Raw genomic sequence first — 111,473 nt, forward strand, 5'->3', positions numbered from 1 at the left:
CTTCTCTTCATCGTCTGTCTCCTCAGTTGGAGAACAGGCTAACTCTAAATGCCGGACTTTTCAGGGGAGCAGGTCAATCTGAAAGAGGCTGCGCCACGCGATATTAAGGGGGCTTTGCCCCCGACGCTGTTCGCGTCTCCCCCAAGGTATTTTGGGCGAAAGGAAGGGTTAGGGTGTGCCTGCCTTGCGCAGCCTGAGTGCATTCGTGACCACGAAGACAGACGAGAGCGCCATCGCCAGCGCCGCCAGTGCCGGCGAAAGCTGTGGTCCGCCGAAAGGCACAAGCACCCCTGCCGCCACCGGGATCAGCAGCACATTGTAGCCAAACGCCCAGACGAGGTTTTGCTTGATGTTGCGCAGTGTTGCCGTGCTGATCCGCACGGCGCGCAGGACTGCACCGGGTTCCGGTGACATCAGCACCACGTCCGCCGCCTCGATCGCCACGTCGCTTGCCCCGTTGACCGCCAGCCCGACCTCGGATGCAGCCAGTGCGGGGGCGTCATTGATCCCATCGCCGACGAAGGCGACTGCGCCATGTGCCGCGCGCAGCTCTGCGATGGCGGCGACCTTTCCGTACGGCCTCACCCCTGCCACGATATCCCTGATCCCCAAGCCGCTGCCGACGTACTGTGCGGTCTGTTCACTATCGCCCGAGATCATCGCGACGGTCCGTCCTGTGGCCTGCAGATCCGCGACCACCTTGGCACTGCCTTCGCGGATTTGGTCGCTGATGGCGATCACCCCGAGATGTGCCCCGTCAATGGCGATGTGCACGCATGTCCTGCCTTGGCGCGCCCATCTTGTCCCCTCAGCGGTCCATTCAGGTTCGACTGGGACATTATGGGCGCTGAGCATATCCTGATTGCCCACGATCACGTGTTTACCGCCCACTCGCGCCTGTGCGCCGTGCCCCGGCGTGGCGTTGAAATCGCTGACGTCCTGCGCCACCTCGGGTGCTGCGGCCACGATGGCCCGGCCAAGCGGGTGTTCGGAGTGCCTTTCGACCGCGGCGGCGCGGGCCAGCAAGATGTCGCGATCAACGTGGCCTGCCACATCTGTCACCACGGGCGCGCCCACAGTCAGCGTCCCGGTCTTGTCGAAGGCGATTACACGGGTGTTCTGCAATTGCTGAAGTGCAGCACCTTTGTGGAACAGCACGCCCAGTTCGGCGGCGCGGCCTGTGCCAACCATGATAGACATCGGCGTGGCGAGCCCCATGGCGCAGGGACAGGCGATGATCAGCACCGATACGCCCGCAACAACCGCAGGGCCAAGGCCCGACACGGCCCACCAGGTCACAAAGGTCACCGCCGCGATCAACAGGACGACCGGCACAAACCATGCGGTGATCCGGTTGACCAGCGCCTCGACCGGCAGCCGCGCGGCCTGGGCGGCCTGCGTCAGGGCCGTGATCCGCGCCAGCACAGTGTCGCGCCCCACGCGGGTTGCGCGAAATGTCAGGGTGCCGGTTGTGGTCAACGTGCCCGCGCTGACCTCATCGCCTTGCTGTTTCAGAACGGGGATGGGCTCGCCCGTCAGCATTGCCTCATCCACATGAGTGGTGCCTGACACCACGACGCCATCGACCGCGAAGCGCCCGCCCGGGCGCACCCGCACTACGTCCCCGACCTGTACCTCGTCAAAGGGCACATGGGCAAAGGAGCCATTGCGCTCGACCTCGGCCGTGTCGGGGCGCAACTCAAGCAGTCGTCGCACTGCATCGCCCGTGCGCCCCTTGGCCCGTGCCTCGAGCCAACGGCCCAGCAGTATCAGGGTGACGATGACCGCTGCCGCTTCGAAATAGACGCCCGAGGGGGGTAGCAGCGTGGGCATCAATACCGCAAATGCGGAGAATCCAAAGGCCGCCCCTGCCCCCAAAGCGACAAGCGCGTCCATATCCGGGCGGGCGCGCAGCAGACCGGGGATGCCGCGCCGAAAAAACCCGGCCCCCGGTCCCATCAGCACAAGGGCGGTCAGGGCCAGCTGGATCAGATGGCTCGTCTGGGTTCCGATGCTGCGCATGATCCAGTGGTGCATGGCCGGGATGGCGTGACTGCCCATCTCGAGCACAAACACGGGCAGGGTCAAAACTGCCGCCAACAAAAAGCGCTGCAAGAGCGGGCGGGCCGGGTCGGGTGGCGTGTCAGTCTGGGGCGCGGAGGCGGGGTATCCCGCTGCGGCGAGGGCCTCCTTGACCGGCCCAGGATCGCCCAAAATTTCGACCAGCAGGTTTTGGGTCGGCAATTGTGCGCTGACATTCAGCACCCCCGGCACGGACTTGGCCGCCGCCTCGATGCGGGCCACGCATGACGCGCAAGACATGGCGGGAATGGCAAGCAGTGTGGTGGTCACCCGTGCCTCATACCCTGCGCGGGACAGCGCGCTGATCGCCGCACCGGGGTCGCCGCCGCTCATGCGTGCGCTGCGATCGGCCAGATTGACCCGTACATCTCGCGCACCCGGAACCTTGGCCAACGCCTCTTCTGCGCGGCCTACGCACGAGGCGCAGTGCAATCCTGTGATATCGAAACGGAGTGTTGTGTCGCCCATACCCCTTCACATAAGGCGGCGCGGACCGCAGAGGTCAAGGGGGCGCTGAAACAATGCTCAACGCAGGTGTGAGTTGTACGCGAGGTCGACCCATGACAGGAAGGCGCGACGCGCCAACCTGACGAGAAAGACCACCAAATGAGAGACTTGCCCCCTTCCCCGCCGCGCGCTGCCGATGTTGTGGCCGCACGTTTGTATGATGCGGGCTGTCGTCTGGCCTTTGGGATGCCGGGGGGCGAGGTGCTGACACTTGTGGACGCGCTGGAACGGGCAGGCATCCGGTTCATCCTGTGCAAACACGAAAATGCAGCCGCCTTCATGGCCGAGGGGGCGTGGCATCGCACGGGTGCGCCCGGTATTCTTGTGGCCACTGTCGGGCCTGGTGCGCTCAATGGCGTGAATGCGGTGGCCAACGCCCATCAGGATCGGGTGCCGCTGATCGTGTTGTCCGGCTGCGTGGATGCGGATGAGGCCCAGACCTATACCCATCAGGTGCTCGACCAAACCCAGGTATTCCGCCCCATCACCAAGGCGACCTTTACGCTCAACACCGGGGCGGCGCGGGTGATCGCGGACAAGGCAGTTGGCATCGCGCTTGAGGGGCGTCCGGGCCCTGTCCATATCGACGTGCCCATCACGGTGGCTGTTACGCCTGTCACCCCCGACATTCCGGCGCGACGGGCGGTTGCCGCGCCTTTGATCCCAGACCCGACAACGCTTGAGGCGATGCGCGCGAGCCTCGCCCGCGCCGAGCGGCCCATCCTGATCGTGGGCGTGGACGCGCTGAACCAGGGCTTTGACGGGCACCGCGCGGATATGTCGGACACGCTGCGCACCTTTGTCGAAACATTCAACGTGCCCGTACTCACCACCTACAAGGCCAAGGGGTTGCTGCCGGAGGATCACCCGCTGGCCCTTGGGGGGGCGGGTCTGTCACCCAAGGCGGACAAGGTGTTGCTGCCAATGGTCCAACGCGCCGATCTGATCATCGGGCTTGGCTATGATCCCATCGAGATGCGCACCGGCTGGCGCGATTTCTACTTCCCCGGCATTCAGGAGATGATCGACATCACCGCCGAGCCGAACCACCACTACATGCATCAGGCCACAACCAATATCGTGGGCGATTGCGCGGCCACGCTGATCGCCATGTCCAACGAGGTCGCACCGCGTGATACTTGGACCAGCGGAGAGATCGCCGCCGTCAAATGCGATCTGGCTGACGCGTTCCCGCGTGATGACGCGTGGGGGCCTGCCGCAGTTATCGACACCTGCCGCAACGTTCTGCCGCGCGACACATTGGCGACCGCTGACAGTGGCGCGCATCGCATTTTGCTGAGCCATATGTGGGAATGCTATGAGCCACGCGGCCTCATGCAATCCTCGGCCCTGTGTACGATGGGCTGTGCCATTCCATTGGCCATGGGTGCGCAGGTGGTTGAACCTGACCGCCCCGTCGTCAGCTTTTCCGGCGATGCCGGCTTCCTGATGGTCGCGGGTGAGTTGTCCACGGCGGCGGAGCTGGGTCTGAAAACGATCTTTGTCGTCTTTGTCGATGCGTCCCTGTCGCTGATCGAATTGAAACAGCGCCAGCGGCAACTGACCAACGCAGGCGTGGACTTTGCCAAGCATGACTTTGCGGCCATGGGCAAGGCCTTTGGCGGGGCAGGCCACACCGTCAGCTCGCGGGCCGAATTGAAAACCGCACTGGATGCCGCCCAAAACAGCGATACCTTTACGGTTATCGCAGCCGTGATCGAACGAGGGGCCTATGACGGACGCATCTGACACGCCGGGCGCATTGGACGGGCTCTATGTCCTCGACCTCAGCCGCATTCTGGCCGGACCGACGGCAACGCAAATGCTGGGGGATCTGGGTGCGACCGTGATCAAGGTCGAAAACCCCAAGACGGGTGGGGATGACACGCGTGGGTGGGGGCCGAACTATGCCCGCGATGCGAACGGGAAAGCCACCGACCTGTCGGCCTACTTCATGTCGGCCAATCGCAACAAGCAATCCATCGCGGTCGATATCTCAACGCCTGAAGGCCAAGACATTGTGCGCCAACTGGCCGCGCGGGCCGATGTGGTGATCGAGAATTACAAACCCGACGGTTTGGTCAAATACGGTTTGGATCACGAAACGCTGCTCAAGGCGCATCCCGAACTCGTCTATTGCTCGATTTCCGGCTTTGGACAGACCGGACCGAACCGCGCGCAGCCCGGATATGATCTGATGGCCCAAGGCTATGGCGGGATCATGTCCCTGACCGGAGAGCCGGACGGCGCGCCCATGAAGGTGGGCGTGGGCATCGCAGATGTGATGTGCGGGATGTATGCGACCATCGGCATTCTGGCAGCCCTGCGTCACCGCGATGCAACCGGGCAAGGCCAGCATATCGACCTGTCGCTGGTAGACGCGCAAATGGCGTGGCTGATCAACGAAGGGTGCAATTTCCTGACCAGCGGGCAAGTGCCCGAGCGGCGCGGCAATGCGCACTCCAACATCGTGCCCTATGACGCGTTTGCCTGCAGCGACGGGCATATCCTGATCGCAGTGGGCAATGATGCGCAATTCGTGCGGTTCTGTGACGCGATTGATGCGGCTGAGCTGGGCAAGGACGAACGGTTTACCACAAACCTGCTGCGCATAGAAAACCGGGTCGCATTGACCGAGGCGCTGGCAAACGTGCTGCGCGGGCTGATAAAAGACGACGTTCTGAACCGGCTGCGCGCGGCCAAAGTGCCCGGCGGGCCGATCCATGATATTGCCGAGGCGCTTGGCTCGGATCAGGCGCAGGCGCGGGGCACCGTGGTGCAGGTCGCCCGCGATGATGTGGCGGACGGGCATCTCCGCTTGCTGGCGAATCCGCTGAAATTTTCGGCGACACCAGTGCAATATCGCCGCCCGCCGCCCCGGTTCGGACAGGACACAGACGCGGTTCTCGCCAGCCTCAAAACTGACGTCGATTAATAAATTACATAGCAATCCAAGCGCTTTGGCTGGAATCCGCCGTTTTCGGGGCCTCATGCTGACATTTTACTCACGGCGCAGCATATACGCTTCACGGTTGCGTGTTTTCCCCCGGCATTCTCTGCCATTTCCGCTTAGATGCTATAAACCCAACATGACACGCATACGGTAAGAGGTACCGCACTCATGATGCACGATATTTGCCAATCCCCGGTCAGTCTGGATGACCCCGCCCTGCTGGCAGAGTGGAATGGATTGATCCGCGCGTTTTTGGCGCATGGGACCGCAACGCCAAACCATTTGGGTGCCGTGCTGTCAGGCGCGCCGCAGTTCGCGATGGGGCATGCGGCCAAGGGTCTGTTTTCCCTGATGATGGGGCGCAAGGAATTGAATGCTGTCGCGCACGAGGCTGGGCAGGCGGCTGTAGCTGCGCTGGCCGTGGCGGGTGGCAGTACCCGTGAGCGCCTTTGGGTGCGCGCATTGGGCGAATGGCTTGCAGGCCGTCCCTCTGGCGCGATTGCCGCGATGGAGCGTGTGTTGGCCGACCATCCCACGGATACGCTCTCGGCGAAGGTCAGCCACGCGATCCGCTTCATTCTTGGTGATGGTGTGGGCATGCGCGCCTCGATCGAGAATGTGCTGGAGGCCCACAAGGGCCACGCGCTCGAAGGTTATGTGCTGGGATGTCACGCCTTCACTCTGGAAGAGACCGGCGAGTATGCCGCCGCCGAAGCAACGGGCCTGCGCGGCCTGCAACTGGCAGGCGATGATGCGTGGGGTTTGCACGCCGTGGCCCACGTCTATGACATGACGGCGCGCCCTGATCGCGGGATCTCATTGATTGAAAACAACGTCTCCGCCTGGGATCATTGCAACAACTTCCGCTACCATGTGTGGTGGCACAAGGCGCTGCTGCACCTTGACCGGGGCGAGAATGACATCGTTCTGGCGCTTTATGATGACAAAATCCGGTCCGAAAAAACCGACGACTATCGCGACATCGCCAATGCCACGTCGCTGCTGATGCGGCTCGAGCTTGAGGGCATAGATGTCGGCAACCGCTGGACTGAACTGGCCGATTTCGCGCAACACCGCACCGATGATGGATGCGTCGTCTTTGCCGATCTGCACTATCAACTCGCCCTTGGCGCGGCGGGACGCGACGATGCGCAATCCGCGCTGGCCGCCCGCTTTGCGCTGGATGCAACACGCCAAGGCGAAATGCCGACGCGGGTCGCTGATCCAGGCAAGGCCGCGCTTGCGGGCCTCAACGCCTTTGCCGAGGGGCGCTATGACGCCGCCTTCCAGAACCTCGTCGCGGCACGCCCCACGATGCAGACCATTGGCGGCAGCCACGCTCAACGCGATGTGTTCGAGCGCATGACAATCGACGCGGGCCTGCGTGCCGGTATGGTGGACGCCACCGAGGCGCTGATCGAAGATCGCATTGCGCGGCGTAACGGTGCGGTTGATCGCTTTGCCGCAACCCGCCTTGCCACCATCAGCGAAGAGCGGCGCATCCCGGCGCAATAAGCGCGCGCCCCTCGACCGACCGGTTAAAGAAGACGAGAAAGCGGCCATGACATTTGCCGACCCCACCCAAGCGAGCGCGGCCCCAGCGGCTGCGACACCCGCCAATCCGGCGCGGGTGCGTGATATTCGTCTGGATTTTTTCCGTGGCATCGCGATGTTCATCATCCTGATCGCCCACACCCCGGGCAACTTTCTGACGTCATGGATCCCGGCGCGGTGGGGGTTTTCCGACGCGACCGAAATCTTTGTGTTCTGTTCGGGTATGGCTAGCGCCATCGCCTTTGGCACCACCTTTGACCGCGCAGGCTGGCGCATGGGCACGGCGCGCGTCGGCTTTCGGGTCTGGCAAGTCTATTGGGCGCATGTGGGCCTGTTCATGGCGACCGTTGCGCTGGTCGTTTTTCTCACCGATTCCGAGTTGGGCACCCGCAACTATTGGGGCCAGCTGAACCTGTGGCCGTTATTTGTGGAAAGCGAACGTTGGGCCAATGCCGACATCTGGTTCAGCTTTGTGACCCTGCAATATGTGCCCAACTATTTTGACATTCTACCGATGTACATGGTGATCCTGCTGATGATGCCAATCATCATGTGGCTGTCTCGCATCCATCTTGGCCTCGTGGCGGGCTTTATCGGTGTCGTATGGCTGATGGGTCAGGAGGCGCTGACGAACATGCTCGGCCTGCCCCATTTCAATTTCATCGCCGAGCCCTGGGTGAAAGACGACGGAACCCAACGCGAGTGGTTCTTCAATCCCTTCGGCTGGCAGTTGATCTTTTTCACCGGCTTCGCGTTCATGCGCGGCTGGATTCCCAAACCGCCTGTCACCCCCTTGCTCATCGGGATTGCGCTGGTGATAGTGCTGGCGAATGTGCCGCTCTCCAATATCGGCGTGCGCGAGTTCGGGTTCGAGTGGGCGCGCGAGTGGCGGATCGAGAACCGCGCCTGGATCACCAAATCCGACTTTGGCATTCTGCGCTTTGTGCAATTCCTCGCGCTTGCCTACCTCATGTGGGTGCTGGCGGGCGACAAGGGCAACCGCATTCGGGCAGGCACCTCCGCCCTTGGCCGCGCATGGGGTCGGCTGTTGCAGATCATCCTCAAGGTCGGTCAGCAATCCCTCGCCGTCTTCGTGGTGTCGATGTTTACTGCGCGCCTGATGGGCTTTGCCATGGACGTCCTGGGCCGCGAGACCGGCACGGTTTTGCTGGTGAACCTTGGGGGCGCTTGCGTGTTGATCCTGACAGCCTACCTAGCAGGATGGTTCAAAAGCAATCCGTGGAAAAAGGTGCCCGCCTGATGTTGCGACGGGAATTTCTTGCCAGCCTTGCGGCGCTTGCCGCTGCCCCGCGCGCGTCGTGGGCACAAGACGGTGAGCCCGGTCTGCAACTGGGCGCGCGCACGCCGTTCAGCGCCAGCGACGTGGCCGACATGGCGCGCGAGATGGCAACGCGCGACTACGAACCCCGCCCCCTCATCCCCGAGGAATGGCGCAACCTGACCTACGACCAATATCGCAAGATCTGGTTCGATTCCCGCAATGCGCTGTGGGAAGGGTCCGACGCCCCGCAGCGGGTCGATGTGTTCCCGCCGGGTCTGTATTTTCCGCAGGCGATCAAAACCTATGTGGTCGAGGACGGTCAGGCCCGGCCCATGTTGTTCGATCTGAACGTCTTTGACACCACCGACAAGTTCCCGAACGTGCCAATCGACGACACGCTTGGCTACAGCGGTCTGCGCCTGCGCGCCGAGTTGCGCCAGCCCGGCATCTACGAGGAATACGCGGTCTTTCAGGGTGCCAGCTATTTCCGGGGCATTGGCACGGGCGACATCTACGGGTTGTCCGCACGCGGCCTTGCGCTGAAAACCGGCGATCCGATGGGAGAGGAATTTCCGGACTTCACCCGGTTCTGGCTGGAACGCCCCGAGGATGGGACCACCACAATCGTGCTGCACGCCCTCCTTGATGGCCCCTCGTGCACCGGTGCCTACCGGTTCGAGATCACACCGGGCCAGCCCCTCACCATGCAGGTCGAGGTCGAGATCTTTGCGCGCAAAACCCTCACCCATGTGGGCATCGCGCCGCTGACATCGATGTTCCTGTTTGATGACACGGATCGGCAGCGTTTCGATGACTTCCGCCCCGCCGTCTATGACAGCGACGGGCTGATGATCCACAATGGCGCGGGCGAGGTGATCTGGCGGCCGCTTGCCAACCCGCTGACCTTGCAGATCAGTGCCTTTGGCGACACCGACCCGCGCGGCTTTGGCCTGATGCAGCGAGCCCGCAATTTCGAGCATTTCAACGACCTCGAGGCGCTTTATCATCGCCGCCCCGGTCTGTGGGTCACGCCCGGCGAAGGCTGGGGGCGGGGCAATGTGCAACTGGTCGAAATCCCTGCCGACCTCGAGATTTACGACAATATTGTCGCCTATTGGCGCCCCTCGGCGGATATCGAGGCGGGTCAGTCACATCGCATGACCTACCGCCTTGACTGGGGCGAGGACCCCGCGCCGCGCACCGCCATGCCCTTGCGCGTTACCAATACCGCTGCGGGCGGCCGCCCCGAAGGCGGGCGCATCTTTGCCATAGATTTCGAAAATGCCGATCACGTGCCCGAGGATCTGTCGCGGCTTGACCGCCTGGTGCGCAGCTCAGCAGGTGAAGTGACCGAAGGCATCATTCAGCGCAACCCGGCAACGGGCGGTCCGCGCCTGGCCTTTACCTTCATGCCGGGTGACGCCACATGGGCAGAATTCCGGGCGCAACTGCGTCTTGACGGCGAAGCGCTGAGCGAAGTGTGGCTTTATCGGTGGACCAAATCTTGAACCGTCCCCATGCCATGCCCCCGCGTGCGCCTTTGGCCATGCCTGCACAGGATTTCGGCGTGGCCCCCGCGTTGGACATGCCCGGCACGGACGTCCCAGACCCGATCTGGCGGATCGCCGTTTTCCTGCCTGCGTTGATCCTGACCGGCCTGATGATCTGGGCGTTGCATGGATTGTTTGCGACCGCCGGTATGACCACGCTCGAATATGTGCTGCTGACGCTGATCGGCATGACCTTTGTGTGGGTTACGTTGGCCGTCTCCACTGTGGGTGTCGGCTTGGCCGGTCGTTTTGATACCGCGAAAAAGCCGCCAGAGGCCGCGCCGCTCGACGTGGCGCTGTTGGTGCCGATCTACAATGAAACCCCTTGGGATGTGTTCGGCAATGCCGCCGCCATGTTGCAGGACCTGACGCGCCAGCGCGGCGGGCACCGCTATACCCTGTTCGTGCTCAGCGACACGCAGGATGACGAGATCGCGATGCAGGAATGGCAGGCTTTCACCAGCCTGCAGGCCAGTGCGCCTATCGCCGTTCACTACCGCCGTCGCGCGGACAATACCGACAAAAAAGTGGGCAATCTGCTCGACTGGATTACCGGGTGGGGTGCCGATTACGAGGCGATGGTGGTGCTGGACGCCGACAGCCTGATGACGGGCCGCGCCATTGATCGCCTCGCTTGTGAGCTGGCCGCTGACCCCAAGGCGGGCCTGATCCAGAGCTTTCCGCAACTTATCGGTGCCGACACATTGTTTGCCCGCATGCAGCAGTTTTCCAACGTCGCCTATGGCTGGCTGCTGGCCGAAGGGCTGGCGCATTGGGCGCGCACCGAGGGCAACTATTGGGGTCACAATGCGATCATCCGCACGCGCGCATTTGCCTCCTCGGCCGGATTGCCGCATCTGCGCAGCCTCACCGGGCGCACCGATCTGATCCTGAGCCATGATTTTGTCGAAGCATCCCTGCTGCGTCGCTCTGGCTGGCGCGTCCGCTTCCTGCCGCGCATGGCGGGCAGTTTCGAGGAAACGCCCGGCACGCTGATCGACTATGTGGTGCGCGACCAACGCTGGTGCCGGGGCAACCTACAACACCTGCGCCTGCTGACAACGCGTGGGCTGCACCCGGTCAGCCGGTTCCACCTGTTTCAAGGCGCTGCGGCCTACCTGATGTCGCCCGCCTGGTTCGTGCTGCTGGTGTTCTGGGCGCTTCTGGGGCGCGATGAAAACACCAATGTCATCTCCTATTTTAATGAAGCGAACCCGCTTTTCCCGAATTGGCCCCCGGCCATGACCCATATCGACAGCGCGATCTTTCTGGTGGTGATGTATGTGATGCTGCTGACCCCCAAGCTGACCAGCGGGATCGTCATTGCCACCCATGCCAAGGCGGTGAAGCTCTTTGGCGGGCGGCGCGCCTTTGCGGGGGCGGTCCTGCTCGAACTGGCACTCTCCATCGCCTACGCGCCGATCATGATGATACAGCAGACGCGTGCCGTTCTGCGCGCCATCTTCGGGCGCGGCGCGGGTTGGCAGCCGCAGCAACGCGGTGGGCGCGCCTATCCGCTGCGCACATTGCTGGCGTTCCACTGGGTCGAAACGGTCGTGGGCCTGTTGCTGCTGGCCGGGCTGATCGCGGGCCTTGTGTCATGGTGGCTGGTGCCGATCATGGCGAGCCTCGTACTGGCCGTGCCCCTGTCCGCGCTGAGTGCGCGCAGTGTTGCGGGCCTGCCTTGGCGCCTCGACAATCCGCTGACCTTGCGCGAACCCACAATCGTGGGCAATGCGCGCGCGGCCCGCGCAGATATGCGCGCCCGGATCGAAGCGGCAAACCTGCCTGCGGAATGATCCGCGCCTAGTTCGGAAGTGGCTGCAAGCCGTCCAGCCAGTCGAGCATCAGCTTGGCCCAACCATCGGGCACCGTATGACCGCCGGGGTAAAGCGCCAGTTCCAGCGCCGTGCCGGGTGCGCAGCGATCCCATGACCGGACCCAGAACGCATCGGACACATCGAAACGGTCCCCGCGCAGTTGCACGCAGCCGTTCGTCTCGCGCCAAAGCGACATGGCATAAAACACGTCACCCTGCACCCAGGCTGCCGGGTCATTCACATCTTCTCCGCGCACAACCCGCCCCTCGATAGGCACGGTAGTGTCTTCCCAGCCATGGGTGTGCAATAGGCGAACAGGGCCTGCGCAACTTTGTGGGTCAGGCCGCCAGAAGGCCCCACTGACCGGCACATAGGCCGCGAATGTGTCAGGCGCGGCGCAGGCCACATAATGCGCCATGGTCGCGCCGATGGAAAAGCCGCCCAGCACCATCTGGGTGCCATTGATATCAAACCGCTCTGCCACATCATCGCGCACAGCCGTCAGAAAGGCGACTTCGTCCCGTTCGGCGGGCCAGTCGGGGTGGAACCACCAGCGCCGTCCATTGCCGCTGTCGCGCAAGGTACCGTCTGGGGCGACGACGGCATATCCGGCGGCCAGGGCATCCGTGACCCAGCCGTGACGGACCGACCCCGATCCGCTGCCGCCAAAGCCGTGCAGGAACATGATCGCGCCGCGCGGGGCGGCGTCGGGCAAGACAATATGGTAAGTGCCGCTTTCGATTTCGCAGGGGCCAGCGGTGGGGCCACAATCTGCCACTGCCAAGGTCGCGCTTGCGGCACAGAGCGCGCCTGCCGCGACCGCTCGGATCATTCAGCGGCCCACGTCACAGTGGGCAGGCCGCGCTTCAACCAGCCAGGACCAGCGCCCGAGCCGAGCATCCCTTCGGGCACGTCGATGATGGTGGTGAACCCGGCCTCGCTGAGCTGGCGCGACATGCGGCGGGACCGCACCCCACGGGCACAGATCAGTGCGACGGGTGTATCGGTACGCCCTGCCGTCTCCACCAGCAAAGCGTCGGTGAAGTCATCGCGGCGCATATCGATGGGGATCGCCCCTTCGCCCACGCCGGTTGTTTCCCACTCATCCGGACGGCGAATGTCGATCAGCACGATATCGCCCGACACCGCAGCACTGTGCGCATCCGGCGTGCTCAACGTCCCCTCGACCCCGGCTTGCGCCGAGATGTTGTACCAGCGCGAGGCAAACACGGCCCCGCCCACAATCAAGGCACCTGCGCCAAGCCCAAAGGCCCGGCGCGTCATGTGCCTGGCCCCCGAGGGTTTTTCGGTGTTGTTCTCAGCTGTCATATCAGGACTTTGGTGCCTCGCTTGTGAACTGAGGCACGGTGCGGTTCGAGGCTGGGCCCGGTTCCAGTGACACCCAGTTGTTTTCGGACTTGTCGAGGTTGCCGGGAATGTCCGCTTCCCAGAAGCCGACGACGTTCTGCGTAATGTTCAGGTACAGCTTGCCATCCACGATGCGCCACAATTCGGGATTGGCCGGGACCTTGCCGCCCTGGGCAACGCCATAGGCGCAGTGCCCATCATATTGGGGCGCGTATTTGGCCGGATCAGCCACAAACAGATCGCGGTTTTCCTCGGTCGAGAAGGCGAAAGTCGAGCCGTTGTAATCGGCTGTGATGTCCGCCTTGCCCGGCACGGCGGCGGGTTGGGACTGACCCACAGGCGCCTGATCCAGACTGAAATAGGCCACCACGTCATAGCCCGATACCGCAAATCCGGTCTCGTCGATGTACTGATCCCCGGCAAAGGCGGATGTGGCGAGGGTCAGCGCGCTGGCAGCGGCGGCGATGGTCAGGGTGAAGCGGTTCAACATCAGGATCGTCCTTTTAACAGCTCGGTGGGGCGCAAGGCGTCTCCTACCTTGGCGATGATGAGACAATAAGGGGTGCGAGTCTATCATTGCAGGCTGCCTCGCGCCGTTGTGACCGCGCGCAATTCAGGCGTGATCGGGGCCTGCTGGCTTAGCGCAGCCGCGGGGGGCGGTCGGGGTCCGATCCGGGGGCCACCGTTTCGGGCGCGCGTGCAGGGGCCGGTTGGGGCAGATCAAAGCGCAAACCCACCCGCGCAAACCGTTCCGTCACCGGATCGCGCGCATCGAAAAACCCGACATCCATCGCACCTGCTTCGATCCCCGAAAAGGTCAGCGCCTCGGATGCGGCCCGTGCCAATGCAGTTTCCGCGCCCGGTGCGGCCCCGACGACCGCCAGCAAATGTCCCCGTTTGCCCTCCCTATCCGTGGTGCCCACAAGATAGGCCATCTGGGCCAGCCCCGTCGCGGTGGCCAGTTTCGTATCGAGCGCCGCAATCAACGCATCAGGCAATCCGGCCGGGGCAGAGACTTCGGCCAGCCGCGCCTCAACCTCGTCCGGACCATGGCCCAATGTGATCGCCAGCCAGCGCACCCCGTCCGCATCCAGCAGGAAAGAGGACGGAGCCACATCAAGGTTCAGACCCAGCCCGATGTCTTGCGCGCTCAGCAGTTCCGCAATCACCCGCCCCGACAGCGCGGCATAGGGTGCAGGCCCGCCCACGAACGCCGCTAATCGCTCTTCACGGTCAAAGGCCAGGACGATTGCACCGGAACCCGGGTCAAACACCTGCGGGGTGATCTGATCCCCCTCCGCCTCGGCCTCAAGCAGCAGGAAGAGCTCCGCATCCCCGAGCCGTTCAAAGAACCGCAGGCGCGCGGTGTCATCTTCTGGCGTGGCCTGCATGGTGGCATGCGCAAGATCAAGCGGAGTGTCTGTCATGCAAGGACCTCTTGAACGCGGGCGCGCAGGGCGGGCAGGACCTCGGCCTCGAACCACGGATTTTTCCTGATCCAACCGGTATTGCGCCATGAGGGATGAGGCAAGGGAAAGGCCCGGGGCGCATGGTCGCGCCAGGCGGCCACAGTGTCGGTCACATTTGTTTTTGTGCCCAAATGCCAGCTTTGCGCGTAGCCTCCGATCAGCAGGACGAGAGGGACATCGCCAACCTCATCCATCACCGCATGACGCCATGTCTTGGCGCAGATGCGCGGCGGCGGACGGTCGGAGCCTTTGGCGTCATAGCCCGGAAAGCAGAACGCCATGGGCACGATGGCCAGCTTGTCACGATCATAAAACGTTGCCGCGTCCACGCCCATCCAGTCCCGTAGACGATCCCCCGAAGGATCGGTGAAAGGCCGCCCGCTTTCATGAACCCGCGCGCCGGGGGCTTGCCCCGCCACAAGGATACGCGCGCCTTGGTTGAACCAGACAACGGGCCGGGGCGCATGCCCGGTTTCCGTCGCCGCAAAGCGATCAGCGCAAATGGTGCAGGCACGGATGTCAGAGGCGACAGGCATGACGCCCAGCTAAAGCGTTGCCCCATCAAGCGCAATCATTTCGATGATTTTCGAAATACACCTTGTCGCATCGTCATTATTTCTATAATTTTAGAAATATGAAAATGACAACACCCACCCCGCTCGACCTTACCCGCGCTGCCGGTGCCTTTGCCGCGCTTGGATCAGAGCAACGCCTGTCGGTGCTGCGCACGCTTGTGCGGGCCGGGCCCGAAGGGCTGAGCATCGGCGCGCTTGGCGATCGCACAGGCATCACTGGCTCGACTCTGACCCATCACGTCAAAATCCTTTCGACGGCGGGCCTTGTCACGCAAGCGCGGCAGGGTCGATCGATCATCTGCGCCGCCGTCGCTTTCGACGAAATCGAGAGCCTATCGCGGTTCTTGCTAACGGAATGCTGCGCCGACAGCGCCGCCCCTGCCGAGGACCATGGCCATGGCTGACACGGCCACTCAGACGCTTCCCACGTGGCGCAACCGGATTGATGGCGCGTGGCTCTTTTCCGCCAGCCTGATCGCGTTGGTTGCGCTATTGGACCGCGGCCAGTTGATTCCCACATTATCTTTTGTGACCAAAGCCTTGGCAGGCACGGCCCCTTTCATCCTATTTGCTGTGTTTGCGATTGCCTACCTCAAGGCGACGGCGGCGGAAAACCTGCTGGCCCGCGCATTCGAGGGCAATCCGGCGCGCATGATCGTGATGGCGGCCCTGCTTGGCGGGCTGTCGCCGTTCTGTTCCTGCGAGGTCATTCCCTTCATCTCGGCCTTGCTTGCAGTCGGGGCACCGTTGGGGGCCGTGATGGCGTTCTGGCTCGCCTCTCCGCTGATGGATCCAGCAATGTTTGCGATCACAACAGGTGCGATCAGCCCGGAATTTGCGCTGGCCAAGACCGTTGCCGCCGTGGGTTTGGGCATCTTTGGGGGTTTTGGCACTCTATTGCTGGCCAACACGCCGGTCTTCACCAACCCGTTGCGGGAAAAGCCGCAGGTGGGCGGGTGTTGCGGCGTCAAAGAGCCCTTTTCGGCCACACCCGTCTGGACCTTCTGGCACGAGCCGACACGCATCGAGACCTTCAAATCAACCGCGCTGGAAAATGGGGCGTTCCTGCTTAAATGGCTTACCCTGGCCTATGTGGTCGAGGCGCTGATGGTGATCTACATCCCGGCCAACCTGATCGCGAATGTGCTGGGCGGGGACGGGTTGGGAACCGTCATGCTGGGAGCGGTCGTGGGCATGCCAGCCTACCTGAACGGCTACGCGGCAGCGCCCTTGGTGGCCGAACTGCTGGATCAGGGGATGTCGAACGGGGCCGCCATGTCGTTCATGATCGCAGGCGGTGTAAGCTCCATCCCCGCCGCCATCGCGGTCTGGGCGTTGGTCAAGCCAAGGGTGTTCGCAGCCTATCTGGGCTTTGCGCTGACAGGGTCGGTTCTGGCCGGACTGATATGGCAGATTACAGGCTGACGCACGAAACCTTGAAGCCTGCGTGACGGCCCTCGCAGGCCGACGCCCACCAAAGTCCACAAATACAGGCAAAAGCACCACTCACAGCCGCCCGCTGCGCCGGTGGGCGTTGTCGCGGGTGACGCAACAGTGCCGGTGCAATCCACTAGATTTGTTGGTAATAACGACATAATGTCGCCCAAATCGGTGACTACACCGTTAACACACCTCTGGTAAGGAGGGTCGGGGTCTCCCACATAACGAGGGGGACGCAGCAGCACACGGCGGAGCACCGGGATGCTTGAGTTCGAAAACGTATCGAAGTCCTTTTGGACAGGCACACAGCGCAAGGTGATCCTTGACCGTGTGTCTTTCCGAGTGGAATTGGGTCAGTCCTTTGGGGTCCTCGCCCCCAACGGGACCGGCAAAACCACCTTGATCAACATGATGGCGGGCCTCGAAAAACCGGACGAAGGCGAAATTCGGCGCACCTGCAATGTGTCCTTTCCGCTAGGGTTCATGGGCGGGGTCGTGGCCAAGGTGTCGGCCATGGAAAATGCGCGCTACATCGCGCGGCTCTATGCGCTTGATCCGGACTATGTCGAAAGCTTCTGCCGCTGGTTGTGCAACCTTGGCGAATATTTCGACCAGCCTATCGGGACCTACTCCTCGGGCATGCGGGCGCGGTTTTCATTCGCGCTGATGCTGGCGCTGGACTTTGATATCTATCTGATCGACGAAGGCATGCCCGCCTCCACCGACGTTGAATTCAACCGCAAAGCGGGCGAAGTTTTGCAGGAACGGCTGCGCACGACCACCATCATCATTGTGTCACATCAGGCCGCGACGCTCGAAAAATTCGCGCGCTCTGCGGCGGTCCTGCTGGATGGCAAACTGCACATGTTCGACACACTCGAAGAAGCGAAACGGCTCTATGACTACGAAACCCAAGGCTAGAAAATTTCGCATCAAACGGACGCCTCCGGCGTTGGGTTCAGGGCAGGCAAGCCGCCCCGAAGCTGTGGAACCGTCCGAGCAGGACAGCCCGCAACACGGCGCCGCACAGCGACGTGCCGCGCCCGTGCCGCCAAGTGCGGATCAGGGCGAGGTGGCCTCCCCCCGTCAGGTCGACAGCGAGAACTCGATTGATGCCATCCGCCAGGAAGGGCTGACCGGGCGCCAATTGCGCATGGCCCGCCGTGTGGCCCAACGCCACAACCTGGCCCCAACCTCCGATTTCGATGCGGTACGGTTGCTGCGCGCTCAGGGGATCGACCCGTTCCAACGCTCCAATATGCTGGAACTTGTGGTGCCGCAGGCCGGTGCCGAGCCGCATGAAGGCGGGGCACCTGACGCCTTTGCAGGTCTGGCCGCCGCGCCGGGTGGTGCCGGGTCCAAAAACACCGGCGAAAAGGTCCAACTGCCACAAACGGTGCCTGTCAAACGACAGCAATTGCCCTCGACCGAGATCAGCCCGGCGGACCGACGCGCGACCGAAATCCAGAACATGCAGATGGATATCCGGCGACGACGGCGCAAGAAGATGGGCCTGTTGCTGGTCCGTCTTGCATTCTTCGTCATGCTGCCGACCTTCTTTGCAGGTTACTATTTCTACGTGATCGCAACGCCGATGTACGCCACGAAATCCGAGTTTCTGATCATCCAGAACGAAGGATCCGGCGGTGCCGGGCCCCTGGGTGGGCTGTTGCCGACACAGTTTGCCACCAACTCCGACAGTATCGCGGTGCAGGGCTTCTTGCAGTCCAAGGACGCGATGCTGCGCCTTGATCGTGATGTGGGTTTCAAATCGCACTTTACCCAGGACTGGATCGACCCGATCCAGCGGCTAAGCGCCGATCCCACGAACGAAGAAGCCTACAAGACGTTCAAAAAGAACATCAAAATCGGATATGACCCGACCGAGGGCATGATCCGCATGGAAGTCGCCGCCGCCGACCCTGAAGTCGCGGCCGATTTTTCGCGGCAGTTGATTTCCTATGCCGAAGAGCGGGTCAACAACCTCAGCCAGCAAAAGCGCGAAGACCAGATGAAGGACGCGCGCGAAGGGTTTGAGCGCGCTGACGAGGAACGGCGCAGCGCCCAAGAGGCGCTGGTGCGGTTGCAGATCGACGGCTCCACCCTTGATCCTGAGAACGTCATCGCCAGCTATCGCACTCAGATCTCGAACATCGAAACCCAGATCATCGAGAAAGAGATCGAACTGGCCAGCCTGCTGAACAACGCGCGGCCCAACCAAAGCCGGGTCGATGCGACACGTGGAACACTCGAAATCCTCGAGACCCAGTTGGACATCTTGAACGACAAGATGACGGATGTGAGCAAAGGCGAAAACTCGCTCGCCGAACTCGCAGCCCGCATCCAGATCGCCCAAGCCGACTTGGCAGCGCGCGACATGATGATGCAATCGGCATTGCAACAGATGGAACAGGCCCGTGTCGAGGCGACGCGGCAGGTCCGCTATCTCACGGTTGCGGTCGAACCCATCGCGAGCGAAGAACCGTCCTTTCCCCGCGCGTTTGAAAACACGATCTTGGCATTCCTCGTCTTTGCAGGCATCTATCTGATGATCTCGATCACCGCGTCGATCCTCAGAGAACAGGTCACCAGCTAGTATGAAACAGATCTCAATCGGCAACCTGACGGTTGGCAACGATCGCCCTCTCACCGTGATTGCAGGGCCGTGCCAACTCGAATCCGCCGATCACGCCCAGATGATCGCAGGGACCATGAAAGAGGCCTGCGCGGCAGCTGGTGCGCAGTACATCTTCAAGGCGTCTTTCGACAAAGCCAACCGCACGTCGGCAAATGCCTCGCGCGGGTTGGGTATGGACAAGGGCCTCGCGGTGCTGGCCGATCTGCGCAAGGTGATGGATGTGCCCGTGCTGACCGACATCCACAAGGAAAGCCAGTGCGCCCCTGCGGCGGCGGCCGTCGACGTGCTGCAAATCCCGGCGTATCTGTGCCGCCAGACCGACCTGTTGCTGGCCGCGGGCGAGTCCGGAGCCGTGATCAACGTGAAAAAGGGCCAGTTCCTCGCCCCTTGGGATATGGAAAACGTGGCCGCCAAGATCGCCAGCACCGGCAATGACAAGATCATGCTGACCGAACGCGGCGCGTCCTTTGGCTACAACACCCTTGTCACCGACATGCGTAGCTTGCCGCAGATGGCGCAGACCGGCTATCCCGTCATCATGGATGCCACCCATTCGGTGCAGCAACCCGGCGGCCTTGGTGGTTCGTCCGGTGGGCAGCGCGAACTGGCCCCCGTCATGGCCCGCGCGGCGGCGGCCATCGGGGTTGCGGGCATCTTCATGGAAACGCATCAGGATCCCGATACCGCGCCCTGTGATGGGCCGAACATGATCTATCTGCGCGATATGCCTGCGCTGGTCGAGATGCTCATGCAGCTCGATGCCCTCGCCAAGGCGAACCCGATCACTTTGTGAAAGCTGCGCACATGTCGAAACCCGCCCCCACCGTGACCCCGAACACGTGGGCGTTTCTGCGCGACCCGATGATCGCGCCGACCGGCTTTCGCGAATATGACGCGCGCTGGAAATACCCAGACGACATCAACCTGCCCGGGATCACCGCGCTTGGCTTGGGCCTTGGGACGCAAATGCATTGGCGCGGGATCAGACCCGAAATCGCGGTCGGCAACGATTACCGGGACTATTCCCTGTCGATCAAGAACGCCCTGATGCTGGGGCTGATGCAGGCCGGTATTCGCGTGCGCGATATCGGCCCCGCCCTGTCGCCCATGGCCTACTTCAGCCAGTTTCATCTTGATGCACCCGCCGTCGCCATGGTCACCGCCAGCCATAATCCGAACGGGTGGACGGGGATCAAGATGGGCTTTGAACGCCCCCTCACCCACGGCCCCGAAGAGATGCGCGAACTGCGCGACATCGTCCTGAATGGCGAAGGTGTCGCGCGCGCGGGCGGAGGCTATGAATTCGTCGACGGCGTGCGCGAGGCCTATCTGGATGACCTCGTGGGCGACTTCAAAATGACGCGCAAACTCAAGGTCGTATGCGCCACAGGCAATGGTACCGCGTCGGCTTTCGCGCCCGATCTGTTTCGCAGGCTTGGGGTGGAGGTCGTCGATAGCCACACCGAACTCGACTACACCTTCCCGCACTACAACCCCAACCCCGAAGCGATGGAAATGCTGCACGACATGGCCGCCGCCGTGCAGGCGTCAGGCGCGGATTTCGCGCTTGGGTTTGACGGCGACGGGGATCGCTGCGGCGTTGTAGATGACACGGGCGAAGAGATTTTTGCCGACAAGATGGGCGTCATTCTGGCCCGCGATCTGGCAAAGGCGCATCCGGGCGCGACCTTTGTGGCCGACGTGAAATCCACCGGGCTGTTCGCATCCGACCCCGAGTTGCGGAAACACGGGGCCAAGGCGGACTATTGGAAGACCGGCCACAGTCACATGAAACGGCGGGTCAAGGAGCTTGGCGCGTTGGCGGGCTTCGAAAAGTCGGGGCACTACTTTCTGGCCGAGCCCATCGGGCGCGGGTACGATTGCGGGATGCGCGTGGCGGTCGAAATCTGCAAGCTGATGGATCGCAATCCGGACCTGAAGATGTCCGATCTGCGCAAGGCCCTGCCCACCACCTATGCCACGCCAACCATGTCGCCCCATTGCCCCGACCTCGAGAAATACGAGGCACTTGAACGGATCGTTGGCAGATTGGTGGCGATGCGCGATGCGGGCGACCAGATCGCCGGACGCGCCATCACAGAGATCGTGACGGTGAACGGCGCGCGCGTCATCCTCGACAACGGGGGCTGGGGGCTGGTGCGCGCCTCGTCGAACACGCCCAATCTGGTGGTCGTGTGTGAAAGCCCCCAGTCCGAAGCCGAAATGCGCGCGATCTTTGCCGATATCGACGCGGTGATCCGCACGGAACAGTCCGTCGGCGACTATGATCAGACGATCTGAGACGCCGGACGTGAAACGCAGGAGGGCGATGCGCCCGCCCTCCAGGTTCAATTGATCGGCGAAATCAGCGCCGGATTGATCACCAGATTGCGCACCCCATGCGCATCACCTTCGTCAAAAATATTGTCGGCCAACCACGCCTCGACGCTGGTGATCGACACTTTCAAAACCTCGGGGCGCACGCTCCACGTCACCTGAAACGGTGATCCGACGGTGTTATAGCTTGGCCCCGTGGTCGAGCCGCTGTACTCAATTGGCGCGCCCGTGTCGGTCGGACGACCTACCGCCTGATAAAGCCCGTTGACCTCTTCAACCGCGTTGAAGGCGACGAAATCCGCGGCCTCCGCGTCATTGACCAGCACGAACACCTGCGCCTCGACGCGCAGTTGCGGGTTGCCGATGGACTCGTCGAGGCACGCCCCAAGGGTCGGCCCCGGCGTCACCTGGGCCGTGGTGTGCACGTAATGCACCTCAATGGTGTCGCCTGGGGTGAGGTTGCCGTATTTGCCGCCCCCCACGTCGCGTCCCAGCGGGGCAAGTTCCGCCTCGCTCAACTCGCCATCATAGCGAAAGCCAGTGTCGACGCCCTTGCCGTTGCCATTGCCCGCATATGTCGTGAATTCACCGCCTTTGTGTTCCGCATTCTTGTGGAAATGGATGTTGCACAGGTTCATCAACTCCGCCGCCGGGGCAGCACCAAAAATGCGTGCATTTTCCCCGTCCAGCGTGCCCAGATCGCGTGGAGCCTGTGGCCCAAATCCTTCGCCTTCGGTGCTTTGCGCCAAGGCTGCGCGCTGCGCGGCGATCACATCATCACCGACCGGGGCGCTATCCTTTGCAAGGCCGGCACTTGCGCCAAGCGTTGCGATGGCAAGGACATGCAAAAATGGTTTCATCTGCGTCATATGGTTCTCTCTCCCTTAACCCTCCGCAACGCAGCGTCAGAGGGCCGCATCGGGGGAAATTGCGCGACGTTCCGGACGTGGAACAAAGGCGTGCTCATGCGGATAAAGATAGGTTCAAACCCATCCGTTGCCACTGCGCGCAGGCGATATGCGGCAAAGCGCCCCGTCAGGTTGGACTGACATCACGTCGTCAAGATCGTGCAAACTGAATCTGCCCGTGCCGTAAAGGTCAGTCAAACAAACCGCGCAGGCTCTTTTTCAACTCGTTTTCCAGCTTGTCCTTGGCCGCCTCTTCAAGGTCCTGCCCCTCATCCGCAACGCCCAGTTCTTCGGCCACCTTTTCACGCACTGCCGCCTTGGCCTTGGCCTGTACCTTGGCCTTTTCCTCTTCGATCTTTTTGTCGAGGTTCAGGTCGATGGCCGCATCCAGATCAGGGCGGATAGAGGGGCTGGCCCACGGCCCACGAATGCGCACCGGGATCGCAATGCCGTTGCCCTCATTGGCGCGCAACGCGACGGGCGTAAACGTATAATCAATGGTTTGCGCGCCAAGGCCCACCTGCCCCTCGCCGCGTGCCTCGTAGTTTTTGAGCTTGAGCAGCAGGTCGCGATTCTCCATCACGCCCGCATTCATCGTCCAGGTCGCAGTCAGGCTGTCAAACACGGTTGTCCCGCCCCCGGCCTGACCCGACCGCATCAGGCGATCCAGATCAATGCCCAGAATGGTGCCTTTGCCAAACTTGACCTGCCCGTCACCGGACAAGGATTTCACAATTGCATCAACGCTTTGCCCCACACCCAGGAACGAAACACTGGCGTTGGCCGTGCCGGTCAACCGCTCGACCTCGGCTGCATCGCGCAAGAAGGATTGGATGTCGATCGAGGTCGCGCCAAGCTGCCCACCGACCGACAAGCCCGAGCGGTTGTTCATCACGAACTGGCCCGTCACGTTGCCGCCGTAGGCCACCACGTCGCGCAGGTCGAACACCATCCGCGAGCGATCGTTGCGCAGCAATGTCTGTGTCGGCCCCAGCTTGAACTGGCCCAGATCAATCGACGATGCGCTAAGCGCGATTTCCCCGTTAAAGGCGGCCAATCCGCTGGCATCAATCCGGTCTTTCGGCCAGCCGCTGGCTGGCTCCGCGTTGCCAGAGGAGGACGAAGACGAGGACCCGCCTCCTCCTCCGCTGCTGGACGCGGTCGAGCCACCGGTCGCGCCGCGCAGATCAAGAGCGCCTGCGTTCAGTTGCGCGTTGATCTGGGGCGTGTCGTTCAAATTTATGTCCGCCGCGCCGTTCAGCGCATTGCCTCCTAAATCCACACGCAGATCCCGCAAGGCAAGCCGCCGATCCGAAGTCAGTGTCATCTCCGTCGACATATCGATCGACTGGCCTAGTTTGGCCGGCAGCCCCGGTTGCGGCAGATCAAGGGCGGCAAGGAACGCATCCGTGTCGGGCATCGCCAGTGCGAGTTGGCCTGCGACGTCTCCGGCAGTGCTCGCCCGTCCTCTGAGGGTGGCCGTGCCCCCGCCCGCGTTCACCGTCATCTCAATCGGTTGAACCTGCCCGTCGATAAAGTCGGCAAACCCACCGACCGAGGCGCGCACGTCCACCTCGCTGCCTGCGGGGCGCAAGGTCATCGCAATCTCGGCCGCACCCAGACGTTCGGGCCAATCCAGCGTCAGGTCGACCCCTGCATATGACACGAGGTCCGCCCCCTCCGCATCATAGATCAAGGTGGCGTCCGTTAGCTCAAGGCGTTGGATTGAAACGGTTTGCGGGGCACTGGACTGAGTGACATCCGTAGGGGCGGTCGTTTCATCGGGTTGAACGGGAGCCTCCGCGTCGATCTGTGTTGTCTCACTTGCGGTAGTGAACACCCAGCTTGCACGCCCATCCGCGCGGCTTTCAAGACGGATAGTGGGTCGCGTCGCTTCGATATTGGTGATCAGGATGTCGCCAGAGATCAACGCCATCGCGTCCACCCCAATCGCCACGTCCTCAGCGCGCAACATCGGGCCAAGGTCCGACCAGTCCGGATTGGCAACCTCAAGCTGACCCGCCTTCACGCCCAAGACCGGCCACACCGTGATCGACACATCGCCGGTGATGCTGACATCGCGGCCCGTCGCTTTGCGGATCTGGTCGGTGGCCAGTTTCGCGATCCGCTCGGCAGGCAGAAACAGGACCGACACGCCCGCCACAAGGACCAGCACGATCACAAACCCAATCAGGCGAACAATCCATCTCATAACCACTGCTCCGTTCTTGCGACGTGTTGAAATCAGCTTACCGCAGCAGCTCAATTAACCCCAACCCTTTTCGCTCGGGGTTTCATCGCCTATGAGGCACCCTATGAGCACCAACCCACCAGACCTTCGCCCCGACCTTGCCCCAAAGGCCCAACTGAAACGCAATGACCGCCCCGGTCAGCCGACCATCGGGATGGTCAGCCTGGGCTGTCCCAAGGCGCTGGTGGACAGTGAACGCATCCTCACCCGGCTGCGCGCCGAAGGGTACGGGATTTCGCCCGACTATAGCGGGGCCGATGCGGTGATCGTGAACACCTGCGGGTTTCTCGACAGTGCCAAGGCCGAAAGCCTTGAGGCGATTGGCGAGGCGTTAGCTGAAAACGGGCGGGTGATTGTGACGGGATGCCTCGGGGCCGAACCCGACTATATCACCGGGGCCCATCCAAAGGTGCTGGCCGTGACCGGGCCGCATCAATACGAACAGGTGCTCGATGCGGTACATGCCGCTGTGCCACCGGACCCCGATCCGTTTGTCGATCTGTTACCTGCGCGCGGGATCAGCCTGACGCCGCGCCATTTCAGCTATCTCAAGATTTCCGAGGGCTGCAATCACAAGTGCAAGTTCTGTATCATCCCCGACATGCGCGGACGGCTGCAATCGCGCCCGGCCCATGCGGTGATGCGCGAGGCGGAAAAACTGGTCGAGGCAGGCGTGCGCGAGTTGCTTGTCATTTCCCAAGATACCTCGGCGTACGGGGTCGACATCAAACATGCGGAGGATCGCGGCCACCGCGCCCATATCACCGATCTGGCGCGCGATCTGGGATCGCTCGGGGCTTGGATGCGGTTGCACTACGTCTATCCCTATCCCCATGTGCGCCAGTTGATCCCGCTGATGGCAGATGGCTTGGTGTTGCCCTATCTCGACATCCCGTTCCAGCACGCGCATCCGGATGTGCTCAAACGCATGGCGCGGCCCGCCGCCGCCGCCAAAACCCTGGACGAAATCGCCGCATGGCGCGACATCTGCCCCGACCTTACCCTGCGCTCGACCTTCATCGTTGGCTATCCCGGCGAGACAGAGGCGGAATTTCAGACCCTGCTTGACTGGATGGGCGAGGCAAAACTGGATCGCGTCGGATGTTTTCAGTACGAAAATGTGGACGGGGCACGCTCCAACGCCCTACCCGATCACGTCGCACCCGAGGTCAAGCAAGAGCGGTGGGAGCGGTTCATGGAAAAAGCCGCCGCTATTTCCGAGGCCAAGCTGGCCGCCAAAATCGGTCAAACCTGCCAGGTGATCGTGGACGAGGTGGATGGCGAGGCGGCAACCTGCCGCACCAAGGCCGACGCGCCCGAAATCGATGGCAACCTGTTCATCGACGAAGGGTTCGAGAACCTGAGCCCCGGTGACATCGTGACGGTCCAGGTGGACGAAGCGGGCGATTACGACCTGTGGGGTCGGCTAGTCGTGTGAGGCGTAAGGCGGAGGTACCCTCCGCCATATGGCAACCCCTTGATATTTTGACGGTTTTAAAGGTGCGTTAACCAAACCCTTGCAAAGACGCCCTCAGTGTTCTATGTTTGTTCTCTCGCAAGAGAACGGAGCACGCATATGTCCTACCACTCGTATCAGCCCGGCCTTTTCGACCCTGCCCAGGGGGCGCTGCCCATCGGTGCGCCCGACACAGCGCCCGCGACGGAAAAGCAGATCGCGTTCGCGCGCAGCCTCGCGGCCAAGACGGGGGTCAAACTGCCCGCTCACCTGCTGCGGGACAAGGCGGGTCTGTCGGCGTGGATTGATCAAACAAAAGCGGCCGTGCCCGCCTCGCGGTTCTCCAACTATCCAAGCGCGAAGCAGGTGCAATTTGCCGAACGGATTGCCCGTCTGAAACGCCGGGACATTCCGGCGGAGTGTTTCAAGGACAAGGTGATGATGTCGCGCTGGATCGACGGGAACAAACCCCGCTAAGGTGCGGCGGTTTGCCCCCTGTGGATGGGGCCGCGCACCGCTATCTTTCGAACATGATCGATGAAACCCGCGTTCTTTACAATGCCGACTGCCCTGTGTGCAGCTTCGAGATTGATCACTATGCCAAGTATAGTGACGAAACCGGGCTGCCCATCACATTCGAGGATCTCAACACCGAGGATACCGCCGCCTGGGGCATGACATCGGACGAAGCTGCGCGACGGCTCTATGTGCGCAAAGGCGGACAGACCTATTCCGGTATCCCGGCCTTCATCGTGCTGTGGCAGGACATGCCGCGATATCGCTGGCTGGCCCGGCTCGTGTCGCTCCCGGGCTTTCACTGGGCCGCCTCAAAACTCTACGACGACGTGGCCGCGCCGCTGATTTATCGCTGGCATCTGCGCCGGCAGGCTCGCGCGACGTCACCTGCACCCTCGCGCAATTGAGACTGGACGCGACGGGCATGCCCCGGCACGTTCAAGATCATGGCCTATCCCTATTCCACGCCTGAAACGCTGGCGGATGCTGGCGTGCATCTGATCAGCCTTGTGGCTGCCACTGGCGCGGGTGTGCTGCTGATCCTTTATGTCAGCCAGACCCATGGCGCACCGCAGATCGCGGCCACCAGCATCTACGCGACGTTCCTGATTTTTTCGTTGCTGGCCTCGACCGCCTATCACCTTCTGCCGTGGGATCGCAGCCGCCCGATCTTTCACCGGATTGATCACGCGGCAATTTACCTCAAGATCGCAGGAACTTACACGCCGCTGGTGGTTCTGATCGGGTCGGCCTTTGCCTATGCGGTGCTGGCCGGGGTCTGGTTGGTGGCACTGTTCGGGGCGCTGGCCAAGCTCAGCTTTTGGGCGACGGACGCGCGCGGCTCGCTGGCCTTGTATCTCGCAATGGGCTGGGCAAGCGTGCTGCTGATTTGGCCGATGTGGCAGGCGCTGCCTGCATCCGCCGTCGCGTTGATCGCAGCGGGCGGGCTGCTTTACACCATGGGAACCGTATTTTTCGCGCGCGACAGTCTGCGCTTTCAGAACGCGATCTGGCATAGTTTCGTGCTGGCGGCGTCGGCCTGTTTTTTCGGCGCGGTGTCTTTGGGGGTGTCAGCCTAGGCGTTTGGCGATGTCGGTCAAAGCGTGCGCATTTCGACGGTAATGCGGTGCGGCGGACATAGCGTCGACTTGGGCACCCAGCCACTTTTCGCACATTTCGGTCTGGGTGCATCCCGCGCAGCCCAGCACCAAACAGAGCAAATCAGATGGGTCACCTGCACCGCGCCGTGTCGCCTCTTCGAGGTCGAGCCCGCGCGCAGTGGTCATATGATCGACAAGGGCAGCGTGGCGTCTCAGCAAGAGCGCGGTCATCAGATTCTCCTTGTGCGGTTGCATCGGTATGACCCGACAGTCACGCACCTCCAGCACCCTCGCCTTGACGCTGATCAAATCGCGTCCAGATAGGCGCGCACGCAGGTTTGCACATGTCGAAACCGATCCCCGCCCAGATGTTTGCCCCCATACCACCGGGTGACCACGATCAGATGATCCTGCACAGCGTCCCGCTCGAGCATCCGCAAGATGACCATGCCCGCACCGCTTTCGCCGTCATCCCCCTTGACAGGTCCGCCATCGCGCAACCACGCGCCCCAACTGTTGTGGGTCGCCTTCGCATAGGCGCGGTCAGCCTTGAGCATCTTGAGGGCCGCATCAATCCCGAGGCGGTCGGTCACAGCACATCCCGAGACCGCATATTTCGACCCTTTGTCTGTCAATATGTAGCCAAGCTGCTTCAAGGTCGGGAATCCCCCACCCGACAGCTACGAACTGGCGTGATAGGGAAAGGGTATTGAGATTTAAGACCGCAATTTCGCATCGGATTTTTCCAATGAACATTTTTACAACCGTGCCGCCGCATGTTTTTGAAGCTGTGGGAGTCGTGGGATTTGCACTTTATGTCATTAACTACGGTTTCCTGACCTTCCACTGGCTGAGCAGTCACAGTCGGATGTATTTTGCGATCAACATCATCGCCGCACTCTGTGTGCTGATCGGGCTGGTCGTCAGCTTCAATCTGGCATCGGCGCTGATCCAGATTTTCTGGGTCGTGATGTCGATCGTGGGGCTGATGCTGCGATTGCGGCACAGCCCCACGACGTTTTAAAGGCCCGCCGCGGTGCGCCGCACCGTCTCGATCCGTTGAGCATTGGGCGGGTGCGTACCGAGGAACCGGTCGCCAGGATCAGGAATGCGGTTAAAGAACTGCGCGCCTGCGATCGGATCATACCCGGCGCGGGCTGTGATGACAGTGCCGAGGGCGTCGGCCTCAAGCTCGAAATCCTTGGAGTAGCTGCGCGCGCCCACCTGCGCACCAATACGTTGAGCTGATTCCACAGCCCCCTGATCGCCACCGGTCAGCGTCGCAAGCCCTGCAAAGATCACAGCACCCGCAGCGGCGTTCTGTTTTTGGCGCGCGATGTGCCCTTGGACATGGTGCGCTGCCTCGTGCCCCAGAACAAAGGCAATCTCATCAGCATTGCGCGCCTCGTTCAACAGCGCGAGGGTGAACACGATGATAGGACGATTGTTCTCGTCCAGCGTCTGAAAGGCGTTGGGCGGCTGGTTTGGCCGATCATCGACCAGAATGCGAAAATCACAGCTCACGTTGCTGGTGCGGCGGCGGCATTCGCGCTCGGCCACAGGTTCGACCCGCGTCACGACGGTCGAAAATGCGCGCGCAGTCTGATTGCCGGTGCGCAACTCATCCGGCACATTCTGCACCTGCAACGGAGGGCTGGAAGGTGCCGACGAGGTCGTAACCTCATCACAGGCAGCGGCAAAGATCAGCAGCGTCAGAGCGGCCATCAAACGGATCATGGGCGGTTCCTTATCACTTACAAGAGTAACTAACTTACCACGGACATAATCTGCTGCCAGCCCCGATCAAGAATTTATGGCCCTCTTTGCAACGCTTAGCCGATGTCCTAGCGTGGTCACATGTTTACGATTGAACATGAGTTTGACGCCACTGTGATCACCTTGGTCGATGAGGGAGCCGCCCCTTTGCAGGAAGATGTGGTGGTCAACAGCTTTGCCGAAGTGATCACCGTCGAGCAATTCGACCCGCGCACGGACAGCATGGTCAAGATTACACTGTCGCCTGAACAGGTGCGTGATCTGGCCGCCGCGCTGGACCTGCCTGAAGGGGTCTATCAGCTCGCGCCGGAGTCCGACCGCTGAAAGGTCTGGACCTATGACCTGTCTCTGATAGCGTGGCGCTGTTCAAAGGAGGACAGCGCATGGCCATCGGTTCAAAGATCCGCACGTTTTACAATGGGACCTGGCATGACGAGGATGTCGCGATCATGCGCGCCGCAGACCATGGATCGTGGGTGGGCAGCACGGTATTCGACGGTGCCCGCTTTTTTGACGGGCGCACCCCCGATCTGGAGGCACATTGCGCCCGCGTGAACCGCTCGGCCGAGGCCTTGATGATCACACCAACCATGGTCCCCGAAGACATCGTGGCGGCGGTGCACGAAGGGCTTTCGGCGTTCACGCGCGACGATGCGGTCTATATCCGTCCGATGTATTGGGCGATTGATGGGGACGCCTCGGGCATTGTGCCTCAACCGGATTCGACCGGCTTTGCGATCTGTCTTGAGGCGGTGCCGATGGCCGATCAGGGCGCATCGACAACACTGGGACGCACGCAATTCCGCCGCCCTGTGCTGGAAGACAACGTCGTGAACGCCAAGGCGGGCTGCCTTTATCCCAACAACGCGCGGATGCTGGCCGAGGTGCGCAAACGCGGCTTTGGCAACGCACTTGTGGCGGATGCGATGGGCAATGTCGCCGAAAGCGCAACCGCCAACGTCTTCATGATCAAGGATGGCGAGGCGTTTACCCCCATTCCGAACGGCACGTTCCTGGCCGGAATCACCCGCGCGCGTCACATGTCCAACATGCGCGCGGATGGGATGAAGGTGCATGAAACGGTGCTGTCATTCGCTGACTTTGCCGATGCGGACGAGGTGTTCTTGTCAGGTAACATGATGAAAGTCACGCCGGTGACTGGGTTTGAGGACACGTCCTATCAGATCGGACCAATCACGCGCCGGGTGCGCGAGATGTATTGGGACTGGGCAGCAAGCAGCACGTAAACGATGCTCAATATCTCTCATGAGCCACCAGAGGCCGGTGAACGGCGGTTGTGTAGGATCATTCGGGAGGCGCAGATGGTGGTCAACGACACGCCCCGACGCCTTCGAAGAATTAGACCTTGGCACGTTCGAGGCAAGGGCGCGCGACGACGCGCTTTGGCACCGGCGTCCTTGTCATGTGCGGCCAGGACAGTAGCGCGGGCGGCATTTTCGGTTATTGGGGCTGCCCTTGGCAGGTGCGCGATGCGATCTGGTTGTAGATGCGCGCTGGCGGCTGGCACATCTGCAAACTGACGTTGCGCGACCACGGGCCTTGGGTCATTGTGCAGATCGCACCACCCCTCGGAGGCCAAGATGCGTAAATTTCTAGTCGTTCTGGACGACAGCCGCGAGTGTCTGAACGCGATGCGGTTCGCGGCGATGCGCGCCGCGCATACGGGCGGCGGTGTCGCGATTTTGTCGGTGATCCCCCCGGATGAGTTCAATCACTGGATCGGGGTCGGTGCCGTGATGCGCGAAGAAGCCCGAGAACGCATCCACGCCCATTTCGAAGTCTTTGCAAAATGGATGCGCGACAAGCAGGGCATCGACCCCGAACTGGTCATCCGCGAAGGCCAGCCTGTCGACGAAATCATGTCTCAGATCCATGATGATCGCGAAATCGGCGTGCTGGTCCTGGGGGCCGGAACCGACAAGAAGGGACCCGGACCGCTCGTCACTCAACTGACCCGCAATGCCGGCAACCTGCCGATCCCCATCACGATCGTACCCGGTGATCTGAGCAAGGAAAGGCTCGAAGCGATCACCTGAGCCGGCCTAGGCCACCGCATCAAGCGCCCGCAGCGTGTCGGGCAGCGTGCAAAAGCGCGCAACTGGATGCACCGTCGGGCCGTAGGCCTGCACAACGCCATGCCTGCCAAGATCAGGCAGCAGCCGGCAAAGCGCTTGCATATTCTCCGTTCCGACTGACATCAGCCCCCACGCGCCCGGATAAAAACTTTCGCTGGCGAGGCCATCGGTCATGATCAGGTCGTGGCTGTCGAGCAGAAGGTGGACATAGGTGACCGACTGCACCCCGCTGGCCTTGCGCACCTGCCCCCCGTGCAGACGCGCCAGATGACCGGCGCGCACCAGGACGCAGGACCCGGCTTCGTCCCGATGGCCGAGCGCAAGGGCGTGTTGCGAGGACACCCGGATATCAACGGTGTTGCCAAAGGCCCCGGCTGCAATATGGACAGGGCGCAGCATCGGATTGGCGTTCAGCGCGCGGGCGTCCAGATGGCGTTGGCCGACCCATCGCACCTCGCGCAGCCCATTGTCGCGCGTCTGCACGAGATCGCCGACGCGCAGAGTTTCCACAGGCACCCGCCCCCACGCAGTCTGCACAAATGTACCCCCGGTAAAGCAGGGGATGCCCGCCGCGTTCAACTGTTCGGTCGAGGACATTTGCGCGGCACTGACGCCTTGGAGCGTGATGGTTTCTCCTTCGGGAAATGTCAGAACAGCGTTGCCGCTGCCATCTTCGGACACGATGACATCCTGCGCCCGCACCGACTTGCCATCGAGCGTGCGCAGCTCCGAGACATCGAGTTGATCGTTGTAAATCCCATCCGCGTCCGCATCGCCGGTGTCGAAATCCGTGACAAAGGTGTGCCCGTCCTGGCTTTGGACAAAGGTGTCGTCACCCGCGCCACCCGTAGCCGTATCGCTGCCTGACCCGGTCTCGATGCGGTCATTGCCGTCGCCGCCGTCCAGTTGGTCGTTTCCAGCACCGCCGCGCAGGGTGTCGTCACCCGCCCCGCCATCAATCAGGTCATCGCCGTCGCCACCGGACAGGCTGTCATTTTCTGCACCCCCGTAAATTGCGTCGTTGCCTGCGCCACCATCAACGGTGTCATTGCCCGCGCCGCCGAATATGAGGTCGTTGTCATCGCCCCCCGAAACGAAGTCGTTGCCATCCTCGCCATAGATCGTGTCGTTGCCGATGCCCCCATCCAGCGTATCATCACCCGCGCCGCCGCGCATCGAGTCCTCGCCCGACCCGCCCGACACGTCGTCATTGCCGTGATCACCATGCAGGGTGTCGCTGCCGCCTCCCCCCACAAGCGTGTCGTCATCCGCCCCGCCATAGACCGCATCGGCACCTTCACCGCCGCTGGCATAGTCACGGCCCTCGCCTGCAAAGATCGTGTCGTCGCCATCCTGGCCCAGAATCGTGTCGTTGCCGGACTGGCCGTGCAACTCGTCGTTGCCTATGCCGCCCTCAATGTAGTCGTCACCATTGCCGCCCCGGACGGTATCGTCGCCCGCCCCTGCATAGATGGTGTCGTTGCCCTCTCCGCCGGACACGGAGTCATTGCCATCCCCGGTGCTGACGTAATCGGCCCCATCTCGGGCGTCGACTGTGTCGTTGCCCGCCCCCGTAACAAAGTTGTCCTGATAACTGCTGCCTGTATAGTTATTGGCATCATCCGGGTCGTCCGTGGGTGCCACCAGAGAATCATAGCGGGGTGCATTATCTGCCGTGACATTGTTTGGGCCTGAATAGGTCCATGCCTTGCCGGGCGTGATCACTCCGTCCGCAACCCATCCCGAATGGGCCCCGGCGCTTTCGACCTTGTAAAGCGTGACGGTGTTGCCCTGCCCGTCCGTCAGCGTCCAGCTTTCCTCGAGATAAACCTGGCCTTCGGAAACCTGATTACCATTTGCATCGAATTTGCGGGCATACTGATCTTCGTCACCGACTTCGTCGTTGGCATCGTCCCCATTGAACAGCACACCGCCATCCGATTCCTCGATCTCGTAGCGCAGCGTATCCTCGCTGGCGTCGAAATTTGGATCCAGGATCAGTTTGCCTTCGGGCGTGGTGAAAAAGGCGTTCTGGGCGTAGCCGACGACGGTGTAGTTGGCCATGGTTCTGGCTCTCTGCTGCTTTGGGTCCCACAGGCTCTAACCGCCAACCCCGAACGCCCAGTTAAAGGGACATTTTTAGCGAAACCCGGATCGTGACCGCATTCTTAGAACCATTCCAAACCTTGACAGACCTGCCCGTCATCCGCATATCCAAAGGTAACCCTCAGGAGATCCCGATGTTCATCCAGACCGAATCCACGCCCAACCCTGCCACGCTGAAATTCCTGCCCGGCCAGACCGTCCTTGAAATGGGCACCGCAGATTTCCCGACCGCCGAGGCGGCTGCCAAATCGCCGCTGGCGCAGCGTGTGTTCGCGGTCGAGGGTGTGACGGGCGTGTTCTTTGGCGCGGATTTCGTCACTGTGACCAAGGTGGATGCCGTGGACTGGGATCACATCAAACCTGCCCTGCTTGGCGCGATCATGGAGCATTTCCAATCCGGTCAGCCAGTCATGGATGACGGTCACGCCCCCGCATCGGGCCACGCCGAACATACCGGCGAAGACGGCGTTGTCGTCGGCCAGATCAAGGAACTGCTGGACAGCCGCGTGCGTCCGGCGGTCGCTCAGGATGGCGGCGACATCACCTTCCACGGCTTTGATCGCGGCGTCGTCTATCTGCACATGCAAGGGGCCTGCGCGGGCTGTCCGTCCTCGACCCTGACCCTTAAGATGGGTATCGAGAACCTGCTGCGTCACTACATCCCCGAAGTGACAGAGGTGCGCCCTGTCGCCGTCTGATCCTGGGTTGAGCGCGCGCTGCTATTGCGGCGCGTCGCAGCTTGCCTTTTCCAAATCGCCTGCGACGGTCGCCTATTGCCACTGCACCGACTGCCGTCGTTGGACCGGCGCGCCGGTCGCGGCCTTTGCCGCCTTTGAACGCACCGCGGTGACCGGCGATTTGGACGCACCCTATGTCACGGACAGCGGGGTCGAGCGATGGTCCTGTGCCACCTGCCGATCACCGCTGGCGGCCTGCTTTCCCTATCTGCCAGACCAGATCTACGTCCCCGTCGGCCTTTTCGATCAGATCGAAACGCTGGTGCCCAAGCTCCATTCGCATGCCGACAATACGCTGACATGGCTGCATATTGACGACGATTTACCCCGCGCGCCCGGAACGGCCCGCGACGTGCTGAACCGGACGACGGCTTGACGATGGCATCTGTACCTCTGGTCCTTGGATTTGACACCTCGGGTGCTTATTGCGCCGCCGCCCTGCTGCGCGGGGGCCATCTGTTGGGCACCGCGTCCGAGGAGATGGCAAAGGGCCAGGCCGAGCGGTTGATGGACCTGCTCCATGACCTGCTCAAAGACCACGAGACGGCCTGGACCAATCTGGATGCCTTGGCGGTTGGGACAGGCCCCGGCAACTTCACGGGCATCCGCATCGGGGTGTCGGCCGCGCGGGGGCTGGCCCTTGGGCTTGGCATCCCAGCCTATGGAGTCACCGGGTTCGAGGCCCGCGCGCGGCTGGCAGCTCCCGGACATACGGTGGCGATCCCGGCACCGCGCGACATGGCCTATTCCATGACACCGAGCGGACCACAGCTTGGGCCAATCAGCGACATCTCAAACCCCGCACCACCGCCTGCGCCAGATGAGATGGCCCATGCGATTGCAGCCTACGCTACAACACTGTGGCCAACCCCCGCGCCCCCCCCCGCGCCCTACTATCTGCGCGCCCCTGACGCCGCCCCGGCGCGGGATGCCCCGCCCGCGATCCTGACGTGACACCCCAAACCCTTGCGCGCCTGCACGCCGCAGCCTTTCACGATCACCGGGCGTGGACCGCGAATGAGTTTGCACAACTCATTGATAGCGAGCATGCTTTCCTGACGACACATGCGCACGGCTTTGCGCTGTGGCGGGCCGTCGCGGGCGAAGCAGAGTTGCTGACCATCGCCGTCGACCCAGCCCATCAAGGCCAGCGGATCGGGCACGCATTGATGCAAGAGGGCATACGACTAGCCGAGACAAAGGCGGATACGGCGTTCCTCGAAGTCGCACAGGACAACGCAGCCGCTTGCGCGCTTTACGATCGGTTCGGGTTCAAGGTGGTCGCCCGTCGCCCCGCCTATTACCAAAGCGGAACGGGCCGCACGGACGCGCTGGTGATGCGCGCGCCGCTGCCCGCCGTGAGAACGTGAAACCCGCTGACGGCACCAACCACCGCCCACACAGCAACCGCACGCACGTCCCGCCCAACAGTTCAGCTTCCCCTTAGGTCATGGGCCTTGCCCCTGCGCCAAATCAGCAAAAAGCGGTTGACCCCACCCCGCCCCTGCGGCCTAATCCGGCATGATCGCTGCGATCCCGGGCAGGCGTGGCCCCGCCGCTCCTGCCCCCACAAACAAAAACCGGGAGTAACACCACAATGACCCTGATGCAGAAATTCCTCGGCGCGACCGCCGGGCTGGCCCTGTCCGCAGGCGCTGCACTGGCCGAACCTGCGCTGATCTTCGACCTTGGCGGCAAATTCGACAAATCCTTCAACGAAGCAGCCTTCAACGGCGCGCAGCGTTGGGCCGACGAAACCGGCAACTCGTTCCGCGAGATCGAACTGCAATCCGAAGCGCAGCGTGAACAAGCCCTGCGCCGCTTTGCCGAAGCGGGCGCAAACCCCATCGTCATGGCCGGCTTTGCCTTTGCCGACGCACTGGGCCAGGTCGCTGCGGACTACCCAGAGACAAAATTCACCATCATCGATATGGTAGTGGATGCCCCCAACGTGCGCTCGGTCGTGTTCAACGAACATGAAGGATCCTATCTGGTCGGCATGATGGCGGCCAAGGCGTCGGAATCCGGTACGGTCGGCTTCATCGGCGGCATGGACATCCCGCTGATCCGCAAATTCGCCTGCGGCTATGCCCAAGGTGTGAAAGCGGCCAATCCAGACGCCACCGTCGTGGCCAACATGACGGGCACGACACCTGCGGCCTGGAACGATCCCGTCAAAGGCTCCGAGTTGACCAAGGCGCAAATCAGCCAGGGTGCTGACGTGGTCTATGCTGCTGCGGGCGGCACTGGCGTGGGCGTTCTGCAGACGGCAGCCGATGAGGGCATCTTGTCGATCGGTGTGGACAGCAACCAGAACTACCTGCACCCCGGCAAGGTTCTGACCTCGATGATGAAACGGGTCGACAACGCGGTCTACTCGGCTTTCACCGACGGACCGGACATGGAAACGGGCTTTAACGTGATGGGTCTGGCAAATGGCGGTGTCGGCTATGCGCTGGATGACAATAACGCAAGCCTGGTGAGCGACGAGATGAAGGCAGCCGTCGACGCAGCCTCCGCGCAGATCGCCAGCGGTGAGCTGGTCGTGCATGACTACATGTCCGACGACAGCTGCCCCGCGCTGAACTTCTGATCCGGCACCACTGACACAAGGGTCGCGCTGCATATGAAACTGTGGCGCGGCCCTTTTTCCAATCGGGGAACATCACCGACATGACCGCCACCCATCCCGCCATTGAGCTCAAGGGCATTTCCAAGGCGTTCGGGCCTGTGCAGGCCAACAAGGACATCTCGATCCGGGTGATGCCCGGCACGATCCACGGGATTATCGGGGAAAACGGGGCGGGCAAGTCTACTCTGATGTCAATCCTCTACGGATTTTACAAGGCCGATGCGGGTGAGGTGTTCATCTCCGGCCAAAAGACGGAAATCCCCGACAGCCAGGCGGCCATTGCGGCAGGCATCGGCATGGTGTTCCAGCACTTCAAACTGGTCGAAAATTTCACCGTCCTCGAAAACATCATCCTCGGGGCCGAAGATGGCGGGTTCCTCAAACCCTCGCTGGCCAAGGCGCGCAAATCGCTCGTCGAGCTGGCGGCGGAATACGAGTTGAACGTCGATCCCGATGCGCGCATCGAAGAGATCGGCGTGGGCATGCAACAGCGGGTCGAAATCCTCAAGGCGCTCTACCGGCAGGCCGACATCCTGATCCTGGACGAACCCACTGGCGTGCTGACCCCCGCCGAAGCGGACCAGCTGTTCCGGATCCTCGGGCGCCTGCGCGAAGAGGGCAAAACGATCATCCTGATCACCCACAAGCTGCGCGAGATCATGGATACGACCGATACGGTATCCGTCATGCGGCGCGGTGAAATGACGGCGACGGTAAAGACCTCCGAAACCTCCCCCGAGCAACTGGCCGAATTGATGGTGGGTCGCAAGGTGCTGTTGCGCGTCGATAAAACACCTGCCGCACCAGGACCTGTCGTACTCGACATCCAGAACCTGCGCGTGGTGGACGACCAAAAGGTCGAACGGCTGCGCGGCATCGACCTGCAAGTGCGCGCAGGCGAAATCCTCGGCATTGCCGGGGTCGCAGGAAACGGACAATCCGAACTGCTCGAAGTGCTCGGCGGCTACGCGGATGGCACCGGCACGGTCACACTCAATGGGCAACCCATCGACCTTACCGGCAAATACTCGGACGGGCGCTCCCGCCGCGACAACGGGATCGCACACGTGCCCGAAGACCGCCAGCGCGAAGGGCTGATCATGGACTTTGCGGCCTGGGAAAACACCGCCTTCGGCTATCACCGCGACCCCGCCTACACCTCGGGCATGCTCAGCAACAACGCCGCGATCAAGACCGAAACCCAGGCCAAGATGGATCGCTTCGACGTGCGCCCCCCCAACCTGCAACTTGCGGCCAAGAACTTCTCGGGCGGCAACCAGCAAAAGATCGTGCTGGCACGCGAAATCGAACGCAATCCCGACCTGCTGCTGGTGGGCCAGCCCACGCGCGGCGTCGACATCGGTGCCATCGAATTCATCCACCAGCAAATCGTCGCCCTGCGCGATCAGGGCAAAGCAATCCTGCTGGTCTCGGTCGAACTCGAAGAAATCCTCAGCCTCGCCGACCGGGTCGCCGTCATGTTCGATGGGCGGATCATGGGCGAACGGCTCTCGCAGGACACCGATGAGAAAGAACTCGGCCTGCTCATGGCGGGGGTCGGCGCATGATCCCTTCATTTCGCCAGATAAACCGTGGGGGAGTCGCGCACGCGACGGGGGTGAAACCCCCTGAAACATCGCGCGTGCGCAGCACTCAATCAGATAATATCGGAGACCGCTCATGGATGTGATGCCCAAATGGGCCGAGGTGGTCCTTGTCCCGCTCATCTCGCTGCTGCTGGCGGCGATCCTGTCTGCCCTCGTGATCCTCGCCATTGGCGAAGACCCCGTGGCGGCCGTGAACCTGATGATCACAGGCGCGCTCGGCTCCACCTATGGCTGGGGCTACACGCTCTATTATGCGACAAACTTCATGTTCACAGGGCTGGCGGTCGCCGTCGCGTTCCACGCGGGCCTGTTCAACATCGGGGGTGAAGGGCAAGCGATGCTCGGCGGGCTCGGCGTCGCCCTCGTGTGCCTGTTCATTCCCTGGCCGCACTGGACGATCGCGGTGCTCGCGGCCACGGTCGGTGCGGCGCTCTTTGGCGCGCTCTGGGCCGCGATCCCCGCCTATCTGCAGGCCAAACGCGGCAGCCACATCGTGATCACCACGATCATGTTCAACTTCATCGCCGCCGCGGTGCTGAATTACATGCTGGTCAACATCCTGCGCCCTGCCGGCAGCATGGACCCGGCAACCGAACGCTTTCCAGAGGCGGTCCACCTGCCCTCGCTGCATGATCTGCTGGCCCCCTTCGGCATCGCCTTTTCCAAGGCCGCACCCGCCAACGTCTCCTTGGTCATCGCCATCATCGCCTGCGTGCTCGTCTGGGTCCTCATCTGGCGCACACCGCTGGGGCTCGAAATCCGTGCTTATGGCAAATCCCACCGCGCGGCGAGCTATGCGGGCATCGGAGCGGTGCGCATCACCATGATTGCCATGCTGATCTCGGGCGGGCTTGCGGGCATGATGGCCATCAACAACGTCATGGGTGAGGCCGAACGACTGGTGCTGAACGCGGTCGAAGGGGCCGGGTTCATCGGCATCGCCGTCGCGCTAATGGGACGCAGTCACCCGTTCGGAGTCTTCCTCGCCGCGATCCTCTTTGGCTTTCTCTATCAGGGGGGCGCTGAACTCGCGCTCTGGACGTCGATACCGCGCGAACTCATCGTGGTCATCCAGGCCCTCGTGATCCTGTTCACGGGCGCGCTCGACAATATGGTGCGCATGCCGCTTGAACGTCTCTTTCTGGCCTTCCGGCGGGGAGGCACGACATGAACTTCCTCGCGCTCTTTGACCTGTCGGTGCTCGACTCCACCGTCCGCCTTGCGGTCCCGTTGCTGCTGGCCTGCCTTGCGGGCCTGTTTTCGGAACGCGGCGGCATCTTTGACATCGGGCTTGAGGGCAAGATGCTGGCGGCGGCTTTCTTCTCTGCGGCCATTGCGGCCACCACAGGCTCGGTCTGGATCGGCTTGCTGGCCGGGATCGGTGCCTCCCTCACACTTTCAGCGATCCACGGGGTCGCTTCCATCACCTTCCGGGGCAACCAGCTAATCTCAGGCGTGGCCATCAACTTTCTGGCCGCGGGCCTGACGGTGCTGATCGCCCAAAGCTGGTTTCAGCAAGGCGGGCGCACGCCGTCCCTGATCGGGGGTGGGCGGTTTGAGCCGATCACCCTGCCTTTCGCAGATGCGCTCAGCACGGTGCCGTTCCTTGGTCCACTCTATTCCGAACTGATCTCGGGCCACTCGATCCTCGTCTATGTCGCCCTGCTTTGCGTGCCGGGCACATGGTACATCCTGTTCCGCACCCGCTTTGGGCTGCGGCTGCGGGCCGTGGGCGAAAACCCGGCCGCCGTGGATACAGCCGGTGTTTCAGTCGTCGGCCTGCGGTTCGCAGCGGTCGGCATCTGCGGGGTCCTGTGCGGCATTGCGGGGGCCTACCTTGCCACCGGATTGCAAGCGGGGTTCGTCAAGGACATGACCGCGGGGCGCGGGTTCATCGCGCTTGCTGCACTGATCTTTGCCAAGTGGCGACCCTGGCACGCGCTCTGGGCCACGCTGCTGTTTGGATACCTTCAGGCCATCGCGCTGCGCCCCGACATCATCGAAGGTGCGCTTGGGTTCAAAGTGCAGGTGCAACTGCTTGATGCGATGCCTTACATCCTGACTGTCGTGATCCTCGCTGGATTCGTGGGCAAGGCGATCCCGCCGCGTGCAGGCGGTGAACCTTACGTAAAAGAGCGTTAACAAGTGCCCGGCTAGGGCCAGATTGGACGTTGCAACCACTCCAGTTTGCTGCACAGCGGCGAGATGTCTTGATTATGCGCGGAACCCGTCCTAACAGGGTTCATGCAAATTTACCTGCCCATCGCCGAGGTATCGGTCAACGCTTTCCTTCTGCTGGGATTGGGCGGAATGGTGGGTATCTTGTCGGGCATGTTCGGGGTTGGCGGCGGCTTTCTGATGACGCCGCTGCTGTTCTTTATCGGCATTCCCCCCGCCGTGGCTGTGGCCACCGAAGCCAACCAGATCGTGGCCTCGTCCTTTTCCGGGGTGCTTGCCCATTTCAAGAGAAAGACGGTGGACCTCAGGATGGGGGTCGTGCTGCTGATTGGCGGGCTGATCGGGGCCGCACTTGGCGTGGTCTTGTTCAACTACCTCAAGGCGCAAGGGCAAGTCGATCTGCTGGTCAAGCTGTGCTATGTCGTCTTTCTGGGCGTGATCGGCGGGCTGATGTTTATCGAAAGCCTGAACGCGATCCGCAAGACCGCCAAGGGCGGCGCGGTGCCCACCCGCAAGAAACACAACTGGATCCACAAACTGCCCTTCAAGATGCGTTTTCGGGTGTCGGGTCTATATATCAGTGTGATTCCACCCATTCTGGTGGGGCTATGTGTTGGCGTTCTGGCGGCGATCATGGGCGTGGGCGGCGGGTTCATTATGGTTCCCGCGATGATCTATCTGCTTGGCATGCCGACCAAGGTCGTTGTGGGCACATCGCTGTTTCAGATCATTTTTGTGACTGCGTTCACCACAATGCTGCACGCGACCACGAACTTTACGGTCGATGTGGTGCTGGCGGTCTTGCTGCTTGTCGGCGGTGTCGTTGGCGCACAGGTCGGCACCCGGATCGGGGTCAAGATGAAGGCCGAACAGCTGCGCATTCTGCTGGCCATCATGGTGCTGCTGGTTTGTGGCAAGCTGGCCTTTGATCTACTGGTCATGCCGTCTGAGCTGTATTCGGTCGCGGCCGAGGGCGGACATTGATGCGCTGGCTGATTGCCCTCCTTTTGCTGGCATTTCCCGTCGCTGCCGAAGAGGTGGTGCTGGGCCTGAGCCAGGACGAGATCGCCATCACCACCAGTTTTGATGGGTCCGAGATATTCGTGTTCGGTGCGGTCAAACGCGAAGCCCCAATTCCCGAGGGTGAATTGGGCGTCATTGTCACGATTGCAGGCCCTTCCGTGCCAGTGACGGTGCGCCGCAAGGAGCGTCGGTTCGGGATCTGGATCAACACCGACGGGGTCGAGATCGAGTCCGCGCCCAGCTATTACGCAGTCGCCACCAGCGCCAATCTGGACGACGTGCTGAGCGTGCGCGAGAACCTGCGCCACAAGGTGTCTGTGCCCAGCATGATCCAGTCCGTCAGCGCGCCCAACACGGTGCTGGATGCCAGCGCCTATGTGAATGCGCTGATCCGTATTCGCGAGAACTCGGGCAATTTCCAACTGCTCGAAGGCAAGGTCGTGGTGGATGATGAAACCCTGTTTCGCACACGCATCCGCCTGCCCGCCGCCCTGACGGAAGGGGCCTACGAGACCCGCATTTTCCTGACCCGCGATGGCGATATCGTGTCGCAATACGAAACGGCCATTGATGTGCGCAAAGTCGGGCTTGAGCGGTGGCTATACAGTCTCAGCCGCAACCAGCCGGTGTTGTATGGGTTGATGTCGCTGGCCATTGCGATCTTTGCCGGATGGGGCGCATCCGCCGCGTTTTCGCTGTTACGCAACTAGCGCCCGGTCGAGGGCCCGAGGGGCCAGCCCCTCACACGCCTCGCGGTATTTTTGGTCAAAAGAAACTGGAACCCGTCAGATTTCGGGCTCGGTTGCATCCAGGGTGAGCGGCGCGGCAGGGGTGCTGCGCAGGTCCTCGATGGTCAGCGGGCTTGTCGGCTTTGACAGCCGGTTGCGCACCACCCAGATAAGCCGGTCCTGTGCGCGTGTGATCGCCACGTATGCCAGCCGTTTCCACAGCGGTTGCCCGGCTTCGGATCGCCCCATCCGTGCCGCGCCGTAAAGGTCGGGGGCAAAGACCTGCACCGTGTCCCATTGACTGCCCTGCGCCTTGTGGATCGTGACTGCGGCCCCGTGGAGGAAGGTCGCTCCCATACGTGCGGCATAGGGAATGAACGGTTCTTCTTCGTCCGGCTTTTCGATTTTTACGATGGAGGCGGCGGAGACTTGCGGGTCTTCGGCACCCATCACATGCAATCGTGAAAAGCCCGGCTTGCGCCCCTCGCCCAGATAGATGACCTGCGCCCCCTTGATGAGGCCGCGCGCCTCTAGGTCCAGCCGTTTCTTGCGGTGTTTGAGGGGGAGTTCGAGGCCATCGCAGATGAGCGGTTCGCCTTCGATCAGCGCATCCTGCGGCGCACCGTAAACATCGCGAAATGCATTGATCAGTCGGATGCGCGTGGCATTGCGCCAGACCAAAACGGGGCTGCGCGCCATCAGATCAACCTCGACCCGTTGCCCCCAGACGACACGGTCATCACGGGCGGCGGCCTCCTCCACCATCTTTTCGAACCGGTAGAAATCAACCTCCGGGTCCGCCAACGCATGCGCCAGATCAAGGATCGGGTTGTCGGCCTCTTGCCTGTGGATCCGGTTGAGGTTCAGCACGCGGGGGGCGGGCAGTTTTTCAAACACCATCGCGCCGGATTGATTGACCGGTGCAAGCTGCGCGGGATCGCCAAACATCAGCAGCGTGGGGAAAATTTCCTTGAGGTCCCCGAACTGCTTGTCATCAAGCATCGATGCCTCATCGATGAACCCGATATCAAGCGGCTCTTCGCGGCGTTTCCAGCCGGTGATGAAATCCGATCCACGCAAGCCTGCAGCGGCCAAAGCGCCGGGGATCGACTTGTTGCCCTGATAGAATGCATAGGCCCGGTCGAGGGCCTGGTCGGTCAACCCTTCAACCTCGGGGCGGTCGCCATTGCCTGCGAGCCACTCGGCGATGCGTTCATATTCCGGATCGTAGACCGGGGTGTAGAGGATACGGTGAATTGTGGTCGCGGGCACACCGCGAAAGCGCAGAACACTGGCCGCCTTATTGGTGGGGGCGAGGATGGCAAGAGTCCGTTTGTCTTTACGTTTGCGGGATTCATAATCGCCCGACACGATCTCGACCCCCGCCGCCTCAAGTGCTTTGTAAAGCTCGGCCAACAGCAGGGTTTTGCCCGATCCGGCCTTGCCCGTGATCGCCATGACAGAGGTTTGGGAGGATTTCGGCGGCATCAAAAGCGCGTCGTCCAGATCAACGCCCGCGCTGCGCAACATGTCCGTCACGGCGTCAAAGGCGCTGGCCTGATCGTCAGAAAGGGAGAGGATCGTCGTCATGTCGCGACCCTACAGTTGGGTCGCGACAGGGGCCAGCGCGTTTCGCCGCGCGGCCCGGTTTAGGCTGTGCGGGCGAAGCGTGCCGCGTCGATTGTCCCAAAGGCACGATCGAACCACTGGCGCGAGAGCTCCATTGGGACACCGGCGCGTTCGGCCACTTTGGCGGCGGCCCCTTGCTCGAAATGCCACAGCCCGACGCTGATCTGATCGCGGCCCGAGCCTGCGCTGCCCAGCACCTCGGGGGAAGAGCCGATCATCCGGTAAATGCGGACCATGCGCGCATCAAAGACCCCTACGAAATGTTCGACACCAAAATTCTGCATGATTTCGCCGCCGCCCAGCATCAACGCGGCGGCCACGTGGCTGCCCGCGCCGCGCGTCAGGCAAAACCGGGTGCATTCCCAAATGGCCGGGCTGGTAATGGGGCCAGAGATCAGATCGCCAAAGTGTTCGTTCACCATGGTGCGTCCGGTCGTTGGCAGAAACCGCATGGATCCGCCATGGCTGCCGTCAGGTTCTTCCCACATCACATACAATGGGTTCAGGTCGTCATATTCATCACGCTCACACCCATCAGCGTCGATGCTGACATCCCAACCAAGACGGATTTTGAACTGATCCGCCCGGTCGCGAAACATCGTGCGGGCAAGTTTTGGGTGATCGACCAAGTCAGAGGCATAAAGATAGCGCAGCATTTCAGGATCCCTTGTCAGACCGGAGCAGGTATGACCGAAACACTACTTAAACGTGCGTTAACGTCTACACATTCTCGCGTACGATGTGTTGCCGTGCGCGGCAACGGGGGGTGTCAGACGACAATCAGCCCCCGACTCATCGCCCGGGCGACGGCGTGGGTTGTGTTCATCGCACCCAGTTTGAAGCGGGCGCTTTCGATATAGACGCGCAAGGTATGCTCGGAAATGGCGAGCGTATCAGCGACTTGGGCGCGGCTGTATCCCATCGCCAGGAAGGTCATCGCATCGACCTCGCGCGGGCTGAGGGCCTGGGGTTGCTCGGGCGTCCTCTCTGGTTCGAAATCAAGGGCCTTTTCGTTGAAGTAGTGGGCGATGAGGATCAGGTCGCGGCGGTGGGCATCTGTCCAGGCGGCCCAGGTGTCGTCATCGCAGGAGTGGCTGACGGTGAAAAGTGCGAACTGGCCGTTCGGGCCCCGGATCGGCACCGAGAACCCCTGGTTCCCGACCCCGTGTGATATGGCCTCGGCCTGAAAGGCGCGGGCGGCTTTGCTCGACCAGTCGAGCCGTTTCCAATCAACGGGATGAAACCTTTGAAAACAGCCAAGAATAACCGGATCGACGCGGAGGTAATTCTGCTCGAGATAACGATCGCGCCACGCGTCTGAGTATGTGCCGCACCCGTACTGCGCTCCGGCGGAATCGACCCAGTGATAGATGACGTGGCCAACCGAATAGTGGCTTTGGATAGCCTCAGTTGCGGCCTGTAATGCGCCCAGCCCTTCAGCTGTTTCCAAATCCCCCAAAATAACTTCCAACGGCTGCCTCGCCGTCGTGACGCTGACCATCTGCTGTATCCTTCATCGCGGCGATCTCGGCCATGGCAACGATTGCGGTGTCGTCCAACTGCTCTGCCAGATTTGGCATCTCGTTGGCCCGTGCAAAGGTCTTGAGGTCCGTAAGAACGTCCAGTATCCAATCACTTCTCATTCTCAGACTCTCCCTGAAGTAGTTAATGAATCGTTAACACAACTATAGCATGAGCTTTCTCGCGCTGAAAATTCACCTATTTCTACTCCCCAGAAATGGTGAGGTCGGTTTTTTTAACCTACTGAACCTGTTGAAGACCGCGCAGATGCAAAAACGCCCGCGACAACCAGAGGTGATTCGCGGGCGTTCAAGGCTCATCCACAGCGTGTGAAGGTTATGAACGGGCCTCGAGCGCGTCTTCCAGTGTGCGCAGCCCGGTCTTGGGTGCCTGAACCAGCACCGACATGTTGCCGGGCTTGTGTTCGTTACGCAGCATCTTCATGTGCGCGGCTGGCAGGTCGTTCCATTCAAACACTTCGGACATGCATGGATCCAAACGCCGTTCGACCATTAGGTGATTGGCGGCCGAGGCTTGCTTGAGGTGCGCAAAGTGGCTGCCCTGCAGACGCTTTTGGTGCATCCACATGTAGCGGACGTCAAAGGTACAGTTGAACCCGGTGGTGCCCGCACAGATCACGACCATCCCGCCCTTTTTGCACACAAAGGTCGATACCGGAAACGTCGACTCGCCGGGGTGTTCGAAAACCATGTCCACGTTCACACCCTTGCCGGTGATGTCCCAGATCGCCTTGCCGAACTTCCGCGCCTCTTTGAACCACTCCGCATATTCCGGCGTGTTCACTGTGGGCATCTGCCCCCAGCAATTGAAATCCTTACGGTTGAGTACGCCCTTGGCACCCAACTCCATCACGAAGTCACGCTTGGATTCGTCCGAGATTACCCCGATGGCATTCGCCCCGGCGGTGTTGATCAACTGGATCGCATAGGAGCCCAAGCCGCCCGATGCGCCCCAGACCAGCACGTTCTGACCCGGTTTCAGATCATGAGGTTCATGGCCGAACAGCATCCGGTAGGCGGTCGCGAGGGTCAGCGTGTAGCACGCGCTTTCTTCCCATGTAAGGTGTTTGGGGCGCGGCATAAGCTGCTGGCTTTGCACGCGGGTGAACTGGCTGAAGGATCCGTCGGGCGTCTCATAGCCCCAAATCCGCTGCGTGGGCGAATACATCGGATCGCCGCCGTTGCAGAATTCGTCGTCGCCATCATCCTGATTGCAGTGGATCACGACCTCGTCGCCAACCTTCCAGCGTTTGACGCGGTCGCCGACCGCCCAAACGATGCCGGACGCGTCTGATCCGGCAATGTGATAGGGCTGCTTGTGCCCGTCAAAGGGGCTGATCGGCTGGCCGAGTGCGGCCCAGACGCCATTATAGTTCACGCCCGCCGCCATCACGAGGACCAGCACGTCATTGCTGTCCAACTCCGGCACCTCGACGACCTCTTGCAGCATGGCACTGTCCGGTTCGCCATGGCGCTCGCGGCGGATTGCCCATGCGTACATCTGTTTGGGCACAAAGCCCATCGGGGGCATTTCACCCATCTCGTACAAATCTTTTTCAGGCGCGTCGTAGGATGCAATGTCCGTGTCAGTTGCAATGTCGAGTGCCATGTCAGCCTCCGGTTGGGTTTTCTGTGCCGCAGCGCAGAATCGCAGCGTATTCAGGCTGAATATGGCCCGGAACGCAACATTGCAACATCTGATGTCAATATTTTGTAATTTTATGACTTTGCGCGCGCAGCATTTTGAGATGTATCAACCTGCGCATCTTCAACCTCCCCCAGGGAGTTCGCGTAGTATTGGGCCAAGGCCCGTTCGCCCTCAGCCAGCTGCCAGCCATCATCCGACGACAGAAAAACACGCCGTTTCGCCATCAACTCGCGGGCGCGCGCGACATAGCCTGTGATGTCGCCCTTTCTAAGGGCCGGTACCGCCCCCCCTGTGCGCGGCAACAGGTCACGCACGGCCTGCACCATCTGCGCTTCGTTCAGCGGCCCCGTCGCGTTCAGCATCACATGCGACAGCAAGGGCACGAACGTCACAGGCATCACATCCTCGATCCGCGATTTCAATTTGTCCGCCAAACGCTCAATCGGGCCCTCGGGGCCAAACTGGCGCAAGGACAGTGGCTGCCCGAACATCACCGAGGCCATGCCAAAGCGGGCATCCCGGCGCAAAACGCGCTGCCAGATGTTGTGGAGGATGAATTTCATAATGACCGAAATCCGCGCCCCGAACCGGCGATCCCCCCGCTTGTCCGCAGCGATCAGGACCCGATCTTCGAGGATGCGGTCATAGTTGATCGCGACGGGCACAAACACGACATCACGCCCGTCAGCATCAAACCCTTCGACCACGTAAGACAGCAGGCCCATCTTCAGCGGCATCAGCTTGCCATTCACGGTCAGCCCACCTTCGGGAAAGATGGCCTGGGTGACGCCGCCTTGAGTCGCCATCTGGACGTAGCGCGCCAAGACCTTGCGATAAAGCTGCCCCCGCGCGCGACGGCGGATGAAATAGGCCCCCATCGACTTGATCAGACGCGACAACGGCCAAACCCGTGCCCATTCCCCCACCGCATAACTCAACGCCGAGGCTTGGGCGGCCAGATATGTCACCAGCACGTAGTCCATATTGCTGCGGTGGTTCATCACAAAGATGACCGTCGCATCCGCGCTGACCTTGGCGATCTGGGTGTCGTTGTTCACACCGGTGCGCACATCATAAAGCGCATTGGCCAGCCACCGGGCCGCACGCGTGCCAAAACTGAAATAGGTAAATGCGGAAAAACTGGGGACGATCTCGCGCGCATAACGGCGCGCCTGCTCAAAGGCGACGTTTTCGGGCACACCTTCCTTTTGGGCATGGGCGGCAATCGCCTCGGACACTTCGGGATCATAGATCAGGCGCTGGATCATGTCGTAGCGGCGGGCCAACTTGAACGGCTCAATGGGGCGGGTCAGCCGTTCGTTAAGGCGGGTGACCGCCCGCTCAAGGCGACGGCGAAAAAACCAGCGCACGGACGGAAACAGAAAATGCGAGGCGAACGTTACCGCTGCGAACAGCACGATCAGCACAAAAAACCACAGCGGAAGTTCAACAGTTCGCATCATCGCTGCCAATCTCGCAGGGCGATGGGCCGGGGTAAAGCGGTGATTGGGTCTGGTGCCCTGCCCCGGTCTGGCCGACACTGCGCGCATGTATGATGGCGACTCATTCTATACACTCAGCGTGGTGGGCCGAATTGGGCTGGTCTGCGTATCACTCGCGTTTGCGGCGATCGCCCTTGGCATGACCCGTCTGATGACGTTCACGCGGCCGATCTATCTGCGGATCCCGACCTGGATCGTGGTGTTCATCACCTATGTCTGGGCCTCCCCGCAGGGATATTACACCTACTATCGGCTCATCATTGACGGTCTGCCCGCACAATCCGTCATTGGTCCACCGCCGCCCCCGCAGGAAATCGTGGCCCTCTTGACGTTCACCGGCCAAAGCAACCTGTCGGCCCACAGCATCGGTGTCCTCGGGTGGCTGATGTTTGTGGTCGCCCTCTTGCCGTATCGCAGAAAATGCCGCAATGCAGCGGATTGACTGCGCCACATAATTACCTGTAGATCACATAAAACGTAATTATCTTGCTTGCTTGATTCACAAGGGGTGCACCATGACTGATGCCGTTCAAAAAGATCGCCCGTGGTTGATCCGCACCTATGCGGGCCACTCGACTGCGGCGGCATCCAACGCGCTCTACCGTGCCAACCTTGCAAAAGGGCAAACCGGCCTGTCCGTCGCCTTTGATCTGCCGACACAGACGGGTTACGACAGCGATCATGTTCTGGCGCGGGGCGAGGTGGGCAAGGTCGGCGTGCCCGTCTCCCATCTTGGTGACATGCGCACGCTGTTCGCAGACATCCCGCTTGAGCAGATGAACACATCCATGACGATCAATGCCACGGCCCCTTGGCTGCTCGCGCTTTATATTGCGGTCGCCGAAGAACAGGGCGCTGACGTTGGGACCCTGCAAGGCACGGTGCAAAACGATCTGATCAAGGAATACCTCAGCCGCGGCACCTATATCTGCCCACCCGAACCCTCCTTGCGGATGATCGCGGATGTGGCCGAATATTGCTATACGAAGGTGCCGAAATGGAACCCGATGAATGTATGTTCCTACCACCTGCAAGAAGCGGGCGCGACGCCCGAGCAGGAATTGGCCTTTGCGCTGGCGACTGCGACGGCCGTTCTGGACGCACTGAAACCCCGCATCGCACCCGAGGACTTTCCCGCTGTTGTGGGCCGCATTTCGTTCTTTGTGAATGCGGGCATTCGGTTTGTGACCGAGATGTGCAAGATGCGCGCCTTTGTCGACCTTTGGGATGAGATTTGCGCAACGCGCTATGGGGTCAGCGATCCAAAATACCGGCGTTTCCGCTATGGGGTACAGGTGAATTCACTTGGGCTGACCGAACAGCAGCCCGAAAACAACGTGTATCGCATTCTGATCGAAATGCTCGCCGTGACCCTGTCAAAAAAGGCCCGCGCACGGGCGGTTCAGTTGCCCGCCTGGAACGAAGCCCTTGGCCTGCCCCGCCCTTGGGATCAGCAATGGTCGATGCGCATGCAGCAGATCATGGCCTATGAAACGGACTTGTTGGAATTCGACGATCTCTTTGATGGCAACCCTGCGATTGATGCGAAAGTCGAAGCCCTCAAGGCCGGTGCCCGCGCGAAATTGGAGCAATTGGATGCAATGGGCGGCGCAATTGCGGCCATTGACTACATGAAAGCCCAATTGGTCCAATCCAATGCAGAACGGCTCAACCGGATCGAAAAGGGGGAAACGGTCGTGGTCGGCGTGAACAAGTATCAGGCCGGGGAACCCTCGCCCCTGATGACCGGGGACGGTGGAATCATGGTCGTGGACCCTGCGGTGGAACAGGAACAGATCGACCGCCTGGTGGCCTGGCGCGAGGAGCGCGATGCGAAAGCCGTCGCTGCCGCGCTAGCTGATCTGCGCGCTGCGGCTGCGGCCGGCGACAACGTCATGCCCGCGTCGATTCAAGCGGCCAAAGTCGGCGTCACCACCGGGGAATGGGCCGCACAGATGCGCGCCGTTCACGGAGAATATCGTGGGCCGACAGGGGTTTCAGCCTCGCAGTCAAATATGACCGAAGGGTTGGACACCTTGCGCAACGCAGTGGATGTGGTCAGCGACCGGCTTGGGCGGCGGCTCAAATTCCTTGTGGGGAAACCGGGTCTGGATGGGCATTCCAACGGTGCCGAACAGATCGCGGTGCGCGCGCGCGACTGCGGCATGGACATCGCCTATGACGGTATCCGGCTAACGCCGGAAGAGATCGTGCGCGCCGCACGCGAGGACGGCGCACATGTCATCGGATTGTCGATCCTGTCCGGCAGCCATATTCCATTGGTCGAGGATCTGATGCAGCGCCTGCATTCAGAAAACCTCGGCGATATTCCGGTAATCGTTGGTGGAATTATCCCCGATGATGATGCTGAACGGTTGCGCACCATGGGCGTCGCTCGCGTCTATACGCCCAAGGATTTTGAATTGAATACAATCATGATGGATATCGTGACACTTGCAGATCCTCAGGCAGTAGCTGCGCAATAATGCAATCCCTTTCGGGTCGGACTATTGCGCCAATGCGGAACTGTGGGCTTTCGAATACATAATTTCCGGATTATTCCACATACTACCACTATCGGTCGAAAAAATCTCGCATGACGAGCGGGGATATGCTGGTGACACAAATTGATGTCTCCAAGCCATTGCTTTTTCTTCTAAATTGAAAAATACCGCTGGAATATACGATAATTACTGGAGACAAAAATGGCGATCAAGCTCGACAAGATGAGCCGCAAAGACTTGGAAGCGTTACGCTCTGACGTGGACAAGGCAATCATTGACCTGCGCAAGAAAGAAAAATCAGATGCATTGGCCGCAGCGCAGAAAGCCGCAGCCGAGTTTGGTTTTTCGCTTGAGGAACTGACATCAAAACGGGGCGGAAAAGCGGGCGCAAAAGGCACGAGTGCTGAACCCAAATACATGAACCCCGAAAACCCGACGCAAACATGGACTGGCAAAGGCCGCCAGCCGAACTGGTTCAAATCAGCGTTGGAGAGCGGCAAGAAAGCCGATGATCTGATGATCTAAGAAACGCCTGTACGGGGGCGTTTTCGCCCTCGTGTCCGGCCTGCGTTTCGCGCTAGCTTGGGTCTGACCTTTTCCCAGATCGGAGCATTTTCATGACCGTCCATATCGGTGCCAAGCCCGGCCAAATCGCAGACACCGTGCTGATGCCTGGCGATCCCTACCGCGCCAAATGGGCGGCTGAGACCTTTCTTGAAAACGCAGAGCTGGTGAATGAAGTGCGCGGCATGCTGGGCTTTACCGGCACGTGGCGCGGCAACCGCGTGACCATTCAGGGGTCCGGCATGGGCATGCCGTCGCTGTCGATCTATGCCAACGAGTTGATGGCCGAATACAACGCCCAAACCCTGATCCGCATCGGGTCCTGTGGCGGGATGCAGGCGCATGTGGGCATTCGTGACGTGATCATTGCGATGACCGCCAGCACCATCACCTCCCCCTCCTCCGGCATCTTCCGCGACGTGAACTACGCGCCATGTGCAGATTACGGATTGCTGTCGGCGGCGGTTACGGCCGCACAGGCCAAAGGCACCAAGATCCATGTGGGCGGCATATATTCGTCTGACGTGTTCTATGCCGAGCGCCCGGATCTGGACGAACAAATGGTCCGCCACGGTATTCTGGGGGTCGAGATGGAAGCAGCCGAACTGTACACTCTTGCCGCGCGCCATGGCCGCCGCGCCCTTGCCGTGCTGACCGTATCGGACCATTTGCAAACCGGCGAGGCGCTGCCCTCTGAGGATCGTGAAAAGACCTTTGGCGATATGGTCGAGATCGCGCTCGAGGCGGCCTTCGCGACCTGAACGCGCCTTAGCGACCGTGCGATCCGTCATATCCGTTCGGGGGCGGGCTCGACCAGCCATCAAGCGCGCCGGGTGCCGGCGCGAACACTTCGATCTTGAGCGGATGGCAGGCGGCTGCATCCGAAGAATGTTCAGAACTGCAGTCCCCACCCGGGCAGGCACTCAGGGCCCCAAGCAGATCGATCTCGGACAGAAAGTCGATGTGATCGCCGGGACGCACGGGTGAGGCCTTCATGAAATACTGGCCAGTGTCGCGGGTAAAGCCGGTGCACATGAACACGTTCAACACGTCATGCACATGCGGCTCGGCCTCGTTCAGCGGAACGCCGAGATGATCGGCCAAGGCCCGCGTCAGATTCGAATGACAGCAGTGGTGATAATGATCGCCCTGTAACAAGTTGCCGGTATAAGGATCGCAGCGTGTGCCGATCACGTCGTGGACGGAGCCACCGAACGCATCAATCCCATACCAGCCCAGACTGTCGTGGATCACGGTCGCCATGGGGCGCATATGGGGAAAGCTGCTCCACATCCGCTCGCCCGTGGTGATGTGGGTGCCATGCAGCGCGCGCGTCTTTCCGGAATAGAACCGTTCGGACAGATCGCTCGCGTTCCACAGGTTCAGGTCACCGACCTGCGGTCCCTCCACGCTCGAGATGCGAAAGATATGCCCGGCCGGAACAGTGAAAGTGGCCGCCTCGCGCGGTGGCGCGATCACCTCGTCGATCTTGGTCATGCCATCCCGCGCGGCGGCATATTGCACCATGTCGGGCTGTGGCAGCGTGTCGGTCGGATAGCAGATCACCGGCGCGATCGCGCGCCGGGCCTCTGCATCAGCTGGAATGTCCAATGGCGCACCTCGTGTGACGTGATATCAGATGCGCCATTGGAGCGGTCCTTGCGCGGATCGGCAAGGGTTAGATGACAACCACATCCAGCGGCGGGAACCCGTTGAACCCAATGGTCGCATATGTAGTCGTGTAGGCCCCGCAGTTGCGGATGATGACCCGATCCCCCGATGACAGGTTTTGCGGCAGATCAATCATCTTTTTCTCGTAAAGCACATCGGCGCTATCACAGGATGGGCCTGCGACGATACAGGGCGCGGTCGGACCCGACGCGGTAGGTGTCACGAACTGATAGCGGATCGCCTCATCCATGGTTTCGGCAAGGCCCGAGAATTTGCCGATATCCAAGTACACCCAACGATGCAGATCGCGGTTGGATTTGCGCGAGACCAGCAGCACTTCGGCAGCGATGGCTCCGGCTTCGGCAACAAGACCCCGGCCAGGTTCGGCCATGACTTGTGCCACATCGCCGAAACGCGCATCGATCTGGGCCATGACAGCGGCGGCGTAGGCGGTCGGGGCCTCGATCGCTTCGCCATAGAAGGCAGGAAAACCGCCTCCGATGTTGAGCAGATCAAGGCCGAAACCCGCCTCTTTCGCCTCGGCCCAGATGGCAGCGATCTGATCCAGCGTGTCGCCCCACATGGCCGCCTGACGCGTCTGGCTGCCCACGTGAAAGCTGAACCCGCGTGGGCGCAGGCCCAGGGCAACGGCAAGGCCGAGCAGATCAAGCGCCTTGTCGCGTGCACAGCCGAACTTGCGACTCAGCGGCCAGTCGGCCTGCGACGCATCAACGATCAGACGGATATAGACCTCGGCACCGGGCGCATGATCGGCGATCTTTTCCAACTCTTCCTCGGCATCGGCGGCAAACAGGGTCAGCCCGGCCTGATGGGCAAATGCGATGTCTGAGGCCCGCTTGACCGTATTGCCAAACGATATCTGCGCGGCATCGGCCCCTTGCGACAAGCACAACTCAATTTCGCCGCGCGAGGCCGCATCAAAGTGAGACCCCAATTGCACCAAGCGCGCAATGACTTCGCTCTGCGGATTTGCCTTGACCGCATAATGGATGCGCGCGCGGCCCAGACCCAATGCGAGCGCCCGGTACTGCGCCTCGACCACATCAATGTCCAGAACAAGGGTCGGGCGATCAAACTGATGGCGCGCGATATAAGCTTCGGCCCGGTTTGGGCGGACGGATTCAGGTGCCGAAAAATCGGTGACAAAAGCGTTCATGGTCATCTCCAATAGACGCAGGCCCTAGGGGCCGTTCAGTTCCAAAAGGAGACGTTACCGTCGCTGCATACCGGACCCCGGACAGAGGCGCGTGCGTTGGCGTCTTTCATCGCCATATCTTCTCAAACGCGCCTCTTGGGAAGTTGCTATTTTTGCATGGCTGCATTGCGAAAAATGGAGGGGGTCTGTCTGTTAGCGCGCGGGTCAGATCAGCACATGCCCCGCAGGCCCAAGCAAGAACCCGAACACAGCGCCAAGCGGCGGCAACCATGCATTCTCAAGCGGCACTTCGGGCGCGATATCCTGAAACATCAGATAGAGTATCCCGCCAGAGGCCAGCATCATCACCGCACCGATCAGAGGCGCATTCGGCCCGACGGCTATGCCACCAAGGGCGGCCAGCGGCCCCAAGGGCACCATCGCGAAAAACAGCGCCATCAACACCCGCACACCGCGATCACTTGAGGCGCGGATTTCCTCCATCGCATTGAACCCTTCGGGCAGGTTTTGCAGCACCATCAGGATGGCCACCAACACGGCTGTCGTCATATCCGCCGCAGCCAGCGCGCCAAGGGCCATCGCCTCGGGTAGCTAGTCCATCATCATTGCGAGGAATTGGGCCGCGTTCGATCCGCTGGCCTTCAACGCGCGATCAATCAACGCAAAGACGACCCCCCCGCGAACCAGATCAAGGCGGGCATGAGGGCAAGCCTTGCAACGCCCTCGGGGATCAAAACAAGGACAATGGCCGCCAGCAAGGCACCCGCGCCAAAGGCGACGATGCCGTGGCGGGCTTCGGTCCGTACCATTTGGGACAGCCAGGAAATCCGGCACAAAGACAGCCCAGCGCCCGCAGGGATAGATGCCCCTACAAGCGCCGTCAGGATCAACGCCGCCCAGACCGGGTCGAGCACGAGGTCAGACCGTGCGGTCCACCATCATCTTCTTGATGTTCGCAATCGCTTCTGCGGGGTTCAGACCCTTCGGACAGGTTTTCGCGCAGTTCATGATCGTGTGGCAGCGATAGAGCTTGAACGGATCCTCAAGATCATCCAGCCGCTCGCCCGTGGCCTCATCCCGGCTGTCGATGATCCAGCGATAGGCATGCAGCAACGCGGCTGGCCCAAGATAGCGATCACCGTTCCACCAGTAGGATGGGCAGGATGTCGAGCAGGACGCGCACATCACGCATTCATACAAGCCGTCCAGCTTCTTGCGATCATCTATGGACTGCCGCCACTCCTTTGCCGGGCGGTTCGTCTTGGTCTCAAGCCACGGCATGATCGAGGCGTGTTGGGCGTAAAAGTGGGTCAGGTCCGGGATCAGGTCTTTGACGACCGGCATATGCGGCAGGGGGTAGATTTTGACGTCGCCCTTCACCTCGTCCATGCCGTAGATGCAGGCCAGCGTGTTGATCCCGTCAATGTTCATCGCGCAAGATCCGCAAATCCCCTCGCGGCAGGACCGACGGAACGTCAGCGTCGGATCAATCTCGTTTTTGATCTTGATCAGTGCATCCAGCATCATCGGCCCACAGGTGTCCATATCGACCCAATAGGTGTCGAGCTGCGGGTTTTTGCCGTCATCGGGGTTCCAGCGATAGATCTGGAACTTGCGCAGGTTGGTTGCGCCTTCGGGTTTTGGCCACGTCTTGCCCGTGGTCATCCGCGAATTCTTGGGAAGCGTCAGTTGGACCATATCAGGTACTCCTGTGGTTAAAGCGTCAGGGCGGCAGAGCCGGCCCGAACGATGCACTGTTGTGTTTCGGGGCGCGCAATCACGGTGCGCACGAGGTTTGCAGTTGCGTCGGTGACACCGATTACTGCGTCCCGCGCAAATTCGCGGATTTCGAGCGCATCGGCGTTGTCGATCACGCAGTCAGTAAAAGGGGCCACCGCCTGTTTGGGCACGGCCGGAAAGCGGGTCACGATGGCCTCGTTCACCGCGACCTTCGCGCTGCGGCGTCCCACATCATCTGCGGCGCGCGTTGCCTCTTCGCATCCCACCAGGGCCAGAACGGCGATCAATGCGACACCCCGGATCATGCCGCCCACCGTGTGAACAACACATCCATATGCCGGGGTTGCGCCCGTTTGCCGGGTCCGTCCGCGATTGCCATGATGTCACGCATTTCAAGTCCTGCCTGTGCCAGTAGTGTTATTGCTTTTGAGGGTGGGGCGACGCCCGCAAATCGCTTGCTGACGCTGAGTTCGAGGATCACGAAATCGCAGCGTTTCAGTGTCTCGGCACCGCCTTCCAGCACCGCCGTTTCGAATCCTTCGGTGTCGATCTTGAGACCCACACGCCCGGAATAGTCTGTCATCAGATCATCAAGCCGCATGACCGGCACGTCCATCCTGTCGACCTGCGTAAACGTGTCGACAAGGACGTCCGTCCGCTCCATCAGGCTTGCCATGGCTCCACCTTTGCCGGGTGCGGTTTCAGGCACATGAAGCGTCGCCTGCCCCGCCTCGGCCCCAAGGGCGACGGCGTGAAAGTCGAACACGCTCAAGTGCCCAGTGGCCCGCACGGCGTCGCCGCAGTCCGGTTGGGGATCCACCAGCACAAAACGCGCATCAGGGAAGGACTTGTAAAGCCACGGCGTGCCGTCATGCACGCCCACGTCCACCACCACGTCCGGTTTGAACCCATAGCCGCGCACATAAAACGCACGCGTTTTGAGAGGATGGATCGCCATCCCCTCAGCCCGCAATGTGCGTCGCATGTCCGCCAGCATGGTGATCAGTACACCCGTGCTTTCGGCGCGATCTTTTTCAGGTCGATCCCGCCATCATTGTGGCTCGTCAGCGGTTGCAGATGCACCCCGCGATAGCCCAAAGAGGCCGCATTGCCCTTGAACCAGACCAAGCTGTGCTTGCGCCAGTTTTCGTCGTCGCGGTCTGGATAATCTTCATGCGCATGCGCACCCCGGCTTTCCTTGCGCGCGGCGGCGGCTGTGATTGTGGCGACCGCATTGGGCATAAGGTTGGTCAGCTCCAGCGTCTCCATCAGGTCCGAGTTCCAGACCAGCGACGTGTCCGACACTTTGAGGTCGGATTGCTTGGCCGCGACATCCTCCATCTTGGCCTGACCTTCGGCCAGCGTCGCATCCGTGCGGAAGACCGCCGCATCGGCCTGCATCGTTTTCTGCATCTCAAGGCGCAACTCAGCCGTGGGCACATGGCCCTTGGCATAGCGCAACCCGTCAAAGCGCGAGAACGCGGCATCGACCGAGCGTTGGTTCGGAGTCGGCACCGGTGTCGAGGGATCAATGATCTCGCCTGCGCGGATCGCTGCGGCCCGCCCAAAGACCACAAGGTCAATCAGCGAGTTCGAACCCAATCGGTTCGCGCCGTGGACCGAGGCGCAACCCGCCTCACCCACAGCCATCAGGCCGGGCGAGACGTTGTCCGGTTTGTCGGCGGTCGGTGCCAGCACCTCACCCCAATAATTCGTCGGGATACCGCCCATGTTGTAGTGGACCGTGGGCAGGACCGGGATCGGTTCCTTGGTCAGGTCAACGCCCGCAAAGATACGCGCACTTTCCGAGATACCGGGCAGGCGCAGGTCCAGCGTTTCCTTGGGCAGGTGGTTGAGGTGTAGGTGGATGTGATCACCCGCGTCGCCAACCCCGCGCCCTTCGCGGATTTCCATGGTCATGCAGCGCGACACCACATCGCGGCTCGCCAGATCCTTGTAGGTCGGCGCGTAGCGTTCCATGAACCGCTCGCCTTCGGAGTTGGTGAGGTAGCCGCCCTCACCCCGCGCCCCTTCGGTGATCAGGCAGCCCGCGCCATAGATGCCGGTCGGGTGGAACTGCACAAACTCCATATCCTGAAGCGGCAGACCGGCACGGGCCGTCATGCCGCCGCCGTCACCGGTGCAGGTATGGGCCGAGGTGGCCGAGAAGTAGGCGCGCCCATAGCCGCCTGTGGCCAGCACGACCATCTTGGCGGCAAACAGGTGCATGGTGCCATCATCCAGCTTCCAGCACAGCACGCCCTGACAGACACCATCTTCGGACATGATCAGGTCGATGGCAAAATACTCGATGTAGAATTCCGCGTTGTTCTTGAGCGACTGACCATAAAGCGTATGCAGGATCGCGTGGCCGGTTCGGTCAGCGGCGGCGCAGGTGCGCTGCACCGGGGGACCTTCGCCAAATTCGGTGGTGTGCCCGCCAAAGGGGCGCTGGTAAATCTTGCCCTCTTCGGTGCGAGAAAACGGCACACCGTAATGTTCCAGCTCGTACACGGCCTTCGGGGCCTCGCGCGCCAGGTATTCCATCGCATCCGTATCACCGAGCCAGTCAGAACCTTTGACCGTGTCATACATATGCCACTGCCAGTTGTCGGGGCCCATGTTGGACAGCGACGCGGCGATGCCACCTTGAGCAGCGACCGTATGCGAGCGGGTCGGGAACACCTTGGTCACGCACGCCGTGCGCAGGCCCTGTTCGGCCATGCCCAGAGTCGCGCGCAAGCCAGCACCACCGGCCCCCACCACAACCACGTCATAGTCATGCGTCTCGTATTCGTAAGCAGCCATCTTGTGACCTCCTATGTCAAAGCGCCAGACGCGCGACGGCAAACAGGCCCGTCGCGGCGGCAGCATAGCTCAGGCAGATCATCGCAAGGATGAGAACCTTTTGCATTGTTCCGTGCACGTAGTCTTCGATCAGCACCTGCACACCGTCTTTGAAGTGCATGAACGTGACCACGATTGTGAGGGCCGCGATGATCGCCGGGAAGGGCCGCGCAAAATAGGCGGTGACCTCTTCATAGGGTGCCCCGACAATGGACCCGAAAGTGAATACGAACAGCGGGATCAGGAGCAGTAGTGCAAAGCTCGACACTTTCATGGCCCAGAAATGCGCGGTGCCCGATTTCGCCGAACCCATGCCGACGGCCCGTTTGCGGTCTGTAAGATAACGCATGATGCCCTCCGTTACAGGATGATGATGGTGAGAATGGTCAGAACGAACGAGCCTGCGATGACCGCCCACCCCATCTTTTCCGCCGTCTCAAGGTCAAGCCCGATGGCGTTGTCCCAGATAAGGTGCCGCACGCCCGCCAGCGTGTGATACCAAAGGCCCCACAGCGACAAGAGCAGGATGAGCTTGCCAAAAAGGCTCGTGATGAACCCGTTGGCCGTCGCGAACGCCTCAGGCGACGTAGACGCTGCCAGCAGCCACCACACCACCAACAGCGCCGAGATCAACAGCGCATTGCCCGTGATCCGCGTGAGGATCGACGTGATTGACGTCAACTGCGGGCGATAGATCTGTAGATGTGGTGAAAGGGGTCGATTACCCCGATTGACGTCAGCCATGTTGGATCCTTTTTGGTTCGCTGCCCCTTTGTTACCCTAATTTACGCGCAAGTCACCTGCCCCCGGGTCACTTTTTGGCGCGGTTATTTGGCGCATTCGCAAGATTACCCCCATTTGTGATCACACAAGAAAACGCCGTGATCACAACTGAGGTCATTCTGACAGGACTGTGACTTGCTTGGTGGTTTCCCGCCGAAGTTTGCGCCGGATTTGTGCAGGATAATCCTCGAATCCATCTGCGGTGACGACGAACGCCCCGGGCCCTGTGATCAGGTTTTCATAGAAATATCCCGTGAGGTCCGTCTGATCCGTCTCGATGGCAATGGCATTCACCGTAATCTGCGCATTATTTAACGCGGCGCGCTGCGCGCTCGGCTCCACCCCTTCATTCGATATGCCATCACCAGACACATCAATGACCCACTTGGTGCAATGACTTACGGCATCAAAAGCGCGTTGGCCCACAATCAGCGCCTCCCCAATGGCGGTCGAGAAGTTGCGCCAGATGCGCGGGTCTTGGGCCACAATCTCTGCAAGGGCCAGCACATCCGCGTGGCTGTGCATACCGGTCCACGCGACAGTCTGTTTCTGGCGCGATGATCCGGTCCATTGCAGCAACGCCACCTGCGCACGTTGCTCGACGAGCGCATCCGCGACAATCCCGTCACGCAAGGCCGCCGCCAGCCCGTCCATCTGAATGCGATACTCCTCAGGATCGACGGAGCCGGAGACATCCACGGCAAGCAACAGTGCCAGATCGCAGGCGCGGGCACCGAAAGGTGCAAGCAACAGACATATCGCAAAGATCAGCGGTTTCATGCCCGCACTCTAGCGGCTCAATCGGCATGTGCACCTGACATTTGCGACAAGGGGCTGGCCGAAGGGACGGCGGGTGGGGCGTCATTGCCGCGCACGCGGTCAATGCGCGTCACCCACCGGCCCTCAGATCGGCATCAAGGCCCAGTAATCGAGATCAAGCAGCACATCGGGCGCGTATTTCCCATCCGCCCCGCGCAGCACAAATGGATCGCCCCCCTTGGTCGCCACCAACCGCAGCCGGATCGCACCCACGCCGGGTGCAGAGGTCTCGGCCTTGTCCAAAACCTCGGACCACGCCCGTACTGTATCGCCCGCAACACACGGGTTGGCATGCGCCCCCGCGTTCAAGCCCACAACCATTTGCGCGTTGGCCAAGCCGTTGAACGACAGCGCCCGCGCCATCGAGATCACATGCCCGCCATAAATCAGCCGACTGCCATCGGGACGGGCCGAGGTGTCAAAATGGACCTTGGCCGTGTTCTGCCACAGCCGGGTGGCCATCATGTGTTCGGCCTCTTCGACGGTGACGCCGTCCACGTGGTCAATCTGTTCGCCAATCTGGTAGTCGCTCCAACGATGCGGCTCTCCGGCAAGTGCGAAGTCGTAACCGTCAAAGGTCAGCCCCTCGGGGATCACCAGAGTGTCGTGGGCCACGACCTGCGCCAGCTCCGGCACGACGGTCTCTGGGGCGGCCGCGTCCAAATCCCCTTTGCGCACCATCACCCACCGCACATAGGTCAGAACATCCGCGCCATGCTGATTGCGCCCGGTCGTGCGCACCCAGACCACGCCCGTCTTGCCGTTCGAGTTTTGCTTCAGCCCGATCACTTCGGACTGCGCAGTCAGCGTGTCCCCGGGCCAGACGGGGGCAAGCCAGCGCCCCTCGCCGTAGCCCAGATTGGCGACCGCGTTCAGCGACACATCGGGCACCGTTTTGCCAAAAACCGTATGGAAGGCGATCATATCATCCAGCGGCGCGACGGCCAGACCACAGCCCTGCGCAAAGCTGTCGGAAGAATAGAGCGCATGGCGCGCCGGGTAGAGCGCATGATACAGCGCTCGCTCTCCACCCGACAGGGTCCGTGGCACCGCATGGGTCAGCGTCTGACCCACATGATAGTCCTCGAAAAACCGGCCCGCATTGGTCTTGGCCATCACTGCTCCCCCAGCTTGGTGTCAGGCGTGTAGGTGCCGTCGACCTCCTTGGTGACGGCCTGCCCACAGCGCATGATGCCTGCCGCGTGGTCCCATGTCTGGGTCGGACTGCCGTGCAGTTCCCAGCCCTTGTTCAATGCCTCCGTCACCTTGTGGCAAAAGGCCGATGTGTCCTCTTCGGACAGAAAACGGTAGAGTTTCATAAACTTACCCCGGGAACGGCCATACGCCGAGCCAGTTGTGCACAAGCCCGATCAGGACTACCAAAACGACCGAACCGGCCAGGAACATCGCGTCCTTGGCATAGCTGCCGCCAGTGTTGGGCGTCCATTCAGGCTCGGCATGATTGACGATCCGCCCGGTCACGATCGCCCAGACCAGCAGACCGCCGAACATCAGGATCGACGCCGCATCACCGTTCACCAACAGATGCGCAACCGCCCAGACCGAGAACCCGGTCAGCATCGGGTGACGCATCCCCTGCAACAGCTTGCCCCGCTTGGGCGCCGGGCTGAGCAGATAGAGCGCGATCAGCATCAGCTGGTTGTTGAGGTTGACCAGAAACGCGGGCGGGTTCCAGACCGGAATGAACGGGGTGCCCCTGTATCCGATCACCATCAGCACGATCGCCACGGCCAGTGCGGCCGCCACGATCCCCTTGCCAGGATCGCCCATGCGCGCGCGCCGCTCAGGCGCCACCCGCTTGAACAAATGCGCGCCCCACCACAACGCGACCCCCGTGCCCAGAATGATCCAGTACATGCTCTACCCCTTTTCAAGTTCAGCGATGGCATTGGCCTTGGCCAATGTCTCGCGCGCCGTCACGATGTGCAGATTTTCGACGATCCGTCCATCGACAACCGCGACGCCTTGGCCGCTGGCCTCTGTCTCTTCAAAGGCCGCGATCTGGCGACGGGCCAGATCAATGTCCGTCTCGGATGGCGAAAAGGCCGCATTGGCGATGTCGACCTGTGCCGGGTGGATCAGCGTTTTGCCATCAAAACCCATGTCGCGCCCCTGCGCGCATTCCGCCTCAAGGCCGGCCTTGTCCTTGAACGCGTTGTAGACCCCATCAATGATCGCCAGCCCATGGGCCTTGGCCGCAAGCAGGCACAGCCCAAGGCCGGTCTGCAACGGCAGGCGATCGGGCCGGAAGCGGGTTTGCAACTCTTTGGCCAGATCGTTGGTGCCCATGACCATCCCATCTAGCATCGGGTGCGCCGCGATGGCCGCCGCATTCAACATGCCAAGTGGCGTTTCCATCATGGCCCACAGCCGGGCCTCACCCGTGATGGCCGCGAGTTTATCCAGATCGGCAGGGCGCGACACTTTGGGCAGCAGGATTGCGTCCGCACCCATGTCCCGGGCCGCCTGTGCATCCAGCGCGCCCCACGATGTGTCGAGCGCGTTGATGCGGACAATCTTCATCCGCGCCCCATAACCCCCATCGGTCAGAGCCTGAGCCAAGGTGGCACGCGCGGTTTCTTTCTCATCAACTGACACCGCATCTTCGAGATCAAAGATGATGGCATCCACCGGCAGCCCCCGCGCCTTGTCCAACGCGCGGGGCTTGGAGCCGGGAATATACAGGACCGAGCGAAGCGGGCGGGCAATAGACATCAGGACATCCTAGACTGCGTTATAAAGTTGCGCGGACAGGGACATTTTTTGCGTGATAGTTCAAGACCCATTGCGCCGCAGCGCAGCAAAAATCCCAAAAACCGCCGGAGCGCGCGCGGCGTTAACCACTTTTTCAGGTCCGGGGCGCAGCCTGTGGCCACTCCGATCTTTCTGGGAGGGCCGTTTCAGCAGGGCCGCTGAACCGTTTGCGGACAGAAAGCGCGGACATGACTTGAACCGGGGCTGCCCGGTCATCGCCGGATCGTGTCGGGTGGGCCAGATGACCAGCGCAGGACCCGTTTTTGCAAAGGGGCTGAACGATATGAAACAGATGATAAAGAGCGTGGCACTGGGCGCACTGATACTGGCAGGTGTGCTGCAAACGGCAACAACACGGGCCGCCACCGCGCAGCAAAGCCGCAATTGCGGCCCGCGCGACCTGGTCGTGTCCCGCTTGGCCGAGGGCTATGGCGAAACGCGTCAATCCATGGGCCTGGCGGCAAACAATGCGGTGATCGAGGTCTTTGCCTCATCCGAGTCGGGCACGTGGACGATCACCATCACAGCAGCCAACGGGATGACCTGCCTTGTGGCCAGCGGTCAAGCCTATGAGGCGCTGGTCGAGGCGCTGCCCGCCAAAGGCAACGACGCCTAAGCACGAACCTCACAACCTGATGCAAAGGGCGCGCCATTGGATGCGCCCTTTTTGCGATCCGGAGTGGTGTAAGGCGCACGTATCGTGCGCCAGTTTCAGGTCAGCCCGTCCCAGATCAGTTTTGTGCCCGTCAGCACGAGCAGCACATAGGTCAGCAGGAAAAACGCCCGCTCGGGCACGAGGTGATGCGCCTTGACGCCCAACCACGCGCCAAAAAGTGCAAACGGGGCCAGCGCGAGATTGGCCATACCCGTCTGCACCGTGAACATACCTAAAAACGCATAAGGCACGAATTTGAAAATATTTATGGCGGTAAAGATCAGAACCGTGTTGGCTTGATACTCGGTCTTGCCGGGCTTCAACGACAACAGATAGACCGCCGCCGGGGGCCCGCCCGCATGGCTGACAAAACTGGTGAAGCCCGCAACCGTGCCCGTCACGACACCGACCCATTGCGGCAGCGCAGCCTGCGCAAGCCGGATCCAGCCCTGCGCACGGCCCACCTGCCAGATCACAAAGCCCAAGGAAATCACGCCGATCAACACCCGGAACACATCCGCATCCGTGCGCGAAAACAGCATGGCCCCTAGGGCAACGCCCGGCAATCCACCCGCAATCATCAGTGCACAGACCCGCCAGTCCCATTCACCCCAATAGGGGCGCAAGGTCGCGGCATCCACCAGCATCAACAAGGGCAGGATCACCCCAAGCGCCAGCCCCGGTTCGATCACCAGCGCCAGAACGGAGGCGGATGCAAAGGACGCGCCTGACCCAAACCCGCCCTTGGAAAGGCCTGCAAACACCACGGCCGGGGCGGCGATTGCGAAAAACCAGACATCCAGAACCAACACGAGGCGCGCGCGCTCCAAAACCGTTGCGATCCGTCCCTCTTAGCGGGCTTGCCCTGAGCCCGCCAGCGCCGATCAGAACCCGTGCCGCAGTGCAGCGCACTTGCGTCAACTTCTGTTGCACGCTACCCATCGAAACAATGAAACACCCCAAATTCGGAGACTTATCCCCATGGCCAGACCCAAGATTGCCCTCATCGGCGCCGGTCAGATCGGCGGCACACTTGCCCACCTTGCAGCGATAAAAGAGCTGGGCGACGTCGTTTTGTTCGACATTTCCGAAGGCACCCCCGAGGGCAAAGCCCTTGATATTGCTGAGTCCGGCCCCTCCGAAGGGTTCGATGCCAAGATGAGCGGCACGCAGTCCTATGCCGACATCGCGGGTGCCGACGTGTGCATCGTCACCGCCGGTGTGCCCCGCAAGCCAGGCATGAGTCGCGATGACCTTTTGGGGATCAACCTCAAAGTCATGAAATCCGTGGGCGAAGGCATCCGCGATCACGCTCCAAACGCCTTTGTGATCTGTATTACAAACCCGCTTGATGCAATGGTCTGGGCCCTGCGCGAGTTCTCGGGCCTGCCACACGAAAAAGTCTGCGGGATGGCCGGTGTGCTCGACAGCGCCCGCTTCCGCCACTTCCTCGCCGAAGAGTTCGGTGTGTCCATGCGCGACGTCACCGCCTTTGTTCTGGGCGGGCACGGCGACACCATGGTCCCGCTGACGCGCTATTCCACCGTGGCCGGGATCCCTCTGCCTGATCTGGTCAAGATGGGCTGGACCACTCAGGAAAAGCTGGACGCGATCGTGCAGCGTACCCGCGATGGCGGCGCCGAGATCGTCGGCCTGCTGAAAACCGGGTCGGCTTTCTACGCGCCCGCCACCTCTGCCATCGAAATGGCCGAAGCCTACCTCAAGGATCAAAAGCGCGTTCTGCCCTGCGCGGCCTACGTGGACGGCGCTCTGGGCCTCAAGGACATGTATGTCGGCGTGCCCACCGTCATCGGCGCCGGTGGCATCGAGCGGGTCATCGACATTGATATGACCAAGGACGAGCAAGCGATGTTCGACAACTCCGTCGCGGCCGTCAAAGGCCTGGTTGACGCCTGCAAGGGCATTGACGAGAGCTTGGCGTAAAACCACCGCCATTGAAAAATATCGGGCCGGATGCCGTCGCATCTGGCCCGTTTTGCGTTTATATCCTTTGATATGCCCCAGTCGCGCCCCATCGAACGTAAACTGACCACGATCCTCGCGGCGGACGCGGCCAATTATTCGGGCCGGATGTCGCATGACGAAGAAGGCACCGTGCGGGCGCTGCGGGCGGCGCGCGACGTGATCGACACCGCCATCACGAATGCAGGCGGGCGGATTGCCAACACGTCCGGGGACGGTCTGATCGCAGAGTTTCCATCCGTTGTGGGGGCGGTGCGCTGTGCGATCCTTATCCAGACGACCCTCAATCAGGCGGATCACATGCTGCCTTTCCGCCTTGGCGTTCACTTGGACGATGTGATTGTCGAAGGGCAGGATTTGCTGGGCGACGGGGTCAATCTGGCAGCCCGGTTGCAGGAAATGGCGGACATTGGCGGCGTGCTGATTTCACAGCATGTACATGACCATGTCCGCGGCAAACTCAGCGGTGTGAAACTGCGCCCGCTTGGCCCCGCGACACCCAAACATCTACGCGATGAAATCGGGCTTTATGCCGTGGTGGCCGATGGCGTGAACGCGCCGCGCCTGCCTGATAATCTGGGGCCGAAAGTGGGCCCGCTCACTGAAATGCCCGAACCCGCCCAGCCCACACCGACAACCGAGATGCGCGCCAAATTCGTCAAGGACCGGATGCGCATCGGTGGCGCGATCCTCGCCCTTGCGGTGGTCGACATTGCGGCGGGTCTGCCGTTTTTCGTGACGACGATCCCAACGCTGATCCTGATCTACATCCTCTACAAGCGATGGCGTGCGTTGCGGGCCGTGGAAAAAGCGACTGTCTGACGCGCGCTGCCAAGCCCGTCATGTGCCTGCGCCCGTTGGTTTTTGATTCTAAATTTGCTCGCGCCCCAATTTTGTGATCACACTTTTTTATGCAGTGATCACAAATGTCGCTTTTCCACTCAAAAAATCGCGACTGCGACATATTTCCCGTTTACGCCGCGTTCAGTGTTGGTCGTATAGGGCTGAACGAGATGCATAATTACGGGATCGATCTGTCATGAACATCCATGAATACCAAGCCAAGGCCCTTTTGCGCAGTTATGGGGCACCCGTCTCGGACGGGCGTGTCGTATTGCGCGCCGAGGACGCAAAGACGGCGGCGGGCGCGCTGGACGGGCCATTGTGGGTGGTCAAGGCGCAGATCCATGCCGGCGGGCGCGGCAAGGGCAAATTCAAAGAGGCCGACGCCGGCGACAAGGGCGGCGTGCGCCTTACCAAGTCAGTCGAGGAAGCCGCCGAGGAAGCCAAAAAGATGCTGGGCCGCACCCTTGTGACCCACCAGACCGGCCCGGCGGGCAAACAGGTCAACCGCATCTATATCGAGGATGGCTCGGGCATCGAAACCGAACTCTATCTGGCCCTCTTGGTTGATCGCCAGACCTCTCGTATTTCCTTCGTCTGTTCGACCGAGGGCGGCATGGACATCGAAGAGGTCGCGGCCAGCACTCCCGACAAGATCCTGAGCTTTAGTGTCGATCCCGCCACCGGTTATCAGCCCTACCATGGGCGTCGCATCGCCTTCTCGCTCGGGCTGACCGGCAAGCAGGTCAAACAATGCGTGGGCCTGATGGGTCTGCTCTACAAAGCCTTCGTTGAAAAAGACATGGAGATGCTCGAGATCAACCCCCTGATCGTCACCGACAGTGGTGACATGAAGGTGCTTGATGCCAAAGTGTCGTTCGACGGCAACGCGATCTACCGCCACGCCGATATCAACGAGCTGCGCGACGAGACCGAAGAAGATCCCAAGGAACTCGCAGCCTCCAAATACGACCTGAACTATATCGCGCTGGATGGCGAGATCGGGTGCATGGTCAACGGCGCGGGCCTGGCTATGGCGACGATGGACATCATCAAGCTGTACGGGGCCGAGCCTGCCAACTTCCTTGATGTGGGCGGCGGTGCAACGAAGGAAAAGGTGACTGAAGCGTTCAAGATCATCACCTCGGATGAGCAGGTCAAAGGCATCCTCGTGAACATCTTTGGCGGCATCATGCGCTGTGACGTGATTGCCGAAGGCGTCGTGGCCGCCGTCAAGGAGGTGGGCCTAAAAGTGCCGCTGGTTGTCCGCCTTGAGGGCACCAATGTGCAGCAGGGCAAGGACATCATCAACAATTCGGACGTGGACGTGATCGCTGCCGACGACCTCAAGGACGGGGCGCAAAAGATCGTAGCCGCCGTTAAGGGGTGAGTGTTATGCGAGCCGTAATGTGCCTTGTGATCGTGGGTCTTCTGGCTGCCTGTACGGGCCGCGTTGATCGGACAAAAACCTACACCCAGCCGGGTCTGCCCCCCTTGGGGCTGGCCGCTACGGCTGCGTGGCTTGATGCGCGCGAAGCACGTGCGCCGCAACGCTTGCCTGCCTCGGCCGTACCGACGTCACAAATCCGCAGCACCGTGGGCGCATCACATTAGCAATGGCACGACCACACTGGCATAACTGCGTTGGACGGGGTTTGATCGCGCTGACTTTTTTGGCGTCCGGGGCGACTGCCCACCCCGCCATCGACGCCTTTACCGCGTTCTGTTTCAAGGCTGGTCAAACACCTGACGTCGCCCGTGCAAACATGGAGGGGCTGACGGGCGCTCCGTTGCCCTTTGCCCTATCGTTCTGGGATAAAACGCTGGCCCCGGCCCCCGAAACACCCGCCCACGCCGAACGCCGCTGCGAAGTGTCATTCGAGGGCGACCATACTGCCACAGCCGTCAACGTAGTGCGCGCCAAGATGGCCAGCCCGCCCGTGTTCGGCACCCCAATTCCACTGCCCGCCCCTTACGCCCCCGAAGCAGGCACCACCATGATTGAAGGGCGGGAATTGCTGCGCAAACGCGTGGCTGTCGTCCATATCGGGACGCGCGGCACCCGGACCTTTATCGCGGTGGATCGCCTGCCTGCGGGCATGGGGGTGACCGATGGCTGATCTGCGCCCCTGCCCGGCCTGCGATGCGTCCGACGCGGCCAAACTCGCCAAATATTCGCGCAAAGAGTGGCACGTGGCGCGATGTGCCAGCTGCAACCTGACCTACCTGCGCAATCCGGTTGCCTATGAAGCGCTCGAAGAAGAGTTCGCGTGGGAAAAAACCTACGAGACCAAGTCTCAGGCGGGTGGGTCGACCGCGCTCAGCCCATCGCTGAAAAAGATACGGACCAAAACCGGGCTGACCCATCGCGGTCACGGATCGCGCATGGGTGCGTGGTTCAACAACGGGCATGTCCTTGATATTGGGTGTGGCGCAAAGACCAACGTCCCCGAGCCGATGACGCCCTATGGGATCGAGTTGAGCCGCAAACTGCACAAGATCGCAGACCGGAAAATGCGCGCGCGTGGAGGCTACTGCGTCCACGGCGCGGGTGCCGAAGCGATCTGGGACTTTGAGCCCGAGATGTTCGACGGCATCGTCATGCAATCCTACCTCGAACACGAAGTGGATCTGATGCGCGTGCTCAATGGCGCATGGCGGGTGATGAAACCAGCCGCCCCAATGTATGTGCGGGTGCCCAATTTCGGCTCGATCAACCGCTACGTGATAGGCCGCAAATGGTGCGGCTTTCGCTATCCCGATCACGTCACCTATTTCACCGTGCCCACCTTGCGCGACGTGGCGCGCCGCGCCGGTTTCACCGTTGAGGTGGTCAACCGCGCAACCGTCGCAATCGATGACAACATCAAGGCGCTGTTGCGCAAGGCCGAGGCGCCTGCATGACAAAACGCCCCCAACACCAAGACACCCCTTCAAGGAGACGCCCCACATGGCCGTATTGATTGACGAAAACACCAAAGTGATCTGCCAGGGTCTCACCGGGTCCCAAGGGACGTTCCACACCGAACAGGCCATCGCCTATGGCACCCAGATGGTGGGCGGCGTCACTCCCGGCAAGGGCGGGATCAAGCACCTTGACCTGCCGGTGTTCAACTCGGTTCACGAGGCGATGGAGGTCACCGAGGCCAACGCTTCGGTCATCTACGTCCCGCCCCCCTTTGCCGCCGACTCCATCCTCGAGGCGATTGATGCCGAGATGCCTCTGATCGTGTGCATCACCGAAGGCATCCCGGTTCTGGACATGATGCGGGTGCAGCGCGCGCTCGAAGGGTCGAAATCCCGTCTGATCGGACCAAACTGCCCCGGTGTCATCACGCCCGATGCCTGCAAGATCGGCATCATGCCCGGCCACATTCACAAGCGCGGGAGCGTCGGCGTTGTGAGCCGCTCGGGCACCCTGACATACGAGGCCGTGAAACAGACCACGGATATGGGCCTGGGCCAGTCAACGGCCGTCGGCATCGGGGGCGATCCGATCAAAGGCACCGAACATATCGACGTGCTCGAGATGTTCCTTGCCGATGACGAGACCGAAAGCATCATCATGATCGGTGAAATCGGCGGTAGCGCCGAAGAGGATGCCGCTCAGTTCCTTGCGGACGAGAAAAAGGCAGGCCGCTGGAAGCCGACGGCCGGTTTCATCGCCGGTCGCACAGCCCCTCCGGGCCGCCGCATGGGTCACGCGGGCGCCATCGTCGCCGGTGGCAAAGGCGGGGCCGAAGACAAGATCGACGCCATGCGCGCCGCCGGTATCGTTGTGGCCGACAGCCCGGCCACATTGGGCGAAGCCGTGATGGAGGCGATCAAAGGCTGATGTTCACCGCGCTGCGCACGTCCCTCGCCACCGCCCTCGCATCTGTCGCCATGACAGGTACGGCGGTGGCCTGCGCGATGGTAACGCTGGACGGCGCGGACATGCAAAAGGGGATCGATCCTCTGTCGATCTCGATCCCGTCTCATGATCGCCGGCTCGAGATCGTGCGCGGCTTTGTCTGGGTCACAGCCCTGCGACCCAACATCTTTTCCGGGCAGGTGCGCCAGCCCCCCACTCGTTTGATCGCCAGCGTCGCCTCGAACCCTGCGGCGAGCGAGGCCTATCTCGACAGTCAATACGCCGAGTGGACCATTTACGAGTTGCAAGGCGACGGTGTGGCCGCCTCGGATGCGGTGGTCTTTTTCAAGTGGCACCCTGACGTGTTGCCCCTGATCACTATCGGTATCCCCAACCGCTCGGCGCAGGGCTGTGTGCAGATGCGCTTTGCCTCAAGCGACGACAGCGGGCTGTTGCCCACCTCAAAACGCCCCATCACGCTCAATGATGTCACCGCTGACATTCCCGGCTACCAAAGTTTCAAGACCGCCAGCGTGCCGATCTTCTCCGCCGCGCCCGGCAAGGCCTATTCGGTGATGGTCGGCGCGATGGATCCTACGGACGCGCAGGCCTTTGGCGTCACCCCCCCGAACGTGCCCATCTACTCTGATCTTATTCTTGTGCAGAAGGACTTGAGATAGCCTCATGACCGATCATCCTCAGAACGACCAGTTTCACGCCTCGAGCTTCATGCAGGGGCACAATGCCGAATATCTCGAGCAGATGTATGCGCGATACGCCAATGACCCAAGCGCGGTCGACGAGGCCTGGCAGGCGTTCTTCAAGGCGATGGGGGACGATGATGTCAGCGTCAAACGCGAGGCCGAAGGGCCAAGCTGGGCGCGCCCCGACTGGCCCCCGATGCCAGGCGATGATCTGACGGCCGCCCTCACCGGCGAATGGGCGTCCGAGCCCGAAGTCAAAGGGGCCGGTGACAAGATCAGGGCAAAGGCCGCCGAAAGTGGCGTCTCGGTCAGCGATGATCAGGTCAAGCGTGCGGTGCTGGACTCGATCCGCGCCCTGATGATCATCCGCGCCTACCGAATCCGGGGCCATCTGGTCGCCGACCTCGACCCGCTTGGCATGCGCGATCAGACCCCGCATCCGGAACTCGATCCGAAATCCTACGGTTTTTCCGAAGCGGACATGGATCGCCCGATCTTTATCGACAAGGTGCTGGGCCTCGAGGTTGCCTCGATGCGCGAGATCATCGACATCGTGAAACGCACCTATTGTGGCACCTTCGCGCTGCAATACATGCATATTTCCGATCCCGAACAGGCCGGTTGGCTCAAGGAACGCATTGAGGGCCTCGGCAAGGAAATCCAGTTCACCCGTGAGGGGCGCAAGGCCATTTTGAACAAGATGGTCGAGGCCGAAGGCTTCGAAAAATTCCTGCATGTCAAATATATGGGCACCAAACGGTTTGGCCTGGATGGCGGTGAAAGTCTGATCCCCGCGATGGAACAGATTATCAAACGCGGTGGTGCGCTTGGCGTGCGCGACGTCGTGATCGGGATGCCCCACCGGGGTCGCCTGTCCGTACTGGCAAACGTGATGCAGAAACCCTACAGGGCGATCTTCAACGAATTTCAGGGCGGCAGTTTCAAGCCCGAAGACGTGGATGGCTCAGGTGACGTGAAATACCACCTCGGAGCCTCCAGCGACCGTGAATTCGACGACAACACCGTTCACCTGTCACTGACCGCCAACCCCAGCCACCTCGAGGCGGTGAACCCGGTGGTGCTGGGCAAGGTCCGCGCCAAGCAGGACCAGCACAACGACACTGATCGCTCAACCGTGATGCCGATCCTGCTGCACGGCGATGCGGCCTTTGCCGGTCAAGGCGTTGTGGCCGAATGTTTCGCCCTGTCGGGCCTGCGCGGCCACCGCACCGGCGGTACGATGCACATTGTCGTCAACAACCAGATCGGGTTCACCACCGCGCCGCATTTCTCGCGTTCCTCCCCCTATCCCACCGACAACGCTCTGGTGGTCGAGGCCCCGATTTTTCATGTGAACGGGGACGACCCGGAGGCGGTGGTTCACGCCGCCAAGGTCGCCACCGAATTCCGCCAGAAGTTCCACAAGGACGTGGTCATCGACATCTTCTGCTATCGCCGGTTCGGCCATAACGAGGGCGACGAGCCCATGTTCACCAACCCGATGATGTACAAGCGTATCAAGAAACACAAAACCACGCTGACTCTCTATACCGAGCGGCTGGTGCGCGACGGGCTGATCCCCGAGGGCGAAATCGAGGATATGAAGGCCGCCTTTCAGGCCCGCATGAATGACGAATTCGAGGCCGGGAAAGACTACAAACCCAATAAGGCCGATTGGCTGGACGGGAAGTGGTCGCATCTGGACAAGAACAAGGAAGACTACGTGCGCGGCGAAACGGCCATTGCGCCCGAGACGCTCGAACAAGTCGGCAAAGCGATCAGCACCGCGCCCGAAAGTTTTCCGCTGCATAAGACGGTGGGGCGCTTGCTTGAGGCCAAGAAGGCGATGTTCGAGAGCGGCGAAGGCTTCGATTGGGCGACGGGCGAGGCGCTGGCCTTCGGCTCGCTGCTGACCGAAGGGTTCCCTGTGCGCCTTGCGGGGCAGGACAGCACGCGCGGCACGTTCAGCCAGCGGCACTCTGGCCTCATCAATCAGGACACCGAAGAACGTTACTACCCCCTCAACACGTTGCGCCCTGGTCAGGCCCATTACGAAGTCATCGACTCGATGCTGTCGGAATATGCGGTGCTGGGGTTCGAGTACGGCTATAGCCTCGCTGAGCCCAACGCCCTGACGATGTGGGAAGCGCAGTTCGGCGACTTTGCCAACGGTGCCCAGATCATGTTCGACCAGTTCATCAGCTCGGGCGAAAGCAAATGGCTGCGCATGTCCGGCCTTGTCTGCCTGCTGCCCCACGGGTACGAAGGGCAAGGGCCCGAACACTCCTCGGCTCGGCTGGAACGGTTCCTGCAAATGTGCGGGCAAGACAACTGGATCGTGGCCAACTGCACGACACCCGCAAATTATTTCCACATCTTGCGCCGCCAGATCCACCGTGACTTCCGCAAGCCGCTGATACTAATGACACCCAAGTCTCTGCTGCGCCACAAGCTGGCGGTATCCAAGGCCGAAGAGTTCACCACTGGCTCGTCCTTCCACCGAGTGCTGTGGGATGACGCCCAACAGGGCAATTCGGACACCAAGCTGGTGGGCGATGACAAGATCAAGCGCGTGGTCATGTGTTCGGGCAAGGTCTATTTCGATCTGCTCGAAGAACGCGATGCGCGCGGGATCGACGATGTCTACCTCCTGCGCTTCGAACAGTTCTATCCCTTCCCCGCCCAATCGGCGGTCAAGGAGCTGGAACGCTTCAAAAAAGCCGAAATGGTCTGGTGTCAGGAAGAGCCGAAAAACCAGGGGGCATGGACCTTTATTGACCCCAACCTCGAATGGGTTCTGGGCCGGATCAAGGCCAAGCACACCCGCCCCACATATGTTGGCCGCGCCACCTCCGCCTCGCCCGCGACGGGTCTGGCCAGCCAGCACAAAGCCCAACAAGCCGCTCTCGTTGACGAAGCGCTGACCATCAAAGGATAAGACCATGACCACCGAAGTCCGCGTGCCCACCCTGGGCGAAAGCGTCACCGAAGCCACCGTCGCCACTTGGTTCAAGAAACCCGGCGACACGGTCGCGGTCGACGAAATGCTGTGCGAGCTGGAAACCGACAAGGTGACCGTCGAGGTGCCGAGCCCATTGGCAGGCACCTTGGGTGACATAGTAGCTGCCGAAGGCGAAACTGTTGGGGTCGATGCCCTGCTTGCCACGATTTCCGAAGGGGATGCGGGCAGCGATGCCGCTCCTAAGGGCAAGGAAGCCGCCGAAGACAGTGAAGCCGGCAGCAGTGCCGCCCGGACTGCCGTGGCCGAAGACGACGCGCCCGCCACCCCTGCGGGGTCAGGTGGGGACAGCGTGGATGTGATGGTGCCCACCCTTGGCGAAAGCGTGACTGAGGCCACCGTCAGCACATGGTTCAAGGCCGTCGGCGACAGCGTGGCGCAGGACGAGATGCTGTGCGAGTTGGAAACCGACAAGGTCAGCGTTGAGGTTCCCGCCCCCGCCGCTGGTGTTCTGACCGAAATCACCGCCCCCGAAGGCACCACCGTCGATGCCAGCGCGAAACTGGCTGTGATCTCCTCCTCCGGCGCGCCCGCCAAGGCGATCGAGGGTGACGCGGAGCCCACCAGCAACTACCAGACCCCGCCTGCGGGGCAAGGCACTGCCCGCTCCGACACAGAAGACGCCCCCGCCGCCAAGAAGGCGATGGCCGAGGCGGGCATGAGTGCTGACCAAGTGACCGGATCAGGCCGCGACGGGCGCATTATGAAAGAGGATGTCGCCAAGGCGGTCGCCGCCGCCGCCAGCGCGCCTGCCCCGGCCCCCGCCGCCGCTCCGCGCGCCCCGGTCGCTGCTGACGATGCCGCCCGCGAAGAACGGGTCAAGATGACCCGCCTGCGCCAGACCATCGCCAAGCGCCTCAAGGACAGCCAGAACACCGCCGCCATGCTCACCACCTATAACGAGGTCGACATGACCGAGGTGATGGCCCTGCGCAATGAATACAAAGACCTGTTTTTGAAGAAACACGGGGTCAAGCTGGGCTTCATGTCCTTCTTCACCAAGGCCTGCGTGCATGCCCTGCGCGAAGTCCCCGAGGTCAATGCCGAGATCGATGGCACCGACGTGGTCTACAAGAATTTCGTGCACATGGGCATCGCTGCCGGTACGCCTCAGGGCCTCGTCGTGCCCGTCATTCGCGATGCGGATTCCATGTCTTTCGCGGCCATCGAAAAGGCGATTGCCGAAAAAGGGGCCCGCGCCCGCGACGGCAAGCTGAGCATGGCCGAAATGCAGGGCGGCACCTTCACGATCTCGAACGGTGGGGTCTATGGCTCGCTCATGTCCTCACCCATCCTGAACCCGCCCCAGTCGGGTATCCTCGGCATGCACAAGATCCAGGACCGCCCCATGGCCATCGGCGGAGAGGTCGTGATCCGGCCCATGATGTACCTCGCCCTGTCCTATGACCACCGGATCGTGGACGGTAAAGGCGCGGTGACGTTCCTTGTGCGGGTCAAAGAGGCGCTGGAGGATCCACGGCGGTTGTTGATGGATTTGTGAGGCAGTCAGGTCGTGCCCATGCGAGACAGCAGCGCACACACTATACAGCGCACACGGGACACGCCCCGTGCGCAGACGTTGTTGCTCAGTGCAGTCTACGCGGTGCTGCCGCTTGTTTACCTCTCCATCGAGTATCACCAGATGATCGAAACGCCCGAGGACCGCATATATTGGTATGTGCTCGTCACCGGCCCAATCCTCCTGTTGCTGGCTGGCCTCGCCTGGCATCTGACCCCGGTCGTCGCACTGCTACTGATGTTCGGCGGCGCGCTTCATGCCATTGGCGTGGGTTTGGTCCTCGGGTTCATAGGCCTACTCGTGTGGCCTGCATTGGTTTTTGCCGCTCTTGCGCTTTTCGTGGGCATCGCCAGCATGCGCACCTCCACACACCTGTTTCCTGCCGTGGCTGGCGAAGATGATCGATAGATACCCACCAAAAGGACGCTGATCAGATGACCCCTGAACTCACCTACCTCGCCTATGCCGTGATCCTGCTGATCGCCCACGCGATCATCCAAGCCACCTTCTCCGACCTCTCCAAAGGACTCGGCTGGGCCCTCGGCCCGCAGGATGAAGAGCGTGATCAGCCCCCAGTCGCAGGCCGCATCGAAAGGGCCTTGGGGAACTATCTCGAAACGCTCCCGGCCTTCATCGCCTTGGCCCTCGCATTAGCGGTCACAGGCCTCAACACCGAAACGACAGCCCTCGGGGCCGCGATCTGGTTCTGGGCCCGCGTCGCCTACATCCCGGCCTATGCCTCGGGCATCCCCATGGTCCGTTCGGTCGTTTGGTTCATCTCACTGGCCGGTCTGGTCATGATGATGCTGCCGCTGCTTGGTGCATGACCCTGCACGCCAGATATCAAGCGGCCATCGCCGCGCGGCGGGCCTTTGCCTTGCCGGGTTATCTGACGTTGGCGGAGGCGGGCTTTGACGGCCCCTACGTCTCTCCCATCCAGATGACATCCGGCAATCTCACCGGGCCACTGCTGATCTCCAAAGACTGGCTCGACGCCCCCTCGGCGGCAGCGCACAAGGCGGAGTTGAAACGCACGGGCTACCTGCCCCACATTCCCTACAACAAGGTCATCGGCAAGGTTCTGGCGCTGCTCGGCCTCACGCGGGGCGACATCTACATCACGCCGATCTTTCACCTGCTGACGCCCAAACGCTCCTCAACCATTCCGCCCAATCACGCGCGGGCCTGTTTCGACGCGGTGGGGCGACACGAACTGCTCGGGCGGCGCCCCGTGGCGCTCGGCACCGACAGCGCGCGCGTGCTGCGCCATTTCGACGTCGATCACGTGACGGCCCCGCACCCGTCGGCCCGCATCGGCAGCTATGACAAACGGGCCCACCTGATTGCCAAGGCGGTAGAGGCAGCATGACCCCAGAACTCACCGCCCTCACCCTCGCTGCACTGCTGCAAGTGGTGCAATTCGTGCTGATGGCCGTGCCCGCGAACCTCGAACTGGGCCAGGGCAAAACGCTCAGCCCGCGCGACCGTGAACGTCTTGGCGGCAGCCTTGAGGATCAACTGAGCACCCGCACCGCCCGCCTCTACCGCGCGCTCAACAACCACTTCGAAGGGCTGATCCTCTTCACCATTGCTTGCGTGATCGTGACACTCGCGGACAAATCCACCTCGTTCACGGCCCTTTGCGCCTATACCTACCTGATCGCGCGGATCGCCTATGTGCCAGCCTATGCTTTCGGGCTAAGCCCTTGGCGCAGCTACATCTGGTTCGTCGGTTTTCTTGCCACCACATCAATGCTCGTCGCGGCACTGTTATAAGTTTCTTTTGACCCCAAATACCGCGGGGGAGGCCGCAAGGCCGGGGGCAGCGCCCCCTCCGCACCCCACAACAAAGGACCAAACCCATGGCTTCTTACGACGTGATCATCATCGGCTCCGGCCCCGGCGGCTATGTCTGCGCCATCCGCTGCGCGCAACAGGGCCTCAAGACGGCCGTGGTCGAAGGGCGCGACACGCTCGGGGGCACCTGCCTCAACGTTGGCTGCATCCCCTCCAAGGCGCTGCTGCACGCCTCGCACATGCTGCACGAGGCCGAGCACAACTTTGCCACCATGGGTCTCAAGGGCAAACGCCCCTCGGTCGACTGGAAACAGATGCTGACCTACAAGGATGACACGATCGCGCAGAACACCAAGGGCGTGGAATTCCTGTTCAAGAAGAACAAGATCGACTGGCTGAAAGGCTGGGGATCGATCCCCGAAGCGGGCAAGGTCAAGGTCGGCGATGACACGCATGAGGCCAAGTCGATCATCATCGCCTCCGGCTCCGAAGCGGCCAGCCTGCCTGGCGTCGAGGTGGATGAAAAGGTCGTCGTGACTTCCACCGGCGCGCTGGAACTGGGCAAGGTGCCCAACAAGATGGTGGTGATCGGCGCGGGCGTGATCGGGCTGGAGCTTGGGTCGGTTTACAAACGGCTCGGGGCCGAGGTCGAGGTGATCGAGTTCCTTGACGCCATCACCCCCGGCATGGACGCCGAAGTGCAGCGCCAGTTCCAGAAACTGCTGACCAAGCAAGGGCTGAGCTTTACCATGGGGGCCGCTGTCCAAAAGGTCGGGGCGACCAAGACCAAGGCCAAGGTGCACTACAAAATGCGCAGCGATGACAGCGAACATGTAAGCGATGCCGATGTGGTACTGGTCGCGACCGGGCGCAAGCCGTTCGTCGATGGGCTGGGGCTTGAGGGCCTCGGCGTCGAGATGACCAAGCGTGGTCAGATCAAGGTCGACGCGCATTGGCAAACCAACGTGCCGGGCATCTACGCCATCGGCGACGTGATCGAAGGGCCGATGCTGGCGCACAAGGCCGAAGACGAAGGCATAGCCGCCGCCGACACGGTTGCGGGCAAGCATGGGCACGTAAATTATGGCGTGATCCCCGGCGTGATCTATACGCACCCCGAGGTCGCCAATGTGGGCGCGACCGAAGAGGCGCTGAAAGAGGCGGGCCACAAATACAAGGTCGGCAAGTTCAGCTTCATGGGCAACGGGCGGGCCAAGGCGAACTTTGCCGCCGACGGCTTTGTCAAAATCCTCGCCGATGCAGACACCGACCGCATTCTGGGCGCACACATCATCGGGCCAAGCGCGGGCGATCTGATCCACGAGATCTGCGTAGCCATGGAATTCGGGGCCTCCGCCGAAGATCTGGCGATGACCTGCCACGCCCACCCGACCTATTCCGAAGCGGTGCGCGAGGCGGCCCTTGCCTGTGGTATGGGTCCGATCCACAGCTAAACAATGCTGGCTGCGCGTCCCATTGCACGTGGGCGCGCCGCCCATTGGCAGATGTTCGCCAGTTCTCATCATACGAAGTGGAACTTTTCCGCGCGCGCACCAGTTTGCCGCATGGGGAGACATGACGGCCTATTCCAATACACGGCTATTTGATCCCTTTTCAGAACTGTCGCCGGGGCAGGGACATCACGCTCGGGCAAACATGACCAACGCAAAGGACTATTTTATGAACCGCCGCAGCACATTCAAAATTCTCGCCGGAGCCACCGCACTTGTCGCATTGGGCGCCTGCGCCTCCGAACCGCAGGGCGACGACATTGTCGATATCGCGGCGGGCAACCCGAACTTCTCGACCCTCGTCGCTGCCGTGCAGGCTGCCGGTCTGGTGGACACGCTGAAAGGCCCCGGCCCCTTCACCGTCTTTGCACCGACTAATGACGCATTCGCAGCACTGCCCGCAGGCACCGTGGACTCGCTGTTGCTGCCCGAGAACAAAGACCAACTGGTCGACATCCTGACGTACCACGTCGTCCCGGGTCAGATTTCCGCAGGTGACGTGCTGGGCACGCGCCAATCCGTCGCCACCGTGCAAGGCGGTACGCTGGACGTGAACGGTCAGGTCGGCAAGTTCGGCACAGGCGTTCAGGTCAATGGGGCCAACGTGATCCAGGCCGATATCTTTGGCACAAACGGCGTGATCCACGCCATCGACAGCGTTCTGCTGCCATAAGTCAGCTTTCCCGTCCCTACGAGGACAGGTGCTACCACATGGTTCGGGCCGCGCGCTCGGACCATGCATTATCATAGGCCGCGCCGCCTTCGTCGCCCTGTGATGCTTCGGCCAGGATCTCACCCACGCTTGGCAACCCTGCTGCATCATCGCGCGACCACAACCCTGCGCGGATCAGTGCGCGCGCGCACTGGGTGTAGACCTCTGCGACTTTTATCACGATGACCGTTGCGGGGTGACGCCCTTTCTGCTCGAACCGGGCGCGCAAATCCGCATCCGCCGTCAGCCGCGCATGCCCGTTGACCCGCACCACCGTGTTCGAACCGGGCACCATGAACATCAGCGACACACGCCCGTCCGTCACGATATTGCGCAGTGATTCCAGACGGTTGTTTCCCCGCCAGTCTGGCAGGGCCAATGTGCGCGTGTCCAGTTCTGTCACCACAGGCCCATCATCACCGCGCGGGCTGCCATCGGTGCCATCCGGCCCCACAGTTGTCAGAACGACAAAGCGGGACGCAGCAATCCATTGCGAATAAAGCGGGCTGAGATGGTCCACCACCTTGCGGAGCGACGGCGCACCGGGTGTGCCGTAAAGCCCTTCGAGCGCCTCGATATCCTCAATGTACTCCATCGGGGTCAAACCCTCCTTCACGCATCAGCGCATCCGAGCGTGCCTCAACCGTGTCGGCAATATGTGCCAAAAAGATGTCCCGCTCCATTCCGGGTTCGATCACCGGCAGAAATTCTACGACGGCCACCCCCGGTTTGCGCAAGATCCCCTTGCGTGGCCACATGACGCCCACATTTGTGGCCACCGGCACGCAGGGCTGTCCAAGCTGTTCATAAAGCACACCTGTCCCCACCTTGTAGGGCACCTTGGCCCCGGGTGCGACGCGGGTGCCTTGGGAATAGATGATCAGCTGGCCGGGGTTGGCGCGCCCGGCTTCGACATCGGCCACCATCTTGGCAATGGCCGCTCCGCGCTTGCCCCGTTCGACCGCGACACAGTCCAGACGGCGCGCATAAAGCCCGATGATAGGGGTCCACAGAATATCGCGTTTCATGATGAACTTGGCGGCGGGCAACGCGGTAAAGATCATCATGATATCAAGGAATGACTGGTGCTTGGCCGCAATCAACACCTCGCCTTCGGGCACTTCTCCGCGCACTTCGGCTTTGATCCCCACCATCCAGTTCATCGTCCAGAACACCCAACGGCTGAACGCCTTGCATCCCGCGCGCGCACCTTCGCGGCTGACAAGGGCGTAGGGCGCATAGCCAAGGCCGATCACCACAAACATCACATACATTTGGAGGATGAACAGGATCGAGCGGATATATTGTATCATGTCAGTGTCCTAAGCGCGCGCCCCGCAGCGTAAGCGGTCGCGAGCAGTGCAACGAGAGCCGAGATGAACGGCAGCAGCAAAGGCACCAGCCAGCCCGTCCCCTGAAACCCGATGCCGGTTAAAAAACTGGGCGTGTCGCCGCCTGATGGCATGAACCAGACCGCGATCAGGCCGATGACCACCCCCGCAGCTGACCCGGCAAAGGCGCGCAATGTGAACCGCCGCACAAAGGCTTGCGCGATGTAGCGGTCAGTCGCGCCCACAAGGCGCAGCACCGCAACCACCTGCGCATTCGCGGCAAGGGCGGCATTGGCCGCAAGGGTCACCATCGCGGCCACTGCCCCGAGGATCAGCAGGGCCGCCGTCCATCCAAGCAGCCGCAACCGATTGGCCGCCGAAACAAGTGGTTCGCGCCATCGCACATGATCGTCAAGGATCGCGCCCGGCACTTCAGCGGCCAGGCGCAAGCGCAGACCCGTTGCGTCAAACCCTTGATCTGCGGCGATAATTTCGATCAGGCGCGGCACAGGTAATGTATCAAGCGGCAGGTCCTGACCGAACCACGGGGCCAACAGGGCTTGTTGTTCGGCGTCCGTCAACGCCCGCGCACTGGCGATCCCCGGCGTGGTCGACAGCACCTCAAGCGCGGCGGTGGTCTGGATCGCGCGTTGGTCTTCGGGGGCCACAATGCGGATGGTTGCAGTGCGCGCCAACTCGTCCCCCCACGCCTCGGCCAATCGCCCGCTAGCCAGCGACAGGGCCAGCGCGAATACGGCCAGAAACGCCATCGCCCCGGAGGCAAAGACCGTCAGTTGCGCGGTAAAGCCTGTGGGCGGCACAACCCGGTCCGCGTGCCGATCCCCCGCCAGCATGGCGCGCAGCGTTTGCAGATCGAACCTCACAGATCGGCCCCCGCCAATTGAACGCGACGGTTGGAAATGCGCAGCACGCGGGCTTGCACCTGCGCCTTGGCCGCGCGGATCAGGCTAAGGTCGTGGGTTGCGATCAGCACGGTCTTGCCCATGCGGTTCAATTCCACGAGCAGTTTGAGCAACCGCTGTGACATCTCCCAATCGACGTTGCCTGTGGGCTCATCCGCCAGAACGACATCGGGCGACATGATCACCGCGCGCGCAAGGGCCGCGCGCTGGCGTTCGCCCCCCGACAGCTCGGGCGGCAACGCTTCGGCCCGGTTGGTCAAGCCAACCCACGCCATCAACTCGCCCAGATCATCGCCTGCGGCCTCCGCATGGCGCCCAGACACCGTCAACGGCAGCGCCACATTATCCCGCACCGGCAAGTGATCAAGGAATTGCACGTCCTGATGCACGACCCCGACCTTGCGCCGGATCATCGCAATGTCATCGCGTTCCAACGTGCGCACATCCGCCTCGAACAGGCGCACATGGCCTGACGTGGGCAACAGCGCGCCGTAACACAGCTTGAGCAATGTGGTCTTGCCCGCCCCTGACGGCCCCGTCAAAAAGTGGAACGATCCCGGTGCCAGTTTAACAGAAATATCCGACAGCAATTCGCCGCCGCCATAACTGTAGGCCACATTTTCCAGCTCAATCACGTCTGCCCTCGCCCCTTGGCACCTGTTGTGCCTCAGCATCATGCCGGTTTCAATCGCAATGCCCGGGCTTTGCCGATGCAGTTATGACTTTTCTGAGTGCGCGCGACAACATAAGCTGATCCCCAAGAATGAGGCAGGATTAAAATGCGGCTGATTTGTCCCAATTGCGATGCGCAATATGAGGTTGTGGATGATGTCATTCCAACCGAAGGGCGGGATGTGCAGTGTTCCAATTGTGGGCAGACCTGGTTTCAGCATCACGCCGATCATCTTCCCGACACCCCCGAAGAAGACGTGGAGGACGATCTGGCCCCGCCGGATGACGCCCCCGCCGAGGATGAGGAAACCGCCCCTGCAGACACGCCCAAGCGGCGCGAACTTGATCCGTCCGTCGCCGACATCCTGCGTCAGGAGGCGGAGTTGGAGGCGCAAGCCCGCGAACGCGCAGCAGAAAGCCTCGAAAGTCAGCCTGATCTGGGGCTGGATGATGCGACCGAAAGTGACGGGGACCGCCGCGCCCGCGAAGCGCGCGAGCGGATGGCCCGCATGCGCGGCGAAGAAACCACGACCGCGCAGGTCTCCGAGGCCGCCGCCACCGCCGCCGCCCTTGGGTCCCGCCGCGATCTGCTGCCCGATATCGAAGAGATCAATTCCACCCTGCGCTCAACCACAGATCGTCAATCCGGTGTCACCCCGGACACGTCGGACATGGTTGCCAATGTCACGCCGCCGCCCAGGTCCGGTTTTCGCCGCGGGTTCACGCTGATGGTGGTTCTCGCGCTGTTGGCCGGCGCGATCTATGTCTTTGCACCGCAAATTGCGCAGGCCATCCCACAAGTCGACCCCTACCTCAGCGCCTATGTCGCGCAGGTCGATCAGGCCCGCATGTGGCTAGATGGTCATGTGACCGGGCTGCTCACGTGGCTGGACACCACGGCCGCTCAGGACGGCTAAGGGCCGGCCCTAGAAGCGGTCGAGCAACCGCTTGAGATAGTCCAGTTCGACATCGGGGCGTGCCCCATCGCCCGAGCGGCGGCGGATTTCATCCAGCAGATCACGCGCCCGACGATAGACATCCTCGCCCTGCAACAGCCCCTCCTCGGTGCCCACCGACCCGTTTGATCCCGGCTCGCGGCCCAGTGGGTCCTGCGCCTCGGCCCGGCGATCCGAGTCGCTCATGCCTTGGCCCTGCTGGCCGTTCTGTGCCTCTTGCTGCATCGCCTCACCAAGCGCGCGCATCCCTTCGCGCAGCGCCTCCATGGCTTGGGATTGATTGTCGATGGCTTCGGCAAAATCCTCTTGGCGCAGCGCCTCTTCGGCCCCGTCCATGGCGCGGCCCGCCCGATCAAGGGCGTCGCGCGCGGCGTCCCCCTCCGGCGTCCCCGCGCCCGGCAGGTTGCCCTGCTGGCGGCGCAATTCATCGCGCAACGCTTGCTGGCGGTCCGCGAGCGAGCCGTCGCCCTGCCCTCTCCCGTCCGCCTGTTCGCCGCCTTCGCCGCCCTCTTGGCCGTCACCCTCTTCGCCTTGGCCTTCGCCACCCTGGCTGTGCTGATTGCCTTGGCCCTGACCGCCATTGCGCCCCTCGTTGCCCTGGTTTTCACCGGCCTGAGCGTTGGGGTTGAACTGTTCCTGCAGATCGCGGAACGCCTGATCGCTGAGGCCCTGCTGTTCGCGCAGCGTCTCGGACAGCCCCTCCATCGCCTGTTCGCCGGCGGACTGGTTTCCCTGCCCCTCGCCTTGGGTCACGCGCATGTTCTCCAGCATTTCCTGCAATTCCTGCAGCGCCTGTTCGGCTTCGGCCATGCGGCCCTGTTCCATCAATTCCTGAATACGGTCCATCATCCGTTGCAGATCGTCCTGCGTCATCTGCATCTGGTTTTGCCGGTCGCCGGATTGGGGGGGCTGTTCGCCGTTCTGATTTTCCTGTTGGGCCTGGCGCGACAGTTGCTGCATGTAGTCCTCGGTGGCGCGGCGCAATTCGCGCATCAATTCGGCTATTTCGGCGGGACTGGCCCCGTCGCGCATCGCCTGATCGAGCCGTTCCTTGGCCCGGCGCAACCGCTCAAGCGCGTCTGCCAGATCGCCCTCTTCGAGCGACAGGGCCAGATCCCACAGGTCTTGTGCGAGATCCTCTTGATGTTCGTCCGTCAGCCCGTAGCTGGCCAGCGTTTCCATCCGGGTGATTGTGCGCGACAAGCGCAGGCGGTCCACGTCCTTGCGAAACACATCGTCGGGGCGGTGCGCCACGGCGCGCAGAATTTGGGCCACGCGGGTCGCGTTCTCGCGCGACCACAACAGATCACGCCGCTGCTCGATCACAGCCGCCGCCACCGGATCGAAAAAGCGCCGCCCGGGCAGGACCATCGTGCGCGGTGCGCTTTCGCCCTGTTGCTCGGCAGCGTCCAGCACGTTCAGAACCATGCTGACGGGCAGGTTCGCCCAAGGGTGTTCCGAGAAATCCTCGATCAGGTTCTCTTCGAAATCGGTGCGATCGCCGGTGATGGGCATGGGCAGCAATACGGTCAGTTCGGGGCGGTCTTCGGGTTCAATCGCCAGCCCGTGGCGTCGGTCCACCGCGCCCAGATCAAGGCTGATCCGCGCCTCGCCCGCTTCGACACCGTAGTCGTCCGATGCCTCATACGGCAGGGTCATTTCGCCCAAGGCGCTTGCCTCGGGCGCGTCCAAAATCGCGACATTGGGGGCTTTGTCCGGCAGGACGGACACGGACCATGTGCGCCCCCCGGGGCCATTTATCGCAATTTCGCCGGACTGAACGACGGTAAAATCCTGCTCAGAGGCCGAGGCCGGGGGCACTTCGCCTGCCCGTCCCGACACGGTTTCAGCCACGGTCAGCGCACCGACCTCGCCATAAAGGCGCAAGGTGATCAGGCTGCCAGCGGGCACATCCAGCGTGCCGGCCGGGATATCGTTGAGGTAGATGGTCGGTCGCCCCGTATAGCGCGGGCTTTCGGCCCAGCCTTCCCACACGGGCCCTGAGGCCAGCCCGCCACCGGCACCGGGTGTCATCGTGCTGACCGACCCGACCCGCCAGATCGAGCCAAAGATAAGCGCGACCCCAAACAGCAACGCCGCCACATAGCGCAGCGCATAAGGGTCCCGCCGCGCGATGCGCAGGTCCGCCGGGACAGCCTGGGCCGTCGCGGCACGTTCGGCCATACGCGCCTGGTGCGCGCGCCAGACGGCAGTTGATGCGGCATCCTGATCACCGATGGCTTGGGTGTCCATCAGCGCCTGAATGGGCCGTCCGGGCAGTGTTTCATCCAACCGCACCAGCGCCGCCGTGCGCGTCGGCAGACGAAAACGGCCAAAGGCATAGATCAGGGCTGCCAAAACGGCTACGGCTCCGACAACCGCGCCGCCCCACACGACCTCGACCGCAACGCTGTCTTGCAGGCCCAGCATCAATACCGCCAGAATGGCCAACACAACGGTCACGAGCGGCCATGTGGCTTGCCAAAGGTTCTCGGCAAACATGCCCGCGCGCGTGAGCGCCAGCGGCCAGCGCAAACCGCTTAGCCCGCGGCGCACATCATGTCGTGAGAAATTGGCCATCTGCCCGTATCCCTTGCCGGCGGCGGGGCGCACCATAGCGCCCTATGCCCGTCGTGGCGCGAAACGGATCACAGCCACTCTGGAATGGTATCTCGATTTATCATTTCGTCAAAGGTCGGACGTGCGCGGATCACCGCGTATTGATCGCCGTTCACCAAAACCTCCGGGATGAGGGGGCGGGTGTTGTATTCGCTGCTCATCACCGCGCCATAAGCCCCTGCCGAACGGAAGGCGACCAGGTCGCCCGCATTGAGCGGCGGCATCATACGCTGTTTGGCAAATGTGTCCCCGGATTCGCAGACCGGGCCGACGATATCATAAGGCACATGGTCGGTGGCGGGGGCGGGTTCGATGACGGGGATGATGTCATGATAGGCGTCGTACATGGCCGGGCGGATCAGGTCGTTCATCGCGCCGTCAAGGATCAGGAAATCGCGCCCTTCGCCTGATTTGACATAAATCACCTCGCTGACCATCAGTCCCGCATTGCCTGCGATCAGGCGACCCGGTTCAATCTCGATCTCGCAACCCAAATGGCCCACGGTACGTTCGATCAGCTTGCCATAATCCGTGGGCAGCGGCGGTGCCTCGTTGGTGCGCGCGTAAGGGATGCCCAGACCGCCCCCCAGATCGAGCCGCTTGATGGTGTGCCCATCAGCGCGCAGCACCTCGGTCAGCTCGGCCACCTTTTGATAGGCCAGCTCAAAAGGGGCCAAATCGGTCAATTGCGAGCCGATATGCACGTCGATCCCGATCACCTCGAGGTTTGCGAGCGAGGCAGCCAGGGCATAGACCTCTCGGGCGCGCGCAATCGGGATGCCAAACTTGTTTTCGGATTTGCCGGTCGCGATCTTGGCATGGGTTTTCGCATCCACATCGGGGTTGACGCGGATGGTGATGGGGGCGCGCACCCCGACTTCGCCCGCGACGCGGTTCAGCACTTCCATCTCGGGTTCGGATTCGACGTTGAACTGGCGAATGCCCCCCGTCAGCGCGAGGCGAATTTCATCCGCTGTCTTGCCGACGCCCGAAAACACGATTCTATCGCCCGGCACGCCCGCGGCCTTGGCGCGCATGTATTCGCCCCCCGACACCACATCCATGCCGGCACCGGCTTGGGCCAGCGTCTTAAGGATCGCCTGATTGCTGGCCGCCTTCATCGCGTAGCAGACAAGGTGGTCCATGCCCGCCAGCGCCTCGTCAAAGAGGGTGAAGTGGCGCAGCAGCGTGGCGGTCGAATAGACATAGAACGGCGTGCCGACGCTCGCAGCAATCTCGGCCAGCGGCACATCTTCGGCGTACAACGCGCCATCGCGATAGAGAAAATGATCCATCACACGCCTTTAGGCGGGAACGCAGCCCAGTTCAATTCACAGATTGACGCGGGTCAGGTGACCGGGCGAGACCGCAGGAACAGATACAGCGGCAAACCGCAGCTGACCCCGATGCAGAACGTGGCCGGGATCGCGATCAGCGCCAGCCAGTTGCGGCGCACCGCCACCTCGGAGATGATCCAGATCGTCAGGGTCACAGCGGCAATCGTCAGATCCCAGACCAGCCCGCTGGTCGCGGCATTCACGTGCCACGCATCGACCATCGCCATCAGGTCATAGCCGTTCGCATTGAACCAGCTGATGAAATAATACATCGGATGGATCGCGCCCCAGATGGCAAGGGCGAGGTAGATCATGCGCATCGGGGCCATGATCAGAAAATACCCACGCCAACTTGCAGCGGCCCGCGGCGCAGGCCGATGGAGCCACCTGCGCTCAGACCTTCGGAGCCAATCCCTATCGCGACCGATCCGGCGGGCTCGATCGGGTCTCCATCCGCGCCACAGGCTGCCAAGGCAAGGCATGCAAGGACAAGAAGGGTTCGGGTCATGACAACATCTCCTGCCAGCGGGCGATCTGGGCACGCACCTGCGCAGGCGCGGTCCCTCCGTAAGATGTACGCGATGCGACCGAATTTTCCACGCTCAAAACATCGAAAACATCCGCGGTGATGTCAGAATGCACGGATTTCATCTGCTCGAGGCTCAGATCAGGCAGGTCATTGCCCGTTTCTTCGGCCAGCGCCACGAGGCTGCCGGTGATGTGATGCGCATCGCGGAAGGGCAGACCCAGCACGCGCACCAGCCAGTCGGCCAGATCCGTGGCGGTGGAAAAGCCGGACCCGGCAGCCGCCGCCAGATGTTCGCGGTTCGCACTCATGTCGCGCACCATCCCGTCCATTGCCGCCAGCGCCAGCATCCAGTTGTCTGCGGCGTCAAAAACCTGTTCCTTGTCTTCCTGCATGTCCTTGGAATAGGCGAGCGGCAGCCCCTTCATCACCATCATCAACGCCGTGTTGGCCCCGAAAATGCGCCCCACCTTGGCGCGGATCAACTCGGCGGCGTCAGGGTTTTTCTTTTGCGGCATGATGGACGATCCGGTGGAGAACCGATCCGACAGGGTCACAAAGCGGAACTGGGCGGAGGACCAGATCACCAATTCCTCGGCAAAGCGGGAAAGGTGCATGGCGCAAATGCTGGCCGTGCTGAGGAAATCGAGGGCAAAATCCCGGTCGCTGACCGCATCGAGCGAATTGGCCGACGGGCGGTCAAAACCAAGGGCCTGTGCCGTCATGTCCCGATCAATGGGAAAGGACGTGCCCGCAAGGGCGGCCGCCCCGAGCGGACTTTCGTTCATCCGCGCGCGTGCATCGCGCACACGGGACAGATCGCGGCCGAACATCTCGACATAGGCCATCATATGATGGCCCCATGTTACGGGTTGGGCGGTTTGCAGATGGGTAAAGCCGGGCATGACCCAGTCCGCGCCCGCCTCGGCCTGCTCCAGCAGCGCGTCGATCAGCGACAGCAGCGCGCCTTCGGCAGCATCGAACTGATCGCGGACCCACAGTTTGAAATCGGTCGCGACCTGATCGTTGCGTGACCGGCCCGTGTGCAGACGGCCCGCCGGTTCGCCGATAATCTCTTTCAGGCGTGCCTCCACGTTCATGTGGATGTCTTCCAAAGCGGTCGAAAACTGGAATGTCCCGCCCTCAATCTCTGACAAGACCGTGAGCAGGCCTTTCCGGATCGCCTCTGCGTCCTTATGGTTCACGATGCCCGTTGCGCCCAACATGGCCGCATGGGCGCGTGAGCCTGCGATGTCCTGGGACGCCATGCGCTGGTCAAATCCGATCGAGGCATTAATTGCCTCCATGATCGCATCTGGCCCTGCCGCAAACCGGCCCCCCCACATTTGGTTGGCACCGTCTTGCGGATTGGCGGGGGCGTTTGCAGGTTTGTCGGTCATGGGTTCGCCCACCTTGAGGAGTGAAGATGAAAAGAATTGTTGCTGCCGCCCTCTACATGGCCTTGGCCTTGGGCGCAATTCCTGCCCACGGCGATGTCACGACCGCGGCGGGCCTGCGCACCGGGGATATGAAAAAACTCGTGTTTCACACCACGCCTGAGGCGGTGTCGAATGCGTCCTTTGATCTGGCTGACGATGCAGGCACCGCGACGCTCGAGGATTTTGAGGGCAAGTACATCCTGTTGAATTTCTGGGCCACATGGTGCGCGCCTTGTCGGCACGAAATGCCGATGCTGTCGGAATTGCAGACCGAGCTCGGGGGCGACAATTTCGAGGTCGTCACCATCGCGACCGGGCGCAATTCGCCCGCCGGGATTTCCAAGTTTTTCGCCGACACCGGCATCGACAACCTGCCCCGCCATCAGGATCCAAAGCAAACGCTGGCTGCGCAGATGGGCATTTTTGGATTGCCCATCACTGTCATCATCAACCCTGAAGGTCAGGAAATCGCGCGCCTGCGGGGGGATGCCGACTGGTCCAGTGACAGCGCCAAGGCCGTGCTCAGCGCGCTGATAAACGCACCAAGCTGAGCGCGCTAGGCGGCGTGCATCAGGATCGCCGCCTCGCTCGCGCTGATATTGCGCCGGGCGTAGGTGCCGTAGGTGTGCGGGTCGTATTCGAGGTTCGGCAGTTGCTCGAGCAGCCGAACCCGATCGTCATCGTCCAAGGTCGAAAGCGCGGTATTGGCGGGATGAAAGCTCTCGGTTTCGACGCCATTGGCGCGGATGATCTCGTGACGCGGCAACAGCACATGCACATATGTGACCTCGCGCACCTGCAAGTCGACGGTGATCGTGGTGCCGTTGATCAGATCCTTGGCTGCGACGAGAACCTCGGGGGTGTTGAACAGATCCCGGGCCACGTCGCCCTTGATCAGCATCCGATGTTCGGGCGAGACAAGCAATTCCTCATCCGGTTTCTCGATGCCCAAGGCACCGGCGGCAAAGCGCACGGGCCGCAGGCGCGGCATCGCAAAGAGACGCGCGCCGGTCATCCGCCGGAACCCCGCCCATTCGATGGTCTGCGCACCACTGTCCTTGGTCTGGACCTGATCGCCGGGCCGAAGATCTTCGATCAGGCGCGGCCCTTCGGGCGTGTCGATCCAGGTGCCGGGGGTAAAGCAGATCACACCGCCCGAACCATCCCCCGTGCTGTCACCGGGCGAGGTGTTGAGCGTGTGATGCACGACCCACAAATCCACATTGCGCGGTGGAATATGATCCAGGAACATCAACAGCGGCTGCCCGCGTGATCCCACATCAATCAACGTCACCGTGTAACTCTTGGCACCGTCCGTGACGACAAAGCTGTTGTCGCTTATCGCGGTGTCATCTTCTGCATCCAGGGGATGGATCGGCGCGTTGTCCAACGCAGCCCCCACCAACCGATGCACCATGCGCGCGGCGCGCCGCCGCATCGCTTCACTCCCGTCTGCCCCATCCAAACGCAAAACATCACGCGGACCATCAACGCGCACAGCGTCCCCACGCCATGCCCATGCTGCACCCACCGTCAGGGACGGCAATGGTGCGCCCTCAAGCCCATCTACTTCTGTTTGCGACCAAGATATGACGAACGTGCCTCGAAAGCCCGTTTTCATCACTGCTCTGTCTGCCTCAACTTTTTTTATTAACAAAAGGCTAACAAACCGCGTACCGGCAGGGAAGTTAGAAATTGTGTCAGATTCCAGCAGGTTGCCATATCTACTTAAAGTAGTTGCTCAACAGGCACACCCGCCTAATGTGGGCGACTTTAAAACGACACCCGAAAACGAATGGATCCGATGACCTGACCCTCGTCTTGTTCTTCAAACTCTTCGCTGAGGTAAGTGACGCCGTAAAAGCCCGATACACCCGAACCGCCCTGCCACATCACACCGGCGCGCAACCGCTCGCGACTGTCTTCCATCGTGACCGTGCTGGCGGAGGTGACAAATTCGCTGTCGCCGACATAGGCCACGTCCGCGCCCAAGACGAAACTGTACCCGGTCCAGTCCCCCGTGATCGCGCGATAGCGATGCCCGCTGGTGTTGTCGCGCACCAACAACTCGTCCTGCCCAAGTGCCCCAAAGGTCAGATCGAGCCCTGCCCGCAGGAGCGTTTCGTTGCCCGCGCGCGCCTCGATGAAGGGGCGCAGCGTGGTGCGATCACTCAGGGCGAACTGCTGGCCTGCTTCCGCCACCAGTGTCGGGTTGATCGAGTTGTCGACCTGAAGATCGCGGATCGCATCCGAGGGTGTCCGGATGTTGAATGTGTCGTGAAACGCGTCCTGAAATTCGTCCAGCCGGGTTTGTGGCCCGATAAACACAAGATCGCCGCCCACCGAGAATTCGGTTTGCCCGCGCTGAAAATGGGTGTGCAGCCCGACAGTCAAAGCGCCGGCATATTGGCGGTCGTTTTCAACCGGGGTGCGGATGTCGTCGGGTGCGAGGATTTCGGCCCCCAAGCGCAGCTCAAGCAATTGCCCGAACCCTTCGGGTGCGACACCGCCCCAGGCAGGCCCCCACACACGCGAAGATTGAAAACCGCCGGTGCGCCAGCGATCTTCGCCATCACCGAAAAAGTCGTTACTGATCAGTCGCCCATAACCCAACCGCTCGCGCTCTTGCGCGTGCGCGGGGGTCAACAAACATGCCGAAGCAGCCAGCGCTGCCATCAAATTCCGAAGCATCAGGGTATCCTGATCAAATGTGCCCCCCCGGGCTTGATCTGCATACGGGGTAGGCGATGATTTGCCTAGTGCCCAAACGCAACAGTTACAAACCTATGGTGGTTTTTTCCCGCCTTGGTTTTGTCAGATTTGACGTGTGCTTGGCGTTGCGTGTGCCCCAAGGCGGGCTATGTTCAGGGTGAGTGACCCCCGTCCCGTTCGACAATTACAGGCACAGATATGAAACACCTCCTTGGACTGCTTGCGCTGCTTGTCTGGGTTCCCATGGCCAGCGCTGAGGCGCTGCGCATGGCTGTGACCACTTCGTTTCACAACTCGGGCCTGTCCGATGTCCTGCTGCCCGAGATCGCCGCAGATACCGGGATCGAGGTGCAATTGCTGGTCGTCGGCACAGGGCAGGCCCTGAAACTGGGACGTGCGGGGGACGTGGATGCAATCCTCGTCCATGCCCGCGCCGCCGAAGAGGTATTTGTGGAAAGCGGCGCAGGCACCCACCGTCGCGAAATCATGTACAATGATTTTGTCCTGCTCGGACCCGTCGCCGACCCTGCGGGCATCGGCGCGGCACCGGACGCGGCCACGGCCCTTTCTTTGATCGCAGAGGCTCAAGCCTCCTTTATCAGCCGCGGGGACGACAGCGGCACCCACAACAAGGAACGCGCGCTCTGGTCCGCCGCAGGACGCGATACAGCAACGTTTGAGGGCTGGTATAATGCTGTTGGCGCGGGCATGGGCGCAGCGCTCAATACCGCCTCGGGTATGGACGCCTACATCATGTCGGATCGCGCCAGTTGGCTGAACTTCGGCAACAAGGGCGGGTTGACCGTCTTGTTCGAAGGCGACCCGGAACTGTTCAATCAATACGCGTTTCTGCCGGTGAACGCCGCGCGGCACCCCCATGTCAAAGCGGACCTTGTGGCCACCCTTGAGGGATGGCTGACCTCGGACAAGGCGGCGGCGTTGATCAATGGTTACACCATCGCGGGCGAAGCCCTGTTCACCTTCAACGCCAAGTGATCATGCCGCCCCGCGCACAGCGCTTGGGGTCCGATCAAAGGTCGCCCGAAAGGCGCGGCTGAGCGCACTCGGCGTGTCATAGCCGCAGCGACCGGCAATTTCCGAAATGGGTTGATCTGTGCCCTGCAACAGCGCCAGCGCGTGGTTCAGGCGCAGCCGCCGATAAAGCGCCTGTGGCGTCATTTGCATGGCCTCCCGCACCCGCGCCTCAAGGGTTTTTTGTGTGCAGCCAAGGTTGCGGGCGAGGGTGGATATGGCGATGGGCTGATCCAGATGGGCCTGCATGATCGCAATGGCGCGCGTAACCGTCCGCCCGGCCCGTATCGGCGTGTTCAGCGGACGTGCCGTGGCCTCGTGCGACATGAACAGTTGCGCAACCTCAAGCGCCAGCAGGGGCCCGTGATGTTCGGATATGAGGTGGGCCACCAGGTCAAATGCCGCCATCGCCCCCGAGCAGGTCAGCCGGGTACCATCCACCACGAAACGGTCGCGCACCGTGTCGATGTCGGGAAACGCCTCGGCAAAGCTGTCCAGCACATCCCAATGGATCGTGGCGCGCCGCCCGCTAAGCGCGCCCGCGCGCGCCAACAACCAACTGCCCGTGTCCATCCCGATCAGCATGTCATATCGCGCCAGCGCGCGCGCCAAGGGCCGGATGACATTCGGATGGTCCAGGGCCCGCACACCGTAGGACGGCATCACGACGAGGCTGCTCCCCCGTGCGTCGCCAAGCGCAACATGCGGCGTCACCTCCATCCCGCTGGAGCTGCGCACGGGTTGCGCGTCCATCGTGCAAAACCGCCATTCATAAAGCGTGCGCTGAGACAGGGTGTTGGCGGCGCGCAGCGGCTCCACCGTGTTGGCCAGACAGTGGTTTGAGAATTGATCGAACAGCAGAAGGTCGAATTGCTGCGGCGGGGCTTGGGATTTTGGCGAACTTTGCATGATGAAGCCATAACTCTGCATAGTCGAGTGACGCAAGTTGCGCTTTGATCTGCCCATCCGTGTAAAAAGGACCTGCCCCATGCATTTCGGCCTTAGCGATGAGCAAGAGATGATCGTCTCGACCGTGCGCAGCTTTGTGGAAAAGGAGATTTATCCCCACGAGGCCGAAGTCGAACGCACCGGCCATGTGCCGCACGAATTAGGGCAAGAGATCAAGCGCAAGGTGATTGATCTGGGCTTTTACGCCTGCAACTTCCCCGAAGAGGTCGGAGGTGCCGGCCTGAGTCATCTCGATTTCACGCTGGTCGAGCGCGAGCTGGGCCGTGGGTCTATGGCGCTGACCCATTTCTTTGGCCGCCCGCAGAATATCCTCATGGCCTGCGAGGGTGATCAGCGCGAGCGGTATCTGCTGCCTGCTGTGCGCGGCGAGCGGATGGATGCGCTTGCGATGACCGAACCGGACGCGGGGTCAGATGTAAGGGGCATGAAATGCACCGCCCTGCGCGATGGCGGGGATTGGGTGATCAACGGCTCGAAACACTTTATTTCGGGTGCGGATCACGCGGATTTCTTTATCGTCTTTATTGCAACGGGTGTGGATGAGAGCCCCAAGGGCCCCAAAAAGCGGATCACCACGTTTTTGGTGGATCGCGGCACGCCGGGCTTCGAGGTGCGCGAGGGATATAACTCGGTCAGTCACAAGGGCTACAAGAATTGCATCCTCGATTTTGACGATTGCCGCCTGCCAGATGCGCAAGTGCTGGGCGAGGTTGATGGCGGGTTCGCAGTCATGAACGAGTGGCTTTATGCGACCCGCATCACGGTGGCAGCGTTTTCCGTGGGACGGGCGCGGCGCTGCTTTGACTATGCGCTCCACTATGCGGCCGAGCGCAAGCAATTCGGCCAGCCCATTGGCAAGTTTCAGGGTGTCGGATTCCAGATCGCCGACATGATCACCGAGATTGACGCGGCAGACTGGCTGACCCTGGCCGCGGCCTGGCGGCTGGATCAGGGCCTGCCGTCCAATCGCGAGATCGCGTCCGCAAAACTCTATGCCTCCGAGGCGTTGGCCCGTGTCACTGACACCACCTTGCAGATTTTTGGAGGCATGGGGCTGATGGACGACTTCCCGATTGAGCGGTTCTGGCGCGATGCGCGGGTTGAGCGGATCTGGGACGGGACGAGCGAGATCCAGCGCCATATCATCAGCCGCGATATGTTGCGCCCTCTGGGGGCTTGATGTGGGCGTGCCCTCCCGATTTTCGAATGGGCCAGGCCCATCCGACAGGAGCGAGGGGCCAGCCCCTCGCGCTCCCCGGCATGTTTGTGGAACAATGAAAATGAAAAGGAGGGGTGCGCGTGCGTGATCTGAACCGCTTGTTGCGCCCCCGGTCTGTGGCCGTGGTGGGCGGCGGTGCGTGGTGTGCTGCCGTCATTGATCAGCTTGAGCGCTTTGGCTTTGATGGGGCGATCTGGCCTGTGCATCCATCGGCTGTGATGGTGGCGGGGCATGGTGCCTTTCCGGGTCTGAACGATCTGCCCGAGCCGCCTGATGCGGTCTTCATCGGCGTCAATCGCCATGCCACCGTCGAGATCGTCGGGAACCTGGCGCGCATGGGGGCCGGGGGTGCTGTGTGCTTCGCCTCCGGCTTTGCCGAGGCCGATGCCGAGGATGCCATGGGGGTTGGCTTGCAGGATCAGCTGATCGCAGCGGCGGGCGGCATGCCTGTTCTGGGGCCCAACTGCTATGGCTTTATCAATGCGCTGGACGGCGCGTTGTTATGGCCCGACCAGCATGGGTGCGCGCCCGTCCCTGATGGTGTCGCCATCCTGACCCAGAGTTCCAACATCGCCATCAATCTGACCATGCAGCAGCGCGCCTTGCCTGTCGCTTATGCGGTGACATGCGGGAACATGGCCCAGACCTCGCAAGCTCAGATCGCGATGGCGTTGCTGGAGGATACCCGCGTGAGTGCAATTGGCCTGCATATCGAAGGGTTTGGAAATATCGCGGAATGGGAGGCTTTGGCGGCCAAAGCCCATGCCGGGGGTGTGGCGCTGGTCGCCTTGAAGGTTGGTGCATCCGATCAGGCGCAACAGGCAACGGTGTCCCACACCGCCTCGCTTGCGGGCAGTGACGCAGGCGCGCAGGCCTTGCTGACGCGTTTGGGCATTGCCCGTGTCCACACCCTGCCCGACTTTGTCGAGACGTTGAAACTGCTGCATATGTATGGCCGACTTGAGGGTGCCAGTATTGCGTCCATCAGTTGTTCGGGCGGTGAGGCAAGCCTGATGGCGGATATGGCGGTCGGGACGTCTCTGCATTTCCCCACGCTCGAGCCGGATCAGCGTGACGCCTTGCGAACAGCCCTTGGCCCGATGGTCGCGCTGAGCAATCCGCTGGATTATCACACCTATATCTGGCGCGATGCCGATGCGATGGCGCGAGCATGGGGCGCGATGACCGGGGATCACATTGATATGACCTTGTCCGTGGTGGACTACCCTGTGGCCGACCCGTCCGACTGGGCCTGTGCGACCGAGGCTGCCTTGCAGGTGCGCGCCGAAACGGGCCGTCCCTTCGGCGTTGTGTCCACCTTGCCCGAGTTGATGCCACCCGCCACCGCGCGCCAGTTGATGGAGGGCGGCGTGGTGCCGTTTTGTGGCCTGCGCGAGGCGCTGGTTGCGATCGAAGCGGCCGGACAGGTGGGCGCGCCACATCCCCTACCTGTTTGTCCGCCGGGTTCCGAAGGCGAGACGATGACGCTGACGGAGGCGGACGCAAAGGCGGCCCTGGCAGGGTTCGGCATTGCGATCCCGGGCCACCATCTCGGCACCGCCGCGGAGGTTGCTGCTGCGGCCCGCAACATGACCGGACCCTTTGCGGTCAAGGGCGTCGGGTTGGCGCACAAGACCGAAGCGGGGGCCGTGCACCTTAACGTCGCCGTTGAGGATGTGTCGAATGCGGTCACAGGGATCGCAACACCCCAGATCCTTATTGAGGAGATGGTGAACGAGGGCGTTGTTGAATTGCTGATCGGGATCACCCGCGACCCCGCCCATGGCTTTGTCCTGACCCTTGGCGCAGGTGGTATCTTCACCGAGCTTCTGCGCGACATACGCGCGCTGTTGCTGCCCGTGCGCGAGGTGGACGTTTTGGAGGCCTTGCACGCCCTCACATGCGCGCCCCTTATCCGTGGCTATCGCGGCAAACCGGCTGCCAATATCGACGCCATCGTGGCGGCGGTCATGGCCCTGCAATCCTATGCCCTTGCGCACCGCACCACCCTCAGCGAAGTTGAAGTGAACCCCTTGATCTGCACCCCCACCCGCGCCGTCGCCGTCGACGCATTGATACAGAAAGGCCCCGACCCATGAGCCCCATCAAGACCAAACGTGACGGTGCCATCCTTGAGGTGACGCTGGACCGTCCCAAGGCCAACGCTATTGATCTGGCGACCTCGAAAATCATGGGCGAGACGTTTGCCTCCTTTCGCGATGATCCGGAGTTGCGGGTGGCCATCATCACCGGGGGCGGCGAAAAGTTCTTTTGCCCCGGTTGGGATCTGAAGGCTGCCGCGGACGGTGATGCGGTGGACGGCGACTATGGCGTGGGTGGCTTTGGCGGCTTGCAGGAGCTGCCCCGCCTCAACAAGCCGGTGATTGCGGCGGTGAATGGGATCGCTTGTGGCGGCGGGCTGGAACTGGCGCTGAGTGCGGATATGATATTGGCCGCTGATCATGCCAGTTTCGCGCTGCCTGAAATCCATTCCGGTACGGTGGCCGATGCCGCATCCGTCAAACTGCCCAAGCGGATCCCCTATCATATCGCGATGGAGTTGCTGCTGACCGGCCGCTGGTTCGATGCCGAAGAGGCGCACCGGTGGGGGCTGGTGAATGAGATCGTGCCGGGTGCCGCGCTCATGGATCGCGCGTGGGAACTGGCCCGACTGCTCGCCTCTGGTCCGCCGCTGGTCTATGCCGCGATCAAGGAGATCGTGCGCGATGCCGAGGACGCCAAGTTTCAGGACGCAATGAACCGCATCACCCGCAGCCAGTTGCCGACGGTCGAGACGCTCTATCGCTCCGAAGATCAGCTTGAGGGCGCACGCGCCTTTGCCGAAAAGCGCGATCCGGTCTGGAAGGGGCGCTAGTCCGTCAGGCGTGGATCGACGGGCAGGCCACTGGGCACAGCTTCGGGCACGCCGAGCCGCCCCGCTTTGGCCGTCGTCCCTGTCAGGCTGCCGAGAAACGCAACGATCTGATCGACCTCGACATCGCTCAGCGCCAGAGGTTGCACCTTGATTACTGCCCGCTGCCGCGCCATCTCGCGCGTGTCCTGCTGAACCATGAAGTCGATACCGGCCAACCAAGGCACGTCTGGCAAGGCTGCCATGTCCGGTGTCCACGCATCCAGCGCGGTAACCGGGTCAAGATGGTGGCGCACGATCCCTTCGAGCGTCGGATAGGCCCCGTTGTGCCCATAGGGCGCGGTCAGGGCCACGTTGCGCAGCATCGGCGTGCGGAACGCATAGGCGTCGGCAAGATCATCGCTTTCGCCCATCCGCCCCACATCACGCACCATCGGATCAAAGCGACGCGTGCGCCCGGGGCCAAACGGGGGTAAGCCGAGGGCATGAAAGCCCTGGTCCGACATCAACGGGCCAGCGTGGCAAGACACGCAATCCGCCTTGCCATAAAAGAGATCAAGCCCGGCGCGCTGATCGGGGCCGAGCGCGGCCTCGTCTCCGACGAGATAGGCGTCAAAGGGGCTATCGAAACTGGTCCACTCCCAGATCATGAACGCGCTCAGCACGTTGGCGATATCGGCGATGGCGATATCCTCGGAGGTCTCGATATGCGGCACCACCTTGGCAAAAGCATCGGCATAGGCCGGGACATGGCGCACGCGATCCGCGATGATCGGCCACGCATAGTCGATGCGCTGATGCACGGCCCCCGCGATCTCATTCTCCTTCGGGTTCCCGGCCATTTCGAACTGCGCCACCAGCGGGAATATCGCCTGCGCGGCCAGCAGATTGTCGAGGCCTCCTGGCAGCCATTCCTCAGCCGGGGAGTTGAAGCCGTTTTCGAACGTGTCCGCGATGCTGAGCCGTCCGTCATGGAACATCGTGTGCAATTCCTTGGCTCCGAGGTTCCACAAGCCCGGCGCATTGCGCGGGATACGCTTGCGTATGCGATCCTCACCCACACCGGCGGTGCGTTTCTTGCCAAGACCCTGCCCGCCCTCACCGATCCCGAGGCTCAAGCCATCCCCGGTGCCAAGATCGGGGTGATGGCAGGTCGAACATGCGATGTTGCGATTGCCCGACAGGATCGGATCATAGAACAACAACTGCCCCAGACGGGCTTGCGCCGGGTCGGGCTGGATGAAATCATCCTCGCTCAGCGGGCGCGGCAAATCGGTTGCGACCGCAGGCGATGCACACAGGAGCAGCACATGCGCAAACTTGCCATAGCCCCCGTTTTTTCTGTGTTGGTTTTTCTGGCCTTTCCCGCGATGGCCGAAATCGAAGAGGCGCGTGACCTGATGGAGGCGGGCGAGTACACCGCCGCCTATGAGGCGCTCTGGCCCGCCGCGCGGTCGGGCAATGCGGATGCGGAGGAATTGATCGGGGTTATGTACGCCCTCGGCCTCGGGGTCGAGCGGGACGACGAGCGGGCGTTCGAGTGGTATCTGCGCAGCTCCATGAAGGGGCATCCCGGCGCGCAATCCGGGGTCGGCTGGTACTACGAAGTGGGCCGCGGCATGCCCGCCCCCGACCTCGTGCGCGCCTATATGTGGTACACCCTCTCGGCCATCGGCGGTGACCCGGACGCGGCCATCTCGCTTGAGGAAGTGGTCAAGAAGATGACGCAGGAAGAGATCAATCGGGCGCATATTCTGGTCGCTGACTACAAGGTGTGGATGTATCCGTTTCGGTGAGTTTGGCAGGGGATCGGGGTGATGGGAAGGGTGGTGCAGGGTGATACGGACTTGAATGTGTAATTGAAACGGGGTTCCCGATCACGTTCGCCAAGCGGGCATCAAAGACTGCTTTGAATCCAATGCAGATTTGTTTCAATTGCCGCCACAACGCGCAAATCCTAGTAAATCAATGATCTACTGCTCAAGGGCTGCACAGCGAGTAAGTATACAGGTCCTTAGGCGTTTACGGAGCAGACAGCATGAAGGTCAGAGCGGTACAGGCAATAGCGTTCGTCGTGTTTGCCATTTTGGGGGCGTGGGTCTGGCTGTTTTCTTCCAATGACAAGGACCTACCCGATCCGAAATTTCTTGCAAGCGATCTTTTCTTTCAGATGAATGGCTTCGCATTTTCAGTCCCGGCCGTCGCCATGCAAGACATCAGTGTTCTTGGCGACGACGCGGACCCACTTCCGCGGTATCGTTACAATGCTAGGCTTTTTGGTAGATCTCGGTGGTTTGCAACACTCGAATACAAGGCTGCGCTTGCCGACTTTGCGGGCAACCAGGAAAGACCGGCAAATGTACAAAGCATTAAATTAGATCTGGGAGCCTACGGAACTTACGGTGAGTATCTGGTATCCACTCAAATCTGCGCATTGCTCACTCAGGAATGGAGCAAAAAAGCTTGCGCGAATGAACTACGGCATGAACAGCGACACCTTCCACTTGAATTCAGCCTCACAACAACGGAAGGATTGCCGATAAACCTGGACGGTGCCGTATCCTTTCAGGACACGAACGCTCCCCAAAGATTGACTTTGTCTTGTGATGATGAGTCGGACCGCTGCACAACTATAGTTGAGATATTTAGCAACGTTTACGCCCTCTGGTCGTCAACCTGCAAGAATTCGAATGTTGAATATTGCCTTAGAACACGCCGCGTAGAAGGTCGTGCGCTATCTGACTTTGTACGCACCCAACTCAGAGAAGATAGCCAACAACCAAGTCATAGATAGTCGGCTTGCCCCTTAAATCCGCCTTCCAATCATATAAAGGGCCGCCCCTTACACGGCGGCCCTTCCCGGTTTTGCCGTAAGGCGGACGTGTCGTCCGCCCGACCTCAGTTCAGATCCGCATCCCGTGCTGCGTTCACGTCCGCTTCGGCGGCTGCGACGGCTTCTTGCAAAGCCGACAGGATCTCATCCCCGCGCGCCACGTTTTCCACGAACCAATCGCTCACAGGTGCCGCCGCTTCGGCGAAGGCCGCCTTTTGCTCGGGCGTGGGCACATAGAGGTCACCGCCACCGGCGACGAACTCTTCATAGGCCTGGATCGACTTGCGCTTGGGCGAGGCAAACGTCGCCTGCTGCAGCGCATAGAACCCGTCGACCACGACGCGGCGCATGTCTTCGGGCATCGCCATGAACTTCTGGTTGCTCATCCACCACAGCGCGCCCATGTAGGCGTGCCCGTCGAGCGTCACATATTGCAGGCCCGCATCGGGGAATTTCATGCCCATGATGTCGGTGATCCCGTTTTTGGAGCCCTCGACAACGCCAGTCTGGAACGAGGTGAAGAGTTCGGGCCATGGGATCGGCGTGGGCGAGGCACCAAGAGCTTTGACCAGCTCTTGCGGCAGGTCCGCCACGACGGTGCGGATTTTCAGGCCTTCCATGTCTGCAGGCTCGGCCACACGGCGCTTGGTGTTGGCGAAGTTGCGCCAGCCACCTGTGTTGCCGATGGTCATCAGGCGGATCGCGTCGCCGGAATCCTCAAGCGCCATGTCGCGCATCGTACGGGTGAAGTCGCCCGACAGCACGTGCTCGGCGATGCGGTCATCCGCCATCAGGTAAGGCAGATCGAGGACCTGCACGTATGGGAAGATGCCCGACGCGCCACCGGATGTCGAAATGTAGACGTCGATGGAGCCGTCAGCCACACCTTGCAGACACTCCGCACCGTTGCTGCACAGTTGCGTGCCGATGAACAACTCGACTTCGATTGCGCCGTTGGATGCCGCCTCGACATAGTTCTTGAACACGACGAGACCGTCATAGTCTTCGTCATTGGTGTTGGAGTTGGCAGTGGCGCGGATCGTGTAGTCCTGCGCACTTGCCATCATGGCCGAGCCCGCGACAAGCGCGGCGGCCGTGAGGGTTTTCAGGGTCGTTTTGAGCATAGTGGTGGTCCTCCCGTTTGAAACTCAAATTGGTTAATCGGCAAACCCCGTCAGGCGGGGAATGGTCATGGAAATGGCCGGCACGTAGGTGATCAGGAAGATCACCGCGACCTCGACGGCCAGGAATGGCAGGATCGCCTTGGCGATGGTTTCGACTTTCTCCTTGCTGACGGCAGCAGCCACGAACAGCACAAGCCCCATGGGCGGTGTTGCCAGCCCCACGGTCAGGTTCACCGACATGATGATCGCGAAGTGGATCGAGTCGACCCCCAGATCGGTGAAGATCGGCGCGAGGATCGGCCCTAGGATGATGATCGCGGGCCCGGCATCGAGGAACATGCCCACGATGAACAGCAACAGGTTGATCAGGAACAGCAGGATCAGCGGGTTTTCCGACAGCGTCAGAATGTAATCCGCAAGGATTTGCGGCGCGTAGGACAGCGACACCACGGTCTTGAAGGCCATGGCCGCGCCGACCAGCAGCAGCACAACCGCCGAGGTCAAACCAGCGCGGCTGAGAATGTCCGGCAGGTCTTTCAGCGACATGGTGCGCAGCACGAAGAACGCGACGAACAGGGCGTAGGCAACAGCGACGGCTGCGGCTTCGGTCGGGGTGAACACCCCACCGAGAATACCGCCAAGGATCAGCACGGGGGTTTGCAGCGGCACGATGGCGCGTTTGCAGATCGTGCGGAACTCGGATGACACCTGCGTGCGCAAGGCCAGCATCAAAGCGTGCGCCACCGCGATGGCGGCTGCGAAGGTCACCCATGCCATCAGGCCATTTGTGTCTGGCAAGGGTGCGATCACCCAGATCAGCAGCCCGATGTTCAGCCGCACCAGCGCGAAGCTGACCCACTTTTCGAGCGCGCCCAGTTCCACGCCGTCAAACTCGACCTTCTTGGCTGCAGGCAGGTCATAACGGTCCGCCGTCACGCGTATCATCACCATCAAGCCCACACCAACCAAGATACCCGGCACGATGCCTGCAAGAAACAGGGCCGCCACGCTTTCGCCCATGACGTAGGCGTAGATAATCATGATGCCCGATGGCGGAATGATAGGGCCGATGACGGAGGACGCAGCCGTGATCGCGGCCGCGAAGCGGCGGGTGTAGCCCTCTTTCTCCATTGCTGGGATCAGCATGGAGCCGAGTGCGGACGTGTCGGCGACCGCCGAGCCGGACAGCCCGGCGAACAGGATCGAGGACAGCACGTTCACCTGCGCCAGCCCGCCGCGCAAATGGCCCATCAGGGCTTGGGAAAACTGGACAAGCCGGATCGTGATCCCGCCCTTGTTCATCAACTCGCCCGCCAGCATGAAGAACGGAATCGCCATCAGTGGAAAGCTATCCATCCCGTTGTAGACGTTGCGATAAAGCAGGGTGATGTCCTTTTCCTGCCCGCTCATCCAGAGCAGCAAACCGGGTGCGGCCAGCAGGCCAAAGAACACCGGCAAGCCGATCAGCAGGAACAGCAGGAACAGAGGCAGAAACCAGATCAGCATCTCATTCGGCCCCCTGCATGTCTGTCGGCAGGTCGAGATCGGGTAACTGATCCCCGCCCCCCATCATCTGCACGAGGCTGCGCAGGATCAGTTCGATGTTCACAACCAGCAACAGGATCACCCCGACCAGCAGCGACAACATCATCCAGCTGCGCGGCACCCGGAACCAGCCATCGAAGGTGGGCAGATACAGGGATGCAGTGGCAAAGCGGCCGCCGAAACCGGTGACTTCCTTGAACCCGATTTGGACAGCCACGATCAGGATCAGGAGCGAGATCAGCAGCAGGATCAAGGACAAAACGGCAGCAACGCGCGATGACATGAAGCCGGAAATCATATCCAAGGCGACAAAGCCGCCGCGCCGAAAGGCGGTCGGGGCCATCAAACCGGTCATCCACATCATGCAGAATCGGGCGGCCTCATCCGGCCACGGCAGCGCGTTGTTGAAAAGATAGCGGGCGACGACCTGAATGAGAATGGCGGCAACCATAAAGGCGATGGCGATGATGCCTATCCCGCGCCCAATCCTGAGCACGAACGCATTCACTGCGCTGAGCGGTGCAAGCACCGTCAGTAGTAAGCCCATGCGGGCCCTCCCTTTTGTCGGTCGCCCGGCAGTTAGTCCACCGTGGCCCATTTTCCGCTTTCACCCCGCGGGCGGGTCGTGTGGCACGCACCGATGGTGCGGGCCGTGTACTTCTCAGAGTGCCAGCTTGCCGAAATCGCCAGCAAAGAACGTGAGCGGATCGCCATCGCGCATCTCGGTCCGCTGGACCTGACCGACAATGATGACGTGATCGCCCGCGTCATGTGCCGCCACTCTGCGGCATTCAAAGCGCGCAAGGCAATGATCAATCAGCGGAACACCATCCGCATTCAGCGTAAACGGCAAATCCTTGAGTGCATGGGCATCACGCGCGACCTGCTTGCACAGATCACCCTGTTCGACCGCCAGAACGTGGATCGCGTAGTGATCAGCGCTACCGAAATATGGAAACCGGCGTGCGGCGCGATCTACCGACCACAGCACCAGCGCCGGGTCGAGTGACACGGACGAAAAGCTGTTGGCGACAATGGCCACCGGGCCATCCGCGCTTGTGGCGGTGATCACTGTGACCCCGGTGGCAAACTTGCCAAAGGCATCGCGCAACATGCGCCCCGTCTCGGCATCAGGAGAAAAGGTGGTGGGTTGGTTCGGGTCCTGCATTGTCATCACGCTACCTCGTGTCCAAGGGCTGCTTCGTAAAGGCGGAACCATGTCGGCCGGTCCAGCGTGACCTTGAGCGCGTCACTGATCCGCTTGATCCGATCCAAATTATTGGTCCCCATCACAGGCAGGATGCCAGCGGGATGTGTCAGAAGAAAGGCGACAGCCACCGCTGCCCGGTCGACACTATGGGCACCTGCCAACTCGTCCATCACCTTGTGCAGCTTGTCACTGCCCGACATCAGCCCACCGCCACCCAAAGGCGACCACGCCATGAGGTGCTGGCCGTTTTGCTGGTGAAACGCCAGATCGCCATTGGTGAAGGGGCTGATCTCGCCCAATGAAATCTCGATCTGGTTGGTCAGCAGCGGCGTTTTCATCGCCGATTGCAGCAGTGTCCAGTCATAGGGGCGAAAGTTCGATACACCAACCCCGCGCACCTTGCCGCTGGCCACCGCCTCGTCCAGCGCGGCACCGGTTTCATGGTGATCCATGAACGGGTCGGGTCGGTGGATCAGCAGAAGGTCGATATGGTCGATCGCCATATCGCTCAGCGAATTCTCGATCGACTGCATGATGTGGGCGCGGCTGGTGTCGTAATATTTGACCGGCGCATCCGCATAGCGACCCGCAGGGGCCACGATATCGCACTTGGTCACGATCTCCATCTTGGGGCGCAGGCCCTTGTCGGCCTTGAGCGCCTCACCAAGGATCGCCTCGGCGACATACCCGCCATAGATGTCGGCCTGATCAAAGGTGGTGATGCCTTGATCGAGGCAGGCGTTGATCTTGGCCTGCACGTGGCCGGTGGTCGTATCTGTGTCATCGCCAATACGCCACATCCCGTAGACGAGGCGCGAAAATTCAATTTGATCAGATAGTTCGACGCGATCCATCAGCGGCGTTCTCCTGCGGCAAGTGGTGTTGCGGGCGCGCTGTCAGGCACCCGCCCATAAGCATGGGGCAAAGAACAGGTTTTCAACTGCGGCAGAACGCGCGTGCCGAAGTGCCTGGCCTCGTCGATATGGGGATAGCCCGAGAAGATGAAGGCGCGAATGCCCATCTTTTGATAGTCTTCGATCTTGGACAGGACCTGATCGGTCGAACCGACCAGTGCCGCACCACAGCCCGAGCGTGCCCGACCCACACCCGTCCACAGGTTCGGTTCAACATAGCCGAACTTGTCCGCCAGCTCGCGCGCCTTGGCTTGATGAGACACCCCAAGCGAGGTGGAATCAAGCGCGCGATCCCGGATCAACTGCCCGTATTCGTCATCGAGTTTGGACACGATATAGTCCGCATATTCGCGCGCCTCGGCTTCGGTATCGCGTACGATCATGTGGACGCGCAGCCCGTAATCCAATGTGCGACCATAGCGTTCGGCGACCGCGTTCACGTCGCGCATCCGCCCCTCAAGCGCCTCTTTGGGTTCGGGCCACATAAGGTAGACGTCGCAATGCTGACCGCACAGCTCCAGCGCCGATGGGCTGTAGCCCCCGAAGTAGAGCAGCGGGCCTCCCGTTTGAAAGGGGCGCACGGGGTCGGTCGTCAGCCCCTTGAAGGTGTAAACCTCGCCCTCGTAGTTGATTTCGTCCTGCGTCCAAGCCTGTTTCAAAATTTCGACAACCTCGCGCGAACGCTGATAGCGATAGTCGCTATCAGCCTTTTCGCCGGGAAAGTCGGAGGAGATAATGTTGACCGTCAGTCGGCCCTTAAGCATGTGATCGAGGGTCGCGATGGTGCGGGCCAGCATGATGGGCTGCATCTCTCCGCAGCGGACGGCGGCCAGCAGGTTGATCTTGTCGGTGATGGGGGCACAGCCGGCGACGAACGACAGCGTATCCTGTCCGACCTGATAGGACGAGGGGCAGAGAATGTTGCGAAAGCCCTGCGCCTCAGCCTCACGCACGATGTCCGAGCAATGCGCCCAGCTTGACCGCAGCGCGCCGTCCGGCACCCCGAGAAACTGGTAATCGTCCGAGCACAACGCCGAAAACCACGACACTTCGGCAGCGTCAAGATCGGGCGACGTGATGGGAACGATGGTCATGGGCTGCCTTTCGCGTGTCTCAACTTGTCTCTTGCGTAACACCGTCATTGATGTAGATCAATGGTGTATCAATTTCCACCAGCCGCCCCTTGTGACCTCACGTGACCACACCCCGCCAAACGCCGCAATCGCTGCCGATCTACGTTCAGATCGCCGAACTGCTCACCCGCGATATCGTGTCGGGGCGGTTGATGGACGGCGCGCGGCTGCCGCCCGAACGGGACATGGCGACCGAGTTGGGGGTAAGCGTCGGCACCCTGCGCAAAGCCCTGCGGGATATGGGCGAAAAGGGGTTGATCAACAGCGTTCAGGGGTCGGGCAACTATGTGCGTGCGGACGGGGATACCGGCACAATCTATGCAATGTTTCGCCTCGAATTGCTTGACGGCGGCGGCCTGCCCCGCGCGCAGGTTCTGGATGTGGCGCTGATGGACAAACCCGACGACCTGCCGCCTTTCGGCACGTCCACACAAGCCTCGCGCGTTCGGCGCTTGCGCACGCTGAATGACACAATCATCGCGGTCGAGGAAATCTGGCTGGACGCGGACGCTGGAACGGTATCCGAGGCGAACATGTCGGATTCGCTTTACGCCACCTATCGCAAGACTTTGGGTCTGTGGATTCAGCGGGCCGAGGATCGGGTTTCGCTCGGCCCGGTGCCGGACTGGGCTCCTGACACCTATTCGCCCCGTCAGGGCGAAACGGCGGGGTATATCGAACGGCTCAGTTGGGCCGACCGCCCTGCACCTATCGAATTTTCGCGCACGTGGTTCGACCCGACCCGCGCGGTCTATGTCCAACGGCTGAAGTAAGGAATGAAGATGACACAACAGGTCCGCTACGGGATCATCGGCTGCGGCATGATGGGGCAGGAACACATGCGCAATATCGGGCTGCTGCCCGAGGCGAGCATCGCCGCGTTTTACGAGCCCGATGACGAGATGGCCGCCCGTGCGCTGGCGATCGCACCCGCCGCCATGCGGGTCGACAGCGTGGCCGATCTGCTCGCAATCGAAAACCTCGACTGCCTGTTGATCGTCAGCCCCAACTTCTGCCATGTCGACCAGATGCAGGAGATCGCCGCGACACGCCCCCTGCCCCTGCTGGTCGAAAAGCCGCTGTTCACGGACCCCGCCGATGCGACCCGGCTGGCCACGTTCCGCGACAGCTACCCCGCCCCAATCTGGGTTGCGATGGAATACCGCTACATGCCGGTCATCACGGAGTTTCTAGCTAAGTCGAGTGACGCCACCGGTGGCATCCGCCAGCTCTCAATCCGCGAACACCGCTTTCCGTTTCTGCAAAAGGTCGGTGATTGGAACCGTTTCAATCGGTTCACGGGCGGCACCTTCGTCGAAAAATGCTGCCACTTCTTTGATCTGATGCGGCTTGCGCTTGGCTCGGACCCGGTGCGCGTGATGGCCTCAGCCAGTCAGGCGGTCAACCATCTGGACGAGAAATATGAGGGCGAGACGCCGGATATCATCGACAGCGGATATGCGATTGTGGATTTTGAGAACGGCACCCGCGCGATGCTGGAATTGTGCATGTTCGCTGAAGGCAGCGCCTATCAGGAAGAGTTGTCCGCCGTTGGCCCCAACGGCAAGATAGAGGCGTTCGTGCCAGGCCCCGGTCGGTTCTGGCCTGCGCATCTGGGGGCAGCTCCGGTAGCCAAGCTGGTCACCTCGCCGCGCACGCCGCAGGGGCCGGTGTCGCACGACATTCCGGTGGATCCCACCCTGCTCGAAGCCGGGGATCACAATGGATCGACGTTCTACCAGCATCAGCGGTTTGTGGCCCTTGTCCGTGGGGAAACAGCACGGCCTGACGTATCGCTTAATGATGGCTGGGCGGCCGTGGCGATGGGGATTGCCGCACAGGAAAGCGCGCGGACCGGTCAGGCGGTGGATCCGCGCCGCTGGATGTAGGCGGAGGACACCTCCGCCTTACGCCCCAAGCATCTGCCGGAATGCGTGCCACGACGCTTTGGGCGTGCGTTCCAGCGTTTCGAAATCCACATGGACCATCCCGAACCGCTTTTCATAGCCAAGCGCCCATTCGTAATTGTCGAGTAAGGACCACGCCATGTAGCCTTTGACCGGCACGCCATTGGCGATGGCCTCGCGCACCGCACTGAGGTGGCTGTTGAAATAGTCGATGCGCGCCTGATCCTGCACCGCCCCATCCGACACCGTATCGGCATTGGCCATCCCGTTTTCGGTGACCCAGAGCGGGACGTCGCCAGTATACTCCGCCGCTGTGCGCACCAGAAAATCGTGCAAGCCTTGCGGATAGACCTCCCACCCCATCTGGGTCTTGGACAGTGGCCCCTCTACGCCGTTGTGGTGCGGCCAAGGCCCATCGTTTGGCGCGATTATGGAACGGGTGTAGTAATTGACCCCCGCCCAGTCCAAAGGTGCGGAGATGGTCGCGAGGTCATCCTGCCAGCGGTCGGGGAAATGCTGGCCCAAAGCCTTGACCACGCGGTCGGGGTACGTGCCCTTGAACGCACCCGAGATGTAGAACCGATTGTAGTAATCATCATAGAGCGCCGCCGCCTCGACCGCTTCGGGGCTGTCATCGGCGGGCGTGGCCCATTCCATGTTGAACACCGCGCCCAAGTTGCTCAGCCCCATACCGCGCATCCGCTCGATGCTGGTGCCATGGGCCAGCAACACGTGGTGCATCGCCCGCGCGGTGGCCCTGATGTCGCGCAGCCCCGGCGCGTGATGGCCCAAGAAATGCGACAGGAAGGCGACGCACCAGAATTCATTGATGGTGGCGATGGAATGCATCCGATCCCCGATGCGGCCCATGATGACCTCGGTGAAATCCCCGAACCACCCGGCAATATCGCGATTGCGCCAGCCCCCCTGATCAGCCAGCGCGCTTGGCAGTTCCCAATGGTAAAGGGTGGCGCAGGGTTTCAGGCCACGTTCCAGCATCGCGTCGGTGAGCCGGTCATAGAAATCGAGGCCCTCGGAGTTCACCGTGCGCCCGTCGGGCATCACCCGCGCCCAACTGGTCGAAAAACGGTAGGCGTCGAACCCACCATCTTTCAGCAGGTCCAGATCGGCTTCGTAGCGGTGGTAGTGATCGCAGGCCACGGCCCCATCCTCGGCCCGGACCACATTGCCGGGGGTGGCGGCGAAATCGTCCCACATCGCGCGGCCCGCGCCGCCATATTGGTGCCCTTCGATCTGGTACGCAGAGGTCGCGGCCCCAAAGACGAACCCTTTGGGGAAATCTGAGCGTTTGTGGATCAGCATGATCAATCCTTGGTGTGAGGTGATTTATATGGCCCGGTTGAGGGGCCTATTACAAAGTCCGCCTCCCACAGGGTTTGAGTATGTGGGGCGTCAGGCGTGTTGATCCGGTCGATCAGCATTTGGGCCAAGGCCGCCCCCGCAGCACGAACCGAGGATTGCATAGCCGTAAAGACCGGCGTTTCAGACCCATTGGCGAAATAGCTGAGGCAGTCGTCAAAGGTCACGATGGACACGTCCGAGCCTTGCTTCAGGTCGCGCGCGTCCAATGCGCGGCGCACGCCCACAGCGCAGATGATGGACGACACTAGGAAGGCCGAAGGAGGATTGGGCAGGTCGAGCATCGCAGACGCGCTGGCAAAGCCGTACTTCTCGGTCATCTCACCCGATACCAT

Annotated in this window: 117 protein-coding genes (1 of these 117 running past the window's edge); 62 read left to right on the plus strand and 55 right to left on the minus strand. The window is 61.6% G+C overall.

The features are described from left to right. Nucleotides 1-168: 168 nt before the first annotated feature. Nucleotides 169-2,550, minus strand: coding sequence for a heavy metal translocating P-type ATPase (locus Q0908_RS10215; protein ID WP_299283642.1), 2,382 nt, complete (start codon nt 2,548-2,550; stop codon nt 169-171). 138 nt (nt 2,551-2,688) lie between these two features. Between Q0908_RS10215 and Q0908_RS10220 the strand changes: the two genes are divergently transcribed. The 6 genes from Q0908_RS10220 (at nt 2,689) to mdoH (ending at nt 11,727) form a co-directional block, all read left to right on the plus strand. After that, a complete protein-coding gene (locus Q0908_RS10220; RefSeq protein ID WP_299283644.1) occupies nt 2,689-4,338 on the plus strand; it encodes a thiamine pyrophosphate-binding protein in 1,650 nt (549 codons plus the stop codon). Further along, nucleotides 4,322-5,524, plus strand: a complete 1,203-nt coding sequence (locus Q0908_RS10225; RefSeq protein WP_299283646.1) for a CoA transferase — start codon at nt 4,322-4,324, stop codon at nt 5,522-5,524. The genes Q0908_RS10220 and Q0908_RS10225 overlap by 17 nt, the downstream gene beginning before the upstream one ends. Before the next feature lie 186 nt (nt 5,525-5,710). Then, nucleotides 5,711-7,057, plus strand: coding sequence for a tetratricopeptide repeat protein (locus tag Q0908_RS10230; protein ID WP_299283648.1), 1,347 nt, complete (start codon nt 5,711-5,713; stop codon nt 7,055-7,057). 46 nt (nt 7,058-7,103) lie between these two features. Beyond that, the gene (locus Q0908_RS10235) at nt 7,104-8,357 is read left to right on the plus strand and encodes an OpgC family protein (RefSeq protein ID WP_299283650.1); all 1,254 of its coding nucleotides are present in this window, start codon (nt 7,104-7,106) and stop codon (nt 8,355-8,357) included. Next, complete coding sequence (locus tag Q0908_RS10240; RefSeq protein WP_299283651.1) at nt 8,357-9,886, plus strand: glucan biosynthesis protein G; 1,530 nt, start codon at nt 8,357-8,359, stop codon at nt 9,884-9,886. Before Q0908_RS10235 ends, Q0908_RS10240 begins: the two co-directional genes overlap by 1 nt. Further along, nucleotides 9,883-11,727: a glucans biosynthesis glucosyltransferase MdoH gene (gene mdoH, locus Q0908_RS10245; RefSeq protein ID WP_299283654.1), complete on the plus strand. Its 1,845-nt coding sequence runs from the start codon at nt 9,883-9,885 to the stop codon at nt 11,725-11,727. Before Q0908_RS10240 ends, mdoH begins: the two co-directional genes overlap by 4 nt. Nucleotides 11,728-11,734: 7 nt before the next feature. Here the strand turns inward: mdoH and Q0908_RS10250 are convergent, their stop codons facing one another. The 5 genes from Q0908_RS10250 to Q0908_RS10270 form a co-directional block, all read right to left on the minus strand. Next, on the minus strand, nt 11,735-12,580 hold the full coding sequence (locus Q0908_RS10250; protein WP_299283656.1) for an alpha/beta fold hydrolase: 846 nt from the start codon (nt 12,578-12,580) through the stop codon (nt 11,735-11,737). Beyond that, a complete protein-coding gene (locus tag Q0908_RS10255; protein ID WP_299283658.1) occupies nt 12,577-13,077 on the minus strand; it encodes a rhodanese-like domain-containing protein in 501 nt (166 codons plus the stop codon). Before Q0908_RS10255 ends, Q0908_RS10250 begins: the two co-directional genes overlap by 4 nt. Before the next feature lies 1 nt (nt 13,078). Next, the gene (locus Q0908_RS10260; protein ID WP_299283660.1) at nt 13,079-13,606 is read right to left on the minus strand and encodes a YHS domain-containing (seleno)protein; all 528 of its coding nucleotides are present in this window, start codon (nt 13,604-13,606) and stop codon (nt 13,079-13,081) included. Nucleotides 13,607-13,754: 148 nt separating this feature from the next. Then, complete coding sequence (locus Q0908_RS10265; RefSeq protein WP_299283662.1) at nt 13,755-14,543, minus strand: SseB family protein; 789 nt, start codon at nt 14,541-14,543, stop codon at nt 13,755-13,757. After that, nucleotides 14,540-15,121 carry a uracil-DNA glycosylase family protein gene (locus Q0908_RS10270; protein ID WP_299283664.1) on the minus strand — a complete coding sequence of 194 codons (582 nt, stop codon included), beginning with the start codon at nt 15,119-15,121 and terminating at the stop codon, nt 14,540-14,542. Before Q0908_RS10270 ends, Q0908_RS10265 begins: the two co-directional genes overlap by 4 nt. A 98-nt stretch (nt 15,122-15,219) precedes the next feature. Here Q0908_RS10270 and Q0908_RS10275 point away from each other — a divergent pair, with 98 nt between their 5' ends. The 6 genes from Q0908_RS10275 (at nt 15,220) to Q0908_RS10300 (ending at nt 21,539) form a co-directional block, all read left to right on the plus strand. Beyond that, the gene (locus tag Q0908_RS10275; protein ID WP_299283666.1) at nt 15,220-15,564 is read left to right on the plus strand and encodes a helix-turn-helix domain-containing protein; all 345 of its coding nucleotides are present in this window, start codon (nt 15,220-15,222) and stop codon (nt 15,562-15,564) included. Beyond that, a complete protein-coding gene (locus Q0908_RS10280) occupies nt 15,557-16,585 on the plus strand; it encodes a permease (RefSeq protein WP_299283668.1) in 1,029 nt (342 codons plus the stop codon). The genes Q0908_RS10275 and Q0908_RS10280 overlap by 8 nt, the downstream gene beginning before the upstream one ends. A 276-nt stretch (nt 16,586-16,861) precedes the next feature. Next, complete coding sequence (locus Q0908_RS10285) at nt 16,862-17,521, plus strand: ATP-binding cassette domain-containing protein (RefSeq protein ID WP_299283669.1); 660 nt, start codon at nt 16,862-16,864, stop codon at nt 17,519-17,521. Then, nucleotides 17,499-19,196, plus strand: a complete 1,698-nt coding sequence (locus Q0908_RS10290) for a capsule biosynthesis protein (RefSeq protein ID WP_299283671.1) — start codon at nt 17,499-17,501, stop codon at nt 19,194-19,196. Before Q0908_RS10285 ends, Q0908_RS10290 begins: the two co-directional genes overlap by 23 nt. Nucleotide 19,197: 1 nt before the next feature. Next, nucleotides 19,198-20,031 (plus strand): 3-deoxy-8-phosphooctulonate synthase, encoded by an 834-nt coding sequence (kdsA, locus tag Q0908_RS10295; RefSeq protein WP_299283672.1) that lies wholly within the window; start codon nt 19,198-19,200, stop codon nt 20,029-20,031. Between the two features lie 11 nt (nt 20,032-20,042). Continuing rightward, nucleotides 20,043-21,539 carry a phosphomannomutase/phosphoglucomutase gene (locus tag Q0908_RS10300; RefSeq protein WP_299283674.1) on the plus strand — a complete coding sequence of 499 codons (1,497 nt, stop codon included), beginning with the start codon at nt 20,043-20,045 and terminating at the stop codon, nt 21,537-21,539. A gap of 47 nt (nt 21,540-21,586) precedes the next feature. Here the strand turns inward: Q0908_RS10300 and Q0908_RS10305 are convergent, their stop codons facing one another. Further along, nucleotides 21,587-22,444, minus strand: a complete 858-nt coding sequence (locus tag Q0908_RS10305) for a delta-class carbonic anhydrase (protein WP_299283676.1) — start codon at nt 22,442-22,444, stop codon at nt 21,587-21,589. A 229-nt stretch (nt 22,445-22,673) separates the two neighbouring features. Continuing rightward, a complete protein-coding gene (locus Q0908_RS10310; RefSeq protein ID WP_299283678.1) occupies nt 22,674-24,695 on the minus strand; it encodes an AsmA family protein in 2,022 nt (673 codons plus the stop codon). Nucleotides 24,696-24,798: 103 nt separating this feature from the next. On the opposite strand from Q0908_RS10310, the gene rimO reads away from it, so the two are divergent. The 4 genes from rimO (at nt 24,799) to Q0908_RS10330 (ending at nt 27,785) form a co-directional block, all read left to right on the plus strand. After that, on the plus strand, nt 24,799-26,172 hold the full coding sequence (gene rimO, locus Q0908_RS10315) for a 30S ribosomal protein S12 methylthiotransferase RimO (protein ID WP_299283679.1): 1,374 nt from the start codon (nt 24,799-24,801) through the stop codon (nt 26,170-26,172). Nucleotides 26,173-26,310: 138 nt separating this feature from the next. Further along, a complete protein-coding gene (locus tag Q0908_RS10320) occupies nt 26,311-26,667 on the plus strand; it encodes a hypothetical protein (RefSeq protein ID WP_299283681.1) in 357 nt (118 codons plus the stop codon). A 53-nt stretch (nt 26,668-26,720) separates the two neighbouring features. Beyond that, on the plus strand, nt 26,721-27,113 hold the full coding sequence (locus Q0908_RS10325; RefSeq protein WP_299284035.1) for a thiol-disulfide oxidoreductase DCC family protein: 393 nt from the start codon (nt 26,721-26,723) through the stop codon (nt 27,111-27,113). Nucleotides 27,114-27,152: 39 nt separating this feature from the next. Further along, nucleotides 27,153-27,785, plus strand: a complete 633-nt coding sequence (locus Q0908_RS10330) for a hemolysin III family protein (protein ID WP_299283683.1) — start codon at nt 27,153-27,155, stop codon at nt 27,783-27,785. On the opposite strand, the gene Q0908_RS10335 is transcribed toward Q0908_RS10330, so the two are convergent. Together Q0908_RS10335 and Q0908_RS10340 are read right to left on the minus strand one after the other, a co-directional pair. After that, the gene (locus Q0908_RS10335; protein ID WP_299283685.1) at nt 27,777-28,037 is read right to left on the minus strand and encodes a DUF6455 family protein; all 261 of its coding nucleotides are present in this window, start codon (nt 28,035-28,037) and stop codon (nt 27,777-27,779) included. The two genes, Q0908_RS10330 and Q0908_RS10335, sit on opposite strands and share 9 nt — an antisense overlap. A gap of 74 nt (nt 28,038-28,111) precedes the next feature. Beyond that, nucleotides 28,112-28,462 carry a YigZ family protein gene (locus Q0908_RS10340; RefSeq protein ID WP_299283687.1) on the minus strand — a complete coding sequence of 117 codons (351 nt, stop codon included), beginning with the start codon at nt 28,460-28,462 and terminating at the stop codon, nt 28,112-28,114. Nucleotides 28,463-28,554: 92 nt separating this feature from the next. Between Q0908_RS10340 and Q0908_RS10345 the strand changes: the two genes are divergently transcribed. Next, nucleotides 28,555-28,830 carry a hypothetical protein gene (locus Q0908_RS10345; RefSeq protein WP_299283688.1) on the plus strand — a complete coding sequence of 92 codons (276 nt, stop codon included), beginning with the start codon at nt 28,555-28,557 and terminating at the stop codon, nt 28,828-28,830. Here Q0908_RS10345 and Q0908_RS10350 read toward each other — a convergent pair. Continuing rightward, entirely contained in the window at nt 28,827-29,543 is a 717-nt protein-coding gene (locus Q0908_RS10350; RefSeq protein WP_299283690.1) for a M48 family metallopeptidase, read from the minus strand. The genes Q0908_RS10345 and Q0908_RS10350 overlap by 4 nt on opposite strands. A 120-nt stretch (nt 29,544-29,663) precedes the next feature. On the opposite strand from Q0908_RS10350, the gene Q0908_RS10355 reads away from it, so the two are divergent. From Q0908_RS10355 to Q0908_RS10365, 4 genes are all read left to right on the plus strand, one after another. After that, a complete protein-coding gene (locus tag Q0908_RS10355; protein WP_299283692.1) occupies nt 29,664-29,906 on the plus strand; it encodes a hypothetical protein in 243 nt (80 codons plus the stop codon). Between the two features lie 59 nt (nt 29,907-29,965). Further along, nucleotides 29,966-30,829: a branched-chain amino acid aminotransferase gene (locus Q0908_RS10360; RefSeq protein ID WP_299283694.1), complete on the plus strand. Its 864-nt coding sequence runs from the start codon at nt 29,966-29,968 to the stop codon at nt 30,827-30,829. A gap of 119 nt (nt 30,830-30,948) precedes the next feature. Beyond that, nucleotides 30,949-31,089: a DUF6196 family protein gene (locus Q0908_RS20415; protein ID WP_366869013.1), complete on the plus strand. Its 141-nt coding sequence runs from the start codon at nt 30,949-30,951 to the stop codon at nt 31,087-31,089. Nucleotides 31,090-31,183: 94 nt separating this feature from the next. Continuing rightward, nucleotides 31,184-31,639, plus strand: coding sequence for a universal stress protein (locus Q0908_RS10365; protein WP_299283696.1), 456 nt, complete (start codon nt 31,184-31,186; stop codon nt 31,637-31,639). A gap of 6 nt (nt 31,640-31,645) precedes the next feature. Here Q0908_RS10365 and Q0908_RS10370 read toward each other — a convergent pair whose 3' ends face one another. Then, nucleotides 31,646-33,742, minus strand: a complete 2,097-nt coding sequence (locus Q0908_RS10370) for a Hint domain-containing protein (protein ID WP_299283698.1) — start codon at nt 33,740-33,742, stop codon at nt 31,646-31,648. 176 nt (nt 33,743-33,918) lie between these two features. Between Q0908_RS10370 and Q0908_RS10375 the strand changes: the two genes are divergently transcribed. From Q0908_RS10375 to Q0908_RS10420, 10 genes are all read left to right on the plus strand, one after another. After that, nucleotides 33,919-34,482 (plus strand): NifU family protein, encoded by a 564-nt coding sequence (locus Q0908_RS10375; RefSeq protein WP_299283700.1) that lies wholly within the window; start codon nt 33,919-33,921, stop codon nt 34,480-34,482. A 7-nt stretch (nt 34,483-34,489) separates the two neighbouring features. Beyond that, nucleotides 34,490-34,897, plus strand: coding sequence for a GFA family protein (locus Q0908_RS10380; RefSeq protein WP_299283702.1), 408 nt, complete (start codon nt 34,490-34,492; stop codon nt 34,895-34,897). A 2-nt stretch (nt 34,898-34,899) separates the two neighbouring features. After that, a complete protein-coding gene (gene tsaB / locus Q0908_RS10385) occupies nt 34,900-35,475 on the plus strand; it encodes a tRNA (adenosine(37)-N6)-threonylcarbamoyltransferase complex dimerization subunit type 1 TsaB (protein WP_299283704.1) in 576 nt (191 codons plus the stop codon). Then, on the plus strand, nt 35,472-35,891 hold the full coding sequence (rimI, locus tag Q0908_RS10390) for a ribosomal protein S18-alanine N-acetyltransferase (RefSeq protein WP_299283706.1): 420 nt from the start codon (nt 35,472-35,474) through the stop codon (nt 35,889-35,891). Before tsaB ends, rimI begins: the two co-directional genes overlap by 4 nt. Nucleotides 35,892-36,118: 227 nt before the next feature. After that, on the plus strand, nt 36,119-37,114 hold the full coding sequence (locus Q0908_RS10395) for a BMP family ABC transporter substrate-binding protein (RefSeq protein WP_299283708.1): 996 nt from the start codon (nt 36,119-36,121) through the stop codon (nt 37,112-37,114). 80 nt (nt 37,115-37,194) lie between these two features. Then, entirely contained in the window at nt 37,195-38,721 is a 1,527-nt protein-coding gene (locus Q0908_RS10400; RefSeq protein WP_299283710.1) for an ABC transporter ATP-binding protein, read from the plus strand. Between the two features lie 112 nt (nt 38,722-38,833). Beyond that, complete coding sequence (locus Q0908_RS10405; protein WP_299283712.1) at nt 38,834-39,931, plus strand: ABC transporter permease; 1,098 nt, start codon at nt 38,834-38,836, stop codon at nt 39,929-39,931. Further along, entirely contained in the window at nt 39,928-40,902 is a 975-nt protein-coding gene (locus Q0908_RS10410) for an ABC transporter permease (RefSeq protein WP_299283714.1), read from the plus strand. The genes Q0908_RS10405 and Q0908_RS10410 overlap by 4 nt, the downstream gene beginning before the upstream one ends. Before the next feature lie 102 nt (nt 40,903-41,004). Continuing rightward, a complete protein-coding gene (locus tag Q0908_RS10415) occupies nt 41,005-41,922 on the plus strand; it encodes a sulfite exporter TauE/SafE family protein (protein WP_299283716.1) in 918 nt (305 codons plus the stop codon). Next, nucleotides 41,922-42,671 carry a TIGR02186 family protein gene (locus tag Q0908_RS10420; protein ID WP_299283718.1) on the plus strand — a complete coding sequence of 250 codons (750 nt, stop codon included), beginning with the start codon at nt 41,922-41,924 and terminating at the stop codon, nt 42,669-42,671. Before Q0908_RS10415 ends, Q0908_RS10420 begins: the two co-directional genes overlap by 1 nt. A gap of 75 nt (nt 42,672-42,746) precedes the next feature. Here the strand turns inward: Q0908_RS10420 and Q0908_RS10425 are convergent, their stop codons facing one another. From Q0908_RS10425 to Q0908_RS10450, 6 genes are all read right to left on the minus strand, one after another. Next, nucleotides 42,747-44,279, minus strand: coding sequence for an AAA family ATPase (locus Q0908_RS10425; protein WP_299283720.1), 1,533 nt, complete (start codon nt 44,277-44,279; stop codon nt 42,747-42,749). Between the two features lie 59 nt (nt 44,280-44,338). Then, nucleotides 44,339-44,974, minus strand: coding sequence for an acyl-homoserine-lactone synthase (locus Q0908_RS10430; RefSeq protein ID WP_299283722.1), 636 nt, complete (start codon nt 44,972-44,974; stop codon nt 44,339-44,341). A gap of 113 nt (nt 44,975-45,087) precedes the next feature. Beyond that, nucleotides 45,088-45,768: an autoinducer binding domain-containing protein gene (locus Q0908_RS10435; protein WP_299283724.1), complete on the minus strand. Its 681-nt coding sequence runs from the start codon at nt 45,766-45,768 to the stop codon at nt 45,088-45,090. Beyond that, complete coding sequence (locus Q0908_RS10440; RefSeq protein ID WP_299283726.1) at nt 45,755-45,961, minus strand: hypothetical protein; 207 nt, start codon at nt 45,959-45,961, stop codon at nt 45,755-45,757. The genes Q0908_RS10435 and Q0908_RS10440 overlap by 14 nt, the downstream gene beginning before the upstream one ends. A gap of 214 nt (nt 45,962-46,175) precedes the next feature. Continuing rightward, complete coding sequence (gene ccrA, locus Q0908_RS10445; protein ID WP_299283728.1) at nt 46,176-47,468, minus strand: crotonyl-CoA carboxylase/reductase; 1,293 nt, start codon at nt 47,466-47,468, stop codon at nt 46,176-46,178. A gap of 110 nt (nt 47,469-47,578) precedes the next feature. Further along, a complete protein-coding gene (locus tag Q0908_RS10450; protein ID WP_299283730.1) occupies nt 47,579-48,970 on the minus strand; it encodes a 1-acyl-sn-glycerol-3-phosphate acyltransferase in 1,392 nt (463 codons plus the stop codon). A 43-nt stretch (nt 48,971-49,013) separates the two neighbouring features. Between Q0908_RS10450 and Q0908_RS10455 the strand changes: the two genes are divergently transcribed. The 4 genes from Q0908_RS10455 to deoD all read left to right on the plus strand — a co-directional run bounded on the left by Q0908_RS10455 (nt 49,014) and on the right by deoD (nt 52,838). Continuing rightward, on the plus strand, nt 49,014-49,451 hold the full coding sequence (locus tag Q0908_RS10455) for a hypothetical protein (RefSeq protein WP_299283732.1): 438 nt from the start codon (nt 49,014-49,016) through the stop codon (nt 49,449-49,451). A 73-nt stretch (nt 49,452-49,524) separates the two neighbouring features. Further along, complete coding sequence (locus Q0908_RS10460; RefSeq protein ID WP_299283733.1) at nt 49,525-51,495, plus strand: protein meaA; 1,971 nt, start codon at nt 49,525-49,527, stop codon at nt 51,493-51,495. A 219-nt stretch (nt 51,496-51,714) separates the two neighbouring features. Then, nucleotides 51,715-52,038: an H-NS histone family protein gene (locus tag Q0908_RS10465; protein ID WP_299283735.1), complete on the plus strand. Its 324-nt coding sequence runs from the start codon at nt 51,715-51,717 to the stop codon at nt 52,036-52,038. A 92-nt stretch (nt 52,039-52,130) separates the two neighbouring features. Next, entirely contained in the window at nt 52,131-52,838 is a 708-nt protein-coding gene (deoD, locus tag Q0908_RS10470; RefSeq protein WP_299283736.1) for a purine-nucleoside phosphorylase, read from the plus strand. Between the two features lie 7 nt (nt 52,839-52,845). Here deoD and Q0908_RS10475 read toward each other — a convergent pair whose 3' ends face one another. The 15 genes from Q0908_RS10475 to Q0908_RS10545 form a co-directional block, all read right to left on the minus strand. Beyond that, nucleotides 52,846-53,688, minus strand: coding sequence for a DUF1989 domain-containing protein (locus Q0908_RS10475; protein ID WP_299283738.1), 843 nt, complete (start codon nt 53,686-53,688; stop codon nt 52,846-52,848). Nucleotides 53,689-53,755: 67 nt separating this feature from the next. Beyond that, nucleotides 53,756-54,925, minus strand: a complete 1,170-nt coding sequence (locus tag Q0908_RS10480; protein WP_299283741.1) for a type III PLP-dependent enzyme — start codon at nt 54,923-54,925, stop codon at nt 53,756-53,758. 204 nt (nt 54,926-55,129) lie between these two features. After that, entirely contained in the window at nt 55,130-55,504 is a 375-nt protein-coding gene (locus tag Q0908_RS10485; RefSeq protein WP_299283743.1) for a hypothetical protein, read from the minus strand. Between the two features lie 77 nt (nt 55,505-55,581). Beyond that, nucleotides 55,582-55,839 (minus strand): hypothetical protein, encoded by a 258-nt coding sequence (locus tag Q0908_RS10490; protein WP_299283744.1) that lies wholly within the window; start codon nt 55,837-55,839, stop codon nt 55,582-55,584. 4 nt (nt 55,840-55,843) lie between these two features. Beyond that, entirely contained in the window at nt 55,844-56,623 is a 780-nt protein-coding gene (locus Q0908_RS10495) for a succinate dehydrogenase iron-sulfur subunit (RefSeq protein ID WP_299283746.1), read from the minus strand. Between the two features lie 17 nt (nt 56,624-56,640). Beyond that, complete coding sequence (locus Q0908_RS10500) at nt 56,641-56,970, minus strand: hypothetical protein (RefSeq protein ID WP_299283747.1); 330 nt, start codon at nt 56,968-56,970, stop codon at nt 56,641-56,643. Further along, entirely contained in the window at nt 56,967-57,623 is a 657-nt protein-coding gene (locus tag Q0908_RS10505; RefSeq protein ID WP_299283749.1) for an FkbM family methyltransferase, read from the minus strand. The genes Q0908_RS10500 and Q0908_RS10505 overlap by 4 nt, the downstream gene beginning before the upstream one ends. Nucleotides 57,624-57,667: 44 nt before the next feature. Then, nucleotides 57,668-59,473 carry a succinate dehydrogenase flavoprotein subunit gene (gene sdhA, locus Q0908_RS10510; protein ID WP_299283751.1) on the minus strand — a complete coding sequence of 602 codons (1,806 nt, stop codon included), beginning with the start codon at nt 59,471-59,473 and terminating at the stop codon, nt 57,668-57,670. Between the two features lie 16 nt (nt 59,474-59,489). Beyond that, on the minus strand, nt 59,490-59,861 hold the full coding sequence (sdhD, locus tag Q0908_RS10515; protein ID WP_299283752.1) for a succinate dehydrogenase, hydrophobic membrane anchor protein: 372 nt from the start codon (nt 59,859-59,861) through the stop codon (nt 59,490-59,492). 11 nt (nt 59,862-59,872) lie between these two features. Next, nucleotides 59,873-60,256 (minus strand): succinate dehydrogenase, cytochrome b556 subunit, encoded by a 384-nt coding sequence (gene sdhC, locus Q0908_RS10520; RefSeq protein WP_299283754.1) that lies wholly within the window; start codon nt 60,254-60,256, stop codon nt 59,873-59,875. Nucleotides 60,257-60,409: 153 nt separating this feature from the next. Beyond that, complete coding sequence (locus Q0908_RS10525) at nt 60,410-61,075, minus strand: DUF1194 domain-containing protein (protein ID WP_299283757.1); 666 nt, start codon at nt 61,073-61,075, stop codon at nt 60,410-60,412. A gap of 123 nt (nt 61,076-61,198) precedes the next feature. After that, complete coding sequence (locus Q0908_RS10530; RefSeq protein WP_299283759.1) at nt 61,199-62,230, minus strand: MaoC family dehydratase; 1,032 nt, start codon at nt 62,228-62,230, stop codon at nt 61,199-61,201. Beyond that, on the minus strand, nt 62,230-62,433 hold the full coding sequence (locus tag Q0908_RS10535) for a DUF1737 domain-containing protein (RefSeq protein WP_299283761.1): 204 nt from the start codon (nt 62,431-62,433) through the stop codon (nt 62,230-62,232). The genes Q0908_RS10530 and Q0908_RS10535 overlap by 1 nt, the downstream gene beginning before the upstream one ends. 4 nt (nt 62,434-62,437) lie before the next feature. Further along, complete coding sequence (locus Q0908_RS10540) at nt 62,438-62,992, minus strand: NnrU family protein (RefSeq protein ID WP_299283763.1); 555 nt, start codon at nt 62,990-62,992, stop codon at nt 62,438-62,440. A gap of 3 nt (nt 62,993-62,995) precedes the next feature. Continuing rightward, nucleotides 62,996-63,850, minus strand: a complete 855-nt coding sequence (locus tag Q0908_RS10545) for a CoA ester lyase (protein ID WP_299283765.1) — start codon at nt 63,848-63,850, stop codon at nt 62,996-62,998. Nucleotides 63,851-64,172: 322 nt separating this feature from the next. Here Q0908_RS10545 and Q0908_RS10550 point away from each other — a divergent pair, with 322 nt between their 5' ends. Continuing rightward, entirely contained in the window at nt 64,173-64,505 is a 333-nt protein-coding gene (locus Q0908_RS10550; protein WP_299283767.1) for a hypothetical protein, read from the plus strand. 95 nt (nt 64,506-64,600) lie between these two features. Here Q0908_RS10550 and Q0908_RS10555 read toward each other — a convergent pair whose 3' ends face one another. Continuing rightward, on the minus strand, nt 64,601-65,356 hold the full coding sequence (locus Q0908_RS10555; protein WP_299284037.1) for a sulfite exporter TauE/SafE family protein: 756 nt from the start codon (nt 65,354-65,356) through the stop codon (nt 64,601-64,603). 169 nt (nt 65,357-65,525) lie between these two features. On the opposite strand from Q0908_RS10555, the gene mdh reads away from it, so the two are divergent. From mdh to Q0908_RS10635, 16 genes are all read left to right on the plus strand, one after another. Then, nucleotides 65,526-66,488 carry a malate dehydrogenase gene (gene mdh, locus Q0908_RS10560; RefSeq protein ID WP_299283769.1) on the plus strand — a complete coding sequence of 321 codons (963 nt, stop codon included), beginning with the start codon at nt 65,526-65,528 and terminating at the stop codon, nt 66,486-66,488. A 30-nt stretch (nt 66,489-66,518) separates the two neighbouring features. After that, nucleotides 66,519-67,349 carry an adenylate/guanylate cyclase domain-containing protein gene (locus Q0908_RS10565; protein ID WP_299283771.1) on the plus strand — a complete coding sequence of 277 codons (831 nt, stop codon included), beginning with the start codon at nt 66,519-66,521 and terminating at the stop codon, nt 67,347-67,349. A 217-nt stretch (nt 67,350-67,566) separates the two neighbouring features. Then, on the plus strand, nt 67,567-68,760 hold the full coding sequence (gene sucC, locus Q0908_RS10570; RefSeq protein WP_299151358.1) for an ADP-forming succinate--CoA ligase subunit beta: 1,194 nt from the start codon (nt 67,567-67,569) through the stop codon (nt 68,758-68,760). A gap of 5 nt (nt 68,761-68,765) precedes the next feature. Continuing rightward, nucleotides 68,766-68,984, plus strand: coding sequence for a hypothetical protein (locus tag Q0908_RS10575; RefSeq protein WP_299283773.1), 219 nt, complete (start codon nt 68,766-68,768; stop codon nt 68,982-68,984). A 41-nt stretch (nt 68,985-69,025) separates the two neighbouring features. Further along, complete coding sequence (locus Q0908_RS10580) at nt 69,026-69,490, plus strand: hypothetical protein (protein WP_299283775.1); 465 nt, start codon at nt 69,026-69,028, stop codon at nt 69,488-69,490. After that, the gene (locus Q0908_RS10585) at nt 69,483-70,274 is read left to right on the plus strand and encodes a methyltransferase domain-containing protein (RefSeq protein ID WP_299283777.1); all 792 of its coding nucleotides are present in this window, start codon (nt 69,483-69,485) and stop codon (nt 70,272-70,274) included. Before Q0908_RS10580 ends, Q0908_RS10585 begins: the two co-directional genes overlap by 8 nt. A gap of 46 nt (nt 70,275-70,320) precedes the next feature. Next, the gene (sucD, locus tag Q0908_RS10590) at nt 70,321-71,205 is read left to right on the plus strand and encodes a succinate--CoA ligase subunit alpha (RefSeq protein WP_299283779.1); all 885 of its coding nucleotides are present in this window, start codon (nt 70,321-70,323) and stop codon (nt 71,203-71,205) included. Next, complete coding sequence (locus tag Q0908_RS10595; RefSeq protein WP_299283781.1) at nt 71,205-71,903, plus strand: hypothetical protein; 699 nt, start codon at nt 71,205-71,207, stop codon at nt 71,901-71,903. The genes sucD and Q0908_RS10595 overlap by 1 nt, the downstream gene beginning before the upstream one ends. 4 nt (nt 71,904-71,907) lie before the next feature. Then, nucleotides 71,908-74,865: a 2-oxoglutarate dehydrogenase E1 component gene (locus Q0908_RS10600; RefSeq protein ID WP_299283783.1), complete on the plus strand. Its 2,958-nt coding sequence runs from the start codon at nt 71,908-71,910 to the stop codon at nt 74,863-74,865. Between the two features lie 4 nt (nt 74,866-74,869). After that, nucleotides 74,870-76,447: a 2-oxoglutarate dehydrogenase complex dihydrolipoyllysine-residue succinyltransferase gene (gene odhB, locus Q0908_RS10605; RefSeq protein ID WP_299283785.1), complete on the plus strand. Its 1,578-nt coding sequence runs from the start codon at nt 74,870-74,872 to the stop codon at nt 76,445-76,447. Between the two features lie 18 nt (nt 76,448-76,465). Beyond that, nucleotides 76,466-76,873 carry a hypothetical protein gene (locus tag Q0908_RS10610; RefSeq protein WP_299283787.1) on the plus strand — a complete coding sequence of 136 codons (408 nt, stop codon included), beginning with the start codon at nt 76,466-76,468 and terminating at the stop codon, nt 76,871-76,873. Nucleotides 76,874-76,899: 26 nt separating this feature from the next. Beyond that, a complete protein-coding gene (locus Q0908_RS10615) occupies nt 76,900-77,292 on the plus strand; it encodes an MAPEG family protein (protein WP_299283789.1) in 393 nt (130 codons plus the stop codon). Next, entirely contained in the window at nt 77,289-77,834 is a 546-nt protein-coding gene (locus Q0908_RS10620; RefSeq protein WP_299283791.1) for a hypothetical protein, read from the plus strand. The genes Q0908_RS10615 and Q0908_RS10620 overlap by 4 nt, the downstream gene beginning before the upstream one ends. Then, on the plus strand, nt 77,831-78,241 hold the full coding sequence (locus tag Q0908_RS10625) for an MAPEG family protein (protein WP_299283793.1): 411 nt from the start codon (nt 77,831-77,833) through the stop codon (nt 78,239-78,241). Before Q0908_RS10620 ends, Q0908_RS10625 begins: the two co-directional genes overlap by 4 nt. A gap of 86 nt (nt 78,242-78,327) precedes the next feature. After that, entirely contained in the window at nt 78,328-79,716 is a 1,389-nt protein-coding gene (lpdA, locus tag Q0908_RS10630; protein ID WP_299283795.1) for a dihydrolipoyl dehydrogenase, read from the plus strand. 226 nt (nt 79,717-79,942) lie between these two features. Next, nucleotides 79,943-80,446, plus strand: a complete 504-nt coding sequence (locus tag Q0908_RS10635; RefSeq protein WP_299283797.1) for a fasciclin domain-containing protein — start codon at nt 79,943-79,945, stop codon at nt 80,444-80,446. A 31-nt stretch (nt 80,447-80,477) separates the two neighbouring features. Here Q0908_RS10635 and Q0908_RS10640 read toward each other — a convergent pair whose 3' ends face one another. The 4 genes from Q0908_RS10640 to Q0908_RS10655 are packed head-to-tail and all read right to left on the minus strand — an operon-like array spanning nt 80,478 to nt 83,374. Continuing rightward, nucleotides 80,478-81,080, minus strand: coding sequence for a pyridoxamine 5'-phosphate oxidase family protein (locus Q0908_RS10640; protein ID WP_299283798.1), 603 nt, complete (start codon nt 81,078-81,080; stop codon nt 80,478-80,480). Further along, the gene (locus Q0908_RS10645) at nt 81,067-81,798 is read right to left on the minus strand and encodes a lysophospholipid acyltransferase family protein (RefSeq protein WP_299283800.1); all 732 of its coding nucleotides are present in this window, start codon (nt 81,796-81,798) and stop codon (nt 81,067-81,069) included. The genes Q0908_RS10640 and Q0908_RS10645 overlap by 14 nt, the downstream gene beginning before the upstream one ends. Next, complete coding sequence (locus tag Q0908_RS10650; RefSeq protein ID WP_299284038.1) at nt 81,795-82,670, minus strand: FtsX-like permease family protein; 876 nt, start codon at nt 82,668-82,670, stop codon at nt 81,795-81,797. The genes Q0908_RS10645 and Q0908_RS10650 overlap by 4 nt, the downstream gene beginning before the upstream one ends. A gap of 26 nt (nt 82,671-82,696) precedes the next feature. Continuing rightward, nucleotides 82,697-83,374 carry an ATP-binding cassette domain-containing protein gene (locus tag Q0908_RS10655; protein ID WP_299283802.1) on the minus strand — a complete coding sequence of 226 codons (678 nt, stop codon included), beginning with the start codon at nt 83,372-83,374 and terminating at the stop codon, nt 82,697-82,699. A 144-nt stretch (nt 83,375-83,518) separates the two neighbouring features. Here Q0908_RS10655 and Q0908_RS10660 point away from each other — a divergent pair, with 144 nt between their 5' ends. After that, a complete protein-coding gene (locus Q0908_RS10660) occupies nt 83,519-84,328 on the plus strand; it encodes a zinc-ribbon domain-containing protein (RefSeq protein ID WP_299283804.1) in 810 nt (269 codons plus the stop codon). A gap of 9 nt (nt 84,329-84,337) precedes the next feature. Here the strand turns inward: Q0908_RS10660 and Q0908_RS10665 are convergent, their stop codons facing one another. From Q0908_RS10665 to argH, 5 genes are all read right to left on the minus strand, one after another. After that, entirely contained in the window at nt 84,338-86,947 is a 2,610-nt protein-coding gene (locus Q0908_RS10665; RefSeq protein WP_299283806.1) for a TIGR02302 family protein, read from the minus strand. Nucleotides 86,948-87,015: 68 nt separating this feature from the next. Continuing rightward, entirely contained in the window at nt 87,016-88,281 is a 1,266-nt protein-coding gene (gene lysA / locus Q0908_RS10670; RefSeq protein ID WP_299283808.1) for a diaminopimelate decarboxylase, read from the minus strand. A gap of 53 nt (nt 88,282-88,334) precedes the next feature. Continuing rightward, nucleotides 88,335-88,652, minus strand: coding sequence for a DUF2834 domain-containing protein (locus Q0908_RS10675; RefSeq protein WP_299283810.1), 318 nt, complete (start codon nt 88,650-88,652; stop codon nt 88,335-88,337). Between the two features lie 2 nt (nt 88,653-88,654). Next, nucleotides 88,655-88,831, minus strand: coding sequence for a hypothetical protein (locus tag Q0908_RS10680; protein ID WP_299283812.1), 177 nt, complete (start codon nt 88,829-88,831; stop codon nt 88,655-88,657). Then, entirely contained in the window at nt 88,828-90,195 is a 1,368-nt protein-coding gene (gene argH, locus Q0908_RS10685) for an argininosuccinate lyase (protein ID WP_299284039.1), read from the minus strand. The genes Q0908_RS10680 and argH overlap by 4 nt, the downstream gene beginning before the upstream one ends. 80 nt (nt 90,196-90,275) lie before the next feature. Between argH and Q0908_RS10690 the strand changes: the two genes are divergently transcribed. Further along, nucleotides 90,276-90,839 carry a TlpA disulfide reductase family protein gene (locus Q0908_RS10690; protein ID WP_299283814.1) on the plus strand — a complete coding sequence of 188 codons (564 nt, stop codon included), beginning with the start codon at nt 90,276-90,278 and terminating at the stop codon, nt 90,837-90,839. A 5-nt stretch (nt 90,840-90,844) separates the two neighbouring features. Here Q0908_RS10690 and Q0908_RS10695 read toward each other — a convergent pair whose 3' ends face one another. Beyond that, complete coding sequence (locus tag Q0908_RS10695; RefSeq protein WP_299283815.1) at nt 90,845-91,909, minus strand: Hint domain-containing protein; 1,065 nt, start codon at nt 91,907-91,909, stop codon at nt 90,845-90,847. 152 nt (nt 91,910-92,061) lie between these two features. Continuing rightward, nucleotides 92,062-92,979, minus strand: coding sequence for a lipid A-modifier LpxR family protein (locus Q0908_RS10700; RefSeq protein ID WP_299283818.1), 918 nt, complete (start codon nt 92,977-92,979; stop codon nt 92,062-92,064). Nucleotides 92,980-93,198: 219 nt separating this feature from the next. Here Q0908_RS10700 and Q0908_RS10705 point away from each other — a divergent pair, with 219 nt between their 5' ends. Then, a complete protein-coding gene (locus tag Q0908_RS10705) occupies nt 93,199-93,996 on the plus strand; it encodes a substrate-binding domain-containing protein (RefSeq protein WP_299283820.1) in 798 nt (265 codons plus the stop codon). Here Q0908_RS10705 and Q0908_RS10710 read toward each other — a convergent pair whose 3' ends face one another. Next, nucleotides 93,997-94,941, minus strand: a complete 945-nt coding sequence (locus Q0908_RS10710; protein WP_299283822.1) for a helix-turn-helix domain-containing protein — start codon at nt 94,939-94,941, stop codon at nt 93,997-93,999. A 79-nt stretch (nt 94,942-95,020) separates the two neighbouring features. On the opposite strand from Q0908_RS10710, the gene Q0908_RS10715 reads away from it, so the two are divergent. The 3 genes from Q0908_RS10715 (at nt 95,021) to Q0908_RS10725 (ending at nt 99,095) form a co-directional block, all read left to right on the plus strand. After that, entirely contained in the window at nt 95,021-96,181 is a 1,161-nt protein-coding gene (locus Q0908_RS10715; protein ID WP_299283824.1) for an acyl-CoA dehydrogenase family protein, read from the plus strand. Between the two features lie 119 nt (nt 96,182-96,300). Then, a complete protein-coding gene (locus tag Q0908_RS10720) occupies nt 96,301-98,319 on the plus strand; it encodes an acetate--CoA ligase family protein (protein WP_299283826.1) in 2,019 nt (672 codons plus the stop codon). Continuing rightward, entirely contained in the window at nt 98,316-99,095 is a 780-nt protein-coding gene (locus Q0908_RS10725; RefSeq protein ID WP_299283828.1) for a carnitinyl-CoA dehydratase, read from the plus strand. The genes Q0908_RS10720 and Q0908_RS10725 overlap by 4 nt, the downstream gene beginning before the upstream one ends. Here the strand turns inward: Q0908_RS10725 and Q0908_RS10730 are convergent. Further along, nucleotides 99,092-100,402: a cytochrome c peroxidase gene (locus tag Q0908_RS10730; protein WP_299283830.1), complete on the minus strand. Its 1,311-nt coding sequence runs from the start codon at nt 100,400-100,402 to the stop codon at nt 99,092-99,094. The genes Q0908_RS10725 and Q0908_RS10730 overlap by 4 nt on opposite strands. On the opposite strand from Q0908_RS10730, the gene Q0908_RS10735 reads away from it, so the two are divergent. Next, the gene (locus Q0908_RS10735; RefSeq protein WP_299283832.1) at nt 100,403-100,888 is read left to right on the plus strand and encodes a tetratricopeptide repeat protein; all 486 of its coding nucleotides are present in this window, start codon (nt 100,403-100,405) and stop codon (nt 100,886-100,888) included. A gap of 242 nt (nt 100,889-101,130) precedes the next feature. Continuing rightward, nucleotides 101,131-101,886 (plus strand): hypothetical protein, encoded by a 756-nt coding sequence (locus Q0908_RS10740; protein WP_299283834.1) that lies wholly within the window; start codon nt 101,131-101,133, stop codon nt 101,884-101,886. Nucleotides 101,887-101,990: 104 nt separating this feature from the next. On the opposite strand, the gene dctP is transcribed toward Q0908_RS10740, so the two are convergent. The 6 genes from dctP to Q0908_RS10770 all read right to left on the minus strand — a co-directional run bounded on the left by dctP (nt 101,991) and on the right by Q0908_RS10770 (nt 107,812). Next, complete coding sequence (gene dctP / locus Q0908_RS10745; protein ID WP_299283836.1) at nt 101,991-103,049, minus strand: TRAP transporter substrate-binding protein DctP; 1,059 nt, start codon at nt 103,047-103,049, stop codon at nt 101,991-101,993. Between the two features lie 33 nt (nt 103,050-103,082). Then, nucleotides 103,083-104,555, minus strand: coding sequence for a TRAP transporter large permease (locus Q0908_RS10750; RefSeq protein ID WP_299283838.1), 1,473 nt, complete (start codon nt 104,553-104,555; stop codon nt 103,083-103,085). A 1-nt stretch (nt 104,556) separates the two neighbouring features. Continuing rightward, nucleotides 104,557-105,141, minus strand: a complete 585-nt coding sequence (locus Q0908_RS10755; RefSeq protein WP_299283840.1) for a TRAP transporter small permease — start codon at nt 105,139-105,141, stop codon at nt 104,557-104,559. Nucleotides 105,142-105,255: 114 nt separating this feature from the next. Continuing rightward, nucleotides 105,256-105,762, minus strand: a complete 507-nt coding sequence (locus Q0908_RS10760) for a flavin reductase family protein (RefSeq protein ID WP_299284041.1) — start codon at nt 105,760-105,762, stop codon at nt 105,256-105,258. 5 nt (nt 105,763-105,767) lie between these two features. Continuing rightward, nucleotides 105,768-106,658, minus strand: a complete 891-nt coding sequence (locus Q0908_RS10765; protein ID WP_299283842.1) for an aldo/keto reductase family oxidoreductase — start codon at nt 106,656-106,658, stop codon at nt 105,768-105,770. Further along, nucleotides 106,658-107,812: an LLM class flavin-dependent oxidoreductase gene (locus Q0908_RS10770; RefSeq protein WP_299283843.1), complete on the minus strand. Its 1,155-nt coding sequence runs from the start codon at nt 107,810-107,812 to the stop codon at nt 106,658-106,660. The genes Q0908_RS10765 and Q0908_RS10770 overlap by 1 nt, the downstream gene beginning before the upstream one ends. A gap of 101 nt (nt 107,813-107,913) precedes the next feature. On the opposite strand from Q0908_RS10770, the gene Q0908_RS10775 reads away from it, so the two are divergent. After that, entirely contained in the window at nt 107,914-108,624 is a 711-nt protein-coding gene (locus Q0908_RS10775) for a GntR family transcriptional regulator (RefSeq protein ID WP_299283845.1), read from the plus strand. A 9-nt stretch (nt 108,625-108,633) separates the two neighbouring features. Next, the gene (locus Q0908_RS10780) at nt 108,634-109,740 is read left to right on the plus strand and encodes a Gfo/Idh/MocA family oxidoreductase (protein WP_299283847.1); all 1,107 of its coding nucleotides are present in this window, start codon (nt 108,634-108,636) and stop codon (nt 109,738-109,740) included. A gap of 18 nt (nt 109,741-109,758) precedes the next feature. Here Q0908_RS10780 and Q0908_RS10785 read toward each other — a convergent pair whose 3' ends face one another. Together Q0908_RS10785 and Q0908_RS10790 are read right to left on the minus strand one after the other, a co-directional pair. Then, nucleotides 109,759-111,081, minus strand: coding sequence for a GH1 family beta-glucosidase (locus Q0908_RS10785; RefSeq protein ID WP_299283849.1), 1,323 nt, complete (start codon nt 111,079-111,081; stop codon nt 109,759-109,761). Between the two features lie 2 nt (nt 111,082-111,083). Beyond that, nucleotides 111,084-111,473, minus strand: partial view of a substrate-binding domain-containing protein gene (locus Q0908_RS10790; RefSeq protein WP_299283851.1) — the 3' end only. 651 nt of this gene lie beyond the right edge of the window; only the last 390 of its 1,041 coding nucleotides appear in the window; the start codon falls outside the window, past its right edge; its stop codon occupies nt 111,084-111,086.

Origin of the sequence: uncultured Tateyamaria sp., from assembly GCF_947494755.1 — a bacterium.
Taxonomy (GTDB): Bacteria; Pseudomonadota; Alphaproteobacteria; order Rhodobacterales; family Rhodobacteraceae; genus Tateyamaria.

Excerpts from the sequence above, each read along its gene's own strand:
- Q0908_RS10215 (WP_299283642.1), bottom strand. The coding sequence starts at position 2,550 with ATGGGCGACACAACACTCCGTTTCGATATCACAGGATTGCACTGCGCC.
- Q0908_RS10220 (WP_299283644.1), top strand. The coding sequence starts at position 2,689 with ATGAGAGACTTGCCCCCTTCCCCGCCGCGCGCTGCCGATGTTGTGGCC.
- Q0908_RS10225 (WP_299283646.1), top strand. The coding sequence starts at position 4,322 with ATGACGGACGCATCTGACACGCCGGGCGCATTGGACGGGCTCTATGTC.
- Q0908_RS10230 (WP_299283648.1), top strand. The coding sequence starts at position 5,711 with ATGATGCACGATATTTGCCAATCCCCGGTCAGTCTGGATGACCCCGCC.
- Q0908_RS10235 (WP_299283650.1), top strand. The coding sequence starts at position 7,104 with ATGACATTTGCCGACCCCACCCAAGCGAGCGCGGCCCCAGCGGCTGCG.
- Q0908_RS10240 (WP_299283651.1), top strand. The coding sequence starts at position 8,357 with ATGTTGCGACGGGAATTTCTTGCCAGCCTTGCGGCGCTTGCCGCTGCC.
- Q0908_RS10250 (WP_299283656.1), bottom strand. The coding sequence starts at position 12,580 with ATGATCCGAGCGGTCGCGGCAGGCGCGCTCTGTGCCGCAAGCGCGACC.
- Q0908_RS10255 (WP_299283658.1), bottom strand. The coding sequence starts at position 13,077 with ATGACAGCTGAGAACAACACCGAAAAACCCTCGGGGGCCAGGCACATG.
- Q0908_RS10260 (WP_299283660.1), bottom strand. The coding sequence starts at position 13,606 with ATGTTGAACCGCTTCACCCTGACCATCGCCGCCGCTGCCAGCGCGCTG.
- Q0908_RS10265 (WP_299283662.1), bottom strand. The coding sequence starts at position 14,543 with ATGACAGACACTCCGCTTGATCTTGCGCATGCCACCATGCAGGCCACG.
- Q0908_RS10270 (WP_299283664.1), bottom strand. The coding sequence starts at position 15,121 with ATGCCTGTCGCCTCTGACATCCGTGCCTGCACCATTTGCGCTGATCGC.
- Q0908_RS10275 (WP_299283666.1), top strand. The coding sequence starts at position 15,220 with ATGAAAATGACAACACCCACCCCGCTCGACCTTACCCGCGCTGCCGGT.
- Q0908_RS10280 (WP_299283668.1), top strand. The coding sequence starts at position 15,557 with ATGGCTGACACGGCCACTCAGACGCTTCCCACGTGGCGCAACCGGATT.
- Q0908_RS10285 (WP_299283669.1), top strand. The coding sequence starts at position 16,862 with ATGCTTGAGTTCGAAAACGTATCGAAGTCCTTTTGGACAGGCACACAG.
- Q0908_RS10290 (WP_299283671.1), top strand. The coding sequence starts at position 17,499 with ATGACTACGAAACCCAAGGCTAGAAAATTTCGCATCAAACGGACGCCT.
- kdsA (WP_299283672.1), top strand. The coding sequence starts at position 19,198 with ATGAAACAGATCTCAATCGGCAACCTGACGGTTGGCAACGATCGCCCT.
- Q0908_RS10300 (WP_299283674.1), top strand. The coding sequence starts at position 20,043 with ATGTCGAAACCCGCCCCCACCGTGACCCCGAACACGTGGGCGTTTCTG.
- Q0908_RS10305 (WP_299283676.1), bottom strand. The coding sequence starts at position 22,444 with ATGACGCAGATGAAACCATTTTTGCATGTCCTTGCCATCGCAACGCTT.
- Q0908_RS10310 (WP_299283678.1), bottom strand. The coding sequence starts at position 24,695 with ATGAGATGGATTGTTCGCCTGATTGGGTTTGTGATCGTGCTGGTCCTT.
- rimO (WP_299283679.1), top strand. The coding sequence starts at position 24,799 with ATGAGCACCAACCCACCAGACCTTCGCCCCGACCTTGCCCCAAAGGCC.
- Q0908_RS10320 (WP_299283681.1), top strand. The coding sequence starts at position 26,311 with ATGTCCTACCACTCGTATCAGCCCGGCCTTTTCGACCCTGCCCAGGGG.
- Q0908_RS10325 (WP_299284035.1), top strand. The coding sequence starts at position 26,721 with ATGATCGATGAAACCCGCGTTCTTTACAATGCCGACTGCCCTGTGTGC.
- Q0908_RS10330 (WP_299283683.1), top strand. The coding sequence starts at position 27,153 with ATGGCCTATCCCTATTCCACGCCTGAAACGCTGGCGGATGCTGGCGTG.
- Q0908_RS10335 (WP_299283685.1), bottom strand. The coding sequence starts at position 28,037 with ATGACCGCGCTCTTGCTGAGACGCCACGCTGCCCTTGTCGATCATATG.
- Q0908_RS10345 (WP_299283688.1), top strand. The coding sequence starts at position 28,555 with ATGAACATTTTTACAACCGTGCCGCCGCATGTTTTTGAAGCTGTGGGA.
- Q0908_RS10350 (WP_299283690.1), bottom strand. The coding sequence starts at position 29,543 with ATGATCCGTTTGATGGCCGCTCTGACGCTGCTGATCTTTGCCGCTGCC.
- Q0908_RS10355 (WP_299283692.1), top strand. The coding sequence starts at position 29,664 with ATGTTTACGATTGAACATGAGTTTGACGCCACTGTGATCACCTTGGTC.
- Q0908_RS10360 (WP_299283694.1), top strand. The coding sequence starts at position 29,966 with ATGGCCATCGGTTCAAAGATCCGCACGTTTTACAATGGGACCTGGCAT.
- Q0908_RS10365 (WP_299283696.1), top strand. The coding sequence starts at position 31,184 with ATGCGTAAATTTCTAGTCGTTCTGGACGACAGCCGCGAGTGTCTGAAC.
- Q0908_RS10370 (WP_299283698.1), bottom strand. The coding sequence starts at position 33,742 with ATGGCCAACTACACCGTCGTCGGCTACGCCCAGAACGCCTTTTTCACC.
- Q0908_RS10375 (WP_299283700.1), top strand. The coding sequence starts at position 33,919 with ATGTTCATCCAGACCGAATCCACGCCCAACCCTGCCACGCTGAAATTC.
- tsaB (WP_299283704.1), top strand. The coding sequence starts at position 34,900 with ATGGCATCTGTACCTCTGGTCCTTGGATTTGACACCTCGGGTGCTTAT.
- Q0908_RS10395 (WP_299283708.1), top strand. The coding sequence starts at position 36,119 with ATGACCCTGATGCAGAAATTCCTCGGCGCGACCGCCGGGCTGGCCCTG.
- Q0908_RS10400 (WP_299283710.1), top strand. The coding sequence starts at position 37,195 with ATGACCGCCACCCATCCCGCCATTGAGCTCAAGGGCATTTCCAAGGCG.
- Q0908_RS10405 (WP_299283712.1), top strand. The coding sequence starts at position 38,834 with ATGGATGTGATGCCCAAATGGGCCGAGGTGGTCCTTGTCCCGCTCATC.
- Q0908_RS10410 (WP_299283714.1), top strand. The coding sequence starts at position 39,928 with ATGAACTTCCTCGCGCTCTTTGACCTGTCGGTGCTCGACTCCACCGTC.
- Q0908_RS10415 (WP_299283716.1), top strand. The coding sequence starts at position 41,005 with ATGCAAATTTACCTGCCCATCGCCGAGGTATCGGTCAACGCTTTCCTT.
- Q0908_RS10420 (WP_299283718.1), top strand. The coding sequence starts at position 41,922 with ATGCGCTGGCTGATTGCCCTCCTTTTGCTGGCATTTCCCGTCGCTGCC.
- Q0908_RS10425 (WP_299283720.1), bottom strand. The coding sequence starts at position 44,279 with ATGACGACGATCCTCTCCCTTTCTGACGATCAGGCCAGCGCCTTTGAC.
- Q0908_RS10430 (WP_299283722.1), bottom strand. The coding sequence starts at position 44,974 with ATGCTGCGCTATCTTTATGCCTCTGACTTGGTCGATCACCCAAAACTT.
- Q0908_RS10440 (WP_299283726.1), bottom strand. The coding sequence starts at position 45,961 with ATGAGAAGTGATTGGATACTGGACGTTCTTACGGACCTCAAGACCTTT.
- ccrA (WP_299283728.1), bottom strand. The coding sequence starts at position 47,468 with ATGGCACTCGACATTGCAACTGACACGGACATTGCATCCTACGACGCG.
- Q0908_RS10450 (WP_299283730.1), bottom strand. The coding sequence starts at position 48,970 with ATGATGCGAACTGTTGAACTTCCGCTGTGGTTTTTTGTGCTGATCGTG.
- Q0908_RS10460 (WP_299283733.1), top strand. The coding sequence starts at position 49,525 with ATGACTGATGCCGTTCAAAAAGATCGCCCGTGGTTGATCCGCACCTAT.
- Q0908_RS10465 (WP_299283735.1), top strand. The coding sequence starts at position 51,715 with ATGGCGATCAAGCTCGACAAGATGAGCCGCAAAGACTTGGAAGCGTTA.
- deoD (WP_299283736.1), top strand. The coding sequence starts at position 52,131 with ATGACCGTCCATATCGGTGCCAAGCCCGGCCAAATCGCAGACACCGTG.
- Q0908_RS10480 (WP_299283741.1), bottom strand. The coding sequence starts at position 54,925 with ATGAACGCTTTTGTCACCGATTTTTCGGCACCTGAATCCGTCCGCCCA.
- Q0908_RS10485 (WP_299283743.1), bottom strand. The coding sequence starts at position 55,504 with ATGGCCCTTGGCGCGCTGGCTGCGGCGGATATGACGACAGCCGTGTTG.
- Q0908_RS10495 (WP_299283746.1), bottom strand. The coding sequence starts at position 56,623 with ATGGTCCAACTGACGCTTCCCAAGAATTCGCGGATGACCACGGGCAAG.
- Q0908_RS10500 (WP_299283747.1), bottom strand. The coding sequence starts at position 56,970 with ATGATCCGGGGTGTCGCATTGATCGCCGTTCTGGCCCTGGTGGGATGC.
- Q0908_RS10505 (WP_299283749.1), bottom strand. The coding sequence starts at position 57,623 with ATGGCGATCCATCCTCTCAAAACGCGTGCGTTTTATGTGCGCGGCTAT.
- sdhA (WP_299283751.1), bottom strand. The coding sequence starts at position 59,473 with ATGGCTGCTTACGAATACGAGACGCATGACTATGACGTGGTTGTGGTG.
- sdhD (WP_299283752.1), bottom strand. The coding sequence starts at position 59,861 with ATGCGTTATCTTACAGACCGCAAACGGGCCGTCGGCATGGGTTCGGCG.
- sdhC (WP_299283754.1), bottom strand. The coding sequence starts at position 60,256 with ATGGCTGACGTCAATCGGGGTAATCGACCCCTTTCACCACATCTACAG.
- Q0908_RS10525 (WP_299283757.1), bottom strand. The coding sequence starts at position 61,075 with ATGAAACCGCTGATCTTTGCGATATGTCTGTTGCTTGCACCTTTCGGT.
- Q0908_RS10530 (WP_299283759.1), bottom strand. The coding sequence starts at position 62,230 with ATGGCCAAGACCAATGCGGGCCGGTTTTTCGAGGACTATCATGTGGGT.
- Q0908_RS10535 (WP_299283761.1), bottom strand. The coding sequence starts at position 62,433 with ATGAAACTCTACCGTTTTCTGTCCGAAGAGGACACATCGGCCTTTTGC.
- Q0908_RS10540 (WP_299283763.1), bottom strand. The coding sequence starts at position 62,992 with ATGTACTGGATCATTCTGGGCACGGGGGTCGCGTTGTGGTGGGGCGCG.
- Q0908_RS10545 (WP_299283765.1), bottom strand. The coding sequence starts at position 63,850 with ATGTCTATTGCCCGCCCGCTTCGCTCGGTCCTGTATATTCCCGGCTCC.
- Q0908_RS10550 (WP_299283767.1), top strand. The coding sequence starts at position 64,173 with ATGAAACAGATGATAAAGAGCGTGGCACTGGGCGCACTGATACTGGCA.
- mdh (WP_299283769.1), top strand. The coding sequence starts at position 65,526 with ATGGCCAGACCCAAGATTGCCCTCATCGGCGCCGGTCAGATCGGCGGC.
- Q0908_RS10565 (WP_299283771.1), top strand. The coding sequence starts at position 66,519 with ATGCCGTCGCATCTGGCCCGTTTTGCGTTTATATCCTTTGATATGCCC.
- sucC (WP_299151358.1), top strand. The coding sequence starts at position 67,567 with ATGAACATCCATGAATACCAAGCCAAGGCCCTTTTGCGCAGTTATGGG.
- Q0908_RS10575 (WP_299283773.1), top strand. The coding sequence starts at position 68,766 with ATGCGAGCCGTAATGTGCCTTGTGATCGTGGGTCTTCTGGCTGCCTGT.
- Q0908_RS10585 (WP_299283777.1), top strand. The coding sequence starts at position 69,483 with ATGGCTGATCTGCGCCCCTGCCCGGCCTGCGATGCGTCCGACGCGGCC.
- sucD (WP_299283779.1), top strand. The coding sequence starts at position 70,321 with ATGGCCGTATTGATTGACGAAAACACCAAAGTGATCTGCCAGGGTCTC.
- Q0908_RS10595 (WP_299283781.1), top strand. The coding sequence starts at position 71,205 with ATGTTCACCGCGCTGCGCACGTCCCTCGCCACCGCCCTCGCATCTGTC.
- Q0908_RS10600 (WP_299283783.1), top strand. The coding sequence starts at position 71,908 with ATGACCGATCATCCTCAGAACGACCAGTTTCACGCCTCGAGCTTCATG.
- odhB (WP_299283785.1), top strand. The coding sequence starts at position 74,870 with ATGACCACCGAAGTCCGCGTGCCCACCCTGGGCGAAAGCGTCACCGAA.
- Q0908_RS10610 (WP_299283787.1), top strand. The coding sequence starts at position 76,466 with ATGCGAGACAGCAGCGCACACACTATACAGCGCACACGGGACACGCCC.
- Q0908_RS10615 (WP_299283789.1), top strand. The coding sequence starts at position 76,900 with ATGACCCCTGAACTCACCTACCTCGCCTATGCCGTGATCCTGCTGATC.
- Q0908_RS10620 (WP_299283791.1), top strand. The coding sequence starts at position 77,289 with ATGACCCTGCACGCCAGATATCAAGCGGCCATCGCCGCGCGGCGGGCC.
- Q0908_RS10625 (WP_299283793.1), top strand. The coding sequence starts at position 77,831 with ATGACCCCAGAACTCACCGCCCTCACCCTCGCTGCACTGCTGCAAGTG.
- lpdA (WP_299283795.1), top strand. The coding sequence starts at position 78,328 with ATGGCTTCTTACGACGTGATCATCATCGGCTCCGGCCCCGGCGGCTAT.
- Q0908_RS10635 (WP_299283797.1), top strand. The coding sequence starts at position 79,943 with ATGAACCGCCGCAGCACATTCAAAATTCTCGCCGGAGCCACCGCACTT.
- Q0908_RS10640 (WP_299283798.1), bottom strand. The coding sequence starts at position 81,080 with ATGGAGTACATTGAGGATATCGAGGCGCTCGAAGGGCTTTACGGCACA.
- Q0908_RS10645 (WP_299283800.1), bottom strand. The coding sequence starts at position 81,798 with ATGATACAATATATCCGCTCGATCCTGTTCATCCTCCAAATGTATGTG.
- Q0908_RS10650 (WP_299284038.1), bottom strand. The coding sequence starts at position 82,670 with ATGCTGGCGGGGGATCGGCACGCGGACCGGGTTGTGCCGCCCACAGGC.
- Q0908_RS10660 (WP_299283804.1), top strand. The coding sequence starts at position 83,519 with ATGCGGCTGATTTGTCCCAATTGCGATGCGCAATATGAGGTTGTGGAT.
- Q0908_RS10665 (WP_299283806.1), bottom strand. The coding sequence starts at position 86,947 with ATGGCCAATTTCTCACGACATGATGTGCGCCGCGGGCTAAGCGGTTTG.
- lysA (WP_299283808.1), bottom strand. The coding sequence starts at position 88,281 with ATGGATCATTTTCTCTATCGCGATGGCGCGTTGTACGCCGAAGATGTG.
- Q0908_RS10675 (WP_299283810.1), bottom strand. The coding sequence starts at position 88,652 with ATGGCCCCGATGCGCATGATCTACCTCGCCCTTGCCATCTGGGGCGCG.
- Q0908_RS10680 (WP_299283812.1), bottom strand. The coding sequence starts at position 88,831 with ATGACCCGAACCCTTCTTGTCCTTGCATGCCTTGCCTTGGCAGCCTGT.
- argH (WP_299284039.1), bottom strand. The coding sequence starts at position 90,195 with ATGTGGGGGGGCCGGTTTGCGGCAGGGCCAGATGCGATCATGGAGGCA.
- Q0908_RS10690 (WP_299283814.1), top strand. The coding sequence starts at position 90,276 with ATGAAAAGAATTGTTGCTGCCGCCCTCTACATGGCCTTGGCCTTGGGC.
- Q0908_RS10695 (WP_299283815.1), bottom strand. The coding sequence starts at position 91,909 with ATGAAAACGGGCTTTCGAGGCACGTTCGTCATATCTTGGTCGCAAACA.
- Q0908_RS10700 (WP_299283818.1), bottom strand. The coding sequence starts at position 92,979 with ATGCTTCGGAATTTGATGGCAGCGCTGGCTGCTTCGGCATGTTTGTTG.
- Q0908_RS10705 (WP_299283820.1), top strand. The coding sequence starts at position 93,199 with ATGAAACACCTCCTTGGACTGCTTGCGCTGCTTGTCTGGGTTCCCATG.
- Q0908_RS10710 (WP_299283822.1), bottom strand. The coding sequence starts at position 94,941 with ATGCAAAGTTCGCCAAAATCCCAAGCCCCGCCGCAGCAATTCGACCTT.
- Q0908_RS10715 (WP_299283824.1), top strand. The coding sequence starts at position 95,021 with ATGCATTTCGGCCTTAGCGATGAGCAAGAGATGATCGTCTCGACCGTG.
- Q0908_RS10725 (WP_299283828.1), top strand. The coding sequence starts at position 98,316 with ATGAGCCCCATCAAGACCAAACGTGACGGTGCCATCCTTGAGGTGACG.
- Q0908_RS10735 (WP_299283832.1), top strand. The coding sequence starts at position 100,403 with ATGCGCAAACTTGCCATAGCCCCCGTTTTTTCTGTGTTGGTTTTTCTG.
- Q0908_RS10740 (WP_299283834.1), top strand. The coding sequence starts at position 101,131 with ATGAAGGTCAGAGCGGTACAGGCAATAGCGTTCGTCGTGTTTGCCATT.
- dctP (WP_299283836.1), bottom strand. The coding sequence starts at position 103,049 with ATGCTCAAAACGACCCTGAAAACCCTCACGGCCGCCGCGCTTGTCGCG.
- Q0908_RS10750 (WP_299283838.1), bottom strand. The coding sequence starts at position 104,555 with ATGCTGATCTGGTTTCTGCCTCTGTTCCTGCTGTTCCTGCTGATCGGC.
- Q0908_RS10755 (WP_299283840.1), bottom strand. The coding sequence starts at position 105,141 with ATGGGCTTACTACTGACGGTGCTTGCACCGCTCAGCGCAGTGAATGCG.
- Q0908_RS10760 (WP_299284041.1), bottom strand. The coding sequence starts at position 105,762 with ATGCAGGACCCGAACCAACCCACCACCTTTTCTCCTGATGCCGAGACG.
- Q0908_RS10765 (WP_299283842.1), bottom strand. The coding sequence starts at position 106,658 with ATGGATCGCGTCGAACTATCTGATCAAATTGAATTTTCGCGCCTCGTC.
- Q0908_RS10770 (WP_299283843.1), bottom strand. The coding sequence starts at position 107,812 with ATGACCATCGTTCCCATCACGTCGCCCGATCTTGACGCTGCCGAAGTG.
- Q0908_RS10780 (WP_299283847.1), top strand. The coding sequence starts at position 108,634 with ATGACACAACAGGTCCGCTACGGGATCATCGGCTGCGGCATGATGGGG.
- Q0908_RS10785 (WP_299283849.1), bottom strand. The coding sequence starts at position 111,081 with ATGCTGATCCACAAACGCTCAGATTTCCCCAAAGGGTTCGTCTTTGGG.